A 114,061-nucleotide genomic window follows, 5' to 3' on the forward strand; every position below is an offset into this window, starting at 1 on the left:
TGTAGGTTATGGTCTTGGCACTTCTTTTCGTTTGCACCGGGGTTTTTATTGTACTATTGGCAACCGCTTCCTGGATGCGCATCCTCTTAGGTTCCCGATATAATTGAATTTTATCGAAAAAATGATAGTTCCCAAAAAAGCCATTTTTGAGAGGTAAGTATTTCGGAAGAGGGACTCGAAAAAGAGATTTTTGAGTATCTATTTTTAGTAAATGTTTAACCAATTGATATAGTTTTAGTTAGGTTTAATTGCGATACTTTCGCAACAGATATTCACGGGTTAAAATGTTCAGGATTTATGAAGAATTTTCTATTTGTTGCTTCGGAAAATGATGCTATTGCAAACTGCAAAGTTGGAGGAGTGGGGGATGTTATTAGGGATGTGCCAAGGCAGATCTCCGAAAGGGGAGATCGCGTACATGTGGTGGTGCCCTCGTACTCCAGATTGCATCAAAATGGAAAACTGGTGGCTACCCTTAACATTACTCTTAAAGGAGAGGAACAGGAGGCATATCTCTATGAGGTAAAAGGAAAAGAGGAGTTTGATAACATCACCCATTATGTGGTGCATCACCCGGAGATCAAGGCCGGGAACCTGGGTGGCGTGTATCATCACGATGAGGAGCCTTTCTTTAATGATGTGGTGAAGTATACCATCTTTTGTACCGCTGTAGCAGAGGCTATCAAAAATGACATTTTTGGGGAGCTTGATATAGTCCATCTTCATGACTGGCATTCCAGTATGCTGTTATTCCTGAGACGTTACCATACCGAATATTCCGAACTTAAGAATTTGCGGTTCGTTTACTGTATTCACAACCTTGCCCTGCAGGGAATAAGACCGTTCAATAACAGTTACTCCTCTTTACACTCGTGGTTTCCGGAAGTGGAATTCAAAGAAGAGGAACTTCGGGATCCCAGATACCGCGATTGTTTTAATCTAATGGCCCTGGGCATCAGGTTTGCTGATGCGGTGCACACCGTATCGCCGTCTTATAAGCAGGATGTCCTTCTCCCGAGTGATGCTCCGGAATTTATTGGGGGAGAGGGGCTGGAAAATGACCTCAAACAGGCAGACAGAGAAGACAGGTTCCACGGCATCCTGAATGGTTCAAATTACCATACCAAAGAAGTCAAAAAAGGAAGATTGTTTCCAAATATTGCCACCACAATCTTTCGGCAACTTCAGAATGAAACTGACCGTCATAAGGCAGAGTTTTTGGCTCATACAGGGGAAAAGATCGTTCCTTATCTCAAGAAACGTCCAAAATTTATTTCTGCAAGCGTGGCCCGGCTTACCGAGCAAAAATTCTATTTCTTTAAACGCTCTCCGGAGTCTCTCCTAAATATCCTTGACCAGTTGGAAGAGGTCGGCGGAATTTATGTGCTCCTGGGAACCGGGGCTCCAGATTATGAAGAATTACTTCGGAAGGTAAGTTACCAGAGAAAGAACTTTATTTTTATGAATACCCAATGTGAAGCTGTGGTGAATTCCATCTACCGCGATTCAGATCTGTATTTCATGCCAAGCCTTTTCGAACCCTGCGGAATCAGCCAGATGCTGGCAATGAGAAACGGACAACCCTGCCTGGTCCATCATACCGGCGGGCTGAAAGATACCGTGCAACATGTACACACAGGGTTTGCCTTTGACGGGAAGACGTATGACGAAAAAGTCTACAATATGGTAGAAAGCTTTAAAGAAGCTCTGCATCTATTCGAGAACGAAAAAAATACCTGGAAACAGATACAGGTGAATGCCCGAAAAATGAGGTTTACCTGGAAAAAATCGGTGGATGAATATTATAAACTCCTGTACGCGTTCAACGGTCCTGAATTCAAGGTAGCCTAGGAATTACTGTTCACCGGTAAATATTCTGCAATTTTCTCCGGTTTGGTGACCGGAGAAAATCTTTCAACCGGCTTCCCGTTGCTGTCGATCAGGAATTTGGTGAAGTTCCATTTGATCTTTCCTCCCAGGAATCCGCTGAGTTCTTTTTTGAGATATTTAAAAAGAGGATGGGCATTTCGTCCGTTGACCTCAACTTTAGAAAACATGGGAAAAGTAACTCCGTAGTTTACGACACAGCCTTTTGCGATATCCTCTTCATCACCGGGTTCTTGTTTTCCGAATTGGTTACAGGGAAATCCCAGCACAACTAGTCCATTATCTTTATGCTCCCGATACAATTTTTCAAGGCCTTCAAGTTGGGGAGTAAATCCACATTCAGAAGCAGTATTGACGACTATTACTGTTTTTCCGCGGAATTCTTCCATCTCGATTGTTTCTCCATTCAGGCTCTTGGCGGAAAAGGAATAAAATTTACTCATGTTGCTCTTTGTTTAAGATTGAATTTTTCCGCAGTATTTAATAACCGGAAAACGGTAAAAATAAGAAATTCAAAAATAGGATTGGGAGGGTGGAGATCTTGAAATACTTCTCTTGTTAATTTTCTTAAAGTTATCTTATTTAAAAAAATATAGCTTCCAAATCCTGATATTTTCATTAATTTTTCAAAAAAAGCAGATGAAACGAGAGAATAAGAAACTTGAAAAACATTTTTTATCCCAAATAGAGAATACTGAAAAAATAGGGTTCTCAAAAGAAGAAATAAAAGCTTCGTTTTTAAAAAAGCTTTTTTACAATCTGGGAAGGGTGCCGCAAGTGGCCACAGAAAATGACCTGTATAAAGCCCTCGCCCTTACAGTCCGGGACAGGGCATTCCGGCAATTCGTACGATCTACGGCTGAGTTTGCACAAAAGGATGCCCGTGCGGTGGCTTATCTCTCTGCGGAATATTTACCGGGTCCACACCTTGGCAAAAATCTTTTGAATCTGGAGATCACTGATGAGACCCGAGAGGCCCTGAAAGAACTGGACCTTGATCTGGATGAGATCCTGCGGGAAGAGGTGGAACCCGGCTTAGGGAATGGCGGACTTGGTCGCCTGGCTTCCTGTTACATGGATTCCATGGCTACTCTAGGAGTTCCGGCAATTGGCTACGGCATTCGCTATGAATTCGGGATCTTCAATCAAAATATTAAGAATGGCTGGCAATCTGAAGAAACAGATCTTTGGTTGCATTACGGAAACCCATGGGAAGTGGTGAGGCCGGAAATTGCTTACGAGATAAAATTCGGGGGCAGGACCGAGCATTGGGTAGACGAGAATGATAAATATCAGGTAGAGTGGATCCCCGATTCCGAATTAAAAGGAACAGCCTATGATACTCCCATTTTAGGATATCAAAGCAATGGTATCATCATGAGGTTGTGGAAGGCTGAAGCTATAGAATCATTCGATTTTAGTGTTTATAACGTAGGAGATTATTACAAGGCTGTTGAGAAAAAAATGCGTTCTGAAAACCTTACCAAAGTACTTTACCCTAATGATGAAAACCTTTCAGGAAAAGAACTGCGTTTAAAACAACAGTATTTCTTTGTATCGTGTTCGTTGCAGGATATCATAAGGTTACAGTTGATGCAGGGAAGAAAACTGGAAGATCTACACAAGAAATTTACCATTCAGTTGAACGATACTCATCCTTCAATTGCGGTGGCAGAGCTAATGAGGCTCCTGGTCGACGAACACCAGATGGAATGGGTGGATGCCTGGAATATCACGAAGAACACCTTTGCCTATACCAACCATACTTTACTTCCGGAAGCTCTGGAGAGATGGTCGGTTGGACTTTTAGGCCGGTTGCTACCTCGCCACCTGGAGATCATATATGAGATCAATAACCGTTTTCTGAATGAGTTAAAGGAAAGGAATTATAATGGCGAACAAATGGCGAGAATGTCTCTTATTGATGAAAGCGGAGAAACTTCTGTGCGCATGGCACACCTCGCTACCGTTGGAAGCTACAAGGTCAATGGTGTTTCGGCACTACATTCGGGACTGTTAAAAAAACAGGTGCTGAATGATTTCGCTGACCTCTGGCCCGAAAAATTTACGAATGTGACCAATGGAGTGGATCATCGCCGCTTTCTAGGGGTAAGTAATCCCCGTCTTTCGGAGTTGATCTCTAAAAAGATCGGAAAGCATTGGCTAACAGATCTTATGCAGCTGCATCAACTGGAAAAATTCAGTGATGATAAGACTTTTCAGAAGAAATGGATGGAAATTAAGCTGCAGAATAAAAAGGAACTGGCAGCGCACATGGAGGAAAGGACCGGAATTTCAGTAGATCCAAAAATGCTGTTTGACGTGCATGTTAAGAGGATTCATGAATATAAGCGTCAACATTTAAAAGTCCTCCATATTTTAAGCCTTTATAAACGCCTCAAAAATGGAGATGATAAGAACATTGTGCCTACCGCTTTCATTTTTGGTGGAAAAGCCGCTCCCGGTTACTTTATGGCGAAACTCATCATCAAGCTTATAAATTCAGTAGGTGATCTGGTCAACAATGATGAGCAGGTGAAAGATCGCTTAAAAGTTGTTTTCTTACCCAATTTCAATGTGAAACAGGCGCAGGTGGTGTACCCCGCGGCTGATCTTTCTGAACAGATATCTTTGGCCGGTAAAGAAGCTTCAGGAACAGGTAATATGAAGTTTGCACTCAATGGAGCCTTGACTGTTGGAACACTGGATGGGGCCAATGTGGAGATCAGGGAAGAAGTAGGGGATGAGAATTTCTTCCTTTTTGGACAATCTACCGAAGAGGTTCAAAAAACACGGGCTGAAGGATACCGTCCCTATAAATATTATGAACAGAATGAGGAACTTCGGGAGGTACTTGATCTTTTGATTTCCGGAGAATTGTCTGACGGTGATAAAGAACTTTTCAGGCCGCTGTATAACAATCTTTTACAGCAGGACCCTTACCAATTACTTAAAGATTACCAGTCTTACATTGATAAGCAGGAAGAGATCCATAAGGTTTGGAGCAAACCCGGAGAATGGGCAAAAAAGTCTATTCTGAATGTAGCTAATATTGGGAAGTTTTCTTCAGACAGGTCTATAAAAGACTACTGTACTACGATTTGGAAGATCGATCCTGTAAGGGTAGAGGATTAACCCAGTTGGCGCATGTTCTTTCTGATTTTTTCCAGGTTCAGGAGTTTTTTAGGCTCCCGGTGCGTTTGGCAATAATTGGTATGGTAGTGATGGTTGGTAAGAAAGTTTACCTGTATTTCATTCCATTGTTCAACTGTAAGATCTGGTTCAAAATGCTTCATTTCCAGGTATAGCCTTTGGCTGATTTCACCAAAATTATCTGTACCCAGGTATTCCAGGTCTGCATCAGCAAGGATCATCTCTAACTTATTCTTCGGTTTTTGGGGAATTTTGGTTGCCATGATCATTCCGCAGATCTTTTTGATCTCTTCTTCGGGAAATCCAAATTCAGGAAGTTCCTTAGTGGCCATTTCACAACTTATGGTCTCGTGATCCTTCCGCTGAATTATGAATCCGCAGTCATGATACAGGGCAGCTATTTTAATTAGAAAAAGGTCCCTATCGGCGATTTTTTCCTTCTTACCTATAAATTCTGCCATTTCCAGCACATATAAAGTGTGAGCCGGATTGTGATATTTTAAATAGGATGGAAGCTTACTTTCCAGTTTCGATATCACTCTCGTATATATCTGTGGGAATCTGTTCATGTATCTTATTTTGTTCTGTTTGTTTACCAATTCCGCCTTTCACTTCTTTGATTCTTTGAACAAAGAAGAAAGCGTGGGGATCTATTTTTAGGGTAGCTTCTTTTATTCGATGTATTTCAAGTCTGGTAACTATAGTCATTACAATATCACAGTTGTGCCGAACTTCATAAGAACCGGGTAAATATCCTCTTTCCCCTTTATAAACGGTGATAGCTTTTCCAAAAGTATTCACGATCAGGGATTTCACAAGATCACAATCCTTTGAAATAATAGTAAGGGCCGTAAATTCTTCGAAGCCATCCACCACGTAATCTGATGTTTTCATTGCCGTAAAGTACACCAGGAAGGAATACATAGCGGTTTCCACGCTAAAAACAAAGGCTGCTCCCAGGTAAATAAGAGCATTAAGAGCCAGGATTATTTCCCCGGCCGTGAACCCGGAGTTTCTTACCGTGTAGAAGGCCATGATCTCCAGCCCGTCCAGCACTCCGCCACCTTTGATCACCAGGCCAATACCGAGTCCAATCAGGAACCCTCCAAAAAAGGCGATCAGAACCTTATCATCAGTCACCGCCGGAATTTCAATGAAATGCATCAGGATGGTGAGAAAAAGTATATAGATCAAGGCACGAACTGCAAAGGTCTTACCGATCTTTCGGTAACCCAGGTAAAGAAAAGGTATGTTAACTATTACGAGCAATATGGTGAAAGGAACTCCTATTAGATCTTCCAGAACAATACAGATCCCGGTCACCCCGCCATCTAAAAAGTGGTTGGGAAGCATAAAAGCCTCCAGGGCGATCATGGCTGAGAAAACCCCAAGAATAGAGTAAATCAGAGACGATAAGGAAAAGATCGAACCCCAGTTTACTCTGTCTGAATTGCTTATAGAATTTGCCATTACTGCGCTTGACGTTCTTTAAGAACCTCATAAAGGTGAATTGGTTCTTTTTTGTTCTTAATAGTTTTAAGGCCTATATCCCGGCATTCAAAAAGGTCCTTTACGTGTTCAAAATTTTCAGCAGTGATCAGGATCTGGTTTACGCTGGCCGAGCTCTGTAACCTCGAAGCCACGTTGACCACATCACCAATCACGGTGTAGTCAAGCCGTCTAAGGGTGGAGGAGCCGATATTTCCGGAAACCATTTCCCCACTGTTGACACCAATGGATATTTGGGGGCGATAGTGGTTTTCGTTATCAACCTCAGGTAAATTGGTAAGCTTGTTCCTTATGGAAAGACAGGCTTCAAGAGCCCTTTTTCGATGGCCTTCATCTAAAAACACTGCCATTACACAATCCCCCATGAATTTATCTACAATGCCCTTATGGTTAATGATCTCTTCTACCATAATATCAAAGTAGGTATTAAGAAGTTCTACTACCACATCCGGTTTTTGGGTTTCACTGATCTTTGTGAATTCCACAATATCAATAAAAGCCACTGAACCCTCTACAGTTTCATTCTCAAAAAGGGAAGATTCGATCTCCCTTCGCTCCATAAAATTCAGCACCGTCTCATCCACATACATTCTCAAAATATTATTCTCCTTAACCGCTTTTAGAGTCCGTTTTATTTCCTTCACGTGCTCCAGGGTTCTGTCAATGGTGATCTCCAGGTCTTTAAAATCTACAGGCTTAGTAACAAAATCAAAGGCGCCCCTGTTCATGGCAATACGAATGTTTTCCATATCACCGTAGGCAGAAACGATCACAGATTTCAAAAGGGAATTAGTCTCTCTGATCTTGGAAAGGAGGGTAAGTCCGTCCATTTCAGGCATGTTGATATCACTCAGGACCAACTCCACATCCGGATTCTTTTCCAGCTGTTCCAAAGCCTGTCTCCCGTTCATGGCGAAAAGGAATTCGTATTCATTCTGCTTTATCTTCTGTCTGAATTTTTGCTTAATAAGTATCTCCAGATCAGCCTCATCATCCACTACTAAAATTTTTGCCATAATGAAATGGATTTCTAATTAAACATTTTATCCCTGATCTCTCATAATCTCTTCAGCGGAAGAGAAATAGTAAATCGTGTGAATTCATTTTCCTTTGTACTCAAATTGATCCTGCCGTTGTGGTCTTTGATGATCCCTTTAGTGATACTTAAGCCCAAACCGGTTCCTTCCTTGGATTTTTTGGTTGTAAAAAAAGGCATCATGAGCTTGTCTTTTATCTCTTTAGGTACTCCCGGGCCATTGTCTTCGATACTGATGGTTACAGAATCTTCTTTTTGTAGGGTGCTGACGATCAACCTCGGAAGATATCTCACCTCTTCCAAGGTTTGACCTTTGTAGTTTCCTGCCTTAGCTAATTTCACCTGATCTGCCTGTAGCATATACTTTTCACGCATTGCATCAAAAGCGTTATTACAAAGGTTAAGAATGACCCGGCTGAAATCTTCCGGATTCAATTTGACTTCTTTAAGGGAAGGATCGAGATTGAATTGAATATTGACATTAATGGGGTTCCTGTTTGCTCTCATTCCGTGGAAAGCCAGGTTAACATACTCCCTAATGAGAACATTCAGATCGGTAACTTCTTTGCTGCCCGATTCGCCTCTGGAATGCATGAGCATGGACCGCACGATTCTTTCTACCCTGCTGCTGTGCTCATGGATCTTTTTTAAATTGACCTGAACATCCCGCAAAAGGTTCTCTGTTTCTTTGGATACTGAATCAGTTGATGAGCTTTCAAGGTTTTCAAAGACCTCTTCAATATATTCGGTACTTAATTCTGAAAAATTATTGATGAAATTCAGCGGATTTTTGATCTCATGTGCGATTCCGGCTGAAAGCTGACCTAAACTGGCCAGTTTTTCCTGGTGCAGCACCTGCCCCTGCAATTTTTTTAAAGCTTCCCGGGATTCTGAAAGAGAAGAAGATAAGGAAGAAACATATTTGTTCAATTCCCTGTTTTGATCCTCGAGGCATGAATTATTTTCTCCTGACTTTATCCTGGAGACATTCTGAAAGTTTATTTTCCAATCCCCTTCATTCCAAACGGCAACAATAGTATTTCTAAAAACTGAAGCTTTGTCAGCAGCAGGTATAAAAATATCATCAACCAGCAGGGCAGAAGACAGGTCCTCATCAATTTTCTGACAGATGGTTTCTTTTTGCCATTTTTGACTGGTCTTTTCTTTAGGAGCTTTTGCTGAAGAAGTTTTTTCAGCAGGGGTTTTCTTCAACAGGTCATTTGCCACCGCGGTGAGCGTTGCTTCATGCAGCGAATTTAGCTTTCCAAGCCGTATTTTTTTCATTACCAGACCCGTTTGTGGGAATTAAGATACTAAATATAAATTTTCTTTAATAGGGAAAAACACAATTGAAGTGGTTCTTGCACTAAAAAGCTTCGATTCTCAGGAACCATAATTGATTGTACGATAGGTTTTGAGGTTAAAAGCATACAAACCTAAAAACCCAAATAAGAACCTTTTGGACGAAAAAAAGTTTTTTCGTCTTTAATTATTGGAGGTTTAATAGTATCTTAGGAGTCTTAATTACTGATTTTTAACATGTTACCGGCTTTTGACCCCCTCACTTATGCCGGTCTGTTTTTGACCAATTTCCCTTCACGGTCATTTTCTCCCCCTTTTAATTACTAACAATAAAACTGTGTGCTATGAAAAAGAAATTTTATTTCATGAGTGTATTAATTCTGGTGGGTGTTTTTATTAACGGATGTGAAGTGGAAGAAGATCCGGAGCTTCTAAATGTCAATCAAGATTCCTTGAATTTGGCTACATCTATTACAAGTAATGATGATGGCTACGTCAATTTTATGGAAGCCTTTGAGTCTGCCGATTTGAACGGATACACTATAGTCCTTGAAGATCACTTTTTTTCGGCAGATGGCTCTACCACCTTTGTATATTCCGTGGAGGGTACAGGAGCAACTGCTCAGCTGGATAGTTTTTATCTCGAGGTTCCGGAATGTGCAGGCACGGTACCTTCATGGAGTCCAACACAATCTTCCAAACTGGAAGATGGCAGGATCAAATGGAATAATTCGATCTCCAAAGATGGAAAAGAGGTTTTCACGATCACCTATGAAGGAGATATTTCCCTGGGTATTATTGATGTAACTGTAGTGCGTGGCGGTATAGAAACATCCACAAAAGTTCTGGGGCCATGTGCGGGGGTTTATACTATTTCGGGAAGTATATTTATTGATGCTAATAGTGATAAGACAAAGCAACCTTCAGAAACCGGGATAGGAGGATACACAATTAATTTGGATCAGGGAGAGTATCATGCTGAAGTTCAAACCTCAGGGGATGGATCGTATTCTTTCGAAGTTTTGGAAGGCAGCTATACTGTTTCTGTAGGCAGTGACCTTTTAAATGACCAGAATTACACTGCTACCACAGTTGTATCTTACGATGTGGATGTCACAGGAGACGTAACAGGTAAAAATTTCGGCTACCAGGTAGAGGCGACTAAAATAACCGGGGAATTTAATAACGGTACTATTCCACTGGATACAGAGGACTATAAGTTTTGGATCCAACAAATAAAGAACGCCGGAAAAAATAATAGTGGATATTCTAAAGCCGATTTAAATAAGTTACTCAGCGATGTAGAGATGTATTTATTAGATGTTCCTTTCCAATTTGGAGGTAACAAGGCTAAAACAGCACTTGATATTCTGTCAAAACCAATTAAATCTGAACTTGACCTTTATTTACAACAATTACTTACTGCGGAATTGAATGTTAAGAGCGGTAGGGGAGCTTATAAAACAGTGGATGGAAAGCTTGTATTGAATGAAAGTTTTAACACTGCTTTAATGATCTATGCTGAGGCCAGAGCCTGTGAAGCATTGGGCAGTTGTCCTTCAGAGGAAGCTGCGGCAAGAACTCAGGCAACTACCAAGGCAACCAGATCCCTCTCAACCGATATTGTGTTGATCACCAGTTTTAATAATGGATCTGGAGGATTATAGAGTTATAAGAAATTGAAAATTCAGTATGATGAAACTGAAGTTCCTGTTATATGGAATGATAATTTTTATGGTAATGGGTAGGGGAAATTCTCAGGAGCTTCCCCTTACTCATTTTACCAGTGTAAGTGAAGTCAATCCGCTTCCCTCGGCACTGGTGACCCAGGTTTATCAGGACAAAGAAGGTTTTATCTGGTTCTCTAATTTTAGTTCCGGGGTGGTTCGGCATGACGGAGTTGGAATGGATCTTTATGATCAGGAGGACGGACTGCGGGATCACAACGTGTGGCAACTCATTGAAGATGCAAATGGGTATTTATGGGTTTCTTCGAATTCCGGACTTGTGGTTTCAGAGGAACCTTTACCTGCTTATAGGAATGGAAAACGCGTTCATTTTACTGCTAATCCGGCAGAGGTTTCTCTAACTGATGAAGCTATTTTTCACAATCAGCAAATGGCCGCTGATACCTCAGGCAATCTCTACGTAGGGACCGCTTCAAGTGGTATTTTGAGATACTATTCAGGTAAGGATAAAAAGTTCAACGTAGACACCCTGTTTACTAATTTTGGGGGACCAGAAAACAAGGCGGTAACCTCTATAATTATTGGCTCTTCCGGAAAAGTGATCGCAGGTCTTGAGGGCGGGAAGATCGCATCGTTCCGGAATGGTAAAGCAGCTATCTTTTTTGATCCGGGAGAGGGAAAATCAGAAGAGGATTTTTATTCAGTCTTTGAAGATGAAGCCGGAAAGATATGGGCCTATAGCCAAAATGGAAATATTCTAATGTTCAGGTCTGAAAAATCAGTGCCTGAAATAGTTTATTCCGGTCCTCCTTCCAATGTCAACAGGTTAGCGAAAGTGTCTAACGGAGAAATGTTTGCTAATAGCGGCGAAGCCGGAATTATTCGCTTAGATGGGAATTCAGGAAAAGTGAAAGGTACTTACACCCGCAAAAATGGTCTTTTAAGCAATAATGTTTACAGTGTTCTTGAAGACAGGGAAGGAAACATCTGGATTGCACAGTCTGGCGGAGTTTCCAAATTACGATACAATTTCAGGGCTTTTGAAAGTTATACCGCCCGTTCGGTCATGGGGGAGACCCCGGTTTTGTCCTCAGGCTCTGTTAATGCAGTTTTTTTACCACACAAAGATTCTATACCCGGAAGGTTCTGGATAGGAACAGAGGAAGGAGTTACTGTGGTAAATGAAAAGGGGGAATCTCAATTCATCAGGCAAACTGACGGGCTGGTTTCCGATTGGGTGAACGGTATTACATCCGATGCACAGGGACGGGTATGGATAGCCACTACTCAGGGTGTCAACGGTATAATCTTCAAGGAGGGGAAATACCCGGGAACTTCTTCGGCGTCTTCAGAAATAGAAATTTTCGGAAAACCTGCACGAATAGTTGAACTTAAAGAAAGTCCGCCTTCTATTGCTTCAGAAAACCTGGTCTTTTACAGTCAGAAAAACAACAAACCAATTATTTCCAGTTGGTTTCCCGGCGTAAGAAGCGTTTTTGGCGTAAGGGGAGAAGAAGCTTTTGGTTTTAATCCTGAGTTCGGCTTGCCACCCACAATATACCACGCTGTGGCGGTTGATAATGAGGGCAGAATCTGGGTAGGCACACGGGATAAGGGGCTTTTTAGGAGCAAAGGCAGGGTCAATATTGAAAATCTGACTGAAATGAAAGCAAAAGAAGGTCAGGATCCCTTTTTTGAGCAGGTATGGTCGGTAGATAATGGCGCCCCCGGAAATCAAATAGAAAAACTCCTTTTCCATGATGGGAAAATATGGATTGGTACTCCTGAAGGTCTGTATGCAATGGGAGTAGAGGATCAAAAAATTAAGACTGCTATTACCGCAGATGACGGAATGCCCTGGAGCAATGCAGTGAGTTTTGCACTATCTCCGGTTAGCGGCAATTTGTGGGTAGGTACTAATGGTGGCCTGGCAGAAGTAGATCCTTCCAGTGGAAAGGTGTTAAGGACTGTGACCCGGCACGATGGCCTCGTTGATAACGAAGTATGGCTGTATGGATCTGTTAAGATAAACGAAGAGGGAGAAGTATTTTACGGTACTTCTGAAGGAATTACCATTTACAATCCAGAACTGGATGTTCCTAATAAGGTTCCTCCAGTGTTACATCTTGATCTGGCTGATATTTCCTATAAATCTGATAGCCGAAATGAAGCTGCTTTTGAATATGTAGCTCTCAGCTTTGCGAATGTTCCTGAAGTTAAATATCGCACCCGTCTTTTAGGATATGACAGTAAATGGTCTGAACCAACTTCCGAAAGGAAGATACGTTTCACAAACCTGTCTGCTTATTTGTGGCCTAAGGAATACACTTTGGAAATAATGGCAGAAAATGGGAGCGGCGTATTTTCTGAAGCTCCTCTGCAATACAAATTTGAGGTGGAACCGGTATGGTGGCTAAAATGGTGGGCCTTCCTAGGTTATCTCATCATTTTTACTACTTTAATTTTTATTGTAGACAGGGTCCAGCGATCACGACTTATAAAAAAGGAGAGGGACCGCTCCAGGCTTTATGAAGCACAGTTAAAAGCAGAAACCGCAACAGCAAGATCGAACGCAGCCGAAGCGCAGGCCAAAGCTCTGCAGGCAGAAAATGAGAAAAAAGAGGTGGAACTTGAAAAAGCACATCAACTGCAAAAAGCCTATGATGAACTAAAGGCTGCTCAAAATCAGGTAGTGCAGGCTGAAAAAATGGCTTCTCTGGGAAGACTTGCTACCGGAATAGCTCACGAGATCAAGAATCCGTTGAACTTCATTAACAACTTTGCCGAACTTTCTTCAGAATTAGTTGGGGAACTTATGGAGGCATGGAAAAAAGGCAGTAGTGATATTGATGATATCATGAGGGACCTTAAACAAAATACCACCAAGATCGAAGAACATGGAAAACGTGCAGATGCTATTGTGCGCTCTATGATGCAACACGCAAGAGGTGGTAAATCTACCTTTGAGGATCTTGACATTAATGAGCTTATAGAAAAATATGCTGCCCTGGCATATCACGGCAAGTGTGCCCAAAATCCCGATTTTCGGGCCAGCCTAAGAAAAGATCTGGATCCTGAAATTGGGCCAGTACGTATAATGGGGCAGGAGATAGGTCAGGTTTTACTCAACCTGATCGGCAATTCCCTGGACGCCGTATGGGAAAAGAAACTGCGGATAGGTGAAGGATATGATCCCGAAGTAGTAATTTCCACCCGGCCGGAAGGGGAACATGTGGAAGTCAGAGTTAGTGATAACGGACCCGGAATTCCAAAAGATATCCATGAAAAGATATTTGAACCTTTCTTTACCACCAAGCCTACCGGGGAGGGCACAGGCTTGGGCCTTAGTTTAAGTTATACCATAATCACGCAGGGACATAATGGTTCTCTGCGGCTAATAGAAGATAAAGAAGAGGGAGCAACCTTCGTTATCACACTTCCCTTATTAAAGGGGCAGGAAAAGGAGAAGGTAGTGCGTAAAAGCCAACAGCTATAAATAATTTCGGATCTCCTGTTTAAGGGAAACAAAATCAATAGGTTTGGTAAAAAATTCCTTCGCCCCCGAATTAATAGCCTTATTATAATTCTCGGTATCTCCATACGCAGAGATCATACTGACTTTGATCTGGGGGAACTTCTTTATTATTATTTCAAGCAGTTCCAGACCGGTCATGCCGGGCATATTTATATCAGAAAAAACGTATACCACATTGGGAGGATCAGACTCTTCCAGGATCTGTAAAGCCTCTTTTCCTGAAAAAGCAAATACCAGCTCTAAATTTTCATTCTTTGTTTCTTTTCTAAATTTTTGACGGAAAAGCATTTCTACATCTTTCTCATCATCTACTATAAGTATTTTCATATCAAGATTTTTAAGCTATGTTGAGTATTATTTTAAAGCGAGCATACTCTCCTTCTACAGATTCAATTTTGAAGATACCGCCATGGGTCTTAATGATGTCATGGGATATGCTTAATCCCAATCCGGTTCCTTCCACTCCTTTTTTAGTAGTGAAAAAGGGCATTAAGAGTTTATCTCTTATTTCTTCAGGGATACCTGGTCCGTTATCCTCAAACTCAATAAGTACTTTATCCTGTTCCGCGAGAGTTTTTACCCGTAGCTTTGGTAAGTAGCCTTTTTCGGAGGTTTGAACTTTTTCCCTCATGGCATCAAAAGCATTCTTACAGAGATTGAGAATAACCCTGCTAAAACTCTCGGGATTCAGCATGACCTCTTTAAGTTCCTTATCCAGTTGCAAATCAATAGTGACATTGATAGGATCATTGTTCGCGCGCATTCCATGAAATGCAAGGTTGACATATTCTTTGATCAGGGCATTGAGATCAACCGGTTCCATGGCTCCGCTTCCTCCACGACTGTGTAGAAGCATGGATTTTACAATAGAATGGGCCCTGGTACCGTGATTATGGATTAGGTTGAGGTTCCTTCGAATATCATTTAAGAGATCAGAAATTTCCTCATGCCGTTCATCTTTTTGTATTTTATTGAGCAGCTGGTGGATCTCATTAATATATTCCACGCTCAATTCTGAAAAGTTGGTAATAAAATTCAGAGGATTCTTTATTTCATGAGCGATACCTGCAGTCAACTGGCCCAGACTTGATAGTTTTTCCTGTTCAATAAGTTGCTCCTGTGCAGCCAGCATCATTTCCCTGCAGTCGGCAAGGGCAGTTGAAGTCTTTGTCAACTCTAATTGTAGATCTGCATTGTTCCTTGAAGATCTATTTCCTTTTTTTAAAGATTCAGAGGGGGAGGTGACATGCAAATTAGTTACCTGCCAGGATTCCCTTAGCTTTCTAATATCTATCTGCAACCGTAATTCTTCAGCCATTTCAAGATCGGAGATCATCAGATCCTTAAAAAGAGCTTTTTGAACTACTGCACTAATAGACTCCAGCTGGTCTGTTTTTTTTGTCTTCATCCAATCCCGGGCTAAAAAGAATTAAATTACTGAAAAAAAAGCACATAACACTTTAGTAATCAGTGTTTTTTAGGCTGTCTGCGGTTCTTGTAATAGTTTGCAGAACAATGGTAATAGTGGAACCATTTTGGGGAACTGACTCTATTTCGATCTCGCCTCCGTGTGCTTTCACTATATCATGCGAGATCGATAATCCAAGTCCGGTGCCTTCTGTACCTTTTTTGGTTGTAAAAAACGGCTGCAGGATCTTATCCATGTTCTCTTCAGGAATACCCGGGCCATTATCTGTTATTTTGATCTTGACCAGTTCTTCTTCCCGGACAGTCTTTACTTTAAGAAGGGGTTTAAAGTTCGTTTTTGAAAGTTTTTCCCGCATGGCATCAAAGGCGTTGTTACATAAATTCACGATCACCCGGCTAAAGTCTTCACCAACCAGTTTTACTTCTCCTACGTTCAGGTCCAGATCGAATTCAATATCCACATCAATGGGTTTTTTTCCGGCTCTCATTCCGTGATAAGCAAGGTTTACATATTCCCTGACCAGAGCGTTTAAATGAACCTCTTCCATTTTCCCGGAGCCGCCCCGGCTGTGTAGGAGCATGGATTTTACGATTCCGTCTGCACGGTGGCCATGTTCATATATCTTTTTAAGGTTTGATGCTACAGAACTAAGGAGGTCATTGACGTCATCGAGAAGTTTTAGGGTCTCAGAAGAGCCGTTGGAATTTTGGTGACCTTTTCGAATTGTTGCAATTTCCTCTTTAGCTTCGTCGATCATTTCCAGGCATACTTCAGAAAAATTATTTACAAAATTTAAAGGGTTTTTGATTTCATGGGCTATTCCTGCAGTAAGCTGCCCTAAAGAAGCAAGTTTTTCCTGTTGGATTAACTGTCCTTGCGCATCTTTCAATTGCTGATGAGACTCTTCCAGATTTTGATAAGCTTCTTCCAATTCCCTGGTTCGTTCCTGTACCATTTGATCCAGGTTTCTATGCATTTGAAGAAAATTTTTACCCTGATACAATGACAGGCCAACAGGAAGAATAGTCAACAAAAGGAAAGTTACAAGACTAAAAGAAAAAAAACTTCCTGAATCAAATAGAAAAGTTATGCTGATGGCAAGAATCATTATTACAGGAGCGCCTAATATAGAACCGGCAAGTAAGTACAAATCCTTTCTTTCCCGTTTTTTTGCCTTTAACATTGCAATTATTCCCCCCGTAAAGGAAGCAAGGATTATTAAAATTAACAGAACTTCCATAATAATTTCAGGGACCGAGATGAAGACTGAAATAAAAGTTTCTAATAGAATGATGGTAACCGGGAAATACACAAAAAATTTCCAAAATTTCCCCATTGGAACTTTGAGAATCTTATGGAGAACAAAAGGGACAAAGCCTATAAAAAAGGATATCAAGAGGCCTGTAAGGAATTGTAATGCAACCTTTAAGTTATAATCCTCAAAAATTCTGAATTCTTCTACAAGTAGGGAGAGAGAAAAAAGCCAAAGGGCACCGGTAATTAAAAAGATATAGAGATTAGATTTCTCTTCCCTTAGCTTTAGATACAAGAGCAGGTGAAGTATAGTAACCATAAAAAGTATAATAGCTGCAAGACTAATGATGGATGTTAAAATGTTCTTTTCCCTGATATCGTTATCAAGATTATTTCTGTCATACATATGTATTCCCAAATCCGTTTTTACAGGCATCCCGGTAAAAATTCCCAGGAGTTTATGGTTGTGAAATGAATTTCTGAACGCCAGTTGATAGGTTTCTCCCGGCACAAAATCATAAAAATTGCCAATCGTCGCTGGAGTACCTGTAAATTTTTCATTTTTCTCAAGAGGTGCCGGGTTCCCCCTTTTTAAGACCAAAGAATCATTTATATAAAACTCTATTGCACCCACCCCTCCGTAGCTTTGCAATACCGTGTGTGACATACTGAACGCGGTATCTATTTTGACTTTTAATCGGTACCAGCCAAAGCCTTTCCACAGGGAATCAGGTATAGCTCCTTCTTCTTCAGGAGGTATTGGAATTCTATACCACCCACTATCGTCGTAATCAGGTGATGAAAATTCAGGATCGTCTTCAGAGGAGAATTTCCATCCATTTAATCTGGCGAAATGGATCTCTCTATAATTGTGCTCAATCATACTGTCGTGCAGCACCAAAACTTCCGGATGTTGAGGTTCCTTTTTTTGTTTAACAGAATCCTGAACAGGGATCATCAGAAGTAAAACGAGAAGATTCAAAAATGGCATTTTACGATCATTTTAATTTAACTGCTCACATTTTCCGCTATCGGCTTTTTTGCCAGCTCCAATATAAAAGTGGTTCCCATTCCGGGTTCAGATTCAATAAGGATATTACCTCCGTGAGCCTTCACAATATCATGGCTAATGCTTAAACCAAGACCGGTACCTTCCGTACCTTTTTTAGTAGTAAAGAATGGCTGCAGGATCTTGTTCTTATTTTCTTCCGGAATTCCGGGACCATTATCTTTAAATAAAATTCTTACCAGGTCTTTATCCTGTTCTGTTTTTACTACCAGTTTAGCATCAAAAGTTTTCTTTTCAAGCTTCTCTCTGAGTGCATCAAAAGCATTGTTACTAAGGTTGAGGATCACACGGCTGAAATCCTCAGATATAAGAGAGACTTCTTGCAGGGAATCATCTAATTGCAGTTCGATCTCTACTTCAATCGGCTTTTTTCCGGCTCTCATTCCGTGATAGGCGAGATTGACATACTCCTTTAGCAGGGAATTAAGGTCTGTAGGAACCTGCTTTCCGGAACCTCCACGACTGTGAAGTAACATGGCTTTAACGATCCCGTCTGCACGGGAACCATGTTGATGGATCTTTTGCAGATTGTTTTCAACTGAATCGAGAAGTTCAGAAATATTCTTCAAAAGTGAGAAGTTTGGGTCAGAGTCGGGAGAGTTGCGATGCTCTTTTAGAGCGTTATCTAATTCGACACGAGCTTCATCTATAAGTTCGATACAGACTTCAGAAAAGTTATTTACGAAATTCAAAGGGTTCTTTATCTCGTGAGCGATTCCCGCCGTCATTTGTCCTAATGAGGCAAGCTTTTCCTGTTGCACTAACTGGTTCTGAGCTGCTTTTAAATTCTGATGTGACTCCTCCAGCTCCTGAAAAGCTTTTTCCAGTTCAAGTGTCCGTTCTTCCACCATTCCGTCAAGATGGTTGTGCATCCGAAGAAATCTTTTTCCCTGATAGAGTGACATTCCCACCGGAACCACGGTTAGAAGTAAAAAGTACATCACCATGGTCACTGAAAAATTCTGTAACTCTAAAATGTCGAAGAGAAAAATCCCCAGCACTAATAGAACGGGAAGGCCAAGAATAGATACTGCAATCAGGCCAACGTCCTCTCTTGTGTGTTTCATCGCCTTTCTCAGGGCTTGTATCCCCCCAAAAATAGCGGTTCCTACCAGAACTAAGCCAATCAAGGGATTTATCACAGATTCTGCTTCATAGATCACAACTATTTTGCTTCCGAGAAGAGGAATTACGATCCCGAGCCAAATAAAATGTCGCCAGAAGGGGTGCGGTTCTACTCTTAACACCTGATGAGTAGTATATGGAACCAGACCTATTGCAAGGGGAATTAGAAATGACATTATGAAAGAAATGGCAACATATACCGGGTAACTGGAAATCTGGTAGAGAGCCCTGATGTTCAGAAAAACGGAAAAGACAAAAAGAGTAATCGTCAGTATAAAGATCCAGAAGTTCGGACCTTTGTCCTTAACTTTAAAATACATAAAGAGGTGTAAAATCATTACCATAAACAAAACAAGGGAGCTTGATCCCAGGATAAGAGAAACTATTTTTGTTCTGGTTAAATAAAGTCCTAAATTTTCTTTTTTAAACAGGTGTATATCAAAAAAGGTGGGTGGTTTTAAGTTATCCAGGAGCTTAAGGGTGTCATAACCGTGAAAGGAATAGCGTACTGCCAGCTGATAGGTTTTCCCGGGTTCCCAGTCGTAAAAGGCTAACTCGCTTATTGAAGCGGTCGCCAGATCCTGCTCGTTAAGTGTGGTAGCTGGTTTTCCTTTCCTTAAGATTATGGAATCATTAATAAAAAACTCCATAGCACCACTGCCATCCTGGCTTTGAAACATTGTTCTGGTGGTAAAGGAAGGATCTATGGTAACCTCTAATCTGAACCAGCCAAAACCTTTCCATAAGGTATCCGGAAGTGCATTATATTGAGATGGAGCTTTTGTCAGCCGGTACCAACTACTGTCGTCATACTGTGGGGATGCAAATTCAGGATTATCTTCCGGAGAAAATCTCCATCCTTTTAGATCCGCAAAATTGATCTCCCTGTCTTCTTTTGTGAACAAAGAATCGTGCAATACGACAGGTGCTGTTTGAAGCGGCTCCTTATCATGAACTTGAAAGCCGCTGTTCTGGGCGGCTGGCATAAGAAGTATGAAAAAAAAAGTTAGAAAAGATCCCATTTTTGACGAGTTAGTGTTGTAATGCTCATGTCATCTGGACATTTACAGGTTTTTGGGAGGATAATTCCAGTATAAAGCGTGTTCCTTCACCCGGTGCAGTCTCTATATTGAGGGTCCCTCCATGAGCTTTCATAATATCATTAGTAATGCTAAGGCCCAGTCCGGTTCCTTCGGTTCCTTTTTTAGTGGTGAAGAAAGGTTGAAGAATTTTGTCTTTTATATTGTCAGGTATGCCCGGCCCGTTATCCTCTACTTCGATAAATACCCGATTATTGTGTTGTCTGGTTCTAACAATCAACCTGGGGGTGTAGGAGGAAGTCTGCAGTTTTTCGCGTTCGGCATCAAAAGCGTTGTTACAAAGATTGAGGATCACCCGGCTGAAGTCTTCAGAAACCAGCGGTATTTTCTCCAGGCTTTCATCCAAATCTAATTCGATATTGACATTAATGGGTTTTTTCCCCGCTCTCATTCCGTGGAAGGCCAGGTTCACATATTCCCTTATTAACAGGTTAAGATCTGTGGGCATCATTTTTCCCGTGCCACCTCTACTGTGCTGTAGCATGGACTTAACTATCATGTCGGCTCGGGTGCCATGTTCGTGGATCTTTCGAAGATTTGCTTCCACAGCTGTGAGCAATTCCAGAAGATCCTCAAAAACTTTTAATTGTCCGTTTGCCGCTGCAGAATTCTTAGCTTCGGCTATTTCTTCTTTTGCTTCATCTATGAGTTCAATACTCACGTCAGAAAAATTATTGACGAAGTTCAACGGGTTTTTTATTTCATGCGCTATTCCGGCAGTGAGTTGCCCCAGGGAAGCCAATTTCTCCTGCTGTACCAGCTGATTTTGTGCTGATTTTAGATCATTAAGGGCAGCTTTCATCTTCTGGTAAGTTTCAGCATTCTGAATTGCAATTCCCACATTAGCAGCTATAGTTGTGAGGAGGTGTTCATCATTTTCGGTAAAGCGGTTGTTCTGTTCCTTACTTTGAACACTGATCACTCCTATGGCCTCACTCCCCACCATAATTGGAACTCCCAGGTAAGAGGCAACGCTTTTCCCCTTTTTTTCGGCCTGCATCTTTTCGTACACCTCGTCTAGATTTTGATTTACGAGTAACGGCTCCCTGTTTATGATGATCTTTTCGGTGATTCCATTTCCAAATTTCCTGGATGCTGAACGATCTCCATAATAGTAAGGAAAGTGGAGCATGCCAGTACTCCTGTCATGCAGGGCAAGGTAAACGATATCAGCATTGAAGGTCTTACGCATTTGTTCTCCTACCAGCTCAATCAGATTCTTTAGTTCGAGTTGCGAAACGATCGCTTTACTGATGTTATTCACCGTATGAAGTTCGGCTGCCCTTCTTTCTGTTTCTCCCAGGAGGCGGGTTGTTTCATTGAAGAGACGTGCATTCTCGATGGCAAAGCTCATACTGTTTGTAAGGGTAGTTAGTAAGCGCACATCATCTTCGTTGAAAGCATGTTCTTTTTTAATGTTTTGCAGGCTCACAGAGCCTTTGATCTCTTCCCCTACGATCATGGGAACGAATATGGCACTTTTGGGTACCTGTCCCTCTGTAAAACCTCTTCCCCCGTATTTTTGGGCGGTCTCAAGATAATTTTCATTGATAAGCAAAGATTCCTTGTTCTTTATCAATTGTTGGTTGGCCCATATAAAAGGACGGGGAGCACTGTCGATCCTTTTTCCGTTTTCTATGGCATATTCCCAATGCTCCAGTCCGGTTTTATGATCAAAGGTTCTAATTATGAGAGTTTGTGTATTCAGTACCTCGCAGATGCGATCGCCCACTTCCCTATAGATAGCTTCCATGTCCATTTCCCGTACCAGTCCTTCCTGTACATTATTGATGATCTCCAGTTCAGAATTACGTTTTTCGGTTTCAGCGAGAAGCCTGGTGGTCTCATTGAATAAACGGGCATTTTCCAGCGCTACGCTCATACTGTTTACCAGCGTACTTAAAAGACGGATATCAGCATCATTAAAGGCATTTTCATGATCCAGGTTCTGAAGAGTAACATAACCTTTGACGGTATCTCCCAGCAGCATGGGAACAAACACGGCCGACTTGGGAAAACCGGTGCCGGGAATGGCTTCTACATCTCTACCTTCCAGTTCCCGAAATGCTTCCACTGCATTTTCCCTTATCACGATCATATTATGGGTATCGATCATTTTCTGCCTCATAGGATTGATCTGCCGGGGATCGGGATAAAAGCGTTGTCCATTTTCAAAAATGTAATTGAAGACTTCCGTTTGATTCGCATAATTAAAGGTTGCAATACCCACCACCTGGGCATCGAATAATTGGCGGGTCTTTTCCCCTACGAGATCATAGATGCCCTGAAGGTCCATCTCTGCTACCAGGCCTTCCTGTACACTATTGATCACTGCGAGTTCTGCATTTCGTTGTTCGGTCTCGCTAAATAGTCGGGCATTCTCTAAAGCCACGCTCATACTGTTAGCCAGCGTACTCAGCAATCGCACATCCGAATCACTGAAGGCGTGTTCTTTGTCAAGGTTTTGCAGGGTTACGGCACCGGTGACTGAATTCCCGATGATAAGGGGAACCATTAAAAAGGATTTGGGCAATTTTGTTCCGGGAACGGCCTCAGCTTTTATCCCAAATTGTTTGTTAACCTCTTCTACGAGATTTTCTGTGATGTTGATAGTACTCTTCGTCTTTATAATATGCTCCCGGACCTTGTCAAGGGGGCGGGATTTTGGATACAATCTCTGCCCATCTTCAAAGAGATAATGAAAGTGCTCAATTCCGGCATCAATATCAAAAGAATAGATACCTGTTACCTGTGCATCGAAAAGGTCACGAAGGCGATCTCCCACCAGGTCATAGATTCCCTGCAAACCGGTCTCTGCCACCAGGCCTTCCTGAACACTGTTTATTACAGCGAGTTCGGCATTTCGTTGTTCGGTTTCGTTGAACAACCGGGCATTTTCCAAAGCCACGCTCATACTGCTGGCAAGGGTGCTTAGCAGCCGCACGTCAGATTCGCTAAAAGCATTTTCCCTGTCTAAATTTTGAAGGGTAACACAACCTCTTACTTCATCTGCTATTTTAAGAGGAACAAAAAGTGCGGACTTCGGACTGCGTGTTCCGGGAACCGGGGCAAATTTGCCGTCCGTAAGTTTACCATACCAGGCTTCGAGATCCTGATTGATAAGATAAAGGGAGCCGGTTTTCATCATTAGTTTGGGAAGCGTGCTTAAAGGTCTGGGATCAGGAAAGTATCTTTGTCCGTCTTCATATAAATAATTGAAATGCTCCAGCCCGGTCTCGGGATCATAGGTGTCAATCCCGGTGACCTGTGCATCAAACAGATCCCTGATCTTGTCGCCTACCAGGTCATAGATGCCCTGCAGGTCTGTTTCGGCCACTAATCCCTGTTGCACGCTGTTTATAACCGCTAGTTCTGCATTGCGCTGCTCGGTCTCGTTAAAAAGGCGCGCATTTTCCAGGCTGACTCCTATACTTCCTGCAAGGGTACTCAACAACCTGATATCTGATTCAGAAAAGGCATTTTCACGGTCGAGGTTTTGGATGCTGATGTATCCGAAAACAGTTCCGTTAGCAGTCATGGGAACATACACAGCACTTTTGGTAAGTTTAGTTCCGGGCACCACAGTGGGTTCTTCCCCGGTGAGTTTCGTCCAAAGTGCATCGGCATCTTCGTTGAGATATATGATATCAGAATTATCTATGAGAAGCTGCCTCATTTTATCAATAGGGCGTGGTGCAGGATGATGTTCTTCCCCTTCTTCAAAAATATACTGGAATACCTCAAGATGGTTAGTGTGATCAAAAGTAGAAATGGCCGTGACTTCTGCATCAAAAAGTTCCCTGATGCTGTCACCTACCAGATGGTAGATCTTGGACATTTCCTTTCGGGCCAATAAACTCTCCTGTACACTTCCCAGTAAAGCAAGTTGCGCCTCTCTCTGCTGAATTTTTTCAGATAATTCTTTAGTAGTTGGCATTTCTCAACATATATGAAGAAAAGGAACAGGTGCAGAGAAGTAGATCCAGCTACAGATTTCCTTTAATAAATGACGACTCCTGGGGGCTAATTGGGGGGATTTCAGTTGATTAAGTTACAGATATTTATTTTTGTTCTTAATTCCTTAACATATTTTTAGTAATCCAAAGTTTTTTAAAGAAAGTATTTAAAGTCAGTCCTCATCAGTATGCATTTTAAAGAAAAAAACGTACGCTTCAACGATAAGCCTATTGCAAACCTGATTTTCTTTAGTATCTTAATTATCAAATAATTACAACTAACCAAAAAATCCATTATTATGAGCGATCACAAAGCAAAAGACGTGAATATCTACATGGAAGTAGATACCGAGAATCTCAATCAGCAGAATGTAGAAACTAAAGTAAAATTTTCAGATAACAACGGGGATAGGCAAAACGGAACCCCTGAAAATTTTGTATCAAAGGTGTACCGGGATAAAAAAGTTACCTGGTCTGGAAGTGCGAAGAATGGAAGTTCTGATGAGGTAGTCATTACCAATATTACCAGAAAAGAAGATGGAGGATCTGAAATTTGGAAAAAGATCGATCCAAAGAATGATGGCACTGTTGAAGCAAAGATCAAAGACAAGAAAGTTACCGGAACCGAGAATTATGATGTGCATTTTACAGTGAATGGAGTATCCTACACAGTGGATCCAAAACTACAAATGGATCTGGAACACACCGCATAGACATGACCTGTAAACAAAAGATACTTTACGTCACCTTGATGTTCTTCTGCAGCTGGATTATCTATGCCCAGGAGGAACATGAGGCTGACAGCTTAAAAAAGGTCTATTGGTCCCAACCTACCGGAGAAAATAATCTTAAACTTCTGGATCAAATCTTATCAGAGGAGAGAGATCCGGATAGTTTATTGAGATATTCCCGACTTTTAATATTGTCTTCAATTGAGGCTAAAAACAAGAAATATCTTTTGGAAGGTTATCGGTCCAGAGGAGTTGCGTATAGATATCGCGGTGATTACATTGAATCTCTTGAAAACCTCTATAAAGCAGTTGATCTGGCAGAAGAGCTTGATCTATTATTTGATGTCGCTGTTCTTAACGCGGAAATTGGTAACACCTTCTCTGAAAATGATGACACTGACCAGGCAATCATTTACTATGATCGGGGGATTAATATTTTGCGGGATATTGATAGTGTTTCCACTTTGGGACTAGCTCTGTACAATGCAGGAGATAATTTGTTCATAAGAAAAGAGCTGGATTCTGCTCTGGTTTACACCCTTGAGGCGCGAAGAATCTTTAGGGATTTGAAGAACGAATACTTTGAAGCCTACGCTGAAGGAAATTTAGGAAGAATTATTTTTTCCCGTGGAGGAAATCTAGAGCAGGCAGAAACTTATTTACTGGAAGCTGTTACGGTGCTTGAAGAGGTTTCTGATTACAACGCTTTAACAGATTTTTACTCGACCTTATCTGATATTTATATTGAAACAGGGAATTATGATGCAGCGATTATGTACGCTGAGAAAAGCCTGGAGGCTGCAAAGATCTATAAAATGAAAACAGATCTTGAGAACCGCCATCTCAAATTGTCCCAACTTTATGAAGAGGTAGGAAATATACCGGAATCCTATGAACATTTTAAAAGCTACGTAATTTATAAGGACAGTCTTGAGAATGTGGAGGAAGTAAAAAAAATAGCGAATCTGCGATCAGATTTTGAGATAGCCAAGAGGGAAACTAAAATAGACCTGTTGAACGAGCAGAAGAAGAATCAAAAAACGATTGTAATAGCTACCATTATTGCCCTTTTCCTAATAATGCTGCTGGCCCTTGGATTATACCGGCGCAACAAGTTTATAGGAAGGACCAAAAAGATCATCGAAAAAGAGAAGAATCGGTCAGAGATCCTGCTTCTGAATATCCTTCCGCAGGAAACAGCCCAGGAATTAAAAGAAAAAGGAAGGGTACAGGCAAAACGATTTGATTCAGTCTCCATTCTTTTTACCGACTTCCAGAATTTCACTCATTATGCAGAAAACCTTTCTCCAGAAGAACTGGTTCAAAGTGTGGATTACTATTTTTCCGCATTTGACCGCATAATTGAGAAGTATTCCCTGGAAAAGATCAAAACGGTGGGAGATGCTTATATGTGTGCTTCGGGTGTTCCCTTTCCTGTCAATGATCATGCAGAAAGAGTGGTGAGTGCGGCCTTAGAGATGATCAATTTTGTTAACCGGGCCAAAGAAGAGAATGCTGATAACAGAACTCGTTTTGATGTACGTATAGGGATCAATTCAGGACCTGTGGTGGCCGGAGTAGTGGGGAGCAAGAAATTTGCTTATGATATATGGGGGGATGCAGTAAACATTGCATCCAGAATGGAAACCACTTCAGAGGTTGGCAAAGTTAATATCTCTGAATACACTTATGACCTCGTTAAACAAAAATTCGATTGTGAATATAGAGGGGAGATCAATGTTAAGAACAAGGGAATGATGAAAATGTACTTTGTGATTGGGGAAAAAGCTAACAAAGAAATATCTCAGGATTATGATCACGCAGGTTCATGAGTAAGTCCATTAAATACAACTTGAGTTCTGCGCAAAAAGTAGAGTGAGCATCAACCAGGATATGTGGCTTTGCATATTCCATATCTCTTATAACCCGGCCTGATTAAGGGCATTATTTTTTACCATAGCTTTTGTAACATTTTCTTCTGGTTTACGTCTCTAGTTAATCAAACCACGGCTATGAAAAAAATGTCTTACCTACTTGCAGTCTTGCTTCTGTTCTCAGGCTGCACTTCTATGGAACCCGCGCTCTCAGTTCCTCAAACTACTTCCTTTCCGGTGAAAGGAAGGCAGGGATTAATGATCAATCAAAAACTGAGTTTTGGAGATTATAAAACCTCCAGGGTCAAAAGATCCTGGACAAGGGGTAGAAATACAAGAATTGATGTTCTGTCGGGGCAAGCTGCAGATCCGGCATATCCTAATTTAGTCTCGCTCAATTACAACAACCGGGACCAGTCTTATCATTTTCAGATGACCGATTTCTTCGGAAATGTCTCCGATATTTATGCTGCATCAGGTTTCTTTTCTAAAGACCTGCAAATAGGTGACAACCCAAATAGTATCATTAATATACTGGAGGATCTTTTTTCGGGGATTAATTTTTCCAGTAATGTGTTTTACCTGCAGGTATTCCTGAATGAACAGGAAAGGCCCTGGCAGCTAGTCCTTGACAATGATGCTGCACAATTTTTTGCGAAGGAATATACTGGTCTGTTCGCTATTGACAAATACAATTATTACACCCTAAAACCTATTACCCGTGTACAGGGTAAAAAAGGACCCGAAGACCTAATAATGGGGTCTGTGGGCTACGAAATATTCAACAATAAAGAGGAATCTGTTGCTGCTGTCTCCCTCGTAGACAATGGAACTGTTTACCTGCATACCAAAGATCCCGACGAACGGTTTTTGATGTCCAACTTATGTGCAGCCCTTCTTCTACAGGAAGAAATCAGTGAATAGTTCAACTGTTCGGGAAGAGGAAAGTAATTATTTCTTTTTAGTTTCTTTTTTGGGCTTTTTTTCAGGCTTCTTTTTACGGGATACCTGCTTTTTTAAGGCGAAAATAGTGTAGATCAATACAATTATCAGTACTGCTCCCGTAATGATTGCATAACCTGAGGGCGAGCCGGTTCCTGTATCCATGAAATATTGAGATTTTATCTTAAGTATTTGAGATTCTCAAACAGGTTCTCTTTTTAAACAACATAGCCGGGGTTGACCATTTTCTGTGCAGATCTCGATCAACACATCTTCAGTGTCTTCTACTTCTGAAGTATCAATATTCCTTGCCCTAAATTCCTGGAGGATCTCTTTTTTTAGATTATCATCATAGCCTCCACAAATGTTTTTATTGTAGGCTACAGTAAGCATCAAATTATTTAGAGAAGAGAGATCATTCATATTGATGTCTACCAGGGAGAAATCGAGGTAAGGATTCTGAAAAGAATTTATCCTGCTAAAGGTTTTTCTGAGGGAGGGAGGAAAGTTCTTTCCTCTGTATAACCAACTGCTAAGTCGTAAAAGATAATTTTGAAGTTCTCTATGAAGCCGGTAAGTGCGGGTATGCCTGAAGCTGCTGAAACTGAAATTCTCCGGTTGATAATGGCAATACCTCACAAAATTTTCCCTCACCTTCAGTTTGAGTTCTGTGACTAATTGTTTAATCGTCTTATTGCTGGTCTGGATTTTAAAATAATTAAAATGGCGGTCGTAGTAGGATGAAGTGCGAACAGGATCTGAAGTGTCTTCCATCCGCAGATCCTTCATTTTTATTTTTGGTGTGATCATTCCAATAACCGGTTTCAATATACTTTACAGAATTACAAAAAAAAACGGAGGATTCTTTTAAAATAAGGTTAATAGGTGGTGCAATACTTTTAATTTTTAAATTTTATAAAAAAATAATTACCTTAGGATCAGGAGAGAAGGTATATAAATGCTGTTCTCCCCTTCTTTTTACCAGTTACGGTGAATTCCCTACAGATCCCCCTTGCTTTAGTAATAGATCAACCAATTATAATTATTCAAGTTATGAGCAGGAAAAAAACACTTTCGAGGAAGAAATTTTTGCAACAAATTGGGCTGGGAATTGGTGCTGTAGGGACAGGTTTCTTTTTTCCCAATGTACTTGCAGCCGGTATCGGTTCGACTAAACGGTCTGGTGCTCCTAAAAAGATCCTCGTCCTTGGAGCAGGACTAGCAGGTCTTTCGGCGGCCTGGGAACTGAGAAAGGCAGGTCACGAGGTAACGGTTCTGGAAGCCCGGAACAGGGCAGGAGGAAGGGTTTCTACCTTAAGAAAGCCCTTTGCTGAAGGTCTTTATGCCGAAGAGGGAGCAGCGGCTTTTTCGGGTTCCTATACTCATGCCTTAAAATTTATTGATGAATTTGGTTTGGAAAAAACTCCGTGGGCAATGCCTGAGAAGCCGATCATCTATCACCTTAACGGAGAAAAGATGACCGTCGCGGCAGGAGAGACAGTGAAATGGCCATATGAAATGACAGAAGAGGAGCAGAAACTGGGTCCCTTCGGAATTGTAAATAAGTATTTGATCGAAACTCTTCCCAAGGAAATGACCCAGCCGGATAAATGGGATCAACCCCCACTACTTCAAATGGATAAGGTTTCCCTGGGCGAATATTTGAAAAACCAGGGAGCAAGTGAGGGAGCAGTGAAACTGGTCAAAAATACCATGTGGTTTGCAGCAATGCCCGATGAAACTTCAGGGTTGTCTACAGCAGTATCAGATTTCGGTCTCTTTATGAGTGGTGCACCATTTTTCACCTTAAAAGGAGGTAACGATCTTCTGCCCAAAGAAATGGCTTCCCGCTTAAAAGATCATATTAAATACGGAAGTGCTGTTACCGCTGTTAAAGATACTGCTGAAGGAGTCCTGGTAACGACTACTGAAGCTGGTACAGCAAAAGAATATAAAGCAGATGAGGTAATTGTGACCATACCCGTAAAAGTATTACAAAAGATAAGATTCGAACCGGAACTTTCGCAGGCCAAAAGAAAAGCAATAGAAGAAATGCCGGTTCTTAATCTCACCCGAACCTATCTGGAGGTAGACAGACCTTTCTGGCAGGATGAGGGTCTTTCAGGATTAGCCTACACAGACCTTTTACTTGGGCAGGTAGAACCGCATATCAATCAAAATTCACCTGACAGTTCTCCTGCTATTCTCGATAGTTACGTCACTGGAGAAACTGCCGGAAATCTTGGAGAATTGCAGGAGAAGGATGTTATAAATGAGGTGAAAAAGCAAATGAAGAAAATTTATCCAGATGTGGATGAACACTTCAAAAAGGGTCATGTCAAAGCCTGGAGTACAGACCCATATGCGCTGGGAGGTCCCAGCTGGCCCGGACCCGGTGATGTTTCTTCCTATTTGACTGATCTTCAAAGACCGGAAGGAAAAATTCATTTTGCAGGAGAGCATACCAGTGTATTGCGGAGTACTATGGAAGGGGCGTTAAGATCTGGAGTGCGGGCTGCAAATGAAATAAATCAAAACAGTTAAATATTTTTCTCTGCAAATTCTGTTGTTAACATAGTTTTATGATTTGGTTCGGTTGTTGGGTATTTAAAAGTCCCCAATTAACCTACAAAATCAGCTATTATGAAGACTAATAGAAAATTGAACCTTGCAGAATTTTTTTCAGATAACTCCATCATCAACTGGAACTGGCTTTTTTCGAGGAGTTCTGTAATATTTACAGCTACTGTAAGTTTCGGATTTGTGATCTTCCTGTGCTGGTTGTTGAGCTGATTTTTCGGTTGGTCGGTAAATTTTCTACCTGGCCAAAAAAACTTTACTACCAAGTGTAAAGGGTATATTTTCCCCAATTTCCGCAATAGCGTTGTGGAAATTTTTCACAGTTCATTAGTAAGAAAAAAGATCCATGTCGTCCAAATTACCAGATTAAGGCTCCGGGACAACTGATTTTCTTTTTGAATCTCTATATTTATTGCATATATTTAATATTCAATAAGTTGCGTATTGCGGCTATTGATCTCTTCATTTCTTTTTCCCCTCATATTCCCCCGTTTTCAGCTTTAATAGTAACCAAAACCAATAGCTATGAAACGTGCTTTAAATTTTTCCAGATTTGTTCAGGGCTCTTTAGTTTGCCTAGGATTGTCCCTGATGTTTGTTATTGCCGGCTGTCAGCCGGAAGAAGTCGACTCCTGGTTGACAGAGACCAGTATAGACCTTAAAGTAAATCAAACCGAGGCCCCAAAAATGCACAAAGATCACCTGAGTGAATTAGCCAGCGTTAGAGCTGCCACAGCACGCTATCACGATTTTGATAAGGCCATGGAAGATGGGTATGTGGTTCCTGTTCCGGGTTTTTTCCCGAATATGGGTTACCATTTCCTAAATCCAGATTATTTAGATTACACCTTTGAGGCCGAACGTCCGGAATTACTAATTTATGTTCCTGATAAGAACGGCAAAATGCGACTTGTAGGAGTAGAGTATGCAGTTCCGATTGACGATCTGGAAAACCCTCAACCTGCTCCCGAGGGCTTTACCGGAGATTCTGACGTATGGACTATTAACCGGGACGCTCACCTTTGGACCCTTCACGCCTGGATCTGGTATCATAACCCGGACGGGATCTTTGCTGCACGCAATCCACGGGTACCCGAATCGGATGACTAAAATAATGGTAAGGCCGGCAAAATAGTTTGTCGGCCTTTTTTAATTTTCTTATTTATTCGCTTTTTGTAAATGTTCAGGATGATCCTTCCAAAGAGAAGCCCAGCCCCCTCCAAAACTCTGAGTTATTTTTCCCTCAAACGAGGAAAAAATGATCACAAGAATTCCTGATAACATGTCACTGATGATGGCCACATCACTGTTGTAATTCAGGATCCATGGAGCAATTAGGAGCCATATTGCAAAAGGATAATTTGCTTTCCTCATCCCACGGGTGGCTTCCCAGATGGCAGTTATAGAAAAAGTAACTATAATGGGGCCAACTATATGCCCGTTATCTGAAGCAGCTGAACCATAACCTAACACTCCCGGTGCGATCATGACCCACAGGCCGATTATTGTATTAATTATTTGTGCCCACATATTAATTTACTTTAGCTGTTTCAGATTTCACTCCCCAAAATACCTTCCAGGTAGAGACATTGGTTCGCCTTACCCGCTGCAGGTATTGAAGGCTGGCCAGCATTTCATCCATAGCCGGTCCAATCATGGCTATAGAGATCGCTGCGGAACAAAGACAAAGGGTACACCATGCCGAATATAGGACGGGTTGAAATACTACCAGCATTACACTAACAAAACCCAGGGGGCCTACCGCCAGACCAAAGATCACTACGATCCAGGGCATGGTTTTCCAGCGTTTCTTTCCGCCCACAATTCCGGTGACGGCATCCACCAAATAACCCAAAGCGCCTAGAGCAGCATCGGGGATAGGTAGAACTTTTGAAACTTTTGAATTAAGAATGGTCTTACTGCCTTCACCAAAGAAAGGCTCCCAGACTGTTGGGAATACATCCAGTTGATATAAGGCCAGGTAAGTAGCGATAAAAAAACCAACGACTGCAAGTATTACGATAGGTATTCTTTGAGACCAACTTGCGGGATTATAATCCCAGCCCGGTGGAATATGTTGATCTTTTGGTGTGGTCATATTGATATTTTCTTTCAGTTGGAATCAATAAATGCTGCAGGATCAGCATTTTATCTGAAATTACAAATAATGAAACACCATTTTCTTAAAATAAAAATAAAAGATAAACGGTGGTTTTTAGCGACTCTCCTTCCGCAGAACCTCCAGGGGCGGACTTTTTATCACTCCAATACTATTGCCCAACCCAATTAGAAGGACGAGCAGAGTGATCCCCGGGAAAAGGACCAAAAATGGCATTAGAGAGGGCACAAAAGCGGAATCAAAAAGGAGCCACGCCAATAAAAGGCTGCTTACCAGGGAAAGTATCACTCCCGCAAGTGAGCCGAGGGCACCAAGGTAAAAATACTCCAGTGCAGTTATCTTTAAGATCTGGCTACTTCGGGCACCTATGGTCCTTAACAGCACGCTTTCGCGCAATCGCTGATATTTGCTGGTGCGCACCGCACCCAGTAAAACAATAATTCCCGTCAGGATACTGAAAAGGGCCATGAAATTGATGAGCCATGCAATTTTGCCTAATATATCCTCGATCACCTTTAACACCTGCCGAAGGTCAATAATAGACACATTAGGAAATTGATTCACAATATCCCGCTGAAGTTCTGCAGAAGCGGCATCGTCCCGCACCTGGGTTGTCAGTACTCTGAATTGAGGAGCTTTTTCCAACACTCCCTTTGGAAACACCAGGGAGAAATTCATCTGCATCCTCGCCCAATCGACGGTCCTAATACTGGTTACCCTTGTCCTTAACATCATTCCCTGTACATTAAAAATAATATTATCTCCTAATGTCACTTTTGCATCCTCAGCAAAATCAGAACTTATAGATACGGGAACAACTCCTTCAGAATTGAATTGAGGGATCCATTCCCCACTTTCCAGGATCTCAGATGCGATGAGCGAATCGCGATATGTGACCCGGAATTCATGGCTAAGGATCCAGCCGTTAACTTTAGAAGTACTGTCTTCCCTTATCTCGTTTACCGGTCTCCCTTTTATACTTCTAACCCGCATGGTGACAATTGGAATATTGTTGATCACCCGCAGTTCATTTTCCCTGATGGTAGCCGCCACCTCTTCCTGTTGCTCTTGTTGTACATCCAAAAGTATCAGGTTAGGGCTTTCAGCCTCTGCATCCAAAGAGGCCTGGGCAAGCAGCATATCTTTTGTAAAATAGAGGGTGCTGATCAAAAATGTTCCTACCCCAATTGCCAAGACCAGGGTGAGGGTCTGGTTTTGTGGTCTAAAAAGGTTCAGCAGACTTTGCCGGGCAGTAAAACTCCAGCCTTTCGGAAAGTATTTTTTTATTGCCCTCATGAATAAACGGGCGAGAAGGGCCAAAATTGAAAAGGTCACGATCAATCCGGCCAGGAAGGCAAGAGAATATTTGACATTTTCAAGCAGCCATAAGGCAAAGAGAAAGATAAAAGTGAAAACAGCCAGGGAGACCAGTACTGCGGAAGTTCTGGATCTTCTCCGGGATTTTTCCTCTACACGAAGAGCTTGTAAAGGAGAAACGTATAAAGTTCCTATCAAAGGATAGAGTGCAAAGAGAACAGACATTACCACTCCAAGAATTACTCCCATAATGATGACACCGGGAGAGTAGGTGACAGCGATCTCAATTGGTAAAAGATCACTCAATAGCCAGGGAAAAAGCCGTTGCAGGAGTAATCCTGCACCTGTCCCAACTACACCACCCAGTAAGCCCATTCCTGCGATCTGAAGCAGGTAGATCATAAAGGTCTGCCTTCGGGTAGCGCCGAGACATTTTAGAATAGCTACCATTTTCAGTTTTTCCTTCAGGTAGATATTAATGGCACTGGCAATACCCACACAACCTAAAAGCAGGGCAATAAAGGCTATCAGGTTAAGAAATTTTCCGAAGTTCTCATACCTGCGCCCCAGCCGCTGGCTGGTAGAGGTATGGGTGTCAAGATCAGCATCGGCGGCGTCCAATCTGGGATCCAGTTTCTTATCAAGTTGCTCCATATCAGTTTCGGGAGGAGCTACAAAATAGTATTTGTAATCTATGCGGCTACCTGTTTGAATAAGGCCGGTCTTTTCGATCAATTCAAAAGGAATAAGTACAGGCGGCGCAATGGAACTGAATAACGAACTGCTGCCGGGGACGCTGTTCAAAGCTCCGGAAATAGGTAGAGTGATATCTCCGATCTTTATGGGATCGCCTGGTTTCAAATTGAATTGCATCATCAGAGTGGCATCTACGAGAGCCCCCTTTTGTTCCTGAAAACTTTGAGCGGCGGTTGCGGGTGTGGTTTCTAGATCTCCATAGAACGGAAACCCCTTTTCCAGGCCACGAACCCGTACCAATTTTGTGCTTTCCGCTTTTGGGAAAGCGGCCATTGATGCAAAACCGATCTCCCGTGCATCGGCTCCCCCTAATGAATCAATAATATTTTGCACCTCTTCAGATATCGGTTTATCACTGTCAATGATAAAATCGGCACCCATTAAAGATTTGGATTGCAAAGCAACGTTATCACGAATATTGTTGCTGAAGGATTCTATTGCCACAACCGCTGCGATCCCTATGATGATAGAAGCCATGAACAGCACCAGTTTTTTTCCACTGGCTTTGCCATCGCGCCAAGCCATTTTAAGGGGCCATCTCAATCCTGAACGGGAATGGGTTGTAACGTCTTTCTTCATTGGGAAGTAAGTGTATTTTCAATGATCTTTCCACCTTTCAGCCGAAGAATATGACCGGTTTTTTGTGCCAGTTCAATGTCATGGGTCACGATCACAAGGGTTGTCCCTGTTTCTGTGTTCAGTTCAAAAAGTAGCTTCTCTACTTTCTCCCCAGTTTCTGCGTCCAGGTTTCCGGTAGGTTCATCTGCAAAGAGTATTTCGGGATCATTAGAAAATGCCCGTGCCAGGGCTACCCGCTGTTGTTCCCCGCCAGAAAGTTGAGAAGGGTAGTGGTGTAACCTGTCTCCCAAACCAACTTTTTCCAGCCATTCCTTACCGGCCTTTTCCGCATTTTTCGCACCTAACAATTCCAGGGGAACAGCTACATTTTCAAGGGCCGTAAGAGTTGGCAGGAGTTGGAAATCCTGGAAAACGAAACCAACTTTCTTATTTCTCAGAATTGCCCGTTCATCTTCAGATAAACTGTCCATTTCTTCCCCGCATAATTCTATTGCACCATGGTCCGGCTGATCCAGACCTGCACAAAGGCCCAGCAGGGTTGTTTTTCCGCTTCCGGAAGGACCTACAATGGCAAAAGTCTCCTTTTCTTCTACAGTAAAGGAGATATCCTTGAGTACCGTAAGTTTTTTCGATCCGCTGGAGTAGGTTTTTTCCAGGTTGCTTACCTTTAATATCTTTGTCATGCCTATTTTCCTAAAATGGTAAAATAAGCAAATGATTTTTAATCCCGTCTTGCAGCCTATGAAAACCTTTCTTAACATATTTATCTTTCCTGTTATTTTCTTTTTAATGGTCTCCTGCGGAAATGAGCCGAAGAAACAGGAACAGGAAAAAACAGCTGCAGAGGAGGTTCAGTCCGATGTGCAGCAGGAGGATACACAGGTGATCCTTTTCTTCGGAAACAGTCTTACTGCCGGGATGGGATTAGATACTGAAGAGAGTTTTCCTGCGGTGATCCAGAAAAAGATCGATTCCCTCGGCCTGAATTATGAAGTAGTGAATGCCGGACTAAGTGGCGAAACTACTGCCAGTGGAAAGAACCGGGTAGATTGGGTCCTGAATCAGGAGGTGGATGTTTTTGTACTCGAATTGGGTGCCAACGATGGGCTGCGCGGAATTCCGTTGGAGGAGACTAAAAAAAATCTTCAGAATATTATAGATATCGTACGAAAAAAGGATCCTGGAGCGAGGATTATCCTCGCAGGTATGCAGATCCCACCTAATTTGGGTCCGGAGTATACCTCAGGCTTCAGAGAGATATTTCCACAATTGGCTGCTGAAAATGAAGTTGAATTGATCCCTTTTCTGTTAGAGGGAGTGGCCGGTGACCCGGAACTGAATCAGCCCGACGGAATTCATCCCACAGCAGAAGGCCAGGAGATCGTTGCTCAAAATGTTTGGGAGGTGTTATTACCCGTTTTGAAAGAAGGGACCCAAAAATAGGATTTTTGAAGAGTCTTTATATTCAGGGTCTCCGCTGAAGTATCAATGTGAAAAAACGCTCCCGTCAGTTCGAGCCCGCCTGCCGACGGTCAGGCCTGCCTGGCCGACAGGCAGGTAAAATTGTCTGAGCGACAGCGAATACAATTTTGTATCGAGAACGACGGTTTTTCCGCTCCGCCTTTGTTCTCGATACTTCCTGTTCTCGCCCAGGCTCGATCAGGAAACTCGAACTGACGGCGAATTTTAAAACAGTATAAAAGCATAAAAGGCAGACATCTGTAGATGCCTGCCTCTAAATGATCAGTATGGGCTAATTCTATGGGAGTAAAACGGCACTGATAACATGAATGATCCCGTTGGAAGCTGAAATATCAGCTGAAGTGATCCAGGCTTCGCTTGCGTTTGCGAGGATCTGTCCTTCAGAAGTCACTTGAAACTTTTCTCCCAGTAAAGTCTGAATAGTTTTGTTGTTTTTCTTCGGAACTACACTGTTCGCACCTCTGCGCCCATCGGTAACGTGGTAGCTTAATACGGCAAGCAACAGGTCCGGAGCAAGCTCTCTCACGTCTTCCGGCATCAGGTCATCTCTGTCGATATCTGTGAGCTCAGCCAATAGATCTTTAAAGGCCTCATCTGTTGGTGCAAACACGGTATATTGATCATCGGTACTTGAGAACATGGGTACAAGTCCTGCGTCAAGCATTTCGTCTACATACACCAGTGATTCCAGCAAGTATTCAAATTCACCGTTTACTTCAACGCTATTCACTACTACGCCGGCTATGGACACATCTCCAGGTGCAGGGGAAGCATTATTTTCTTTCATTTCAGTGGCGGCTTTAGCATCCAGACTGTCTACTGTTTTCATTTCGTCCTTTTCACAGGAGACCAGGAACAGGGATAAAAGAGCCATGAAGAACAGGTTCAGGGTAATCCGCGGATTCATTAACTGAGTTACTTTCGTTTTCATATCATATTAGTTTTTAAAGGTTTACATTTCAAATGTAATAAACTTTTTTGTTTGTTTAAGTATTTTATGAAAATTTTAAACAAAAAGATTCTGCTGCCAAATTATAAATTTTAAAAAAAGCTTCTCAGACTTCAGTGTATATAATATTTAATGGTTCATTTACAATGTAAAAATTGATAGGATAAAAAAAATAGCCGACAGTTTTTGAACTGTCGGCTATTTATATTGTTTAATTTAAATCTATAATCCTAAAACATCGGTGCCTTGTTTAAATACGACATCTACCGGAATGTTCTTGTCTGAAAGTCGGTCAAGAGAAGCTTGCAGGTCTGCGTCAATAGTGCCTCTTTCATTCAACAGTTTTCCGGTACCTTCATAATCTCCTTCTCCCTGTAATACCAGAATATCATTGGAAAGGGCATCAATGGCTCCTCTAAATTTCTCCATATCGACCTTATAGCGTCCCTCTTCATTTTGAGTAAAAGCTCCCATGTCTTTAAAATAATTGAAGCGTACCATATTTGCTTTTCCGTGAGCGCTCGAGGCTCCAAACCTCACAGAACGGAAGATGCTCGCCAGGAAGGTCACATAATAATCCATTAATTCGGCATCTTTGATCTCACCTTTGTCGTGCAGCTTGGTGATCATGTAGATTCCCAGGACATCGGCTTTCCCTTCTTCCAGAGCAGAAGTGTGCTCCTTAAGTGCTTCCCGGACGGTGCCTTTGTTGTTGATGGTGTTTTTGATCCCTAAACCGTGTGCCACTTCGTGGAACATAGTATTGGCAAAAAAGGCATCAAAGCTTATGTTTTCCTGTTGTTCGGGTACGATCAACTCACTGGCAATGGGAACGAGGATCTTGTCATACTTGGCTCTCATGGCGTTCTTCAGCTGTAAACGACGGCTTCCGAATTTTTCCTGCACCTTCTCATCATTCGGAAGGTTGATGGCGATGGTTTTACTACCGGCATTCGAATCTCCTGCATAATAAATAACATCATAAGCGTTGAGATCTGAATCTGTACCCGGACCTTCCTTTTTATATTTAGCCTCAACCGGAAGTTCTTTTTGCAACATCGGCAGGAAGGAAATATACCTGGCCAGCCTGTTGCTCCACTCTTTGTCTTTTACCAGCACATAGGATTCAAAGGAAGTTTTCATTCCAAAGAGCCTGTCCTCGTATGATTCGATAGGCCCGGTCACCATATCTATCGTATTGTCTTTCATTTTCATCCAGGCCACATCACTTTCATAGTATTTATCGGTGACCAGGGCTTCTGCTCGTAGGTTAAGGTATTTCTTAAGCCCCGGATCTTCGGCCAGTTCGGCGGCCTGTTTCAGCAGGTCTGAAGCTCTTTTTAGTTTCTCCGGAAACATCTCGTGATACCAAACGGCGGTGAGCTCTCCATTGTCATTTCTTCTCAGGAAAGTATATAGACTCTCTTTGTTAGGCACATCAGCATTCTCAAATTCTTCTTTGGTCATGTCCAGCGGATAGAAATTCGCAGCTTCGGGTTTTGGACCGTAGCCCTCAACGAATGGCTCCAGGCCATTCAACCGGTCCCAGGGTCCGTAGTTGAGTTCGGCGTAACGTGCAGTTGCTCCACTGATATTGTTCATTAAGGTATCTTTTCCGCCGAAGGCCTGATACCAGAAGAGTTCATCAGTGATCTTTGCGACCTCGATGAGCAACGGGATCATTTGACGCTCTTTTTCGGTAAGCACAGAAAGATCGGTGTTCAATTCCACTTCGGCGTAATTGTTCACCCGGCTTTCCACGTCAATACCTTCAACGGCACCACCGGTATCGGCTACTTCTGTTAATTCTTTTGTTTCTTTTTCGTCGTCTTTACAGCTCACCACAAGGAAAGCTGCCAGGATCACTGAAAAAAGGAAGTATTTTTTCATTTTAAATGAGTTTTGATTATTAGCCTTAAAGTTAGGGGTTTTGCACAAAACCATCCGAAGAAAATTTGTTCCCTTTTCAAGATACCTTCCAAATAAAAAAGGCCCGAAAAGGCCTTTTTTGACATCTAATTCTGTTGAATTTATCTCATTACAAAATCACTAAGACTCACAATGATATCTCCGGTTTTAGAATCTTCATAGATATTATACACAGTGGGATAATAGTTAGATTCCTGGAAGTATTCCGGTTGGGCAAAGCTTGTGCTGAAGTTGGGACTTGACATAAGCATGGCAGCAGTCATCATGGGTTCCATAAAAATGAATTCCCCATTATAACTTCCCAGCACCATGACGCTTGTAAATGGTAAATAATTACCCAGAGGCATAGGCAGCCAGTGTTTGCCTATCCCAGGATAAACTGCTCCCTGGCCCGGAGGAGTACCATAGTTTTCGGGCAAATAACCTTCAGGCGGATAATTATTAAATAAAGCATCTGTTTCCGGAGAATATTCTGGAATGGCTAACCTTTCTTCATTTGAGATCATGTAAAAGTATAGATCAAAGTGTGGGACGAAAAAGACAGGTCCATGTCCGTCACCTGCCCATTTAATAGCAATGTGTTCAAAAGGGGTAACCTCTTTGGCTTTGTGATGTAAAGGTAATTCGATAGTAATGTCATCAGATGGAAGAATCTCGAGATTGTCAAAAATCTCCTGGGTAAGTACCAGGCCAATTTCCACGGGCTTGCCATCAGCATCTATGCTTATCCAGGAACGGGCTTTGCCTAAGCCGTATTGTACCTGGGGACCTTTGAATACATTTACTTTTCCACTCTCTTTTGAGGCCTTTGTGGTCGCCTGCAATTCAGAAGCAATTTCCGGGTCTTCATTTGAACATGATAGGACCAGGGCACTTATAAATAGCACCACGGAACTACGATAGAATAATGACTTTTTCATAACAGCTGTTTTTATGGTTTTTTTAAATGTAGATCAAATAAATACACAGAAATACGAGTGTAGATGTAGGTAGGCGAAGCAGAGATATAAACATGTTTGACAGAGAATTTTAGCCGAAAAGGATGAAATTTACTGTTGGAGGGCGCAATAATGATTTTGGTCACCTGTTTCGTATCCTTAGTCGTTTAAAATGAAACATATTTATGTGATTTTTAACCGATTAGGATCATGGATTAAGGAATTATTTGCTTTTGGTAAGGTATATTTGTAAGAGGGGGAGTGCAACCCGAAAGTACCCTACGCGCTGCACTTTAAAATTTCCGCTATGCGATATAAGGCATTAATTGTTGATGACGACCCCCTGTCACGCAAGGTTCTTCAGCGTTACCTCGAACTTGTGCCGCAAGTGGAGGTGGCGGGTAATTGTTTGAATGCCCTGCAGGCAATAGAGCACTTAGGAGAAAATAAAACAGACCTTATTTTTCTGGATGTTGAAATGCCTAAATTAACGGGAACAGATTTTGTCAGGACCCTGGAGCAGTCACCAAAGATCATTTTCACTACTTCCCATCCCAATTTTGCTGCTGAAGCCTTTGACCTTGGGGCGGTAGATTTTCTGGTAAAGCCATTTTCATTCGAGCGCTTTCTCAAAGCAATTAACAGGTTCTATTGTGTAACGGGCAATAATTGCTCAGAGACGCGGAATTCTAAATCAGATTTTCTCTATTTTCGAAGTGACAGAAAAATGGTAAGGATCCCGGTTCAAAGTATCGTTTACCTGGAAAGCTTTAAGGATTATATCGTCATTCACAGGGTGAACGAACCCGAACTAAGGGTAAAACAAACTATCAATTCAGTGGAATGCATGCTTGCCCGGGAGAATTTTGTCAGGATCCACCGCTCATTTATTGTTGCCGTCAACAAGATCACGGCTTACACCAATAATCATATCGAATTGGGCAATGTGGAGATACCTATAGGTAGAAAATACAAAGGCACCTTCCCCGGCTGGGAAGTTTAAGACGCCAATATAAGAGGTGTCAAAAATGACCTTTTTGAGGATGATTGGAAACCATCATTTGAAATGATTCCATTAAGGCAATAGTGTTGGGTTTCGAGAAGGACGAAAGGGTTCTTAAAATGCCATTTTACGAAGATCTTATTTTGTTACCCTAACCATTCCTTAAAATCCTTCACCCGCTCCCGGCTTACAATGATCTGTTGATCGTTATAATGCCGCAGCCGCACCTCCAGCCGCTGATTGGAATAGGTGATAATATCTGCAATATCATTCATCCTGATAATGAACTTGCGGCTCACCCTGAAGAATTTCTCGGGATCCAATTCCGGTTCCAGTTTATCCAGGCTGCTTTCGATCAGATAAGATCTATTGTCTGTAGTATGCAGATAGGTTCCCTTATTTTCCGAATAAAAACAGCTTATCTCATCTGTATTAATAAGTTTGAGATGCTGCCCCACCTGGATACTGAAACGTTTTCTGTAATCTGAAGTTGGAAGGTTAAGCAGGTTCTTCAGGTTTTTGAGGTCCATGGTTGCAGGGGAGGAGTGGCGGGTTCTTTTGAACTTTTCGATCGCCGCTTCCAGCTCTTCGTCGTCAATGGGTTTTAAAAGGTAATCTATACTATTGAGTTTGAAAGCCTGCAGGGCGTATTCATCATAGGCGGTGGTAAAGATAATGCAGCAGTCTATTTCCACATTTTCAAAGATCTCAAAGGAAAGTCCGTCGCTTAATTGGATATCCAGAAATATCAATTCCGGATGTTCGTGCTGCAGGAACCAGTTGGTGGCTTCTTCTACCGAGTTAAGGGTGGCGATCACCTGTACCTCCAGCTTTTCTAACATTCGTTGCAGTCGCCGTGCTGCCGGTTTTTCATCTTCTACTATTACTGCTTTTATCATGGTCTTAAATGTCTATTCCCAATGTTGGCGCTTTTCCTTTTCCATCAATTCGCGGATCTTTTTCTCTTCCCATTTCTTTCCGAAGAAAAAATCAGGAGCAAAGACCCCCGCTCCGTGGGCTAACAGACCTATTCCCCAGAAAAAGGCTGTGGCGTAATTTGACAGGTCCTGCATACCGGCAATAATGCCTTCATCCCAGGTGCCTACTATGAAAAGGAAAATGTTGATGATGATATAAACGGTCAGGTGAATATAAAATCCCCTGATCTTTTTTACCCGCCTTTTGGCGGCTTCATATTGTATTGTTTCTTCAGGTCTCATTAGTTCCAGGTTTTATTTTGTTCTCGATCTTTGGCCATCAGGTCCCTTATTTTGCGTTCTTCCCACTCTCTTCCATATTTAAAAATGGAAAAACCATGAATGGCCAGCCCCATTCCCCAGCCCAGCAAAGGGAACCAGAACCACTGGAATCCCCAGTAGGTCTTATAATTGATGAAGGCCAGGAAAGGAATGACAAGGCAGTAGGTGATAAGGCTTCCGTAGAAGTTCTTTAGTTCTTTTACGCGTCTTTGTGCTCGTAAATAAGCATCATCTGTTATAGTGTTATCTATGTTGTCCATGACTTTTAGTTGTTTGGTGAGTAAAGGAAGTTTTACCCTGAAGTATTCAGCATTCTGCTGAATGAACACTTTTCGCTGAGTGACCAGCCCGTAACGCTCCACTATATTTTGGAGCCCGACCCCCTTGCGGTTGCCCAGCACTTCTTTTTTCTGAAAGTTGTTCTCCACAACCAGGTAACCATTCTCTTCAAAAATTCGAATTTTAAGAGGTCTTTTTTCGCTGAGTACATTGTGTTTTACTGTATTCTCCAGCAGCAGCTGTAAGGAAAGCGGTACTACCTTAGCTTCGGGCAGGTTCAATTGCTGCGGAACCTCGTAAAAAAGGCTGTTCTCAAACCTCATTTTTAAAAGGTTCATATAAGTGACCGCGAAAGAAAGTTCTTCCTCCAGGCTTACCAGTTCCTTGTCCTTTTGCTCCAGTACATACCGGTAGATCTTGGAGAGGGAAGTGGTGAACTTCTGTGCCTTCTCCTGGTCTTCGTCGATGAGTGAGGAAAGCACGTTGAGACTGTTGAATAGAAAATGGGGATCTATCTGGTTTTTCAGGCTTTCGAATTTAGCGGAAGCCGTTCCCGCAATGATCTTTTGCTCGGTAACCTTTCGTTCCTGCAAAGCCTTGTAAAAATAGATGAGGTGAAAGACCAGGGAGACGATTGTAGTAAAGAGTAAGGGGAAAAGGTAATACTGAGCGCGTTCATTTTGCAGGAATTCCTCTACTCCTGTGCCTTGAAACAGGGTCTCATCCACCAACCGGCAAAAGAAAAAAGCAACCAGCGTGAGAATGATGGATCCCGCTGCAGCAAAGAAAACCCGCTGCAAGGTGGCGTCTTCCCAACCTATTTTCTTGTCAAAAATGGCAAAATAAACGACGTTTACAAACGTGAGCACAAAGCAGTAAAAGAAGTAGATGCCCCACATTTTTAAGTCTGCCAGATCCGGAAAGATGATCCCGCCGAACACCAGGTTCAGTAGTACCACTACCACACAAATTATTGCGGAGATCTTCAATATTTTGATCAGGATTCGCATTTTGCTTTGTTTTCTGCTAATTTCTATTTCTTTTTCGGTTTTTTAAAGAATTTTCTATCATTAATTGGCAGAAAACCTGTGCTAATCATCATTTTTTTCTCCGCACATTTGGTCGATCAGCATTTCTGTACGGCCCTTGCCCCAGCTTGGCGCAAATGCTTCTGAAGTTTCCTGCTCTTCAAAAAGCAGCAGTGCTTCCTTTAATTCGGGACAGTGCTTTGCAGGATCTTCTCCAAAGAACCTTGCAGAACCCATATTCCATTCTGCCCGTGACAGCGCCACCCGCGGATTTTCAGGAGCCTGCTTTGCCGCAGTGGCATAAAGGTTCGTGATCACCGGGGAAAGCTTCATGCCATAAGTGGCAGGATCCAGGGTAATATACGAGGTGTGAAGCATGGCCTGCAGGACCATAAGTTCAACGTTTTCATTACCTGCGATAGATCGTGCCTGGTCCAGTAATTTTTGGGCTTCCTGTAACTGCTGTTCTTTTTGTGCAACATCAGTCATGTCAAAGCTTTCAACGATCTTGATCTGTGCAGAATAATAGTAGGGCAGCCATTTTTCATTCTCAGCGTGGGCTATACGCTCGAACATATTAGCAGCTTGGGTGGACTCACCTTGTTGCCAAAGCTCAAAGGCTTTTTCCATTCCGGAATCATACTGAGATTGTGAGTGCGCGGCAATTGCGAAAAAGGCGCTCATAATTAGGATGTGGATGAATTCTTTCATTTTTTCTGGTTTTTAGATTAACACTTCAAAAGTGCTTAATAATGATAGGCTTTCGAATTTTTCTGTTCTGAACTGTTGATTTTAGAGGATGAACTGTAAAACTCAGGTCTTAAAGGTTGTCCAATTGATTTTTGGTCTTATCACTACTTATGGTCCAGAAGAATCCCACAAAGAAGAACCGGTCTGCAGCCGGGGTGATTGCACGCCTGTCAAAAATGCCATTTTCAGAAGGGGTATTTGCATATTCGTAGTTGAAGATGTTCTTTCTTCCCAACACATTAGAGACTGAGAAATAGAGGATCTTCTGCCGGCTGAGCAGGTAAGCCCAGTTGAAGCTCAGGCTTTGATAGCTCTTCGTCTTATTATTTAAAAATCCTGCTGTATTAGGATCTTCAAAAGGCCTTCCGGAGGAGAAATTATAGGTAAAGCCTACCTGGCTTTGCCAGCTGTCGATCCAGTATTTAGTGACCAGGCTGGCGGAATGATCTGCGACAAACTGCGGGGTAGCCGAAGCCTCATAATTCCTGAAATCTCTTTCAGAATCTATAAAGCTGTAAGACAGCCAGTATTGCAGATTGTCAAAAGTCTCATTATCTCTCCAGAAAAGGTCGAGCCCACGGGCATAACCTTCTCCCGAATTGCTGAAAACGGAGTTATAGGTGGGATCTTCGGTATCATACTTAAGCAGGCTGTTGTAATTTTTATAGTAGGTCTCGGCCCTGAAGGTGTAGCCGGGTTTAGTCCAGAGATAGTTCAGGATGTAATGGGTGGCAGTTTCCGGTTTTAAAGCGGCATCGTATTTTAAGGCCTCTGTGTCGGCCTGCTGGAAGAATTTTCCCCAGGCCAGGGAGAACTGACCGTTTGTACCGGCTTTTAATGCCATGGATGCCCTGGGCGCCAAATAAAGTTTTTGCTGCAGGTCCAGATATGTCCCGCGGAGTCCAACTTTCATGGCGAAATTTTTACTAAAGATGAGATCAGATTCGGCAAAGCCGGCGAAGAGGTCTGGAGAAACTTCCAGGGAAGAAGTTCCATTTTGAGGATCCTTATAATCTTCAGAAAAATTCTTCAGCACCCCTTCGGCGCCAAAATGTAATTTGAACCGGTTGCTAAAGTGCTTACTTAGTTTCAGTTTAACGTTAGCCGCCAGTTCGGAGTTGTCCACTTCGGCAGCGTCAATTCCAATAGAGTTTTTGCTATGGGAAAAACTGATCCCGGGCTGGAGGCTCCAACCTTTTCCAATCCTTCCGCGGTAAGAAAGATTGGTATAGAAATTATCATTTTTGAGGTCGAATTGTACCGGTTCCTCACGGTTAATATCCGGCTGCAGGAGTTCAAAATTGGTGATCTCATAGGCAGCATACCATTTAAAAATGCCATTTTTGAAGTGTTTTCTGTACACCGTCTCCCCACCAAATTTCTCATAAGGTTTAACGAATTCAGCCTGCTCGTTATTCGGAATGAGCTCAAGGTATGGCGCCAGGTTTATATAACTGGTGTTGACCGAAAAGGACGAATTCTTCCATTTTTGGGTATGCCCAAGCCCGGCTCCCACACTCATGAGTGAAATATTGGTTTCCGTTTGATCGGGCTCGTTGATGGTGTTCAACAGAAGGACGCTTGAGAGTGCCTGCCCGTATTCTGCGGAATATCCACCGGTGGAAAAAGTGATCCCGTCGAACAGAAAAGGGGAGTAGCGACCGCGCGAAGGGAGATTATTGGCAGAAGCCGTGTAAGGCTGAAATACCTGTATTCCGTCAATATATACCCCGGTTTCTTCGGCAGTACCACCTCTTACGAACAGCCGCCCGTCTTCGCCAACCGTTTGGGTGCCGGGAAGGGTTTGTAAAGCCGCGATAAAATCTCCTGCGACTCCGGCGGTGGTCACTACGTCAAGAGGTTTCAGAGCGTTGACCTTTGAATTATCTCCTGCAGAAAAGGTCCCCGCACTCAATACCACTGCACCTAAAGAGGTGACATCTTCGCGCAGTACCACCTGCAGATCATGCATTTGTGAAACCTCCATCTTCTTTTTAAAGGTTTCATAGGAAATAAAGGACACTACAAGGGTTTGCGATCCGGTGCTGTTTGCTGTGAACCTGAAATTTCCCTGCTCATTTGTAGTGGCGCCGTCATAGCTGCCTTCAATATAGACGTTAGCCCCGGGAACAGGCGCGCCATTTTTAGTCTTTACCGTTCCCGATATCTGCACCTGGGCCTGAAGGGAAGTAAGAGTAATAAGAAAGAAAAGAAGTATTGTGGTTTTCATCCTGATAATTTTTATCAAAGATGAGGGAGAGGTTTCGCAGGAAGAATATTTTTCTACCGGGTTGTATAAATTTCAGGATGAACTGTGAAAAAGCCTATCAATAGGAGGTAATAAAAATTTTAGTAAAAAAGTGTAACGTTTTTCGCACAATAAATGCCATTTTTAAGTGTAAAAAATTTGTTAAAGGTATTTCGCAGGAGTTAATTACCTATTTTTACCGCTTATACATAGTGGAGTGATAGAAAAGGTTGGTTTAGTTGCAGGAAGAAGCTCTGTTCTTACAGAGAAAGTAAATAGCAGGATTTCGCAGATCTTGCTAATGTCAGGGACAGTAGTTACGGTTGCCCTGGCAGTTTTGATCTCATGGATCGTAAAGCTGCCTTTAGTGCTGAGTGTCTTTTCGGGTGCACCCACCATGAAGTTCAATACAGCCCTCGGTTTTGTCCTTGCAGGTTTGGGGTTAATTAGTGTCGTGAAAAAAGATAAACTGCTCAATTCTGTTGGAGCAGCGCTGGGCACACTTATTATTTTCATCGGGTTTTTAAGCTTCCTGGAATACTTTATAAACGTTGACCTTCATATAGATAACCTTTTTTGGCCGGATACCTATACAGGCACTTTTCCTGGGCGAATGGCCCGAACCACGGGTTTATGTTTTACATTCTTCGGAGTGGCCCTGCTAACGGCAAGTTCCCGCCGGTTGGTCTATAAAAGAATCCACAAATTTGCACTTGGTTTTGTAGCCCTTATTTCGGTAATGGCTATACTTACCTTTTTCCTGCAAAGCGTTACCACTTCCAAAGTGCTGGTGTTCAATTCCATGGCCTTCCATACCGCCATTAACTTCTTAATACTTTCCCTGGGTCTTTCACTGATCGATCCCCGTAACAGTTATATAGATTTTATTTCGGGAGTGAAAGTAGGGAGTAAACTTGCCAGAAAGCTTCTTCCGTTTTTGATCACCATGCCGCTCGTCTTGGGTATAATGTTACTATATATCGCAGGTTCTGAAGTAATAGACACCGAGCTGGGAATTGCACTTTTTACAGTCGCCTACGCTCTTGTCGGACTTTTATACACGACCTGGATCTCCGGAAAGCTGAATATTGACGATTTGGAGCGTCGAAGACTGGAACACTCTCTGGAGCTTAACCGGAAAGAACTTATGGAAACTGCCAGGTTCAAGAAAAAACTGGTTACCGCAACTCCGGAATTTATCCTGATCATAAATCTTTCAACTCTAAGTATCCGCTACCTTAATAAAGATCTTTTTCCTCTGGAAGGTCTCCAAAAAGATAACATTGAAGGTATGCCGCTCATTAATGTGTTGCCCTTTGTACATCCACGGGATCGTGAGAAGCTTACCGAACTCCACAGAAATCTCATCAAATCATCAGACGATGAGGTATATGATGTGGAAGTAAGGTTGAAGCTGAAGGAGAACAAGTGGGAATGGTTCAGCTTGCGAGGCAAGGTATTTAACAGACCAGACGGGGTTTGGCTGGAAGAATATATGTTGTTGATGCGCAATATCACTCATCAAAAAAGGACTCAGAAAGAATTGATGCGAGCAAAGCAATTCTCCATTCAGGGGGAAATTGCCCGTACCCTCGCTCACGAATTGAGAAATCCTATCGCGAGCATTGGGATGGTCAAGCAGGTGTTGGCAAAATCCTGGGAAAAAGGTGAAAAAGAACAAATAGAAAAGTACCTGGAAATTCTGGGTAGAAGCAGTAAAACGCTGGAGGACCTGGTGAACAATCTTCTCAATTCCTCGAAATACGAACCTGCCCAACTTAGCAGAATGGACCTGGCTCAAACAGTAGAAAGCAGCCTTCAGAAAGCTGCAGACCGAATCTATCTTTCAGGAGTGGAGGTGATCAAAAATTACAGTGGAGCCTTCCATATATTTGGAGATGATGAAAAACTGGAGATCACTATTCTTAATATCATTCTTAATGCTTCCGAAGCCACTATTCCCGATGAAGGTATTATCGAGATTAGTATTGTTGAGGAGGATTCCGAAGTGGTGCTAAGTATTGCCGATAACGGGGAAGGATTGGAAAAAGAACAGGTTGAAAAACTATTTGAGGCTTTTTATACCAGTAAAGACTCGGGAATGGGAGTAGGCCTTAATTCGGTCAAGAACATCATAGAAGAACACCAGGCCAGGATCACCGTTGACAGTACACCGAATGAAGGTACCCGGTTCAGGATCTTCTTTCCCAAGGCAGATCTTTCTGAAGTGATATAGGTGCTCCAAAAATGGCATTTTTGGAACAATTGTTTTTCCGGAAGTACAGTGTAAATACCGTACTTTCGTGTAAAAGAAAACTACTATGTCAAAAACCACGATCAAAGTTAACAACAACGGCTCCCTGCTTATTGAGGGAGATTTCGAAATTGTAGATAAGGAAGGTAAGCAGTATGACCTTGGCGGAAGGGATAAGGTAAGCCTTTGCCGCTGTGGCCGTTCAGCCAACAAACCATTTTGCGATGGCTCCCATAGAAATCATTTTGAACACGAAGCCGAAGCCTTCGCCCTGCCTCCAAAGAAATAATTCCATTCTATTTTTAAGACATACAATTTCCCTGTCCTCTATTAATTGAAGACAGGGAATAATTTTACGCGCAGGATACCGTGACGCTATGCGTGTGGCCACTTTGAGAAGTAGACGTCGCATTTACCGAGTTATTGCTCTGTAAAGACTGAAACATGGCTGCGGTAATGGTTACTTCATGAATATGTGCAGCCGCCTGGCTTAGCATATAGGTCTTTTCTACTCCTGCCGATACATCTTCTTTGGGTACCGAAAGACTATGGGTGTGACCCGAAGTAGTACTTACAGAACTATTGGTTCCGTTCTGAAGGCAATTGGCGCTGGGATCAGGATCAGGATTGGGATTTGGATTAGGATTTCCGTTGTCATCTGAGCCTGAACATCCCAGTAAGGAAACTGTGGGTATTCCGATTAAGAGCCCCACAGAAGCTTTTTTTAAAAAGGTTTTTCTGTCCATAATTCCAAGTTTTAATGATTACTGTATTCTCCTGTATAAAAAGATAACCGACTTTATTCATTAACCTGAAAAGCTTCGGAAGCAGTCTGCTTCAGCGGGGGAAGAAATTCAAATATAAGATTTTCTTATTAAATGATAGTTATTTAATACTGATTATCAGTGTTTTAGTTGATTGTATGTCGTATGAACAAGCTTTTATTAAAATGACTGAAGAATTGATAAACCCATATATACTCTGATTTTTCTGCGAGAATCTTTTGAAAATCTTCCTTAATCAATGAACTTGAAAATCTTCGGAAAATCTGTTTTTTTAGTCTAAAATATTGGTAACCAATGTGTTAAATAAGTAGGAAATAACTTCATTTTTCCGATAATAAAATAGCAAATTGGTAGTTTTATGTTAGTTCCCCTGAAGATATTTAAACTCAACCTGTAAATCCTATTGCTATGGAAAAATCCACTCTTTCAAGAAGATACATCAGAGGCTATACTTTCCTTACGGCATTGATGGTCCTTACTTTTTTTGCCTGTAACTCTGATGATGACAATGATGTACGGCAGGAACCAACACAATCGCTGGACCTGTTACTGGTAGCAGATAATTTAGTTTCTCCTGTAGGTCTTACTGAATCTCCTGACGATAGCGGCAGATTGTTTGTAATTGACCAGGCAGGAATGATATGGCTTATCAATGCAGACGGCACGAAACAGGAAAACCCTTATCTGGATGTAAGGAGCCGTATGGTGAGTCTGGGTTCAGATTATGATGAACGGGGGTTGTTAGGGCTGGCCTTTCACCCTGACTTTGCCGTTAATGGAAAATTCTACGTTTACTATACGGCGCCACCCAATGCCGGAGGCCCTGAAGAAGGAGCAAGCTGGAACAATATCAGCCGCATCTCAGAATTTACCGTAAGCGATCCAGCAGCCAGTCAGGCTGAACTTTCCACAGAAAGAATTGTACTTGATATTGATCAACCACAGGGAAATCACGAGGGCGGGACCATTGCTTTTGGTCCTGATGGATATCTTTATATCTCCATAGGTGATGGAGGGGCTGCCGATGACGTTGCACCCGGCCATGTTGAGGACTGGTATGAGGCCAATGCAGGAGGAAACGGACAGGATATTGAAGAGAACCTGCTGGGTAACATTCTCCGTATTGATGTGAATGGAGCGCTTCCTTACAGCATCCCGGGGGACAATCCCTTTGTTGGGGAAGATCCTCTACCCGAGATCTATGCCTATGGTTTCAGGAATCCTTTCCGTTTTTCCTTTGATATGGGAGGTTCCAACCGACTTTTTGTGGGTGATGCGGGCCAATCCCTTTGGGAAGAGATAAGCGTGGTGGAAGCCGGGGGAAATTATGGCTGGAATGTGAAGGAAGGAAGTCACTGCTTTGATGCGTCAGATAACAAGAATATTCCTGCTACCTGTCCTGACACTGATGTCTACGGCACCCCTTTGACAGATCCCGTTATAGAACTGCCCAATGCGGCTAATCCTGCAGGCGGCGTTACAGTGACGGTGATTGGCGGTTATGTTTATCGCGGAAACAGTATTCCAGATCTCAACGGTCAATACCTGTTTGGTTCCTTTTCAAAGGATTTTCAGCCAACAGGCGAGGTGTATATTTCCAACCCGACTGGGGCTGGGCCATGGACCTATGAAGAAGTGAACTTCAAGAGCTATGCAGACAATCTGGGGTATTACTTAAAAGGATTTGGGCAGGACATGGACGGCGAAATGTATCTCGCTGTCTCCAGTCAGCTGGGACCTGCCGGAAATACCGGTAAGATCTTCAAGCTGGTACTGGTAAATGACTAAAAGTATTTTTCAGCAGAAGGTATAGGTGTTCACCTATACCTTTTTTTTGACTGCCAGTTTTTTCACCGGGATATCTCCTGCTTCTATCATTTCCTGGGTATGGGAATATCCCACTTCAATGATCTCTTCGATCTTACTGAATTCAAAAAGCGAGTAATGTTGCATTTTTGGAGGGTCAATAACAAAATCGCAGAGTTCCATCTGGGGTCTGGTATTTTGGTTGATCCCAAGGTTAAGGGCCCGCTCCATTATCCCCTTAGGTCCCGTGAAGCCGGTTTTCTCTCCTGAAAAGTTTACGTGAGAACCTATAAGGTATCTGCATCTCTCCCTTATGGCAGCTGCAGGTAAGTTGCATATGAGTCCACCGTCAACAAAATATTCGTCTTCGATTATGACCGGGGCGAAAAATCCGGGGACTGAACAGCTGGCAATAAGGTAATCGTAAATTGGTCCTGTGTTCCTGATCTCCTGCCGGGCCTGGTTCAGGTTGGAGAGGCCCATATAAAAAGGCTTTTTGAGACCCGAGAAATCATCTTCGGGAATGTATTTTTCCAGTACCACTTTCAGTTTTTCCATTTTTAAGAGCCCGGTGCGCCGCCATGAAAATCCGGTGACCTTCGAGAAGCTTTCTTTAATTAAGATCTCCTGGATCTCCAGGGGCTCAAAACCTGCGGCATATAATATTCCTACCACAGCTCCCATACTGGTGCCCGAGATGACGTCCGGTTCAACCCCGTGTTCCTTGAGGGCTTTTAAAACTCCTACATGCGCATAGCCCCGTGCGCTGCCTCCGCTTAAACTGATGCCCAGTTTGTGCTCGTAGCGCTTTCTTATAGATAAAAAATTGATCTTTGCGATGGTCTTTATTTTTGCGGACAAGATACAGTTTTTGGAGAGGCACGTTTTATAAAGTAATATTAAAGCAGCCCACAGGAGTTCCCAAAAATTGCTTTTTCAATATATATTAGTTCGCTTCCCATGAAAAAGACCGGCTTTAAGCCGGTCTTTAGAAGTTTATGATTCATTTTCTGTTTTTACAGACTATAGTCCAGCATTCGTACTACCGGCTTTTTACCAATTACAGGATTATTGACATCATTATTCTCCAGAACCCATAAGTTGCCTTTGTTATCAAAGGTAATGGCACTGGGGAAAGAAAGGTTACCGGCCACTATCTCACCTTCAGATGTAGGATCCATGTCATTTAAATCATAAGCGGTGATAGTTCCACCTTGCGCCAGATCGGGAACAAAGACCGAAAACCAGCTACTTTGATCAAATTGAACCACATAAAGTCGGCCATCCGGGCCAATTTCCATATCGATGATCGAGGTAAGCCCTTTTTTAAATACCTCGCAGTCACCGGTGTCTTCCTGACAAACCAAATGGCTTCCATCTGCCGGTAATTTCCAGATCCTTGAAAGACCTATAGGAAATCCACCTGCTACAGCACCGGTCAACTCACCCACGTAAAGGTATCCATCTGGTCCCAGTGCCAATGAGGTAGGAACCGGCTGTACATAACAGGGAATGTCACTGTTAATGGAAAAAAGTAATTTAAAATCGCCATTTTCGAGAGGAGGCGGTAAAATAGCTTTCCAGTCTACCGCTCCTGTGGTTGAAGCTTCGAGAATAGTATTTCCTGCTGCATCTGCAACAAAAGCAGTACTTCCGGAAACCGCTATGACCTTAAATGGATTGTTCTGAGGTCCTGCGCTAAAATCTGCGGACTCTTCACAAAGTACATTTTTCCACTGCAACCCTTCATTGGCGTCGGGGTCATTGTTGAATTCAAAATCTGCGAGATCGGCTACCATTCGCACATTCCCGTTGGAGATCCTGTAGAGCTCTCCGTCCTGGGCCAGGTCACTTCCTTCGGTAGTAACAAAAGCGTTCCCTGCACCAATAGTGGCAATACCATTAATACGGGTAGGAGAGTGCAGGCTTACCATATCCCGAACTTCGCCGTTCTTGATAAGTTTAATGCTTCTGCTTTCATCATTAAGACCTAGCATGATACTTCCATCGGGAGTACTGGCAATGTCAAAAACAGGGTAATCAAATTCGTAAGAATGGTTGGCTTGAGATTTCTTTGCGGAAGCATTCAGGTCTTCCTGAGTAAGGATCGGTTCTTTTTGACAGGCGATGATAAGGATCGTCGACAAAAATAAAAAGAAGAGCCGGTTTAACCGGCGACATAAAAAGGGTGTACCCGATGTTTTCATAATATCGAATTTTTTGGTTAATAAATTGATTATAAGGGGAGTACACTGAATTAGGAAGATACAAAATTATGTGCCGTACAAAACATAAAACTTTGCTAATGAAATTCTTACAATTCCGAAGGGAGGTGTGAAAGCAGCTTCCGTAAGAAAAACCAAAGGTGATTTATAAGTGGCTCCAGCCAGCTCAGCTGGTAGGAGTAAACTGCAATTGCCTCAAAAATGTCATTTTTGGAAGGGATTGTGCCTGTTCCTTCTGGATGTTGTACGGAATCGCAGGTGTACGAGTTTTCCTTTAAAGTTTGAAACCGGAGTTCATTTCAATTTTAGAATACCACACCTTTTTATCCTTCCACAGAAGGATCCCTTCATCGGTTTCGGTTGGAAATTCTTTGTCCACATGTTTGTCTATCACTTCCCCGTTCTTGTTGGTGATGACCCAGAAAGTTGTAAAGCCTTTATCTGCTGTCTTTTTCACTCTCATAGTTTGTGTCCAATGCTTATCTCCGGCTTCGTAGTTCAGCTCAATGGCAACTTCATTGTCTTTCATGGGTATCTCAAACCCCGCAGGGTTGTGCGTCTTTAAAGTTCCCAGGTGAGTAGTTCTAATTTTATGTCCAGATTTCTCCGCATCTTCCGCATTAATATCAGAATAGTTGTAAACATGAGTTCTTTTTAAGGTAAGGTCTTCCAGGGGAGATTGGCCATTCAGCGTGATAAGAATAGTAGCCAATGAATCTTCCTGGGTAGAGACAATATTGGCCTGCGGATAGCTAAAAATACCTCTCGAAGTAAGCTCGTTGGACAGCTGTTGATTCTGTCGTTCTAATTCCCTGATCTTTTCTGTGTATTCCTCACTTTCCCGGGTGTATCTTTCTTCAGTTTCTGAAACTGCCAATAAATTTCCGAAGTAAAAGAAGAGAGCGGCTACCACGATCAAATAGATAGACCACATGAAATCGGAATTAATTCTCATTGCTGTTGCTTTCCTAATTTGAACCCAATATAAGATTTTACCTGCCTAAAATTTTCAGAAATTCTCAAGATTTCTTCAGTGTAAATATAATCCATTGATTCAGTTGTTTTTACGCTGAAATTTTTATAGCTGCGGAAAATTCTTCGGAAGCAATTCGGCTTCCTTACTGAAGCCCAGAACTTTCCGGCACTGATTAAAAAATTGTGAATATCTATTCCGAAGAGAATTTAGGATCACTTTTTATAAGGTCTATATTTGGCCCCCTAAAAAATACAGATATGAGCGTAATTTGGTATGAGTGTAAGGTGAAATACAGAAAAACACACGAAACAGGCGAACAGAAAGTGACTACCGATACCTATCTGCTGGATGCGGTGTCGTATACCGAAGCCGAAGCCAGGATCACAGAGGAGATGAAAGCGTACACCAATGAAGATTTCAGGATCATGAACATCAAGGTGGCAAACTTTTCTGAAGTGCATCCTTTTGAAAATTCAGATCGCTGGTTCAAGTCTAAGGTTTCCCTGGTTGCCCTGGATGAGGAAAGCGGGAAGGAACGAAAGACCAATATCTACCTGCTGGTGCAGGCCAATGATGTAAAAGAGGCTTTTGAGAACACCATCAAAGCCATGGAAACCACGATGGGAGATTATAACATTCCGTCGATTACCGAATCCCCGATCCTCGATGTATTCCCTTATTTCACAGGAGAAGAAGAGCAGTTGGAGAAATACAAAGTGATCGATACTGCTTCCGAAGAAAAAGTGGAGGAGGAAACCGAAGAAGAAGTGGTCTCCTAGAGACCTTCCAAAAATGACATTTTAGACACCTCTCTTAAGAGGTGTTTTTTTATTACAGGCAGAAATCTCTTCAGGATTCAAATTGGCGCCTCCTGACTTTTCTCCCAAAATTTTGCTAAAGCTGTAACGAAATACCCGGACAGTAGTCTCTAGGAAAAACCAAAAAATGAAGAAACTTATATTTTTGATCATGCTGGCGTTTTCGGGTTCGGCCTTTAGCCAGATGTCAAACAGCCTTACTGAGAGTGAAAAGATCTATGGGCTCTCCAAATTCTGGCAGGAAGTGAATTACAATTTTGTCTACTATGATAAAGTGGATAAGAAGGAATGGGAAGATCTCTATAAAAAGACGATCGTCGAGGTGCAGCAGACAAAGACTGATTACGAGTACTACCGGGTAATGGAGAAGTTCTGTGCTTCCTTAAAAGACGGGCATACCAACGTTTTTTTCCCGAGGGAGATAGATAAAAACATCAACCGTATTGATTTTGGAGCTTACCGTTTCCTCATTTCAAATATTGACGGCAGGGCGGTGATCACCGGCATCAACGCGAGTAAGAAGCAAGAGATCCCGATAGGTACCGAGATCATTAAGGTGAACGGACTTAGCAGCAGGCAGTACATCAAGGAAAATGTGGAGCCATACATCTCGTCTTCCACATCCTATGTGCTGGAGGATTGGGGCATTAGTAGAATGTTATGGGCTCCAATGGGCACCACTTTCCAGCTCGAGCTGCGACTGCCTGACGGAAAAATAAAGAACCTGAAGGTCACTGCCGAAAAATCTGAAGAGGAGGAGCTGTATCCGCCAATGAAGCAGCGTGAGCTTTTAGAATTCAAATGGTTAAACGACGGGATTGCCTATGTGGCGCTCAATTCTTTTGATAATGAGAAAATAAACAGCCTCTTCATTGAGAAGTTACCTGAGCTGTATAAAGCTAAAAAACTTATCATAGATCTAAGGAACAATGGCGGGGGTAGTACATGGATAGGCAAGTCCATCTTTGAATACCTCACCAATGACAGCCTGCTTTATGGTTCAAAAACTCAAACCCGGCAACATATTTCTGTCTACAAGGCCTGGGGAAAATGGGTTGAACCACAGGATACTATAGACAATCCGCAGGCTAAGCAAATGTACAGCGCTTTTCGCGACCAAACCTATTTTGATCTGCCTTACAGTCCTGAGCAGGTGGATCTAAAAGCCAAAAGGATCGTGGTGCCCACTGTACTGCTCATAGGTCACAATACCGCATCTGCTGCTGAGGACTTTCTTATCTATGCCGATAACCAGCCGCACATGACCATCCTAGGGGAACCCAGCTTTGGCAGCACCGGACAGCCCCTGATGTTCGACATGCCCGGCGGCGGTTACGCCAGGATATGTACCAAAAAAGATACTTATCCTGATGGACGGGAATTTGTTGGAGTAGGAGTGCAGCCCGATATTATGGTTTCGAAAAAACTGTCTGACTTCCTGGAAGAAAAAGATCCTGTGTTAGAGAAAGCCGTGGAATTCCTGAAAGCTAAAAAGGCTCTATAATTCTTAAAACTTCTATTAATTTGCGCCAAACACCCTGTGAAAGCAGGGTGTTATTTTTCCGAAGACACTTTCGGAACTCTAAAATAGTTAGAGCTTAAAAATGTATACTTCCTGTAATCGCCAATACTATTTATTGTTTCTCATAAATATCACCATAAGGATCTTCTACCACAATAAATTGGGTTCTTTCCGCATTTACGAATTCAATTTGCCCAATTTCGGGATCATTGGGATCACCTTCATAATATATTGTAAGGATATTACCTGAAAAAGTATAAGTCCCATTTGCGTTATAGGTCTCTCTGGGATACGTGGTATCGGCATCGTCACTTGTTATTACACAGGTATTGGTGTCCACATGACGATTTAGATCAATGTACTGTTCTTCACTTGAAGCAGAATATGTATCTTCTGTAAAGGTTAAAGTCTGGGAATATAAGTAATCAATGAAAATAGCAATGTCGGGACAATCATCTAAATAATCATATACTGGGGATCCTAAAGCTTTCCCTGCCCAGGTTAAGGGTTTCCAGGTCCCTATCATTGGGTTTTCCCGACTTAAAGCCAGAAGCATTGATCTAACACATCCATTTCCGTCTACAACAGAGATCATATAGGTGTCATCAGGATAATCATTACTGAAGATCTGGTTTTGCTGGACAGTGTTGTTTACCGCATATGAGTAGGGCGAGGCACCACCAGAAATATTCCGTATTACTATGGTCCCGTCCTGATCCATGAAGGCACTAAAGCTTATTTGTACGGATTCGCATTCATTTACTTCCAGGTTTGGGGTTGGGTCTTCTCCTGGTGGTACAGGGTTAGGAACGGGAACTCCGTTAGGGTAAGGCAGATCTGATGGCACAATTTCTGAAGCCCCGGCCTCATTTAAAATTGCCGATAAGGCAATTGCAGTAATTCCTATAGCAGCTCCTATCGCAACCGGAACAGCAACAGCAGCAACCGCAGTCGCAGTAGATGCTACAACGGGAATAAGAGACCAACCACCACCTATCACAGAAACAATTTCGGCTACAACTATTCCGCTGGCAACTCCAGTTATAAGATCCAGGCTTGATCCGGCACTTTTGGTAACATTTCTGGAAGACCCGGAATTGTTCCGGGCAGTACCGGGAACATTTTGTACCCCTCCAGTTTCCCCATTTAAAGTGGTGGTAAAAAAGACTTCTCCCGTGTGCGTAGTCCAGTTGTACTCGTAGAGGGAAATTGTGATGGGACTGGAGCCAACTTCAGGGTAAGAAAATTTCATCACCACGGGTGCCCTTTCCCCGTTTACTGAAATAAAGGAAGAAGCTATTCTACTGGTAAAAGGGTCCAGTACCAGGTTAACTATCGTGTCATTGTTCTTCTTTTGGACCGTCACAGTTTTTGGCACAGAAGGCTCGCCAATAGCATCAAAAGTTCCATAGATGTCAATCATTACATTATTATCTTCATAATGTGCCTGCAAGGCATCGGCATTTGGATTTCCGGTTTGATTTTTATAAACCGTGAGTCCCTGTGGGTTAGAGGTAGAAGTATCTGGCTCAGAAGGACCATCATCTGTAGAACAGCCGGCCAGAAAGTATAGGGGGAGTAAATAGATTAAAACAAAAAAAGATTTGGCGCGTGTAAGTTTAAATATCATAAGCAGGTGCTTTAAAGGAAGTTAGAAAAAGGGGTAAAATACAACCAACCTTTTCCCTGTGCAATACCTAATAGTGGGTAATAAGAGTGTAGTATGATGAAAATCAATGGTTAAGACGAAAATATTTACCTTAAATTTGGTGTTGAGGCTTAACGAGCCCATCCTCTAAGGCAAAAAATTTGGGACTTTTAGGGGGACTTCATTCCTGAAACCAACTCTTTTTCAGCCTTTTTAGATGACAGATGTCATTCTTTAGTTGCTGTTTGTCAGCTACCTTTAAAAGGTTGATGCATTGAGCTGGAATGAATCGACCTCTCTTTTCAAATGAAGGAGCTTTTTAATATTACCCGTTGTCGATCCGGACGAAAAGAGCGCTTAAAAGTGACTTTTTTGAGAGCCATCTCGTCATTATAAAGTTCCGGATATGAAAATCAAGAAAAATCCTAAAGCAGATCCCGGCAGGTATAGTCTCCTGTTCTTCCAGGTGGGATTGATCATCATGCTCAGTATCTCTTATGTTGGCCTGGAGTGGAAGTCCAGTGCAAGTGAAACTTCAGATGATTTTGACATGGACCTTCCGGACCTGGTGCTGGAAGATATTCCTATCACCCAGCTCAATTCGCCTCCGCCACCCCCTCCGCCACCTCCGCCACCGGTTCCCGAAGTAATAGAAGTAATTCAGGATATCGAGGAAATTGAAGAAACCACTATTCAGTCCACCGAAAGCAGCCAGGAAGACAGGATCCAGGAAATCGTGGAAGTCTCAGATATCGCCTACCAGGAAGAGGAGGAAGAGATCGAGGAGATCCCCTTTATGATCGTGGAGCAGATCCCAATATTTCCGGGTTGTGAGAATTTCAAGAACAAAGAAGCCCAGAAAAAATGCATGTCTGAAAAAATTGACGCGCATGTAAAACGCGAATTCAACACCAGGATAAGTGAAGAACTGGGACTCACCGGCTTCAACAGGATCTACGTGACCTTCAAGATCAATGAAAAGGGAAATGTGGTGGACATAAAAACCAGGGCTCCTAACAAACGACTGGAAGAGGAAGCGGCCAGAGTAGTAAGGCTGCTGCCAAAGATGATCCCCGGACGGCAACGCGATAAACTCGTCTCGGTAGAATATTCCCTGCCCATTATGTACGAGGTGAGGGATGCGTTGTAATCACGGGAAATTTTTGAGCTAAACCTCGCCGTCAGTTCGAGTGGCTTTCCAGCTGCAGTGCAGGTGGGAAGGTGTATCGAGAACCGAGGCGGATTGGAAAGCCCGTCGTTCTCGATACATTTTTCCCAATGCTGTCGCATTGAAAAAAACACTCGAACTGACGGGTGATTTTGGATTTTCACTTGTTCTCTGGAAGGATATCAAAAAAACATAACTTTAATGGATGAAATTAAGCTATGTTTACATCCTTCAATGCGTTGACGATACCTATTATACAGGCGTAACTTCCAACCTTGACAACCGTCTTATAGAACATCATTCAGCAAAGTACCCGGACAGCTACACTGCTCAGCGTCTACCTGTAAAATTAGTCTTCTATGCTGAGTTCACAGATATTAACCATGCAATAGCTTCAGAGAAACAAATAAAGAATTGGTCCCGGACTAAAAAGGAAGCTTTAATTGCAGGGAAGTATGAGGAATTGCCAAACCTGGCGAAAAAGAAGTTTAAAAAGTGAAACCCTCTCGTCGTTCTCGATACAAATCCGGTTCTGCTATCGCAGGTCCAAATTCACCCGCCTACCGACAGGCAGGCTCGAACGGACGGAAACCTGCTTCAATAAAGTCTTTCTTATAACTTTTAGGTTCAACCTTGCCGTCAGTTCGAGTTTCCTGATCGAGCCTTGGCGAGAACAGGAAGTATCGAGAACAGAGGCGAACCGGAAACCCGTCGTTCGATACTTTTTTCCCAATGCTGTCGCATTGAAAAAAACACCTGCCTGCCGGCCAGGCAGGCCTGTCCGCCAGCAGGCGGGCTCGAACTGACGTGGTGGTTTTTTATCATGTTTTCGCCGTCAGTTCGAGTGGCTTTCCAGCTGCAGCGCAGGTGGGAAGGTGTATCGAGAACCTAGGCTTCAGGCGTCACTTTATAGAGTATAGATCTGGGCGCCGTAGGCAGGAATATTCAGTTGTCCGGTCCAGGGTTTGTCATCGGTGACTTTTTCTTCGGTATTCATTCCGTCGACGGGTAATTCAGAGAAATCTTCGTCATAACCTTTCCAGGCACTATTGAATCTCAGGTGCCATTCCGCATCAGGTTCGATTCCAATACCGTAGTCCTCGTAATCTTTATTACCAAAATTGACAATCACTAGCACCGGCTCCTCATTTTCTCCGGGATTGGTGCGCTTATATGCGAGTATCTTTGTTTCCTGATTGAGGTGTAGAATCTCTGTTTCCTGGCCTCTCAAGCCTTCAGTAGCCCCGTATTCACCGGTCCTTAATTTAACAAGGTCTGCTGCTAGATGGGTGATCCCCTTCATGTTCTCAAATTTTTCCCAGTCCAGGCCTTCATGATCCTTAAAATATTCGTCTTCTAAAAATTCCTGACCCTGGAAGAGCATGGGGATTCCCGGTGCAGTCATGACCAGCACCAGGCCTAATATAGTCCTCTTCTTTGCAAAGGCACTCTCAGCATTCCCGGGATGTATCTCCTCGGGAACGCGGGCCTTTCCGTTCGCTACTTCGTCATGTGATTCGGTGTAAATGACCCGGGAAAAAGCATCATCGCCATATCGATAGGTAACTGCATTTGCAATGACCTCCAGATCTCTGGCCTCATCTTCGGGATTAATTAAAGCATCTCTTATGGGGTGCACAAAATGAAGGTCCCATTGCGCCCCGTAACCAATTCCCCCGTCTTCTATCCTGTTCGTAATGAGGTCCTGACCTTTAAGATCTTCGGCTATAGTAAGGACTTTAGGGTATTTGTTCCTTATTTCAGTATTTATGTCTCGCATCAGGATCAGGCCTTCAATGATCTCAGTATCAAATCCAAGTCCGCCCCCTTCATACCTGATATAAGAGGTCGCATCCATTCTAAGTCCGTCACAGTGGTATTTCTCGATCCACATCAGGGCATTATCCCTCAAATACTGCCTTACTTCCGGCCGGCCATAATCGGGGCGTGTATCTCCCCACGGGGTATCACTCCTGTGATCATTGTAGAAATAGATACCGCCTTTTCCGTTTTCACTCCACCCGTCAAATTGCCAAAGGTCTACATCTGACGGACCGAAGTGGTTATATACCACATCCATGATGACACCGATACCATATTTATGCGCCTCTTTTACGAGGTTAAACAAACCATCGGGTCCTCCGTAATCCTGTTCTACCGCAAAGGGATGAGCCGGATTATATCCCCAGGAAATGCTGCCGGCAAATTCGGCTGCCGGTAAGACTTCTATACAATTTATCCCCAGTTCTTTCAGATAGCCTAATTTTTCGATGATGTCATTAAAGGTGCCCACCACCAAGGAGTTCCAGGAGGGAAGTTCAAAACTATCCCCATCCCAGTCAAAGTCCAGCCGGCGGATGATGGAATTCCCATTTGAGTGGGTTACTTCCAGCGCATAGGGGTCATTCCGGAAAAACTTTTCCTCTCCGTTAAAGATCACATACTTGTAGTGTTCCCCTTCTTTGGCCTTATCGGTGACACCCGCCCAATACCCTGCCTCTTCTTTTTGCAGTTCCAGTTCGTCTTCAGACCAGGAGTTGAAATCACCCGCCACAAATACACGGTCGGCATGTGGAGCCCAGACCCTGAAAGTGACATTTCCGTTCTCTACGATCGCACCCATACCTGCAGATGCTGCTATGGGTTGCATTAGTCTTTCTTCCCCCTTCATTTTGTTCCACCTTTTATTCGTGTAAAAGTACTTCAGGAAGAAGTTCTATTGCTTTATTTATGAGGAAATTAACCTTAGTAAAGGCTGCAGGAAAGAGGAGCGGGATAGTTTCCGGGAGCATTCAAAAATGACTTTTTTGGAGGTATTCCTGTGGGAGGAGCCTAAGTTTAAACCACGGTGTTTTCGCCGTCAGTTCGAGTTTCCTGGTCGAAGCTTTGCGAGAACAGGAAGTATCGAGAACAGAGGCGGAACCGGAGACCCCGTCGTTCTCGATACTAATTTGTTCCCGCTAACGCGGGTCAAATTCACTCGAACTGACGAGGTAATCGTTCAGTAGAATTCATCCTTTAACTTTTGAGGTGAACTTCGCCGTCAGTTCGAGCCTGCCTCACCCGAAGGGAGGTTTCCTGATCGAAGCTTTGCGAGAACAGGAAGTATCGAGAATAGAGGCCATTATGGCTTCACCACGATCTTACCTGTAGTATGTAAACTCTGGATCTGTTCCAGGGCTTTGGCGGCTTCATCAAGGGAATAGGTTTTACTTACTTCTACTTTTAGCTTGCCGTCTTCTACCAATTTGGCCAGATGTTCGAGTTGCTTCGTATTAGGTTCAACAAAGACAAATTCGAAATCGATCTTTTTATCCAGGTCTTCCCCCTGGTTTAAAATGGAAACCAGTTTTCCGGAGTTCTTCAGGCTTTTAAGGGCCTGCTGCAGACTCTCGCCGCTGGTGCAGTCAAAGATAAGGTCCACACCTTCGGGATAGATCTGTTTAACGGCTTCCCCAATGTCTTTGTCGTGATAATCTATGGTATGGTCGGCGCCCAAAGATCTCATGTACTCATGATTCTTACTACTGGCCACTCCAATGACCTCTGCGCCTTTTGCTTTGGCCAGTTGTATTCCGAAGCTACCCACACCCCCTGAAGAACCCAGGATAAGGAGCTTTTGTCCTTCCTGAAGCCCTCCTGCCACATAAAGCGACTGGTAAGCGGTCAATCCCGCCAGGGGAATAGCTGCAGCGGCTTCTGCAGAAATATTTTGTGGACGTTTGGCCAAATAACTATCGGGAATAATGATGTATTCGGCAAAGGTTCCCCATTTCACCTCTGGTCTACGCGCGTAGGCATATACTTCATCGCCTACCTCAAATCTACGGGCAGCATGGCCACGCTGCTCTATAACTCCGGCCACATCCCAACCCGGAATGATCGGGAAAGTGTGCGGCATCATATCTTTATAGTAACCTTTGGTGATCACGGCATCCACTGGATTTACGCCCGCCGCCTTTATCTTTATAAGGACCTCTCCCTCTTTTAGTTCCCTTAATTCGATCTCCCCCGTTTTTACAGATCCCGGACCTCCAAATTCATTGTAATAAGCTGCTTTCATTTTCTTTTTTTCTTAAGATCAGCATTAAGAAGCTGTAATGCAAAGAATTAAAGCTAAAGGTTTATTAAAGGCGGGAGTTGAAATGCTAAAAAGTTATCCTTCCAATTGGATCCCCACGGTCGGTTTTGAAAATCGTATCGAGAACCGAGGGATCTGAATCTCATTTTGACGCAAATACTTGAAAATGTATGGTCTCGTTCTTTTTTGCATCGACCAAAAAAGAACCAAAAAAGTCTAGGCTTACGAAAATGTTGCTAAAATTTTCATTCGGAGCCTAAATTTTAGGAACTCGCCATCCATATGTGTCATCATACATAATACAAATGGCTCAAACAGCCTAAAATTTTACGGCTCGCTCATTTCAATTTTGACGCAAAATTTTCGATAGGCCGCTTTAAAAATGCAATGCCATAAAAAATTTTTAGAATGATAGGTTCCTTGCCAGCCAAACCTCGCCGTCAGTTCGAGTTTCCTGGTCGAAGCTTTGCGAGAACAGGAAGTATCGAGAACAGAGGCGGAACCGGAAACTCGTCGTTCTCGATACATTTTTCCCAATGCTGTTGCATTGAAAAAAAAACTGACGGGTGTGAAAATAGCAAAGTAAGAGATTGGGGTATACTCTAAATAAAGACTATTCCGGAAGCTGCGAAAAGAAGATTTCTACGGAGACAAGCTTCTTATTTCTTCATCAATGCGAAAGCTAAGGCTGTCAATCTTATTTAATAGCTCTTTCTTAAAGGTCATACTGTACCGGCGGAGGGAAATATTTTCAGCTATAATGTTGTGAAATTCTTCATTTTCAAGTAAAGCCTCATAGTCAGTGGGTTTCGCATATTCGTCGTACTGTGGATGGGGGTTCGGCGGATAATATTTCTCAAAGAGCTGCACATGGTGGGGATAGATGACATAGGCCAGGAAATCTGTATCCCACTGTTCATGTTCATTCTTCACCTGTCCAAAATAATCTTCAAAAACGTACACAAGATCCTTGCGCAGCGCCTTATTGGAAATTAGCTCCAGGCCGTTGTTCTTGAGTTTTGTATAGGCAGCCGTAGTAAACTGGGCCTTTCCCGTCCAGTAATAGGTGCCAAAACACACGTCCAGAGTGGTATCATAAGGTTTTCTGTTCTCCATATAGTCCTTTATCCGGAGATTGTAGGTCTGCCAGCGCTCATTGTTCTCTAGCAGGTGATGCAGGTTGTCCCTGGAGATCTCCAGGGCTGCTTTTAGTTCCATAAGCGAGTTCACCTCTGTCTTTTGCAGCTTTCGTCTTTCATTCCAGTTATTAATCTGCAGGGCTATAAGAATACCGATTACCACAAGGACGATCTCCCCGGCAGCATACAAAAGATACTTTCTTATTTTTCCCCGTCCCAGCAGGTCCCTGTGGAATATTCTAAAGAAACTGATCATGGAAATTTAATTACCTGTTCTAAAAATAGGAAAAATGTATTGAATTAGATTGTATTGCAGGTATTTAGGGGTAGTGCTGCATCTAATTTTTTAAAAATAATTAGAGGGCAGAGAGCAGAGGATAGCCGTTAACCGCGCCGTCAGTTCGAGTGATTTTCAAAACCGGTTCTCGATACATCCCGACTTCGTCGGAATACTTGCCTACCGGCAGGCAGGCTCGAATTGACGGTTTTGAAAATTGTATCGAGAACCGAGGCGCGGAAACCCCTTGTTCTCGATACAAAATTGTCTTCGCTATCGCTCTCCCAATTTCACTCGAACTGTCGGGAACGTTTCATTATAGTCTTTTATGTAAATTTTGAACTTAACCGTGCCGTCAGTTCGAGTAGCGGAGCGTGTCGAGAACCGAGGCGGAGCAGGAAACCCGTCGTTCTTGATACAATTTTCCCAATTCTGTCGTATTGATAAAAAAACGCAAACTGACGGAAACTGGAACCTTGGCGAGTTAAGATAAAATCCTTTGATCATATTGTTGTGAGCTGATTTCTTTGGAAACTAATTACTAAATTTATTCCACCTAAGCTTCTCATTAATGAACCCCGATCCATCCTCTTCAGCAACATCACGTACTATAGGATTTTTTGGAGCGCTCGGCATTGGAGTCGGAGCCATGGTTGGGGGTGGAATCCTTGCACTTGCGGGGGTGGCCTTTGCGGTAAGCGGCCCTTCTGCAGTCCTGGCCTTTGCGCTAAACGGATTAATAGCTTTTATTACCGCCCTTAGTTTTGCTGAAATGGCTTCCGCGAATCCGCAGTCGGGAGGAACTTATACCTATGCTAAAAAGGCGCTATCGCTGCAGGTAGCTTTTGGGGTGGGGTGGATCGTGTGGTTTGCCTCGCTGGTAGCAGCAGTGCTTTACGCTCTTGGCTTTGGGGCTTTTGCGCTATTTGCACTGCAACAGATCCCGGCAGAAGGCCTTAGCAGCATCCTGGAGTTGAAAATGCTTCCGGTGCTCCTGGCCCTGGCAGCTATAGGCTACTTCGCCTTTGGCCTTATAAGAGGAACGGGCGATGGCGGGGCCGTGATCAATGTGGGTAAACTGGCCGTATTCGCTGTACTCATCGCCGGCGGACTCGCTGTTTTTGTGCAAACACCGTTCGACCGGATCACCGAAAGTCTGGACCCGTTCTTCTCCGGTGGATTCAGCGGATTGATCGCAGCGATGGGTTATACCTTTATCGCGCTTCAGGGGTTTGATCTCATTGGTTCGGCGGCAGGAGAAATAAAGAATCCGGAGAAGGTAATTCCAAAGGCGATGATGGGCACACTTGCGGTAGGCCTGGTAATTTACCTGCCCCTTCTGTTCTTCATGTCCACCGTAGGTGTATCGACGGGGGAAAGTATTACCACAATGAGCCGCGAAAACCCTGAGACAGTTCTGGCTGTCGCCGCTCAAAATTATCTTGGGGCTTTCGGATTTTGGCTGGTCTTGGTAGCAGGTATTTTTTCCATGTTATCTGCTTTACAGGCCAACCTCTTTGCAGCTTCACGCATTTCCCTTAGCATGGCCAGGGACCGGACTTTAAACCATCACCTTTCCAATATAAATAAGAAATATGGTACCCCGGTAACCTCTATCTGGGTGACCTGCGGAATTGTAGCCTTTCTTGTTTTGATCCTGCCCAACCTCGCGGCAGCCGGTGCGGCTTCCAGTTTGATCTTTTTGATCACCTTTGCACTGGCGCATCTTATCATGATCCTGATGCGCAACCGCGGCTATAAGGAGAGCAAGACCTTTAGAGCTCCCTTTTTTCCTGCCCTTCCCATCGCGGGAATAGTCACCTGTTTAGGACTGGCAATATTCCAGGCCATTGTGGTACCCGCTGCCGGAATGATCGCGGTCTTGTGGCTTGCAGTTGGCGCCTTCCTCTTTGCCTCATTTTTTGTGAAAAAAGCGGAAGCTATTGAAGCGTCAGAACAGGCACTGGATCCCGAGCTCATAAGGCTCAGGGGATTGAGTCCGCTGGTGATGCTCCCCATTTCTAACCCTGCAAATGCAGAATCCATGGTCTTTCTGGCTAATGCCCTTGCACCACCGGTAATTGGAAGGATCCTGGTGCATACTATTGTGATCCCCAGTACCGAAAAAGATGATCTTGAGAAGCGATTGCTGTCGAGCCGGGATGTGATGCAGTACGCACTTAAAGCCGCCTTTGAAGCCGGCCTGCGTCCCGAGTCCCTCACAACCATAGCCGACCATCCCTGGGAGGAAATAGAAAGGGTGGTAAAGGAACACAATTGCAGGAGCCTCTTGTTGGGATTAAGTGACCTGAATGATATTCAAACCAGCCGGAACCTGGAAAAACTGGTGAAACATATCAATGCCGATGTGGTGGTATTCCGCCAGCCCTTTAGCGGGTGGAAGATCACGGCGGCCAGAAAGATCCTCATTCCGGTAGCCGGTTTTGAAAGTCATGATCCATTGCGTGCCAGGGTAGCTGCCAGCCTTTGGCGTGCCTCTCAGCCAGAGATCACCTTTATCCAGGTGCTGCCATCCGCAGCGTCTTCAGAAACAGTTCAAAAGAACAATATCAAGCTTTCCCGTTTTGCCAGTCGTATTATTCCCGGAAAGACCGGAGTGCTCATCGTTCAGAATGATGATCCTGTAGCAGAACTGGTAGCGCAGGCTTCCCGTCATGACCTTGTGATCATGGGACTGGGTAACCCCGGGAAACATCAAAAGGCATTTGGACATGTAGCACTTGCCCTGGCCGAAAAAACAGAAACAGCCCTCATCTTTATAAGTAAAAAATAAAAGGAGGCCGGGAATAGTCATAAACGGAAGCAGGAATATGCGGAAAGCAGGGCAGGGGCATAAAGAGCAGGTACGGTTTCAAAAATGTTAAAAAACAAGGCCTTTTAGATTTTAAGTACCTGAAAATCATATCTTAACTGACTAATCTTTAAGTTATGACAAAAAAGTACATCTTTCTGTTATTACCATTAGTCCTGTCCATCTCTCTTGGCTTGATGACCTTTTTAGGAGATATTACTTACCAAAATGAGGATTCCAAAAAGCAGGTGCTTGTTTCGAAAGAAGTCCCGTTAATGTCTAAAGCTGAGCCCGGCATACTTAGGGAAGATACCAATGTGTTACTGAGAGTAGATACCGAAAATATCACGGAGGAGAACTATGATGAGACCGTTGAAATGTCCGACGACCGCTCCAATCCTTCCGAAGTAAGCCGAAAACCTTCAGAACACGTTGCTTTGGTCGACAAGAACATGAAGATCTACTGGAGAGCCGAGCCTCTGGACCCGCAATTGGGAGTAACGGTAGACGTGCTGGGGATCTTCAGGAAAACAGAAGGCGGCGCCGAGATCCTGGAAAATGTTTTTCGCGATCCCAATCAAGATGGCATTGTGATGGGAAAGATCAAGAATAAAAACATTGACGGACTGGAATACTACAATATCCTCATAAGGGTCAACGGGGAAACTCCCGAAACTTATCTAATTGATCCTAAGCTCAAGATGAGTAATTAATATTGCCCTTTTTGGAAGGGTATATCAGATCCTTTTATAAACGTAAGCAGTGTATTCAATAGTAACTCCATCCCGCTCGTAAGCTTCTCGCGGGGGGATCATCCATAGCGTATTCTTGTCGGGGAAGCGCATTTCGTAAACAGTACCACCGAATCTTTCACTAAAGATGCGATATTTTCCCTCTTCAATTTCTTCCCATTTTATTTCCCGGTTAAAAGTATCTTCGTTAAAAATACATTCCATGCTGTTGTAGCTATAGTAATAATCACTTTCTACTAACTTTCCGTTACCGTGAAATGTAATAGTTGATTTGGCGGCGCAGTCGTTTGCCAGATTTTCCTCTTTGTCACCGGTGGAGGTCATGTCTATTATAGAATGAAAGGACCAGGTGCCCACGATCTTGTTGGACGGACTTTCTTCGGAAGAACAGGAAATAAAAAGGAAGGCTGTAAAGAGTAATAGTAATTTTTTCATCGGTTAGTTTATTGATGGGGATTAATTGGTATTCAAAAATGGCATTTTTGGTGGTTGTTTGAAAACCGGACTTATTTTGAGTGTACTTTCGCAGGCACAGTCTTTATATTCTTTTTGATGTAAAAGCTGATGTAATACATGAGCAACACAAAGACCATAATATCATAACCACTGGTGATATCGGCGTTTTCTCCCTCGAACAATACTTCTGCAAAGAATTCGAAGATCACCAGCAAGCAGCCGGCGGGGACGGCAGTAAACAGGCTGCTGATCCTTAATTGAGTAATTCTTTCTGTTTCCAGCTTTTCCCTCGAAAAAATAAATAACAAGAGAGAGGCGAGGATCAGAATTTTAAAGATCCAGCCGTGGAGGAAAGGTTGCAGTTTAAGCAGGTCCGGTTGGGCGGTATTGAGGAACCAGCCGGCAATGGCAAGAGTAAAAAGAACCAGTGCGATCTTTCTGCAGTAATGAGGGAGTAGGTGTTTGGTCATGGTGATTATCTTAATATAGTGGGTTCAAAAATGACATTTTTGGAAGGTCTTTTCCCTTCAGCTTTTAGTTTGCTTTTTCGGTCTTACAAGCCTGTACCCGTATAGTAGGGCAATTAGAAACATGATCGCTGAGATCACATAATTTTCCCTGGTAAAATGATCAAGGCCGCAAACCAGGCCAAAAGTGATCCATAGCAGGTTGGTGAGGGTGTCAATTTTTGGCAGGTTTTTCAAAGTGTTTTTTTAAAAGGTTTCAAAAATGACATTTTTGAAAGGTCTTGAATCTTGAATCCGGAATTAGTTCCCCGGATTCATATACCCGTATTTCTTCCAGTTAGTTGGAAGCTCATTGGTGACTTCCAGTTTATTCGAAGTTACCGTAGGTTTTACCCGTATCACCTTCACGGTATCGGTCACCGTTACTTCATGCTCACTGCGCATGTTTACCAGGTCCAGGTGGTGGAGGTTGAAAACATGTCTCCCGTTTGGCAGGTTGACTATGACGTAGTCTTTTGCACGCAATTGCCCAAGGTTTTTACCGTCCAGCACGATATTTAACTGTGAAGTGTTGTCGCCGGTGTGCAGAATATTTGCGTCATTATAGACCAAAACTTTGCCGTTGCCCAAATTGTCTAAAGTGATCTGTTCTTTATCGATTTGGACCAGGGTATGTTCTGTTGGAATGGGTCGTAATGCACACGAAGCAAAGAGAATGACTAATAAGATCGAGAGGGGAGTGGTGGAAAGTTTCATTTTAAAAGATTTGAGGGTTTGATATTTATGAAGGTTCAAAAATGACATTTTTGGAAGGTCTTTGCCCATCAGCCTTTGATGTTCCTGTTTTTTGGTTTTACCAGCCTGTACCCGTTCAGTACTACAACTAAAAAGAATAAAGCTGAGATCAGGTAATCTTCTTTAGAAATATAATTCAGACCGCCTACCAGGCCAAAGATTATCCACAGGAGGCTGGTGAGCGTTTCAATTTTGGGGAGGTTTTTCAAAGTATTTTTTTAAAAGGTTTCAAAAATGGCATTTTTGGAGGGTCTTGAATCTTGAATCTTGAATCCGGAATTAATTCCCGGGATCCATATCCCCATATTTCTTCCAGTTAATTGGTAACTCATAGGTGATTTTTGCAGGTTCCTCTTTATAAATTTTCAACCGATTCGTATTGCAGCTGAATTACCGAAGGTTCTGCATCATTTACTTTCTGAACGGCATTTTCATAATCCGCGGCAGAAGTAATGACCACTCCGTTACGATGTTCTTTAAGGGTGGAGAAAAACTTTACTTCAAACCAAACCCTGTCAAGAATTTCCTGCTCCTCGGGAGAAATTCCGGTGCTGCCATTGATCATTGCGTGCATATGTTTGCGGGCAATATTTTTAATGTTATCAGCTACATTACTGTCGGTAGGCAGGTTTCGGATTGCGCCAATTACAAAAAAGATCTTTCCGTAACCTATCTTTTCGACATACTCATTTCCGTATTTCAGCTTGTATAAAGCGGGATCTTCCTCATAAACTTTGGACAGTGAATCCCGTAGTTTCCAATTGTTGTAAAAGGCTTCGTACCCGTCCTCGTACTTGCCGCCACCGATCAATACACCTCTTTCGGTCACAGGATACTGTTCAATGACCGACTGGTAAAGCTCTGTGCTTACAGCAAACCTGGTGGCGAAATAATTTCCGGGATGGTAAAATTCATCGAATAAACGATAAGGGAACATAAATGATATTGGATCGGCATCGTTTTCCCAGGAAGGTGTTTGAGAAAAGGACTGATTAAGTGTGAAGTAGGAGGTTTCAGCTGCACCAAAAGGATTGGCGACCGGAACATGATTATTGGTGTTAATTCCCGCACCTGCCTGCTCCCGGTAAGCATAGTTTTCATCAAGAACAGTTTCCCCGTTATTTGTGATGGTTACATTCCGTGTTCCCTCAGCTTTATTGTAAGTGGTGAGGGCGGTACTGCTGCCATCAGCCGCAGTAAATTCGACCGAACTCAACTCTCCATCGGTATAGGTGTGAATGGCCGTACCTTCCTCGCTATAGACTGTCTTGACCCATGGAAGCCCGTTCTTATATTCGGTTTCAAACCATAAGGCTCCGTCAGGATGGTAGTATTTTGACCAGAGCGGCTCATTATCTTCACTACGGCTCACTTCCATATACAGGTGGTGCTGCGGATAACTCGCGTATACCTTAGCCGATTTAATGTAACCGTTCTCATAGTATTCGAATTCTTCGGTTGAATTTTCGGAAAGCTGAAACCGGCCCTGCTTTATCCAGCCGTTCTCGTGTTGATCAAGCAACTCGAAATGTGGAGTAGATCCTATGGAGTAGTCTGTTGGCGGAACATTGTCTTCTTTTTCGCAGGACGACAGTATGATAATTGAAAGGAGCAGAAACAGAACGTGGTTTTTAGACACAGGATTGGTTTTTTAAAAGTTATTGAAAGGGAAAACAGTTTCCCTGATTTTCAAATTCTTTAAAGTCTTACAGGATCATGATTTTGAATCTTTATGACCTGTAAAGACCATTTTTGATCAAGAGACTTTATTATTTAGTAGGAATTTTCCCTTTTTTGTTACAAAAAGGAGGGGTGAAAGAGCCCTGAAGGGGCGCACTACGAACATCCCGTGAAGAGGGGTGATCAAAAGTGATCAACTTTCCAATTACCGACTATTAAATCCTGAATCCGGAATTGTCTCGCTGTTAATTGTGAAATGGAGGAAGCTTTGCAGGAATGATCCCGTCACTTATACCGCTTCTGAAAAGAATATGTTACCCGGAAGTCTACAAACTCTGCTATGTGCCGGTGAGCCAGCAAATGAAATCCTGCGCTGAAGTGGCGGTTTATTCGATACTGCAAACCCCAGCGATGGAAGATGCGGTCGTAGTATGGCGTATCGTCAAACACATATACACCCAGGCGCTGACTGAACTGAAAATGACCCAGCAAAAATTCATGACCGACCAGGAGCCCTACCTTCACCGGACTGGCGTCAATGTCCTGTCTGCGGAGTTTTTCCTGCAGCTCCCCATCATGATAGGCTTCTGCTCCTAAAGTCAGGACGGAAAGTTTAATCAAAGGTTTGGACCAATAAATCAGCAAAAGGGATATAAGCTCCTGAATGTAATTATTACACGGGCTAAATTCAAAGTATACCTATGTACTTCGATTCCAGAGAAAGCCTATCTAAATTATAAGAGTTATTTAGTTACCGAGGGTAACAATAAGAAAGCTGTTTTTTATGCTTATTTAGCCTATTCCAAAGCTGTAAGCGAGAATAATCATGATTTAAGAAAAGCAATCTTAAATGACCTCGCAGAAAACTCAAATGTAGAACGAATTGACTTTGGTCCAAATCCTGAAGCTGAATCTCCCTTTGAAGAAGAAGTTTATCAAGTTTTAGCCGCAAATTTTGATGAAAACAAAATCGTGCAACAACTACAATTTGCAGGATTTAGGATTGATATGGTTTACGATCCGCAATATCCGGGATTACCGAAAATCGCAATAGAATGTGATGGAGCGAGCTATCATTCAAGTAGAGAAGCCTATTTATACGATAGGCACCGACAGAAAATTTTAGAGGATCACGGATTCGTTTTCCATAGGATTTGGAGTACGAACTGGTGGAGAAATCCAAAAAGAGAAACTGAACATTTAATAAATTTTATTAAGTCTATTGAAAATAAAGATCCTGAATTGTTTGAAGTAGAGGGGAATATTTCAGATGCTTTTACTGATAATATTGAAATTATCAGGAATGAATTGCCTTTCAATGATCCAGAAGTTCAAAGTGATTTAATTCACGAAATGGATCAGATCGAAAGTCATAGTTTGGATATAGAAGAGTCTCCAGCCGAAGATAAGGAAAGGATAAAGGCTTACAGTAAGGTGAAAGTTAACTACCTGAATAACGGTAAAGAGATTATGGTTGAATTGGTGGAAAACGGAGCTATAAAACCGGATAATAGTAATGGAATTATGAAAATTAATATCAAGACACCCTTGGGCCAGTCTTTATTGGGGAAAACTCAGGGGGAAACGGTGAAGATTGGGAAGCTAGATAATTATGTGGAAATAATGGAAATAATAAATAAAAATTAGAAAAAATCTATCTCACGGTTAACCTTTCGGAGAGCCGTTGCAGTTTAATTATTGGCGTACTGCAGGCGTTGATTTTGCCGTTGCAGAGCGTTTGATCAATCAAAAATTATTTCGCCAAAGAAATCTTCTAAGTCTCTGTTGTATAAATTGAGCTTTTTTAAAGTCTTATCTCCTTTTCCCTCTGTCATATCCCAAATATGTATATTCACTCTCTTAGACCTCATTAAAAGGAGCTTATCATAAGCTACAGAGACAGCCTTTTCACTCATGTCTGGCACCAACAAGACCTTATGCCCTTTTAAGCAAGCTACTTTAGACTCTGTCAGTCCATTTAAACCACCAAATGCCAGCCAGGTAAACTGAGGTAAGAGAATTGCCCCAACAACAGCTGTCTTTTCACTCTCCACCAGCACCACGAGATCTGTTCCTTTTCTAATTGACTTGAGGAAATGAGCCCCAAATAAGCAAGAATAGTAGCCATCATCATTCTTATACGGTGCTTTAAACCGATTGGTTCTCTTCCCGTTTTCTTGATAATAACAAATCTTATTTTTCTGCACCTGGAGATTTTCATTGATTAGCCAGAAAACAGTACCTCCGTTTTTTGTTGAGCCGAGGGCATAGTCCTCCTTAACACGATCTACATCTTGCTCTGGATAGTTCTTTCTGAGATACTGCAGCAGATTATTTTCCGGTGATACCTCATAATATTTCCAGATCAGCGATTCAGATATAAATCGCTGATCTGGATTATTGCTTGTAGAGCTAAAATTTTCTGAAAGACTTGGAGTAGGGGAGTTCACCACATCCGTGTCCCAGGAGTTGGTGATTTTATTCCACTGATATTCTTGCCCTTTTTCAGAAAACATCCTGGAAAACGGGAAGCTTAAAAGTGATATTGGAAGAGAGATTTTAGAGTGGTATAATTAATAATAATTATTCCGTTTATCAGCTTCCAAATTCTTTCCCGTTCTATCTGCTACCCCAAAACCTGTTTCTGTTTACTATAAAAAGCTTCTGCCTGCAGCTGCGTAAGTTCGCGTGCCGATTATCCATATAATTAATCCAGTTAAACAATCTCTAACAAACGAATCCTCCCTCCACCAAAAGTTGTGATTTCATACAAGCCTACAGTCATTAAATTTGATTATACTATCCTCTTCGGAAAATATAACATCCGAATAAAAAGTTCACGATGAAATACATGATAACAATAGAGGAAGTCCAGTCGGTCGATGAGATCAAAGAATTCTGGACAAATGAGGACTATGTTCAATTGCTGGAAAAATTTGATTATCCGAATGCGGAAGATACGGGAAGCGAGAGCTTACGGGAGCTACTGTTTATGGCAATAGCCGATTTTGAACCTTCTGAAGCTGCAGGAATTGTGCTGAAATACAAACTGGAGAAAGAATTGACTGAAGGACAAATTGACCAGATCTCCAATGATATGTTACTGGATAAGGTATGTGAGGAATATCCCGAGATGGAATTGCAGGCTCCATTATTCCATATCAACCAGTTGGTTTTTAAGGCATACAACGGCAAGTTTCCCAGCTCAAGCGCAACAATTATTAAATGCCGAATTAACTCCCAGGATGAGCCGGAAAAGAACCTTGACAAAGAAATAATCCTAAGAATATTAAATGACGGCTTGTCTGACAGGAATATTGTAAAAAGATTATTTGAAGAACAAATGAAGGGTAATTTAGAATTTCCGGAAGCAGAAAACATTATCTGGGACTTGCAAAATCCTGAAAAGGACAAGTATAGAATTACCACTTCCGGCAATTTGATTAAAAAGGAGGAAATAATTTCTTCTGAATGGGAAGGGGAATTAACGGTTTCTGAAATAGCTTCTTAGAAAGCGGGTTTGGTAGTCCCTAACCCCTCGTGTGTTCTCGATACAAATTTTTCTCGCTGTAATGCTCGAAAAATCCACTCGAACTGACGAGGGTTTTCTTTTTTCTCAACACGTCAGTTCGAGTGTTTTTCTATCCTGCGGGAGCAGGATGGGAAAATGTATCGAGAACAGGTTAGGAACAAAGAACTCCCTCGCCTTCCCGATACAATCCCTGGTCCTTGGGATCACTCGAACAGACAAGAAGTTCGATAGTCAAATTGAAACTTAAAAAGTTGAAAAGTCGGGAACCTTTCCGCCACGCTTTAGGGAGGGGAAATGCGGAAAGAATTTATTAAAGTTAAAGCTGAAAGTTGAAAGGCGACAGCGAAAAATGTATCGAGTTCTCAATACGAATTGCATCTCCCTACCGGTCGATGAAATTTACCTGCCTGCCGGCAGGCAGGCTCGAACTGACGGGCAGGTTGGGATTTATTCCATTTTGTAGGAATTTATCCTAATAATTAATTAAAATTCCTAAATTTACTGCTTTGGAAGAGCAGCTATGGAAAACCAGTTATTTGCCATTATTGATGTGGAGACTACGGGCGGAGGTATCAACGGAAATCGTCTGACCGAAATCTGCATTGTGCTGCTCCGGGGTTCGGTGGTCATAGATAAATTCACGAGCCTCATCAATCCTGAGGAGGAGATCCCTCGTTATATCACCGCACTTACCGGTATTGATAACGCCATGCTTGAAGATGCGCCGAAATTTCATGAGGTGGCGAAAAAAGTAGAAGAGCTTACCCGTGATGCCATTTTTGTGGCCCACAATGTGAATTTTGATTATAATGTGATACGGAATGAATTCCGGGAGCTGGGCTTTGAATACATCCGGAAGAAGCTCTGTACGGTACGCCTTTCCCGCAAACTGATCCCCGGCCTGTTTTCCTACAGCCTGGGTAGGTTGTGCGACTCCATCAACATTCCCATTGTCAACCGCCACCGGGCCGAAGGAGATACAGATGCCACGGTGATTCTTTTCCAGAGGTTGCTGTCGCTGGATGATAATTTTAAGGTCATCAATTCCTTCCTGCACGCCCGCTCCCGGCAGGCTACCTTACCACCACATATTGATGCGGACATGGTCAACGATTTGCCTGCATCGCCGGGCGTTTACCTGTTTAAAGACCGGCAGCACAAGGTGATCTACGCGGGCAAAGCCATCGATATCAAAAAACGGGTGGTCTCTCATTTCTATGACCGCATGAGCAAGGAATACCACCTGGGCCAGGAGACCTTCCATATAGATCACGAAACTACGGGCAATGAATTGATCGCCCTGCTCCTGGAGGCCGAGTGCATCAGGAAATACTATCCGAAGTTCAACAGGGCGCAGAAACGTCCGGGTGCGGTATACCAGATCGTGAGTTATACCAATCAGCGTGGCATCCTGCAACTGGCAATGGAAAAGACGAATAAGTTCAGGGAAGCTGTCGGCATTTTTTACAGTCGTGCTTTGGCGCAGGAAAAGCTGGAGCAGCTGTGCAGGGAATTCAGTTTGTGTCCCAAGTACTGCAGTCTGCAATCAAATGTGGAGGAATGTTCACATTACAGCATTGTGAGCTGTGAAGGCATCTGTAGAGGCCAGGAGGAGGTGGAAGCTTACAACAACAAAGTAAATAAAGCCATTGCTTCTTTGACCGAAGAATCGTCGACCTTCGTGATCAGGGAGAAGGGGAGAAGCTTTAAGGAAGAAGCTTTTGTGCTGGTAAAAGAAGGGCAGTACCAGGGCTTCGGATTCATTGATGCCGAAACTCAAATAAACCGTTTAGAAGATTACGAAGCATTTTTAAAGCGGCAGACGGCAACTTACCACACCAATAAGATCCTGAGCAATTATCTCCGGAAGCAGGGAGCACCTAAGGTGATCTTTTTTGAAAATGAATCTGAAACTCGACCCGATCGGCCGGTCGCCAGGGCCCAACGGAATGCCGGGGTTATGGCGAGTCATAAGACGCTGTCGCTGTTCAATTGACAATTATCAATTAACAATGAACAATGAACAATTATCAATGAACAATTATCAATTTACAGTTTAGCAATACCTTCACGTCAGTTCGAGTGCCCCGATAGTTATCGGGGTGTATCGAGAACCAGTGAATTTCAGACAGCGTTAGCAGGATGAAATTGTATCGGGAACCAGTGAATTTCAATTCACCAAAGATGCTGGAAAAATGGGAATTTGTAGAGCCCTATACCATTTTTAAATTGCCAGCCGAAATATTCTACCTTTTCATTACACCTTTAATGTTCACGAATTCTTTCAATCCGAATCCACCGTGTTCCCGTCCATAGCCCGAATTTTTCACCCCACCGAATGGAATGGCGGGATCGGCCAGGCCGAAGGAATTAATAAACACCATTCCGGTATCAAAGTGCTTCTCTGCCATTTCGAAGGCAGCGTCTTCATCTTTGGAGAAGATTCCTCCACCCAGTCCAAATCGGCTGTCGTTAGCAATGCGCATGGCATCTTCATTATCCCTGGCCTTGATCAATGAAGCTACCGGGCCAAAAAGTTCATCTTCATAAGCAGGCTGTCCCGGCTGTACATTTTCCAATACGGTGGCAGGATAGAAAAATCCTTCCCCATCTGGAATTTTCCCTCCGCAAGCAATCCTGGCTCCTTTCTCAACGCTTTTCACTACTTGATCGTGAAGATCATCGCGGAGATCTTTGCGTGCTATGGGGCCCAATTGAGTGCTTTCCTTATTAGGATCACCCATTTTGACTTCACTCATAGTCTTAACGAATTTCTCCCGAAACTCTTCGTATACTTTTTCGGTAACTATGAAGCGCTTCGCCGCAATACATGTTTCACCATTGTTATAAATACGACCTTTGACACATTCTTCTACTGCTAGGTCAATATCTGCATCTTCAAAAACCAAATAAGCATCATTGGCGCCTAATTCCAGGACTGTTTTTTTCAACTCAGCGGTGGCTTTCTGTCCGATGTTTCTTCCCGCATCAGGACTCCCGGTGAGCGTTACTCCCCGTACCAATTTATTTTTTATAACCTCATCAGACTGATCGTGACTAATCGTCAAAGTGGTAAACAAGCCATCCGGGATTTCGGCCTCCTTGTAAATACGCTCCAGCAGTTTCCCGGAACCGGTCACGTTTGAGGCGTGCTTTAATAAAACCCCGTTACCTGCCATCAGGCTGGCTATCGAATAACGCACTACCTGATAGCACGGATAATTCCAGGGCTGGATGCCATATACTATCCCAATGGGAGCATAAGAAACGCGGCCTTTTTGTCCATTTACCATATCCCGTTCCTCGGTTTTCAACTCCTTCGGTCCGATTTCGGCGGTATATTCACAGATGGCAACGCATAAATCCACCTCCTGCTTACTTTGCTCTAAAGTCTTTCCCATCTCATTGGTCATCAATTGCGCCAACTCTGTTTTGGCCTTGGTTAATGCTTTTCCGATGGCTTTGATGACTTCTGCCCGGTCTTCGGGAGAGACATTCCTCCACTTCTCAAATGCTTTTTGGCATTTTGAAATGGCCGCTTTTACCTCTTCATTCGTCATGTATTCGTAGCGATCGAGCGTCACACCTGTTGCGGGGTTGATCGTCTCTATTGCTTCTGTGGTTCCTGCTTCACTCATTTTATTTAGGTTTTTTCGGTGTTAATAATGATTATCCTTGTTCTGTTGGCATGATGTACACATCGTTGATGTTTACCCTGTCTGGCTGAATTAAGGCGTAGAAAATGGCATTGGCGATATCTTCGGCTTCCAGTGTGGTCATCTCTTTCATTCCTTTCAGTTTCTCCTTAATGTCCTCGTCGGTGATGGTTTCAAACAGGCTTGTATCCACTGCACCCGGCTCTATGGAGGTGACGTTGATTCCATATTGCGGTGCCAATTCTTTTCTTAATCCTTCAGAAAACATTTTCACGGCTATCTTGGTGGCGCAATATACCGCCCCACCGGGGAAGTAATTGTGCGCTGCCGAGGAAGATATATTTATAATGTGTCCGCTTTTATTCTCACGCAGTGTGGGCAATACGGCTGCCACTCCGTTGAGTACGCCTTTAATATTGACATCAACCATCTTCTCCCACTCATCGGTCTTGAGTTTTTCGATGTAGGAGAGGGGCATAAGTCCTGCGTTATTGATAAGGACATCGACGGTCCCATATTTTTCAAGGGTTTGAGAAACAGCATTTTCAAAATCGGCAGGTTTCGTTACATCCGTTTTTACCACCAATGCCTTTCCGCCATCGTTTTCTATTTTACCTTTTAATTTTTTAAGTTCATCTTCACTTCTGGCACACAATACCACCGAGGCCCCTTCACTAGCCAACTTCATTGCCGTTGCCTTTCCTATTCCACTGGAAGCTCCGGTTATTATTACTACTTTGTTTTTTAAGTCCATCTTATGTTTTTATCGGGTTACTAATTATATTTTAAGCGTGTTTCTAAACTTTAAATTCTTTTTGATATCCCCAAAGTAGTTCATTTACAAGGGAATGGAGCAGGAAAACTCCTAATTGTCTTTATTTTAATATTTGAACAATGAGCAATGAACAATTACCAGTGAGCAATAAACCTTCACGTCAGTTCGAGCCCGCCTGTAGGTAGGTAGGTGAATTTCAGACTGCGTTAGCAGGATAAAATTTGTGTCCGTGAAGTTGTTAGTTCTCTGTTTCCTGCACGAACCGGTCTGATATTTTAAATCGGTCTAAATTTATTCGCGGATCGGTAGAGGATGGAAGATAGTCCACATTTTTTGCTAAATATTTGCGTAAATTAGGAATGATTAATACCTGATATAATGGTATATAGCTCTAATAAATTCCCGGCACTAGAGTTTATCACAGAGGAGGAATATTATGCTATTGGTAAAAAGAGAGAACCGTATGTAAGAATCTTTTTCCGCCTATGTCCAAATATGTGCGGTAACCGGATAGATTGTGTTTAATAAAGAGAAAAGAAATGACACTTGAGGATTTAGGATATAATGTAGATTTAGAAAACTACAGAAAGGACCAAAATCTTGATTCTCTAAGAGTGGGGCGGGTTATTTCAGAACATAAAGAAAGGTATGTTGTGAAAACCCCTCAAAAAGAATACGAAGGTGAAATAATTGGAAACCTCCGTTTTTCAGCGCACAACAGATCTGATTTCCCTGCAGTTGGTGACTGGGTCGCAATTTCTGAATATGACGACAATAAAGTACTTATTCATTCCGTCTTCCCGAGAAAGACAATTATTGAAAGACAAGCCGTGGGCAAGCAGGGAGAAAAGCAAATCATAGCCACAAATATTGATTATGCTTTTATTGTTCAGGCGGTTGACAGGGATTTCAACATTAACAGATTTGAAAGATATTTGACCATTTGCCATGCATCCAACGTGAAACCAATTATCATTCTGAATAAAATTGATTTGATAAATGAGAGTGAATTATCAGACCTGGTTGGTAACGTTCGGGAACGGATAAAAATAGTACCGATAATTCCTATAAGCAATGAGTCCCGAAAAGGATTCGAAAAACTCAAAGAGAATATTGAAAAAGGTAAAACCTATTGTTTGTTAGGCTCATCGGGAGTAGGAAAATCTACTTTATTGAACAACTTATCAGGGAAACAGTTGATGAAAACCGATACGATCAGTGCAAGTACCCATAAAGGCCGACATGTTACAAGTCACCGTGAACTATTAGTTCTCGAAAATGGAGGAATTCTAATAGACAATCCGGGAATGAGAGAAGTTGGAATTGCCGATTCTAAGGATGGATTAGAAACGACATTCAATGCAATAACTGAACTGGCCAAAGACTGTAAGTTTAAAAATTGTACACATACTGTTGAAGTAGACTGTGCAGTTTTAAAGGCTGTTGAAAATGGCGAAATAGACAAGTCCTCCTACGAAAACTTCTTGAAAATGGAACGCGAAAAGGAACACTTTGAATCAACAATTACTGAAAAACGTAAGAAAGACAAGGATTTCGGAAAAATGATAAAGAATTACAAAAAAAATAAATACAAAAAGCACTAAACATTCGCCATCAACGCGGATCGACGGGTTACCGGGCAAAAAGGAATGCTTCGATTATGGCCAGTCATAAGACGCTGTCGCTATTCAATTGACAATTATCAGTTTCCAACACCTAAATACGCTTTAGCCAAGAACCTGTTTCTGTTTACTATAAAAGGCGTCAGCCTGCAGCTGCATAAGCTCGCGTGCCTTTTTGCGTTTGTAGTCGTAGAGTTCCTGCTCTTCGGCAATGTCTGCATACACCTTGTGGTTTACACCCGCATCTGTTTTAAGGATGAGTTCGCGCTGCTGCAGCTGTTGTGCTACCCAGGTTTGCAGTGCGCTTTCTTCCTCTTCCAGCTTGAGGTCATAGGCGCCTTTTGGTGACAACAGCTTGGCGATAATAGGGGCAGTCTCAATCGCCAGGAACAACAACATAATGAACAAAGAAGGCAGGAACGGCAGTTCGCCTAAAGCGTTGATACGCGCCATGAGTCCGTCAAAACCATCAATAACCGGCTGCGACTCACTTACCCTGGCCTGGTATTCACTGTTCAGGGTAGCAATGTTGTCTTCCGTAGCTTCAATTTTTTCTGCATTTGTAGCTTTTAATTCCTTCAGGGCCAGGAGCTCGGCATCATGTTTTTCTCTTTTTTCGGCATATACCGGACCTTTACCCAATCTTTTTGTTCCGGCTGTTCCTTCGGCTTCCGCGATATAGGTACTGTAGAGCGCATTGACCTCGGCTTCCTTGACAGATACTTCCTCTTTTAAAGAAGCTATTTCCGCATTAAGTTCGGCTATCTGCGGATCAAACTGCGTGGCGATCTGTTCCCGGTTTGCCAGGGTCATATCATTTTTTTGTTCCAACAGGACCCGGTTGATCTCTTTCTCGAAAATTTTAATCTCCAGGGGTTTGGCGATCACCAGGGCGATGATCACTGCTAAAATGATCCGCGGAGTGGCCTGCAGTAATTCACTCCTGAAGTTGTTCTTCTTTTTGATCGTGGATACGATAAAACGATCCAGGTTAAAAATAAGGAGCCCCCAGATCAACCCGAACAGGACAGAGGTTAGATAATTGTCAAATACGGTGTATAGCGCGTAGGAAGAAGCAATAAATGCCATGACGGCCGTAAAGAAAACAGTGGCGCCTATGCCTGCATATTTTGTTTGTTCGCCGGGAGAACAGGAGTCAAGGATTTTGGTATCTGCCCCGGAGCAGAAAATAAAAAATCGTTTTAGCATGAGATGATGATTGATTGATGAAATCCTATAACGTTCAGTTTCAGGATTTCTTACAAAAAGACCTAAAATATAGAGGATGGAACATTATTAAAACAATGATTTCGTGCAGGTAAAATGTGTTGACCTTCAAAAAGGTCTTACCGGATTTCCCTCCTTCAGAGAAATGTTCGGGGGTTGATGGTGAACTTCAACTCCTGGTATCCGCTAGAAAAATGGAATTTGTGGAGGCCCAAAGACAGACCTCATTTACCTGTCTTTACTTACAGAGAAATAAACGGAAAAGGTTGAACCTTTCCCCAGTTGGCTTTCCACCTTAATATTTCCGCCGTTATTTTCCACCATGCGTTTGATGATATAAAGTCCCATCCCTGTGCCTTCGATTTTGTGGGAAACCCGGGTAGATTTTTGGAAGATAGCCTCCTGATGCTCCACGGCAATTCCTTTGCCGTTGTCCTTTACCTGTAAGACGACGTGATCATCCTCTTTAACCGTAGAAATGTGGATCTTTAATGGTTTCCCGGCCTTCTTATATTTAATGGAGTTTCGCAGCAGGTTATATAAGATACTTCTTAAATTATTTCTTGAGAAGATAATTTCTGAAGTTTGAAAATCAGTAGCTATAGAAATCCCTTTATTAAAGATTTCCGACTTTAAAGAAATAATAACGTCCTGCGCGATGTTCTCAATATTTACCCTAACCGGTTCCCCTTCAAGTTCGGGTTGATCTTCACTTACAACTATAAAATCATTTAACAGATCTCTCATGGCATTGGAGCTGGCCTTTAGGGTACCTATATATTTTTCGAACTGAGGCGTATTCTGTTTGTTATAAGCATTCAATAAAGCATCAGAAAGCAATACTATAGCCGAAAGCGGCTGCCGTATATCGTGGGAAAGAGCGTCTATGAGGGTATTGTATTCAGAATTTAACTTCTCAAGTTCTCCTATAGCTCTAATTCTTTTAGTGATATCTACAAAAGTAATAATGACCCCATCGTTCCTGTTCTCCTCAAAGACCCGGTAGGGAAGAATATTCATTTGGAACCATTTCCCGTCGGTTGTTTGTACTTCCTTCTCAAGGATCTCCCCGGTTTGGATAACTTCTTCAATATTTTCAATAAGAGTGGGAAAGCGAAAATTTTCTTTTACGTCATGAATATCTCTGTTCACATCCTCATCGGTAAGAGAGAATTGCTTCATCGCAGGAGGGGTGAATTTCTTCAGGATAAGATTTCCATCGATGAAAAGCTGCGGAATTATTGTATTCGCGAAGTAATTCTCAAGATCCTGATTTTTCTTGTAATCATTTTCTGATCTATTTTCATCAATTACTTCAGACGTGCGGGGAAATATCATTTTTAGAATTTTTTAAAGGTAGGTCTAATTAGGCTACCAATGTCTTATTATGGAAGCTTATTACAGAATCTTTTATTCTGATTATCAAAATCTTAGACAGGTATTTGTTTTTTCAGCTTTAGGACTTTCTTTTCCAAAGAGGTGATCCTTTTAAGTATGGTAGATAGGATCAAACTGAAGAGTACGAAAACAATGAAAATAATAAAACCGGGTTGTAAAGAAGTTTTGTTGGTGGAAATACTTACAAGGGAATCAGTTTCCATATTAAGCATTGACAGCTGATCATCCAGTATCCCCTGAAAACCAATATAAGCCATAAAGATCGCAATGACATACACATCGGCCATACTCCATTTTCCTGATTTAAAAGCGAAGAATTTCAGGATCCTGTTCTTTCTTATTTTGTCATTTCCGCCCAGGTAGATTTGTGTAGACAGTAATTTGGCCACAGGGAAAATGATGCTAAAAACAAGAATAAGAATCCCTACCAGGTAGGAGTCTGCCTTCCCGTTATTGAAGAGAATTCCTATTACATCCAGGATGCTCTTGCTTTGAAAGAAGATTACCTGGTCATTGAAGGTGATACTTTCCCCAATCAGTAGAAAATTAACTTGTTGAAAACGGGCATCTATTTCAATCATTGGTGCAGTAAGACCCGAAAACAGCACCACCAGGGAAACCAGGACCGAAATAATGAATAGTGGTGTGTGTACCGCTTTTTGACTTCTCAACAGCCACCACAGAAGAAGGAATACACCAATAATTCCCAATAGAATATAGGTGTAAAAATAGGTTTGATCTTCCAGGTAAAATATTTTCTGCGGAATTTTCTCATTGAATCCGGCAAGATCTTCCACCTCATATTTATCAAAAAGAGCCTTTATTTTCAGTGTTTCTAATTGAGAATCGGCATGGGTGAGGTCGCTGTATTCCTGAAGCTTGCTCTTAATGACATATTTCAAAGCCTCTTTATTTTCCGGCTTTTGAATTTCATTGACGATGGTCTGGGCGAACATGGGGACAAGTGCCCTTATTTTGTCTTCCGGAACCAGGGTTTTTACCGCGAATTTTCGAAGTTTAGCTTTAATTCCTTTCTGTTTTTGATCCAGAATATCTGCCCCCTTGTCAATGCCTGCCGTTAGTATATTTTCCACCTGTTGAACCAGGGTATCCTCCTGGTCCTCTGTAAACTCGAATTCATCGATCCGGTTTAAAACCATTGTGGTTAGATGGTCACGCCAGATGTTAACCGACATTATGCCGTGAGTGATACTGTTTAGCTCGCTGTAATCACTTTTAATTTCTGCTGCTTCGGAGGAGTATTTATATATTGAATAGCTGCTCCAGCCCGCGAGTAGCAGTAAAGCACCCGCGAAAAGAATTACAAGGAATTGCTGAAAGATCCTGGACATGGAGGTTGGAATTTTTTAAAGGTAGTCTTTAGGATTGATTACGTAACAAGGAACAATAAACAATTAACAATGAACAATAAACAATAAACAGCTCATCTATAATCATTTACGTGAGTTCGATTGAATTTAAGACTGCGATAGCAGGATGAAATTCGTATCGAGAACCAGTGAATTTCAGAATTCCTTTGCTGGATGAAATTTGTATCAGGAAAAAGCGGGGCCTTACTACGAAGTGACAGGCTAAGTCATATCATATTTTCCTGAAAAAGCATAATGAAACCTGCACCTTTAATTTCCCCTAAACCTACTCCTTTATTCTTGTATAGTTTTGACTATCAAATTATAAACGATGGTTTTTTTAATGGTTTTTGATATATTTATATTGCTTTTACATTTTGGCTTTATTATGATCAATTCTCTCTTCAGGCTAAAGAGTAATCCTTGCCACCCAACTTTAAAATCCCTACATATAAGTTTTCTGCTCTCGGTGTGCCGGGAGTATAAGTAGTCTTGAGACAATTAAGCAGGATTAAAACTGTGGAATATTATATTTTTTGTGAATATTATTTAGCTCGACGCACAGATGCTTTCATTTGTGAGTGGTTCATCAATGGAGAATGGAAAGAAGATAAACGCAGAACTTTGGCTTTAGAAGATGCTTTGAACGATTATGGGGATTATAGTTTTATGGATCAAGATCAAATAACAGAAATAATGGCGACAGAACTAATTCAAAAAGGGACGATAGTCCTGAATGGAGACATTGGTTACGGGACAACTTATTATGAACCTAAAAAAATTCGATTAAGGAATTGGAAAAGGCCAAACAAGAATTTTCAATCGTAAAAATTTTCGCAGAATGGCATTTGCTTTAAGAGTTTCTGGCACAACTAAAAACGGGGAGGAAGTACAAATAGAACCTTCCTGGTGGAATATAAATGAACTGAGGAATACATATGATTTCACAGAAGAACTTGATTATTACCTGGACTGCTATTTATATGTTGACAAACAGACCTTACAGGAAATCATGAAAAGTCAGGAGAAATACCGAAGGAAAGAAAGCTTCAAAGTTGATTATTGGATGGAAGAAAACCAGCGGACTGAGTCAGAATTAGACCACTTTGTAGCAAACTTAGAGAAAGACTCCACGATAAAAATTTGGATTTATGAATGGGAATCGGGACTTGGCTAGTTCCGTTGGGTGGAATAACAAACAAATGCTTGGTAAATGGATAAAGCTTTACTGATCAAAAATATTTGCGGTTTACTATTAGAGGATAGGAAGCAGGACTGTATCGACATGGCAATGGAAAAATTTCCTTTCGTTGAGAGCTCTCCTCAGAAAAGCCAGTATTCAAGATATCAGATGTGTAGAGTTTTTTTGAGAGATGGGTTCATTGATCGATATTCTGGCAACAAACTACTCTTTCCCGGATTGATCAAGACCTTAACGATTGAATTTCCTGATATTTTTAAGTATCACAGAAACTGGAAAATGTCTGATACCCACATGATCTATTGGGATCTATTTCCCACAATTGATCATTTGATCCCGTTGGCCCGGGGCGGAAAAGATATTTTCGACAACCGGATTACAACCTCTATGATCCGTAATTCAGCCAAGTCAAATTGGACAATAGAAGAAATCGGTTGGGCATTACACCCAAAAGGTCACCTTGATGATTGGGACGGTCTAGTACATTATTTCCTCGAATTAACTAATAAAAATCCTTATTACGAAAAGGATAACTACGTACGGAATTGGAAAGGCAGTTTACTTAGAGCTATGGATGGAATATATCCGGTCAAAAGCAACTGTTAGAAAACCGGTCCCAGTCCCTACTTCCCAAAAAATCATTTGATTTGTCCCAGTACATGGGGGTATGTTTGGAGGTACAAAAAGGTACTTTAAATTGACAAGGGAATTAGCTCTGTGTTCTTGTGATTTTTTTTGAAGATATTTTCGCCCCTAAATTCACTATTCTGTTTTTATCCTGTAGTATATCAATAAGAGTTTCAAAAAAAAAGAATTCTTTTTTTTGAAATATTTGATTAAATTTAAAAGCCGCATTTTCTTCTATGCTTTTTCCTTAGTTCCCCCTTTTATGCAAATTAATAATTCATAGAAGGATGAATAACTATACCACCTTTTCTGCATGTAATGCTTTTAAAGCACGTCAATTTGCTATTAAGCTAACGGTTTTATTATTCTGTTTTCAACCAGCAATTGCGCAATCCCTCAGGGTAAATAAATCTTTAAACCCTAAAGAGGGATTTATAGATGAGTACTATGAATATGCTCCAAGTTCCGGCTTAGTGGTTGCCGGTGTTATGTTGAACAACTCGACAGAAAAACTGGACCCGACTCATTGTTATTCATTCATCCCTAAAGTTGCTAAATCCTTACTTTGTGTAGCTATTACCTCCAAGGATGGAAGGTATAAGGGAGCTTTCCAGTATGATATAACTAATGTACAATCTGGATGGTTCCAGCTAAATTTCCCTACAGAACATAGGGAGGAACTAGATAAATACAGGAGTGACGAAATTATTATTGTTTCTACCATTGCAGATGCGTGCTCCTCTGACAATGAGTTTTTTTACACTCCTTCTGTTTGGAGACCAGATAGTAATGAAGAGGTTGTGATTTATCTAAATTCCAGCGAAATGGTTTTTTTGATAGGTAGTAACGAAAAAGGAGTAATTGAACTGAGAAAGCCTTTTGTAGATGTGACAGGTAGGATGCGGCCGAAATCTTTTAATAAAAAATGTTTGGTCACACTAAAGGAGTTGAAACAATACAAAATGGAATTGGAATATCGCTCAGGGAAAGGCCCCCGGGCAGAAAAAAAATATGTTGCATTTCCATTTAAAATATAAGGGATCATGTTCAGGAAATATACAAAACTTCTTCTGTGGGGCCTTATACCCGCTTTTTTAGTAATCTGTTTTATTCTCTTTGTTTTATCTGTGTACACTCCTCATCCTACCACCTTCGACGTGGTAGCCAAAACTGAGAGAGCAGAATTTAGAAATGATAGCCTGTATCAATTTGAAGTTAAAGATGCCTATATCTCAGGATTCGGTGATGGAACTCTTATTGACACTTTTTTTTCAGGCTCTTTCAGACCAGCCGATTCTGTGAAAATCGTTATTGAACGTATCGGTTTTGGTCCTTTGACAGTGGAATTGATCACAGGCCAGAGCGAGAGTACCGGTAAATTCTATAATGATGAGGAATTTATTGAGGATGCAGGATTTTATACTACATTTTATTTAGATGACATAGGCCATAGGATGAACAATGGCGATACCTTTTTAATGGCATTTCGATCAGATTCTATAAGTATAGGAAAGGATCCAATTGAAGGAGAGGGTTCCTCAGCTATTCTTCGGTCAGGAGAAATTCAGCTGTTGGGGGAATCGGTACTCGGAAAAAAATTTGGAGGAGACATTTTTCCTGCTGGAAATCATTCTTTAAGTCCTGGTTACCAATTTACCATAGAAGATGCAAAAGGGAGTGCCCATGGATTTATTACGGTCAACGATGAGCCCGGTTTTATTTTAGCCTATAAGCAGAGGGGGGTAAGAGGAATAATTGTCCCGCCTGGTCCCTCTGTCTCCTTCAAGACCCAGGGCTTTCCAATTTACGTTTCTTTCCTTGACCGTTTTCTTAAAGATCCATTATTCAAGTCCCTTTCTATATTATTTGGTGGACTCGCCATTCTTGCCGGCTTTTTTACCCTGCTTTTTGAATACAAAAACTATGTTAAGGATGCCGAACCTGGAGTTATGTTAATCAGTAAAAGAAAGAAAAAGAATAAGAAAAAGAATAAGAAAATGAAAAAGAAAAATATTAGGAAGGCGATTTTAAGTAAAAAGATGTCCCTGCTACTCTTTTATTTTCTTTGTTATTCCATTCAATCCCAGGAGTTAGTTAATCTCGAGGCAGCCGAAGTTGGTAAGGGATTCTTAAGGTCTAACGGTGAGACCTGTTATCTTATTACACCGGCTCATGTGTTGGAAAACTACAGAGGATTGTTGAAGGTCACCAATGCAAACAACAAATCCTACGAGATGGCCATGACAAACATTAACACCTTTGATCCTGACTTAGCTATTCTTCCCCTTCCTGAAGACAATCCTTTTAAGTGCCTGATAATGGAAAAGGTTGTTGAGGCGGAAGAAATTCAGTCGGGGCCAGATGAAGGGTATCTTAAATATACAATCAATGGTTCTCTGAAATCGATTCCTGTTTATATTCTCGAAAAAGGCACGGCAATAATTGTAATTCAACCCAAGCTGCCCAATGAGGAAGATGTACTCAGACCTGGATTAAGTGGTTCAGTACTCTTTGGCCAAGTAAAGGGGCAACAGATGGCTTTAGGAATATTTCAAAAACTAGATAAGGATGATCAAAAAAAAGGGATAGTCTTGCAAATGGATGATATTAATAATATTCTCACCCGTTTTTTTCCTGCCATTGAACCTACCATGGATGTGGTCACTGCACAACAGATCTTGGATAGGCAGATCGAGCGGAGGGATGGTTCACAACAGGGACAGGGAGAGGCAGTAAAGGCACTAATAAAGCATAAACAATCATTTTCCAACGTGGATTTGAGCGGGATTTCTTTCAAAGGATCAGATATTAGCAATGGAAAATTTGACGATGCCCGGATGCATGTCACTGATCTTTCACAAGTGGAAGCTGAAAATGTCAGCCTTAACGACGTTGGTTTACGTTTCGGAGACGTCTCCAATGGTAATTTTAAAAATGCTGAGTTTTCAAGGGTTTATGCTCCCTTCCTCCTCGGACAGAACGTAAATTTTGAAGATGCCAACCTTAAAAGGACAAATTTCTTCGGCGCAGATCTCAGAAATGCAGTTTTTAAAAATGCAGATTTGACAGGTGCATCTTTTGACTTCGCAGATCTGACAGGCGCTAATTTTGAAGGAGCTATTCTTAAAAACACATTTTTCAATGGAAGTATTTTGGATGCGGTGAACTTCCAAAATGCCATTATAGAAAACATGTCTATAGTCGGAGCCTCTGCCAAAACATGGAATATTTTTTCAGCAAAACAAAAGTTAGGTCTTTGCTGGAAAAACCCTAACCTAAAGGATGAGGCGCGGCTTTACTGGAGCGTAGACCTAATGGAACGGTGGCCGTCGGACCGTTATTCCTCGGGATATGAATATAATATTAAGAAAGTAGAATGGGCATTTTTAAATTTTGGATCCTCCACCTTACCGGAATGTGCACTCTATGAAGCAGAAATACCTGTGGGGTATAAGTATCAGCTTTACGGTCCTACTTTTGGTATTTACCTGGATAGGGAGTACTACCAGAAGGCGGGAAGATATCAAAAGATTCAACAACAGGTGCAGGCTCACCTAGAATTACTTAAGAGGCATCTTTTGCCGGAGAATAATTACAAAAAGTGAGTGCTATTTTAAATTGTGATTTTTTTTTTGATATTCTCCTACTGCCTCAAAACCGCCATATCCCCGTTTGATCAATTAGGAATTCAGCTTAAACTTAAATAAGGGAAATCATGAAAAATCTTATTTTAATCATTTCGTATCTATCAGTATTTGGATTAACAAATAGTGATTTTCCACAAAAGTATAAACCTATGATCGATGACAAGCATTGGGTATTTGTGGATAATACTTCTCAGTCTTTAGAATTTAATACAGATGGACTCTATTATGCAGAATTTCTAGATTACATCTTTAGAGGTCATTTTGAAAACATACAACTCACGCGGGAGGAAATGGAGTTTATCACCATTTTCGATGCTTATTTAAGGACATATGGTAAAGACTGTAAGAAGTATCTACCGGCTAACTCAGTGCCTATAATGAACCTAGAATGTGCCGTTGAAACGGTAACTCGGAATGGGTATGGAATAGAAACAAACAGGTATTGCAGTGAATATCGAACCGTACCCTCTGGTTTATACGCCCGGCCTGAATTATATAGTGCAAAGGTACAGGTCGAGAAATTGCAGAGTGGCGATGCTCTTAGAACCGCAGTTAATATGATGACCAATCCCAATGCTTTTGGCAATTCTGTGGACATGATCCATAAGATCAACGGACTTCAAAATGACTTGCTGCAAATTTTTCAATTAAATTCCTGCAATAGCGAAGGTGTAAGAAGGTTTGAAGAAAATTTGAGGCTTTTTGCTTTAAATAAGCCTTCTATACGGATGAAGGAAGAAAGTAAATATGCTAAAATGAAAAATACCGGAGGACCATCCGGAACCCAAAATTTCAGCAAGTTAATTGATGACCTGGTAATTAACCAGTCTAGGACGTGGGCATTTAACCGCTATATTCCGGGAAGTATTTCTGACGTGTCAGTGCTGTCAGAAGACGATAAAGGTAGACCTGCAGTGATAAAAGCCAACTACACCTACAACGGATTTAGTGGAAGAAGCAATGGGTGGGTCAAAATAACCTTTAAAAATGGTTTGCCGGACTGCCTGTATTTTTTTGATTTCCCCAATAATTGTAAAGGACCAAGTAGCAGTATTGTGGCTTCATATGCTCAGGGGAGGTATAGCATAGATTAATAGTATCAAAGTTTAGTTTCTGGAAAAGAATTGTTTTAGTTCCAGTGCTTCGTGAAATGGCGGTTTTGAGTGAGGGCCTTCCGACTTCGCTCCAATTATAATTTTTCTTAATCTTAAGGGGAGAAACTTTATATCAGGCTTTGAATAACTACGGGACAGATCATTTCCCAATACAAAAATTCGCAAAAATATTCCCCAGCAGGTCATCGTTGGTGATCTCACCGGTGATCTCACCGAAGTAATGTAGAGCCTCGCGAATGTCGATGGCCAGCAGGTCGCCGGAGAGGTTTTGGTTAAGCCCTTCCTGTACCTTGTTGATCTCTTCCAGTGCGCTGAGCAGCGCATTGTAATGCCGGGTGTTGGTAACGATGGTGTTGTTGTTGCGCAGCTCGCCTGTATTGACAAACTCCAATAGTTTTTGTTGTAGTTCTTCCACGCCTGTGCCGGTTTTGGCAGAAAGAGGTAGGTAGGAAGAACCTTCGACGGAGCTCAGGCTGACATTTAGTTCATTAATTTGTGATTCCGATAATTGATCTATTTTGTTAGCAACAATGATCAAAGGTTTCTGTGGAAATTTGTTTTTGATCTTCTCGATCTCCAAAAGGACTTGAGAATAATCTTCCCCTTTAGGGGGAGATGTAGAAGCATCAAAGAGATAGAGAACCACCTGCGCCTGACTTATCTTTTCAAATGTCCGTTTGATCCCGATGCTTTCCACCACATCTTCGGTTTCCCTGATCCCTGCGGTATCTATGAACCTGAAGCCCACTCCGCCAATAGAGATTTCGTCTTCTATGGTGTCCCGCGTAGTACCGGCTATCTCGGAAACGATGGCTCGTTCCTCGTTCAAAAGGGCATTTAGCAGCGTACTTTTTCCCACATTGGGTTCGCCCACAATGGCTACCGGAATTCCGTTTTTTAGCACGTTACCCACGGCAAAAGAGTCGATCAGTCTTTTCAGCACATTTTGAATGCGGCTGATAAGTCTCTGAAACTCGTCTCTATTGGCGAATTCCACGTCTTCTTCGGCGAAGTCCAATTCCAGTTCGATGAGGGAAGCGAAATTGAGCAATTCCTCCCGCAGCTTCTGGATCTCGTTAGAGAATCCGCCGCGCATCTGCTGCATGGCCATCTGGTGGCTTGCCTGGTTTTCGGAAGAGATAAGATCGGCCACGGCTTCTGCCTGACTAAGATCCATCTTTCCGTTAAGAAAAGCCCGCAGGGTGAATTCCCCGGCTTCCGCAGCACGACAACCCCTGCGTATCAACAACTGAATGATCTCCTGCTGTATGTACGGACTCCCGTGACAGGAGATCTCAATGGTGTTCTCCCCGGTGTAGGATTTTGGTCCGTGAAATATTGACACCAAAACCTCGTCCAGGATGCGTTCTCCATCTATGATGTTTCCCAGGTGCAGCGTGTGAGAAGGCTGCTCCCGCAGGTCTTTTTTGCTCTTCGCACGGAATACCGGCGCAACCAGCCCAATGGCATTTGGTCCCGAAACTCTTATGATCGCGATAGCTCCCGCACCGGAAGGTGTTGCGAGGGCTACGATGTTGTCGTTCAATTTCATTGGGCAAAGATAATAAATACCTTATGTCTTTGCGACCCGATAAACTGAAGGTTAAATGTCATGGGAGGGAAATGACACTGTCATTGCGAGGGAGGGGAGAACCCGGCCGTGGCAATCTCATCATGGGAAGCATTTTTTTCCTTCCACCTAAAAATCCAAAGCATAGTATCTTAGCGAATTATATTGGCTCCCGGCCGAAAACCGAATCCATTATTTGGTTTTCTTCTTTTTCCATTGATGAAAAAGAACCAAAAAATCTAGGCTTACGAAAATTGATCTAAATTTTTCGTTCAAGGCCTAAATTTTCTGAACTCGCTAATGATATTTTTTAAAGGGACAGCAGAAAATTTTCACGCCCTTTTACTTCAAATTTCACGATAAATTTTCGATAGGCCATTTCCGAGATTGGTTGGGGAAGGGGTAAAGCGAATAAATGAAGAAAGAGGGAACTATTATTTGGTAAAAGATCAGATCGGGCGTTAAACCTTTCTGAATTGGAGGTTTTTGTTTACCAATACAAATCAGATTCCCTTGGGTCATTAAACATTCCAATTTTATCATGAATGTTCATTTTTTTGAGGTGCATTCCTCTCCCTTCGGTCGTCGGATGCAATAAAAACGAACCAAAAAAAGGACACTTTTTTGAAGGTGTTTCTCATTTTGCTCCCGCAAAATTAGAACCGTGCTTCCCCGGCTAAATTTTTTCCAGGGCTTCAAAAATTTCACGCCGGGGAATCACTACACTGCCAAAAAAGATACTTCCTTAGAAGGTTAGGAATTAAAAAGCAAAAGAATATAAGAACATTCGTGCATTAGTGGCAAAGTGTATTATTTGAAGTGAGATTTTAGAAGTTAGAAGTGGCAATTAGGGGTTGAAGTGATGAAGTGAAGAAGTGATGGAGTAACAAAAAGGAACAGCGAACAAAGGAAGGACGAAAGGAAAGAGAAAAGAGAATAGAGAACAGAGAATAGAGAAAATTAGTGCATTCGTGGCGAAAGGAATGATCAATGAACAGTAAACAGTGAACAATAAACAGTGAAAATGCAACCCGCAACCCGCAACTTGAAACCTGCAAAAAAATTTAAGTATCTTTTATAACATAGTACTATATAAAAGTGTATATTTGAATATTAATCATCAATCAAATCAAAATGAACTACTCAAACGCGACTATAATGAGAGAAGACAGACAATTATTAATGCTAACCCACCTGAGTCAACTTTTGGACCTGGTAACCGGAATTGGAGGATTTATCGTCCCCCTGGTGATCTGGCTTACACAAAAGGACAAGGTGCTGGGAATGGATGCCCACGGAAAGATGATCCTGAATTTTCAGATCTCACTCTTTATCTATTCTATAATTTCAGTTCCATTGATCCTTTTGTTTGGGATCGGAATCTTTTTATTGATAGGAATCGCCATCATAGCAGTGGTATTTCCGATTATTAATGCCATCAAGGTCAACAATGGGGAAATCCCGTCTTATCCTTTGACAATAGAGATCATAAAATAAGTTAGAAGTACGAAGTTAAAAATACCATAGATCTACTCTAATAAGTCCCCCTTCAGGGGGATTTAGGGGGTCCTTCAGGGGGATATAGGGGGTAGGGCGTAAACCCAAAGACCTCTCAAAAATGTCATTTTTGAGAGGTCTTATTTTTTATCTAACAGCCACCACAGATGGCGTTCTAATGTCCAATGACTAGGAGCGCAGCGGTCTAAACAGCTTAGCTGTTCAACATTACCGGCATAACCAGCATGGTCACTTTCTCTCCTTCATCCAATCCGTCAACAGGAGTAAGGATTCCGGCGCGGTTTGGCAGGCTCATTTCCAGCTGTACTTCATTCGCGTTCAGGTTTGAAAGCATTTCAGTTAAGAAACGTGAGTTGAAACCGATCTGCATATCATCGCCCTGGTAAGAACAGGTAAGTCTTTCTTCAGCCTTGTTGCTGTAATCCACATCTTCCGCAGAAATATTCAGTTCGGCTCCGGCGATCTTCAAACGCACCTGGTGTGTGGTCTTGTTGGAGAAGATAGAAACCCTTTTTACAGAGCTCAGGAACTGTCCGCGGTCAATTACAAGTTTGTTCGGATTCTCTTTAGGGATTACCGCTTCATAGTTCGGGTATTTTCCGTCGATCAACCTACAAACAAGGGTGGTATCTTCAAAAGTGAAACGGGCATTGGAGTCATTGTACTCGATCAACACCTCGCTGTCTGAACCTGAAAGTATTCCTTTAAGCAGGTTCAACGGTTTTTTTGGCATAATGAATTCCGCAGTCTGAGACGCAGAAATGTCATTTCTGGAGTATTTTACAAGCTTGTGCGCATCTGTCGCCACAAAAGTGAGATGATCTGGAGTGAACTGGAAGAACACCCCGCTCATTACCGGCCTAAGGTCATCGTTTCCGGAAGCAAAAATGGTCTTGCTGATCGCTGTCGCCAAAACATCCCCTTCAATGCGGGTGCTGCTGGGCTCTTCAAGCGCTACGGCTTTCGGGAATTCCTCACCGCTGGCATAGGCCAACGCGTATTTTCCGTGGTTTGAACTCAGTTCAATAGTGTTGTTATCTTCCACCACAAAGGTCAAAGGCTGCTCAGGAAAAGTCTTGAGGGTCTCCAGAAGAAGGCGCGCAGGAACTGCGATCTTACCTTCAGAATCTGATTCTACGGTCAGTCTTGAAGACATGGTGGTCTCAAGATCTGAAGCCGAAACCGTCAGTTCATCGTTGTTGAGTTCAAAAAGAAAATTATCCAGGATAGGAAGCGTATTGTTGTTGTTGATCACTCCCCCGAGTATTTGTAGCTGTTTCAGCAAATAAGTGCTTGATACAATAAATTTCATTGGCTTGGTAATAAATTAATCCAGTACAAATATATCCTAATCGTTTAAAAACAGCGTGGCTGCCCAATATTTTTTATTAACAGAAAAATGACCTTTTTTGGGCTTAATTTGCTGAAAATGAAAAAATTAATTTTTAAAGCTGCGGAAAATTGTTAATAAGCATAAATTTCTGCGGAAGCATTCCCTTAGCGCCTGATGTATTTTTTTCGGCGTACAAAGGTGAAGATCAGGGCGAATAGCCCCAGGATTACCAGTGGAAGTACCAGGTTCATCAGCTGCCAAAAATCCCTTTTTTCCTCCACTTTCTGAAGGTCTAAAAAGGCGATGGAAACTTTCTTGCTCCTGATGTTGATGAGTCCGGTGTCATCGAGCAGGTAATTCACCGCATTCAGCAGGAATTCCTTGTTGCCATAGGTGGTGCCGGTGTAGCGGTCAAAGCCCAGTTCCAGCGGTTGTCCCTGCTGCAGATCGTTCTTTGCGATGTCCCCGTCAGCGATCAGCAAAAGCTGCGAATGCTCTCCCTCATCTCTTGCCTGCGGAAGCTCAAAAGGTTTCACGCGGTTCTTGTAAACCGATGTGAAGGCGCCATCCACAAGTACAGCGAGCGGCTGCTCTCCCGCCGAAAACAGGGAGAGATCGGGTTCCGAAGTTATTTGGTCCAGGCTGATCTCTTTAGGAAGGCCTTCTAAAAGGCTTTTTGGAGAGGAAGACAGCAGGATCGTTTTTTGAAGTCCGTTGTCCAAAGTGTCAATAGGGCTGGCGTACTCAAACTTCACCGCTTCGATATTATTGACGATGGGGTGATCTTTGGCAGAGCTGCTCAAGGGGTAATAGAACCAGGGATACGGATTGAATTCTGTCTCATTCCCGCTACCCGTTGCCAGGATGATGGGCGCCGAATACAGGTCTTTTACCAGCAGCGGATTTACCCGCAGCCCGTACTTGAAAAAGTAATCGCTTAAATTCAGGTTCCGCGGCAAAGCAAAGGCGCTGCCGGCCCGTGTGAAGAGGCTGTCAGTTTCCATAGCTACCTGGTCCAGCATCCACAGTTGTTTTCCGCCGTTCATGAGGTACTGGTCCAGCACGTATTTTTCTTCTTCGGTATAAGCCTGGGTAGGTTTTGCCTCAATGACAAGATCAAAATCCTGCAGCTGCTCCAGCGTACCTTGCTGATCTTTGGCTACAGAATCTAAAGTGAAAGGGGCCGTAAAATAGTATTTTTGGATGCTCCTTACGAGATCGGCTATATAGGCATCGGTCAGTTCGCCGTTGCCGCGCATCACGGCTACTTTTTTCTTCCTTGGCTCCAGCAGTTTTGCAAAGGCATCGGCAAAGACATATTCCAGCTGCTGTACCGAGTTCTCCACGCGCTCTTCGGTAGTAGCGCCCAATTTGTTCTTCAGGAGCTGAATGCTTACCGATTTGTTTCCGTAATTGGCCATCGCCCATGGAAAGATGATCGCTTCACTGCTTCTTCCGTTCTCCACCACATTGATACGCGCCGGGGTCATTCCCATCTGGTAAAATGCGGTTGCCACTTCCTGCGCATTGCCCCCGTCTTCCAGCGGATCTATAAAATTGAATTTTATCTGAGAGTTTTCCGAAGCAAATTCCTCCAGCAACTGCCGGGTCTCCATTTGCAACCTTCTGAATTCCGGTGGAAAATCCCCTTTTAGGAACACATCCACGATTACCGGTTCTTCGGCCTTAGCAACGATCTCTTTAGCTGCGGAAGAAAGAGTGTACCGGTTATCGGCAGTGAGATCAAAGCGTTCATAGAGGAAATACGAAACCACGTTGACCAGCAACAGAATGACGAACAGGGAAAGGATCTTCAGGATATTCTTCTTCATCTGGCTTCCCTTTTAATTTGTAGACTGAAGTTGGTGAGGGCCAGGAAAAAGACGGCGAAACTGATGAAATACACCAGGTCCCGCGTGTCGATCACTCCGCGGCTGATGCTCTCGTAGTGCGCGCTAAGTCCGAGATCTTCGGCTCCAAAAGCACCTATACTGAACAGGTTTAGATCGGCCAGGGCGTCAAAGGCGAAATAGCTTATAAAACACAGGAAGATCGCCAGAATGAAGGATACGATCTGGTTAGGCGAAAGTATGGACGCAAATATGCCGATGGCGGTGTAACAGGCTCCCAAAAAGAGCAGCCCGAAGTAAGAGCCTATGATCACTCCGCTGTCCAGATTTCCCTCAGGTTTCCCCAGGTAATATATGGTGGCGATGTAGAGGAGGGTAGGGATCAAAGCCATGATGATCAACACCAGCGCGGCTAAATATTTTCCTAACACCAGCTTCCAGGTACTCAGGGGTTTTGTAAGTAGAAGTTCCAGCGTGCCCTGCCTTATCTCTTCGGAAAAACTTTTCATGGTAATGGCAGGGATCAGGAACAGGAAGATCCACGGCGCCAGGGTAAAGAAGGGAGTGAGGTTGGCAAAGCCGTTGTCGAAAATATTGTAGGAGCCGTTAAAGACCCAAAGGAACAACCCGTTCACCACCAGGAACAGCCCAATGACCAGGTAACCAATGGGGGAGGCGAAAAACGAACTTATTTCTTTCTTTAAAATTGCAAACACTATTTCAAGTTTCAATTAACAATGATCAATTAACAATGAGCAAATAACAATGACCAAATAACAATTAGCAATTAGCAATGAACAATTATCAATTACCAAATTCCAAGCACCAAGCACCGAATTTTTATCCTCCGAAGCTTTTTTGAAGGAGGACAACCCGCAACCGACAACCGACAACCGACAACCGACAACCCGCAACCGTCTACTGTCTACTGACTAACGACTACCGACTACCGACTCTCCGGAACTCCACTCTTTATCCACACTCCAGGCTTCGGCCTTATGGGAAAAGAGTTTTTTGGTATTGCTCCACACCTCTTTAAAAAGGGCAGAAGTGCGGTAATTTTCAAGAGTCTGTTCATCTTCCCAGTAACTGTACGTGAAAAAGATGTTTTTATTGTTTTTGTCCCGGTACAGCTCTAAAAACCTGCAGCCTTCAAAACCTCTTATTTTCTCTCTGTTCTGCGCAAATAACTTCTGAAAGTTTTCTATTTCAGCTTCTTCAAAAGTCATTTTTACGATTCGTACAAACATTTAATTCAATTATCAATTATCAATGAACAATTATCAATTTGCAATTTCTATCCTCCGTAGCTTCAGCGAAGGAGGGCCCAATCTTTATCCTCCGAAGCTTTAGCGAAGGAGGGCCAATAACCAATTAACCAATCCCAAATTAACCAATCTTAATTCTCAAAATTGATCGTCACCGTATCCCGCCATTCGAGTCCGAAGAGGCTGGCGGCGCTCCCTACAGTACTCGGATTGCTTTTATAGATCGCCAGTTCAATAAAGCCTCCCGAATTGAAGATGGCCAGTTTTTTTCCGTCTTCGCGGTGCAGCTGATCAGTATCAAAATTGATGGCGTCACTGTAGGTCTGGTGAATTTCAGTAAAAGTTGCGGTTCGTGCCCGCATACTGAACTTTCGGCCTTTCCCGATCTTATCAAAGAATTTCCTGGAAATATTGGTGACCACGTTTCCGTAGTTGTCAATATAGATGACATTACCCTTGATCTGGGTCTGCTCACTATTACAGTATGGCTCAAATTCCTTGAGCTGTTTTATTTCAGTAATGGTCTTCCCGATCACTTCCAACGTCCCTCCGCGCGCCAAATGCCCCGCTACTTTGACGAAAACATCCAATACCGGAAAGTTGCTCTCAACCTTACCATGAATGTTGATCTCCACGATCTTTTCGGCCTTATACTCCGAAGCGATGAGGGAGAGGATGCCGTTATTGGCACAGATAAAATAATGCCCGTCCAGTTTGAGGGCGATATGCTTATTCTCGGGAGTGAGTTCAGAATCCACCCCAATGATGTGGATACTGCCTTCCGGAAAACTTTTGTAGGCATTTTTTATAATGTAGGAAGCTTCTGTAATGTGAAAAGGGGCGACGGAATGCGAAATATCTACAATTTTTGCGGTGGGCAACTCTGAATAGATCGCTCCTTTAACTGCCCCGGCAAAATGATCTTTCTCCCCAAAATCTGTAGTCAAGGTAATAATGGCCATGGGCAATTCCTGATATATTTTTTCTTAACTTAAACCTTTAATTTGCTAAGTTTGTATTGCAAATCTAAAGATTATAAACTCAATTTTTAAATAAATCCTTCTGCTTTTGAACGAACTTATTATTGAACTTTCAGAAATCAATCCCCGGGATTTTTTCGGAGAACACAATGCGCACATTGAACTTTTAAAAAAGTACTTTCCGAAGTTGAAGATTGTAGCCAGGGGAAACAAGATACGTATCTATGGCGACGAGGAACTTCTGGAAGAATTCGATAAACGGTTCAACATGTTGATCGACCACTACGGGAAGTTCAATAAACTGGATGAAAATACTATGGAAAGGGTATTGACCAGTGAAAGTAAGGATGACTACGATACTCCCGACTCCAGTGGAGAAGTTCTGGTGCACGGAGTGAGCGGGAGGCTCATCAAAGCACAAACTGCCAATCAGCGCAGGTTAGTGGAATTGATGAAGACCAATGACATGGTCTTTGCCATCGGGCCCGCGGGAACGGGAAAGACCTATACCGGCGTAGCTTTGGCTGTGAAAGCCTTAAAGGAAAAGCAGGTACGACGTATCATTCTTACAAGGCCGGCTGTAGAAGCAGGGGAGAACCTTGGATTCCTTCCGGGAGACCTTAAAGAAAAGCTGGACCCTTACATGCAACCTTTGTATGACGCTTTGCGCGACATGATCCCTCATGAAAAACTGGAGAGCTTTATTGAAAAAGGAACCATCCAGATCGCCCCGCTTGCATTCATGCGCGGAAGGACCCTGGATAATGCCTTTGTGATCCTTGATGAGGCACAGAATACCACTCACGCGCAAATGAAGATGTTCCTTACCCGGATGGGGAAGAACGCGAAATTCATGGTGACGGGTGATCCCGGCCAGATAGATCTGCCACAGCGGGTAGTTTCCGGTCTTAAGGAGGCCATCCTCGTCCTTCAGGATGTGAAAGGGGTGGGAATTATTCATCTGGATGATAAGGATGTGATACGCCACAAGCTGGTGAAACAGATCATTGCGGCATATAAGCGCATTGAGACAGCCGAATAATTTCTTTTTTGAGTATTCTGCCGGTTCTATGGCAGAAATTTTAATTATAAAGACATAACAACACAATGAATACCCTAACGAATACAGATTTTAATTTCCCCGATCAAAAGTCGGTTTACAAAGGCAAGGTGCGGGAAGTATATACCCTTGAAAATGACAAATTGGTGATGATCGTGACCGACAGGCTTTCGGCATTTGACGTGGTCATGCCAAAAGGGGTGCCTTACAAAGGACAGATCCTGAACCAGCTTGCCACGAAAATGATGAAAGCCACAGAAGATATAGTTCCTAACTGGCTGGAAGCAACGCCCGATCCAAACGTGGCAATAGGAGAGAAGTGCGAGCCTTTCAAGGTAGAGATGGTGATCCGCGGATTTTTAGTAGGGCATGCCGCACGTGAGTATGCCAACGGAAAAAGGGAACTCTGCGGAGTAAAACTTCCGGAAGGGATGAAAGAAAATGAAGCCTTCAAGGTTCCTATTATTACCCCAACCACTAAAGCAGCATCAGGCGAGCACGATCTTGATATTTCGAGAGAAGAGATCCTGGAGCAGGGAATCGTTTCCGAAGAGGATTACAATACGCTCGAAACCTATACCCGCCAATTGTTCCTGCGCGGCAGTGAATTGGCTAAGGACAACGGACTCATCCTGGTGGATACCAAATATGAATTTGGAAAGACCAAAGACGGAAAGATCGTCCTGATCGATGAGATCCATACGCCCGATTCTTCGAGGTATTTCTACGCGGAAGGTTACCTGGACCGACTAAGAGACGGAATTCCGCAGAAGCAGTTGTCTAAGGAATTTGTGAGACAATGGTTGATCGAGAATGGCTTCCAGGGGAAAGAAGGACAACAAATTCCGGTATTGACCGATGAGTATATGGAGTCGGTTTCTGATCGCTACATTGAACTTTACGAGAAGATCACCGGCGAAACATTTATTAAAGCCGACATTTCAAATATTGAACAGCGCATAGAAAAGAACGTGCTGGAGTATCTGAAAAATCAATAAGAAGAAAATCTCTTACTAAAAAGCCGGGGCAAAAAGGTCATTTTTGCCCCGGCTTTTTAATTCTAACTTCGTACTTCTAACTTCGTACTTCTAACTTTATTTGACTTTCAGCACCAGTAAATATTCCGGGCCACCATCTACGGGATAGCCCTCGATCTTTTCGGCAACTACCATAACTTTTTTGTCTATATATTCATCGAGATCCACTGCCTCACTTTTAAGGGCGTAGAAACCATTGCCGGTGGTTAATGTGTGGGTTCCGTATTGGTAAGAGGTGATTCCCTGTTCCTTGATCGTGCCGGTATATTCCATATTTCCCTTTTCTGTAGTTTGGCTGCAGGTGGCCGTGAAAAAGAATAATAAGAGTCCCGAAACTAAGCTGAGTGTCTTCATAATTCTTCGCTTTTTATCAAAGATAAAATTTTATTACAACCTCTCCGGCTTCCGTAGACAGAATTGAGAGTTTGTGTTAAATGATGTTAATTATTTAAATATTTGTTTATATTAGTTTCTACTAATCAATAACTTAAAATTTATGAAGGGATTTTTATCATGTTTTTGCATTTTGATTTCTGCCTGGGTCTATTCCCAAACTACCGTCACCGGGAGGGTAATTGACAGTAACCAGGAGCCAATTCCCGGAGTGAATATTTTAGTAGCCGGCACCTCTCAGGGTACTATTTCAGACTTTGACGGGAAATTTTCATTGACCGCCACTCAGGAGCCGCCATTCAGGCTCCAGTTTAGCAGTGTGGGATATGAATCGCAGGTGGTAGTGATCACTTCAGCAGACCAGGAAGTCGTGGTGACGCTGGTAGAGGGAACCGCCCTGGATGAGATCGTGGTTTCGGCTTCCAGAACCCCCGAGCGGATCTTTGAATCGCCGGTAACCATTGAGAGGTATGGGATCAAAGAGATCGTAAACACCCCTTCAGCTTCCTTTTATGGCGGACTAGAAAACCTAAAAGGTGTCGACATCAACACGAACAGTTTGACATTCCAGTCTGTAAACACCCGCGGATTTGCCACTTTTGCGAACACACGTTTTGTGCAGCTGGTTGACGGAATGGACAACTCTTCTCCGGCCTTGAACTTTGTACTCGGTAACTTACTTGGTATGACCGAACTGGACGTATTCAGTATTGAACTTTTGCCGGGAGCATCATCAGCACTTTACGGTGCCAATGCCTTCAACGGAATTCTTTTTATGACGAGTAAGAATCCGTTCGACTTCCCCGGGATCAGCGCTTATTACAAGCAAGGCTGGACCGTACAGGATGCCGCAGGTACCAATCCTGTTTACGATTTTGGAGTCCGGGTGGCCCACAAATTTTCAGATAAATTCGCGGCCAAAGCCAATTTCTCATACCTCGAAGGAACCGACTGGTATGCCGTGAGCGAGGAAGATGTGCTCAACCCGGGGAGAACCCGTGCACATCCTAATTACGATGGCTTGAACATCTATGGAGATGAAGTAAGTACTAATATAAGAGTAGTAGGGGATGCTTTGGTTGCAATGGGAAGGATACCGCCCGGTGCAGAAAATTTATTACCTAACGAGCAGGTTAGCCGTACCGGATATGCTGAAAGATCTCTTGCCGATTACGATGCCAGGAGCATTAAATTTGATGCAGCCCTGCATTACCGCCCTTTTGCCGATGATTTTGAGATCAGCTACCTCGGGAAAGCAGGAATGGGAACTACTATCTACCAGGGTGCGAACAGATATTCCCTGAATGATTTCTTTTTGCAGCAGCACAAGCTGGAAGTGAAGAACAATAACTTCTTCGCCCGCGCCTACATTACAGACGAGGACGCCGGAGATTCCTATGACATCAGGTTTACGGGAATCAACGTTAACAGGTTGTGGAAAAGCGATCAGCAATGGTTTGGTGAATATGCCGGCGCTTATGTGCAGGCTGCTTCACAAGGTGCGAGTTCAGAACAGGCACATGCGCTGGCAAGACAATTTGCTGACCAGGGAAGATTAGTTCCGGGAACAGCTGCTTTTAATGAAGCTTTTAAAGAAGTAACTACCAATTCAGATCTTGCTGAAGGTTCACAATTCCGTGATGCTTCCCAGTTGAGACATGCCGATGCTAATTACAATTTCACCCATCTCACCGGTGACTTTGCCGAAGTGCAGGTGGGAGGTTCTTACCGCCAGTACCGCCTGAATTCTTATGGAACCATCTTTACAGATTACGACGGTCCTATTACTTATTCAGAATACGGGATCTATACCCAGGTGCAGAAAAAGCTTTTTGAAGAACGTCTTAAGTTGACCGGCTCTCTTCGTTATGATACCTCCGAAATTTTTGAAGGCAATCTTTCTCCGAGACTTTCAGTGGTGTACACTGCGGGAGAAAGCAGAGACCATAACTTCCGTGCTTCCGTACAAACCGGGTTCAGGTATCCTACCACTCAGGATCTTTTCATAGGCCTGGATGTGGGCCGTGCTATCCTTGTAGGTTCTGCGGAAGAGAACCTGGACCGCTACGTGAGAACTTTTCCTAAAAGTGAAACAGGAGCTGCGACTACAGGAAGTCCTAATGCTACAATCTCCGGAAGGGATGCCTATGAAAATGCGTTTTCTTTAGCTTCTGTACAGGCAAACATGCCTGCAGCTGCAGATGTTGATCTTGTAGAACCTGAAAAGGTGACTGCCTATGAGGCCGGATACCGTGGCCGCTTTGGAAATGTGGTGGTAGACCTGAACGCCTACTTCAATACTTACAAGGATTTTATCTCTAATGAAACCGTATTGGTGCCTCTTTACGGAGAGGTGGGAGATAACAGTCTTTCGCTGCTAGCTTTAGTACAAGGGGATTACAAGGCTTTCCAGACCTACACTAACTCTCCGGCAGACGTAAAATCCTTTGGTGCTTCTATTGGACTTTCTGCAAAGGTCTTCGGAGGTTATGACCTGGAAGGAAATTACACTTATGCCGAGGAAGATTTTGATCAATCTTCGGCTCCCGACTTCAGAACAAATTTCAACACTCCGCAACATAAGGTGAAGCTGTCCTTCGGAAATACCGATGTCTTCGACAACTTCGGATTCAAGGTTAACTATCGATGGAGCGACGCTTTCTTCTGGCAGGCAACTTTTGCTGACGGAAAAGTACCGGCATATTCAGTTGTGGATGCCCAGGTGAGCTATAAAATTCCTGCTATCAAATCTATCCTGAAAGTAGGAGGAACAAATATTGGAGGAGACGAATACTATACTGCTTATGGTACAGGCCATATTGGACAACAGTATTATGTAGGACTAACCTTCAATAATTTTTAGAATTCGCCATTTTCTAAATCAAAAGGAGCCGAACGGCTCCTTTTTTTTATTCTTCAAATCTTCGAAGACGGTTTTCCAAAAGCCTTACCCGGTCCTGTAATTGAGAGACCCGCTGCAGCAGATGATTGATCGCGTCTATTCCCTGGATATTTATTTCCAGGTCATAATGCAGGCGCATCATTTTCTCCAGTTCTCTAATCTGTTCCTGTTCGAGGAACTCATTTTCTTCTATGACCGTAATTTCCACAAGTCCGTGCTCACTCAGAGAATGAATGAACGAATGCTGTATTTCGTGACAGGTGCAGAATTCAGTTAGAGATATATATCTAGGCTCCATGTTTTCTTAGCTTTTGAAGTTCCTGTAAAAGTTCTTTTTCCCTGGCAGAAAGGTGAGTGGGTATCTTTATCTTATAAGTAAGGTAAAGATCTCCAAACTGTCCCTCCTTTTTGTAGACCGGAAAACCTTTTCCTTTCAGTTTAACTGTGGTTCCATTTTGGGTTTCGGGCTTCACTGTAAGTTTTGCTTTCCCGTCAAAAGTGTCAATTGTGACACTTCCTCCCAACGCAGCAGTATACATATCCAGTTCCACTTCCTGATAGAGATCTTTACCTTCCCTTTTAAAGGAGGTATCATTGGTAATGGCAAAGGTGATGAAAAGATCTCCGTTGGGTCCTCCCTGCACCCCTTCACCGCCATAACCTTTGATCTTGATGGTCTGTCCGTTTTCTACTCCTGCCGGAATGGTTAGGCGGATATTCTTGCCGTTTACGGTGAGCGTTTGTTTTTGTGATCTATATACATCTGAAAGTTTCAGGTGAAGCTCGGCATTGAAATCCTGCCCTCTAAAGCGGGTAGTGCGCCTACTACCGCGGGAAGCACCACCGAACATGGATTCAAAGAATTCCGAAAAATCGCCCTGCTCAAATTCTGCTCCGCCAAACCCACCGGCGCCTCCAAAACCTCCCGCAGATTGCCCACCAAAGCCGCCACCGGAATACTGGCGTTGGTATTGCTGTTGCGACCGTGCTTTTTCGAACTCTTCGGCATGTTGCCAGTCTTTGCCATAGCGGTCGTATTTTTTCCTCTTTTCAGGATCTATGAGCACTTCATGGGCCTCATTGATCTGCTGGAATTTTTTCTGAGCTTCTTTATTGTTGGGGTTTAGGTCCGGATGATATTTCCGGGCCAGTTTACGGTACGCTTTCTTGATGTCACTTTTAGTGGCACTTTTATCAAGCTCCAGTACTTTGTAATAATCAATGAATTCCATGGGTTAGATTCGATCTTATGGTTTTATCCACTGCTCCTTAAAGATAGCATTATTATAAAAAACAGGAGGAAGGCGCCACCCGATTTAATCATAAAAGTCTGTGAAATCCCTTAAAAGTTGAATCTGGTTTTACCTTTTTGAAAAATCAGAATTTTCAGGTATTTGTTTTTGAAGAAGCTTTTCCTACATTTAGAATATGGAAAACTTTCAGATCAAAACCTTTGCTGAATACAAGAAAGCATATCGAAAAAGTATAAAGAATCCTGAAGCTTTTTGGGAGGAAATAGCAAACAATTTTACCTGGCACAAGAAATGGGACAAGACCCTGGAATGGGATTTTGAGAAGCCCGAGGTAAAATGGTTCCAGGGCGGTAAGCTCAATATTACTGAGAACTGTCTGGACCGTCACCTGGAAACAATTGGTAACAAGACTGCCATTATCTGGGAACCAAACGACCCCGATGAAGAATCAAGATATATCTCTTACCGGCAGTTGTTCGTCAAAGTTTCCCGGTTTGCCAATGTTCTCAAGAACAACGGAATCAAAAAAGGGGATAAAGTGTGCATCTATATGCCCATGATCCCTGAACTTGCTATTGCCATGCTGGCCTGTGCAAGGATTGGGGCTGTTCATTCCATAGTTTTTGCCGGATTTTCCAGTTCAGCCATCGCCCGGCGTATCAATGATTCGGAATGTAAGATGTTGATCACGGCTAATGAGGTGTACAGGGGTTCCAAAAAGGTAAATTTAAAGGAGATCTGTGATAAGGCCCTGGAAGATACTCCGTCTGTTGAAACGGTGATTGTATACCGCCGAACGGTGGAACCAACGACCATGAAAGAAGGCAGGGACAAATTCTGGTTTGATGAACTGCAGAAAGCAGAAAAGGAATGTCCTGCAGAAGTAATGGATGCCGAAGATATGCTGTTCATCCTTTACACTTCCGGGTCTACCGGAAAGCCCAAAGGGATGGTGCATACCACCGGTGGCTATATGGTGGGTACTACCTATACTTTCACGAATGTTTTTCAACCTCAAAAGAATGATGTTTACTGGTGTACGGCAGATATAGGCTGGATCACCGGTCACTCCTATATTATATACGGTCCTCTCGCAGCGGGAGCAACCACCGTCATGTTTGAAGGGATTCCCAGCTATCCCGACTACGGAAGGTTCTGGGAGATCTGTGAGAAACTGAAGGTGACTCATTTTTACACCGCTCCTACGGCCATCCGTTCTTTAGCTAAACAACCCCTGAAGTTTGTAGAGCACCACGATCTTTCTTCTCTAAAGGTATTGGGAACTGTGGGAGAACCTATTAATGAAGAAGCATGGCACTGGTATAATGACAATATTGGGAAAGGAAATTGTCCTGTTGTAGACACCTGGTGGCAGACCGAGACCGGCGCCATCATGATCTCCCCTTTGGCAGGGATCACTCCTACGCGACCTACTTTTGCCACCCTTCCATTGCCGGGGGTGCAGCCGGTGTTGATGGATGAGAGTGGAAAGGAAATTGAAGAATTGAATGCGGAAGGTCGCCTGGCGATTAAATTTCCCTGGCCATCAATAGCCCGAACGATCTACGGGGACCATGAAAGATACAGGGAAGTGTATTTCTCCACCTTCAGTAATAAATATTTCACCGGCGATGGTTCCTATCGCGACGCGAGCGGAAACTACAGGATCACTGGTAGGGTGGATGATATAGTGATCGTTTCGGGTCACAACCTGGGTACGGCCACCGTGGAGAACGCAATTGACGAACATGAAAGTGTTGCGGAAAGTGCTGTAGTGGGTTATCCACATGACGTGAAAGGGAATGCACTGTATGCATACGTGATTTTACATCACGACGCAGAGCCTTCCGAAGAATTAATAGCGGAAATAAGGGAACTGGTGGGAAGCACCATCGGTCCTATTGCCAAACCTGATAAGGTACAGTTCGTAAACGGACTCCCAAAAACCCGAAGCGGAAAGATAATGCGGCGAATTCTGCGGAAAATTGCCTCCAATGACACCTCTAATTTGGGCGATATCACTACCTTGCTGAATCCCGAAGTGGTGGATGAAATTATAAAAGAAGCTAAAATCGAAAATTAGATCATGAAGAAATATTTTTTACTCCTGTTCGCTTTTATTGGATTGGCAACAGGAAAAGCACAGGTTATCAATGATATGGGCCTCGAAGGACTTTTATTGGAGACCAAAGACAGTGATATTCTCAAAACCGTAGAGGGTTCTCCCTACTGGAATGAGGATTTTAGATATGGCACTGTGGCACTTGGTGAAAAACAACCCTTGAAGGCTTTTATGCGATACAATGCTGAAAAAGAGACGGTGGAGATAAAAACTGCCCAGGAAAGTGAAAAGACCTATGTATTGCCGCTCAACAGAAAAGCGATCTACGTAATAGGAGACGAGGTATTTCTTTACGACGAGATCTTTTATGACAACAAAAAGATAAGCGGATACTTTATTGAGCATTACAACGGGGATACCTACAGGCTCCTTGAAAAACCGGTGATCTCCCGAAGCCGTGCAGTCAAAGCAAATTCCAGCTATGAAAGTGATAAGCCTGCAAAAATATATGTAAAAAGTGAGCTTTATGTGGTCACTGAAGGAAGTGTTGCTCAGGAAGTAAGACCGAAGACCAAGGATATCAAAAAAGCATTTCCTTCTAAGAGAGCAAAGGAATTTCTATCTGACCATAAGATAAAGGAGAAGGAAGATCTGGTTTCGTTTCTGGAATTTATGGAACAACAGAGTTAATTATCTTTTTCGACCTCCAGGTTAAAATTTCCGATCATTTCTAAAAGCACTTCCTCTGTGTGTGAAAAATGAGGTTTGGCAGTGCGTTTTCGTTCTACCTTCTGAAACCACGGAATAATTTCTCCGGTCTCGTATAATTCCACTACATAAGGATGCACATAGTAACTGCGGCATACGCTCCGGGTATTTCCGAGCGCTTCGGCAGTGGTATCATAAGCTTTTAGTATGTTGGATTTATTCTCTTTTTCGTTCTCAACGTAGCCCATGGTCCGCAGGTCTTCAAAAAAGATCTTGGTAGCGCTCCAGGTCCTGAAATCCTTGGCTGAAAATATCTCGCCGCTTATCTCCTGAATATATTCATTGACCATTCCGCTGTCAATGCTCTTCTTTTTTCCGGACTCATTTATATACTTGAATACTTCCCACCCCGGAATCTCTTCGCACATATTCACCAGCCGGATCAGTCTTTTGTCTTCAACAGAAACGGAATGTTCTATCCCGCGCTTGCCAACAAAGTTGAACCTCATTTGGCCATCTGCGAACTCCACATGCCGGCTGCGCAAAGTAGATAAGCCGTAAGATTTGTTCTCTCGTGCATAGGCGTCATTGCCTATTCTAATATGGGTTTCTTCCATCAAACGGATAACCAAAGCAAGGACCTTTTCCTGTGGCATTCCTTTTCGTCTCAGATCCTTTTCTACCCGCTCCCTTATTTTTGGAAGTACTTTTCCAAAGGCAGACATCTTAAAGAACTTCGTCCGGTTCCTGATCTTGGTCCAGTCGGGATGGTACATGTATTGTTTCCGCTCTTTGGCATCTTTGCCCACCACCTGTAAATGCCCGTTGGAAAAAGGACAGATCTTTACTTCCTGCCAGGCCGGCGGAATGACCAGTTTTTTGATCCTTTCCAGCTCTTTCTTAGATTTAAGGGGTTTTCCCTCCTTCAGGTATTGATAACCGCGTCCTTTTTTGCGTCTCTCTATGCACAATTCCTCTTCAGAAGTATACAGAAGGTCTGCCTTTTCAGCGGCTTTGTCAGGATTAATGATAAGAGATTTTACTTCTTTGGAAGAGAGAGGCATCTGCACTTTTTCTTTAAATATAGTCTGCCTTTGCGGCTTTCTGCTCTAAAGAAATGTGAAAGTTGTAAAATAAAAAACCTCCTTCGGTCTAAAGAAGGAGGTTTAAAATGTCATTTTTCGATGTTAATCAAAGTAACTGAAGGTTTCGCCGTCCTCCAGTTTTAAAAGGCTTTCGTAAATAAGTCTTATCACATTTTCCACATCATCGCGGTGCACCATTTCTACCGTAGTATGCATGTAGCGCAGTGGGAGGGAGATAAGGGCTGAGGCTACTCCGCCGTTACTGTAGGCAAACGCGTCAGTATCAGTCCCGGTCATTCTTGAAGAAGCCGCACGCTGGAAAGGGATTTCCTTTTCTTCGGCAGTATCAATAAGTAAAGTCCTTAGCCTGTTCTGCACGGCAGGAGCATAGGTGATAACCGGCCCGGCACCAATTTTTGTGAGTCCGTTGGTCTTCTTCTCGATCATTGGAGTAGTTGTGTCGTGGGTTACATCTGTCACAATCGCCACATTCGGTTTAATACGATGGGTGATCATCTCGGCGCCGCGTAGTCCTATCTCTTCCTGAACCGAATTGGTGATATATAATCCGAATGGTAGTTTTTTCTTGTTCTCTTTCAGCAATCGGGCAACTTCGGCGATCATAAATCCTCCGATCCGGTTATCCAGTGCGCGGCTTACGAATTTGTCCTTATTCAGAATAAAGAATTCATCAGGATAGGTGATCACACAACCTACATGTACGCCCAGTTCCTCTACCTCTTCTTTTGAGGTGCAGCCCACATCTATACAAATATTGTCCAGTTTTGGCGCCTGTTCTTTTTCTTTATCACGGGTGTGAATGGCTGGCCATCCAAAAACCCCTTTTACAATACCTTTTTTGGTATGGATATTCACCCGTTTAGAAGCCGCGATCTGGTGATCACTTCCGCCGTTTCGAATAACATAGATGAGGCCGTCATCTGTAATATAATTGACATACCATGAAATTTCGTCAGCATGTCCTTCTATGACCACTTTATATTTAGCTTTTGGATTAATTACCCCTACGGCAGTACCATAGGTATCGGTAATGAATTCATCCACATAAGGCTCCAGGTAATCCATCCAGAGTTTTTGTCCTTCCCACTCGTAGCCCGTGGGAGCTGCATTATTAAGGTACTTCTCTAAAAAATCTATACTTTCTTCGTTGAGTATTCGTTCTTTGCTCATTTGTTACACATTTGGCACGAAAATAACAAGAATATGACACTTAGCAATCGCCGGATAATGTAAATTTGGAATGATTTTAGTTGATAACCCGAAAAACCGGATTTTGAAAAAACTATTTCTGCCATTACTTCTTGTACTCTCATTTTCTGCTTTTTCTCAGGAACCTGAGCCGGTAGAAGATACACTGTATAAGGAATACATGTTCATTGAAGGTGATTCTATTGCCAGGAAACACATTGACCTTGACGAGGTGCTGGTGCTGGGTAAGATCAAGTTTGACAATGACCTGGAACGCAGAAAGTATTTGATCCTTCGCCGAAAGACGCTTAAGGTGTACCCGTATGCGAAACTGGCTTCGGAAAGACTGGTGGAACTCAACAGCAGACTCGATCAGATCAAATCCAGAAGAGACCGAAAGAGGTATACTAAAATAGTACAACACTATATCGAGGACCAATTCTCTGCCGAATTGAAGAAACTGACCCGAACCGAAGGTCAGATCCTGGTAAAGCTTATCCATAGGCAGACCGGAACCACTGCTTTTGATCTTGTAAGAGAACTTAAAAGCGGGTGGCGTGCCTTCTGGTATAATACCACGGCGAGTTTCTTTGATATCTCCTTAAAGGAAGAGTACGATCCTGAAAAGAATCAGGAAGATTACCTTATAGAGGATATTCTGCAGCGGGCTTTCCAGAAACGCCAGTTGCAGAGACAGCCGTCGGCTTTGGATTTCAATTTCCTGGAGTTGTCTAATAAATGGTCTTCCTCTTCTAAGAGTCCGAAAAAGGCCAGTTAGTATTCTATTTTTTTCTTGGGCGTTCCTTCTCCCGCTCCCGCGGGATAAGTCGCGTGATCTGCTATATTTTTAAAGCGCCTTATGTGCAAGCGCTTTAAAAGATGCCGCTTCACCCGCTAACGCGAAGACCGCTACAGCTCTGCCAAAGTTTGGAACTTTGGCAGAGCTAAAGAGGAGTCGTTTTACTCATCACAACCCTGCCATCGTTTCAAACCCTGGCAGGGTAAAAAAAATATCCTTTCAAAAATGTCATTTTCAGCACCTTATAATGGTGGCTTAAAAAAAGCTTAAAAAAGTTGGATTAGGGACTTGCGGGAATGGAAAGTGGGTGTATATTTGCACCCGCTTTGAGAAACAACAAACGGTAAATGTACCGCCAGTTGTGAGCCCAGCAGGGGTGAAGCTTGAAAGCGAAAAA

94 protein-coding genes are annotated in these 114,061 nt (G+C 42.7%); 38 read left to right on the forward strand and 56 right to left on the reverse strand.

Annotation, left to right across the window (positions count from 1 at the left end; all coding sequences use genetic code 11):
- Positions 1–297: 297 nt before the first annotated feature.
- Positions 298–1,851 carry a glycogen synthase gene (locus ACNORC_RS08965; protein ID WP_418335288.1) on the forward strand — a complete coding sequence of 518 codons (1,554 nt, stop codon included), beginning with the start codon at positions 298–300 and terminating at the stop codon, positions 1,849–1,851.
- On the opposite strand, the gene ACNORC_RS08970 is transcribed toward ACNORC_RS08965, so the two are convergent.
- A complete protein-coding gene (locus tag ACNORC_RS08970; RefSeq protein ID WP_418335289.1) occupies positions 1,848–2,330 on the reverse strand; it encodes a glutathione peroxidase in 483 nt (160 codons plus the stop codon). The two genes, ACNORC_RS08965 and ACNORC_RS08970, sit on opposite strands and share 4 nt — an antisense overlap.
- A gap of 196 nt (positions 2,331–2,526) precedes the next feature.
- Here ACNORC_RS08970 and ACNORC_RS08975 point away from each other — a divergent pair, with 196 nt between their 5' ends.
- On the forward strand, positions 2,527–5,022 hold the full coding sequence (locus ACNORC_RS08975; RefSeq protein ID WP_418335290.1) for a glycogen/starch/alpha-glucan phosphorylase: 2,496 nt from the start codon (positions 2,527–2,529) through the stop codon (positions 5,020–5,022).
- Here ACNORC_RS08975 and ACNORC_RS08980 read toward each other — a convergent pair.
- From ACNORC_RS08980 to ACNORC_RS08995, 4 genes are read right to left on the reverse strand one after another with little or no spacing between them, the layout of a single operon-like run.
- The gene (locus ACNORC_RS08980; protein ID WP_418335291.1) at positions 5,019–5,609 is read right to left on the reverse strand and encodes an HD domain-containing protein; all 591 of its coding nucleotides are present in this window, start codon (positions 5,607–5,609) and stop codon (positions 5,019–5,021) included. The genes ACNORC_RS08975 and ACNORC_RS08980 overlap by 4 nt on opposite strands.
- Complete coding sequence (locus ACNORC_RS08985) at positions 5,557–6,510, reverse strand: YitT family protein (RefSeq protein ID WP_418335292.1); 954 nt, start codon at positions 6,508–6,510, stop codon at positions 5,557–5,559. Before ACNORC_RS08985 ends, ACNORC_RS08980 begins: the two co-directional genes overlap by 53 nt.
- The gene (locus tag ACNORC_RS08990) at positions 6,510–7,565 is read right to left on the reverse strand and encodes a response regulator (RefSeq protein ID WP_418335293.1); all 1,056 of its coding nucleotides are present in this window, start codon (positions 7,563–7,565) and stop codon (positions 6,510–6,512) included. Before ACNORC_RS08990 ends, ACNORC_RS08985 begins: the two co-directional genes overlap by 1 nt.
- A 41-nt stretch (positions 7,566–7,606) precedes the next feature.
- On the reverse strand, positions 7,607–8,869 hold the full coding sequence (locus ACNORC_RS08995) for a sensor histidine kinase (protein WP_418335294.1): 1,263 nt from the start codon (positions 8,867–8,869) through the stop codon (positions 7,607–7,609).
- A gap of 362 nt (positions 8,870–9,231) precedes the next feature.
- Here ACNORC_RS08995 and ACNORC_RS09000 point away from each other — a divergent pair, with 362 nt between their 5' ends.
- Together ACNORC_RS09000 and ACNORC_RS09005 are read left to right on the forward strand one after the other, a co-directional pair.
- Entirely contained in the window at positions 9,232–10,554 is a 1,323-nt protein-coding gene (locus ACNORC_RS09000) for a hypothetical protein (protein ID WP_418335295.1), read from the forward strand.
- Between the two features lie 25 nt (positions 10,555–10,579).
- Positions 10,580–14,071 carry a sensor histidine kinase gene (locus ACNORC_RS09005; protein WP_418335296.1) on the forward strand — a complete coding sequence of 1,164 codons (3,492 nt, stop codon included), beginning with the start codon at positions 10,580–10,582 and terminating at the stop codon, positions 14,069–14,071.
- On the opposite strand, the gene ACNORC_RS09010 is transcribed toward ACNORC_RS09005, so the two are convergent.
- The 5 genes from ACNORC_RS09010 to ACNORC_RS09030 are packed head-to-tail and all read right to left on the reverse strand — an operon-like array spanning position 14,066 to position 24,024.
- Complete coding sequence (locus tag ACNORC_RS09010; protein WP_418335297.1) at positions 14,066–14,437, reverse strand: response regulator; 372 nt, start codon at positions 14,435–14,437, stop codon at positions 14,066–14,068. The two genes, ACNORC_RS09005 and ACNORC_RS09010, sit on opposite strands and share 6 nt — an antisense overlap.
- A 10-nt stretch (positions 14,438–14,447) precedes the next feature.
- Entirely contained in the window at positions 14,448–15,518 is a 1,071-nt protein-coding gene (locus ACNORC_RS09015; protein ID WP_418335298.1) for a sensor histidine kinase, read from the reverse strand.
- A gap of 52 nt (positions 15,519–15,570) precedes the next feature.
- The gene (locus ACNORC_RS09020; RefSeq protein ID WP_418335299.1) at positions 15,571–17,784 is read right to left on the reverse strand and encodes a sensor histidine kinase; all 2,214 of its coding nucleotides are present in this window, start codon (positions 17,782–17,784) and stop codon (positions 15,571–15,573) included.
- A 17-nt stretch (positions 17,785–17,801) separates the two neighbouring features.
- Positions 17,802–20,009 (reverse strand): ATP-binding protein, encoded by a 2,208-nt coding sequence (locus tag ACNORC_RS09025; protein ID WP_418335300.1) that lies wholly within the window; start codon positions 20,007–20,009, stop codon positions 17,802–17,804.
- 25 nt (positions 20,010–20,034) lie between these two features.
- A complete protein-coding gene (locus tag ACNORC_RS09030; RefSeq protein WP_418335301.1) occupies positions 20,035–24,024 on the reverse strand; it encodes a GAF domain-containing protein in 3,990 nt (1,329 codons plus the stop codon).
- 318 nt (positions 24,025–24,342) lie between these two features.
- Here ACNORC_RS09030 and ACNORC_RS09035 point away from each other — a divergent pair, with 318 nt between their 5' ends.
- The 3 genes from ACNORC_RS09035 (at position 24,343) to ACNORC_RS09045 (ending at position 27,572) form a co-directional block, all read left to right on the forward strand.
- On the forward strand, positions 24,343–24,756 hold the full coding sequence (locus ACNORC_RS09035) for a hypothetical protein (protein WP_418335302.1): 414 nt from the start codon (positions 24,343–24,345) through the stop codon (positions 24,754–24,756).
- Between the two features lie 2 nt (positions 24,757–24,758).
- On the forward strand, positions 24,759–26,606 hold the full coding sequence (locus ACNORC_RS09040; RefSeq protein ID WP_418335303.1) for an adenylate/guanylate cyclase domain-containing protein: 1,848 nt from the start codon (positions 24,759–24,761) through the stop codon (positions 26,604–26,606).
- A gap of 180 nt (positions 26,607–26,786) precedes the next feature.
- Entirely contained in the window at positions 26,787–27,572 is a 786-nt protein-coding gene (locus ACNORC_RS09045; RefSeq protein ID WP_418335304.1) for a hypothetical protein, read from the forward strand.
- Between the two features lie 27 nt (positions 27,573–27,599).
- On the opposite strand, the gene ACNORC_RS09050 is transcribed toward ACNORC_RS09045, so the two are convergent.
- Together ACNORC_RS09050 and ACNORC_RS09055 are read right to left on the reverse strand one after the other, a co-directional pair.
- Complete coding sequence (locus ACNORC_RS09050) at positions 27,600–27,755, reverse strand: hypothetical protein (RefSeq protein ID WP_418335305.1); 156 nt, start codon at positions 27,753–27,755, stop codon at positions 27,600–27,602.
- Positions 27,756–27,791: 36 nt separating this feature from the next.
- Positions 27,792–28,400 carry a hypothetical protein gene (locus ACNORC_RS09055; RefSeq protein WP_418335306.1) on the reverse strand — a complete coding sequence of 203 codons (609 nt, stop codon included), beginning with the start codon at positions 28,398–28,400 and terminating at the stop codon, positions 27,792–27,794.
- 243 nt (positions 28,401–28,643) lie between these two features.
- On the opposite strand from ACNORC_RS09055, the gene ACNORC_RS09060 reads away from it, so the two are divergent.
- The 3 genes from ACNORC_RS09060 to ACNORC_RS09070 all read left to right on the forward strand — a co-directional run bounded on the left by ACNORC_RS09060 (position 28,644) and on the right by ACNORC_RS09070 (position 31,280).
- Entirely contained in the window at positions 28,644–30,134 is a 1,491-nt protein-coding gene (locus tag ACNORC_RS09060; RefSeq protein WP_418335307.1) for a flavin monoamine oxidase family protein, read from the forward strand.
- A 99-nt stretch (positions 30,135–30,233) separates the two neighbouring features.
- A complete protein-coding gene (locus tag ACNORC_RS09065) occupies positions 30,234–30,383 on the forward strand; it encodes a hypothetical protein (protein ID WP_418335308.1) in 150 nt (49 codons plus the stop codon).
- 312 nt (positions 30,384–30,695) lie between these two features.
- Positions 30,696–31,280: a hypothetical protein gene (locus ACNORC_RS09070; protein ID WP_418335309.1), complete on the forward strand. Its 585-nt coding sequence runs from the start codon at positions 30,696–30,698 to the stop codon at positions 31,278–31,280.
- A 48-nt stretch (positions 31,281–31,328) separates the two neighbouring features.
- On the opposite strand, the gene ACNORC_RS09075 is transcribed toward ACNORC_RS09070, so the two are convergent.
- The 4 genes from ACNORC_RS09075 to ACNORC_RS09090 form a co-directional block, all read right to left on the reverse strand.
- Positions 31,329–31,700 (reverse strand): SPW repeat domain-containing protein, encoded by a 372-nt coding sequence (locus tag ACNORC_RS09075; protein WP_418335310.1) that lies wholly within the window; start codon positions 31,698–31,700, stop codon positions 31,329–31,331.
- 1 nt (position 31,701) lies between these two features.
- Entirely contained in the window at positions 31,702–32,268 is a 567-nt protein-coding gene (locus ACNORC_RS09080; protein ID WP_418335311.1) for a vitamin K epoxide reductase family protein, read from the reverse strand.
- Positions 32,269–32,385: 117 nt separating this feature from the next.
- On the reverse strand, positions 32,386–34,941 hold the full coding sequence (locus tag ACNORC_RS09085; protein ID WP_418335312.1) for an ABC transporter permease: 2,556 nt from the start codon (positions 34,939–34,941) through the stop codon (positions 32,386–32,388).
- Complete coding sequence (locus ACNORC_RS09090; RefSeq protein WP_418335313.1) at positions 34,938–35,624, reverse strand: ABC transporter ATP-binding protein; 687 nt, start codon at positions 35,622–35,624, stop codon at positions 34,938–34,940. The genes ACNORC_RS09085 and ACNORC_RS09090 overlap by 4 nt, the downstream gene beginning before the upstream one ends.
- Before the next feature lie 58 nt (positions 35,625–35,682).
- Between ACNORC_RS09090 and ACNORC_RS09095 the strand changes: the two genes are divergently transcribed.
- Positions 35,683–36,384, forward strand: coding sequence for an arylesterase (locus ACNORC_RS09095; RefSeq protein ID WP_418335314.1), 702 nt, complete (start codon positions 35,683–35,685; stop codon positions 36,382–36,384).
- 316 nt (positions 36,385–36,700) lie between these two features.
- On the opposite strand, the gene ACNORC_RS09100 is transcribed toward ACNORC_RS09095, so the two are convergent.
- From ACNORC_RS09100 to ACNORC_RS09110, 3 genes are all read right to left on the reverse strand, one after another.
- Positions 36,701–37,354 (reverse strand): fasciclin domain-containing protein, encoded by a 654-nt coding sequence (locus ACNORC_RS09100; RefSeq protein ID WP_418335315.1) that lies wholly within the window; start codon positions 37,352–37,354, stop codon positions 36,701–36,703.
- 240 nt (positions 37,355–37,594) lie between these two features.
- The gene (locus ACNORC_RS09105) at positions 37,595–39,262 is read right to left on the reverse strand and encodes a DUF8614 domain-containing protein (protein ID WP_418335316.1); all 1,668 of its coding nucleotides are present in this window, start codon (positions 39,260–39,262) and stop codon (positions 37,595–37,597) included.
- A 140-nt stretch (positions 39,263–39,402) separates the two neighbouring features.
- Positions 39,403–40,221 (reverse strand): hypothetical protein, encoded by an 819-nt coding sequence (locus tag ACNORC_RS09110; protein ID WP_418335317.1) that lies wholly within the window; start codon positions 40,219–40,221, stop codon positions 39,403–39,405.
- 325 nt (positions 40,222–40,546) lie between these two features.
- On the opposite strand from ACNORC_RS09110, the gene ACNORC_RS09115 reads away from it, so the two are divergent.
- Positions 40,547–41,242 (forward strand): LytR/AlgR family response regulator transcription factor, encoded by a 696-nt coding sequence (locus ACNORC_RS09115; protein ID WP_418335318.1) that lies wholly within the window; start codon positions 40,547–40,549, stop codon positions 41,240–41,242.
- Between the two features lie 146 nt (positions 41,243–41,388).
- Here the strand turns inward: ACNORC_RS09115 and ACNORC_RS09120 are convergent, their stop codons facing one another.
- The 5 genes from ACNORC_RS09120 to ACNORC_RS09140 form a co-directional block, all read right to left on the reverse strand.
- Entirely contained in the window at positions 41,389–42,138 is a 750-nt protein-coding gene (locus ACNORC_RS09120) for a LytR/AlgR family response regulator transcription factor (protein WP_418335390.1), read from the reverse strand.
- A 15-nt stretch (positions 42,139–42,153) separates the two neighbouring features.
- Positions 42,154–42,462: a 2TM domain-containing protein gene (locus ACNORC_RS09125; RefSeq protein ID WP_418335319.1), complete on the reverse strand. Its 309-nt coding sequence runs from the start codon at positions 42,460–42,462 to the stop codon at positions 42,154–42,156.
- Positions 42,462–43,790, reverse strand: coding sequence for a histidine kinase (locus tag ACNORC_RS09130; protein WP_418335320.1), 1,329 nt, complete (start codon positions 43,788–43,790; stop codon positions 42,462–42,464). Before ACNORC_RS09130 ends, ACNORC_RS09125 begins: the two co-directional genes overlap by 1 nt.
- Positions 43,791–43,871: 81 nt before the next feature.
- The gene (locus ACNORC_RS09135; RefSeq protein WP_418335321.1) at positions 43,872–44,519 is read right to left on the reverse strand and encodes a hypothetical protein; all 648 of its coding nucleotides are present in this window, start codon (positions 44,517–44,519) and stop codon (positions 43,872–43,874) included.
- A gap of 109 nt (positions 44,520–44,628) precedes the next feature.
- Positions 44,629–46,788: a TonB-dependent receptor gene (locus tag ACNORC_RS09140; protein WP_418335322.1), complete on the reverse strand. Its 2,160-nt coding sequence runs from the start codon at positions 46,786–46,788 to the stop codon at positions 44,629–44,631.
- A gap of 319 nt (positions 46,789–47,107) precedes the next feature.
- On the opposite strand from ACNORC_RS09140, the gene ACNORC_RS09145 reads away from it, so the two are divergent.
- Both ACNORC_RS09145 and ACNORC_RS09150 read left to right on the forward strand, forming a co-directional pair.
- Complete coding sequence (locus tag ACNORC_RS09145; RefSeq protein WP_418335323.1) at positions 47,108–49,042, forward strand: two-component system sensor histidine kinase NtrB; 1,935 nt, start codon at positions 47,108–47,110, stop codon at positions 49,040–49,042.
- Between the two features lie 85 nt (positions 49,043–49,127).
- Complete coding sequence (locus tag ACNORC_RS09150; protein WP_418335324.1) at positions 49,128–49,349, forward strand: CDGSH iron-sulfur domain-containing protein; 222 nt, start codon at positions 49,128–49,130, stop codon at positions 49,347–49,349.
- Positions 49,350–49,413: 64 nt separating this feature from the next.
- On the opposite strand, the gene ACNORC_RS09155 is transcribed toward ACNORC_RS09150, so the two are convergent.
- Positions 49,414–49,806, reverse strand: coding sequence for a hypothetical protein (locus ACNORC_RS09155; protein WP_418335325.1), 393 nt, complete (start codon positions 49,804–49,806; stop codon positions 49,414–49,416).
- 447 nt (positions 49,807–50,253) lie between these two features.
- Between ACNORC_RS09155 and ACNORC_RS09160 the strand changes: the two genes are divergently transcribed.
- Positions 50,254–51,633, forward strand: coding sequence for a PQQ-dependent sugar dehydrogenase (locus ACNORC_RS09160; protein WP_418335326.1), 1,380 nt, complete (start codon positions 50,254–50,256; stop codon positions 51,631–51,633).
- Positions 51,634–51,666: 33 nt separating this feature from the next.
- Here the strand turns inward: ACNORC_RS09160 and ACNORC_RS09165 are convergent, their stop codons facing one another.
- From ACNORC_RS09165 to ACNORC_RS09175, 3 genes are all read right to left on the reverse strand, one after another.
- The gene (locus tag ACNORC_RS09165; RefSeq protein WP_418335327.1) at positions 51,667–52,512 is read right to left on the reverse strand and encodes a patatin-like phospholipase family protein; all 846 of its coding nucleotides are present in this window, start codon (positions 52,510–52,512) and stop codon (positions 51,667–51,669) included.
- Between the two features lie 155 nt (positions 52,513–52,667).
- Positions 52,668–53,798 carry a ScyD/ScyE family protein gene (locus ACNORC_RS09170; protein ID WP_418335328.1) on the reverse strand — a complete coding sequence of 377 codons (1,131 nt, stop codon included), beginning with the start codon at positions 53,796–53,798 and terminating at the stop codon, positions 52,668–52,670.
- 352 nt (positions 53,799–54,150) lie between these two features.
- On the reverse strand, positions 54,151–54,831 hold the full coding sequence (locus ACNORC_RS09175) for a hypothetical protein (protein WP_418335329.1): 681 nt from the start codon (positions 54,829–54,831) through the stop codon (positions 54,151–54,153).
- Between the two features lie 278 nt (positions 54,832–55,109).
- Between ACNORC_RS09175 and ACNORC_RS09180 the strand changes: the two genes are divergently transcribed.
- Positions 55,110–55,631, forward strand: a complete 522-nt coding sequence (locus ACNORC_RS09180; RefSeq protein ID WP_418335330.1) for a DUF4494 domain-containing protein — start codon at positions 55,110–55,112, stop codon at positions 55,629–55,631.
- A gap of 166 nt (positions 55,632–55,797) precedes the next feature.
- Positions 55,798–57,174 carry a S41 family peptidase gene (locus tag ACNORC_RS09185; RefSeq protein ID WP_418335331.1) on the forward strand — a complete coding sequence of 459 codons (1,377 nt, stop codon included), beginning with the start codon at positions 55,798–55,800 and terminating at the stop codon, positions 57,172–57,174.
- Between the two features lie 130 nt (positions 57,175–57,304).
- Here ACNORC_RS09185 and ACNORC_RS09190 read toward each other — a convergent pair whose 3' ends face one another.
- Positions 57,305–58,822, reverse strand: coding sequence for a hypothetical protein (locus tag ACNORC_RS09190; protein ID WP_418335332.1), 1,518 nt, complete (start codon positions 58,820–58,822; stop codon positions 57,305–57,307).
- Positions 58,823–59,246: 424 nt separating this feature from the next.
- Between ACNORC_RS09190 and ACNORC_RS09195 the strand changes: the two genes are divergently transcribed.
- Both ACNORC_RS09195 and ACNORC_RS09200 read left to right on the forward strand, forming a co-directional pair.
- Entirely contained in the window at positions 59,247–59,990 is a 744-nt protein-coding gene (locus tag ACNORC_RS09195) for an energy transducer TonB (protein ID WP_418335333.1), read from the forward strand.
- A 223-nt stretch (positions 59,991–60,213) separates the two neighbouring features.
- A complete protein-coding gene (locus ACNORC_RS09200; protein ID WP_418335334.1) occupies positions 60,214–60,507 on the forward strand; it encodes a GIY-YIG nuclease family protein in 294 nt (97 codons plus the stop codon).
- A 408-nt stretch (positions 60,508–60,915) separates the two neighbouring features.
- Here ACNORC_RS09200 and ACNORC_RS09205 read toward each other — a convergent pair whose 3' ends face one another.
- From ACNORC_RS09205 to ACNORC_RS09215, 3 genes are all read right to left on the reverse strand, one after another.
- Positions 60,916–62,679, reverse strand: a complete 1,764-nt coding sequence (locus ACNORC_RS09205; RefSeq protein WP_418335335.1) for an alpha-amylase family glycosyl hydrolase — start codon at positions 62,677–62,679, stop codon at positions 60,916–60,918.
- Between the two features lie 453 nt (positions 62,680–63,132).
- Positions 63,133–64,071 (reverse strand): NADP-dependent oxidoreductase, encoded by a 939-nt coding sequence (locus tag ACNORC_RS09210; RefSeq protein WP_418335336.1) that lies wholly within the window; start codon positions 64,069–64,071, stop codon positions 63,133–63,135.
- A 660-nt stretch (positions 64,072–64,731) separates the two neighbouring features.
- Complete coding sequence (locus ACNORC_RS09215; RefSeq protein WP_418335337.1) at positions 64,732–65,484, reverse strand: DUF6090 family protein; 753 nt, start codon at positions 65,482–65,484, stop codon at positions 64,732–64,734.
- 592 nt (positions 65,485–66,076) lie between these two features.
- On the opposite strand from ACNORC_RS09215, the gene ACNORC_RS09220 reads away from it, so the two are divergent.
- Positions 66,077–68,299, forward strand: coding sequence for an amino acid permease (locus ACNORC_RS09220; protein ID WP_418335338.1), 2,223 nt, complete (start codon positions 66,077–66,079; stop codon positions 68,297–68,299).
- Positions 68,300–68,454: 155 nt separating this feature from the next.
- Positions 68,455–69,030, forward strand: a complete 576-nt coding sequence (locus ACNORC_RS09225) for a hypothetical protein (protein ID WP_418335339.1) — start codon at positions 68,455–68,457, stop codon at positions 69,028–69,030.
- Between the two features lie 24 nt (positions 69,031–69,054).
- Here ACNORC_RS09225 and ACNORC_RS09230 read toward each other — a convergent pair whose 3' ends face one another.
- The 7 genes from ACNORC_RS09230 to ACNORC_RS09260 form a co-directional block, all read right to left on the reverse strand.
- Positions 69,055–69,504 (reverse strand): hypothetical protein, encoded by a 450-nt coding sequence (locus ACNORC_RS09230; protein ID WP_418335340.1) that lies wholly within the window; start codon positions 69,502–69,504, stop codon positions 69,055–69,057.
- A 71-nt stretch (positions 69,505–69,575) separates the two neighbouring features.
- Positions 69,576–69,995: a hypothetical protein gene (locus tag ACNORC_RS09235; protein ID WP_418335341.1), complete on the reverse strand. Its 420-nt coding sequence runs from the start codon at positions 69,993–69,995 to the stop codon at positions 69,576–69,578.
- A gap of 57 nt (positions 69,996–70,052) precedes the next feature.
- Positions 70,053–70,229 (reverse strand): hypothetical protein, encoded by a 177-nt coding sequence (locus tag ACNORC_RS09240; protein WP_418335342.1) that lies wholly within the window; start codon positions 70,227–70,229, stop codon positions 70,053–70,055.
- A 63-nt stretch (positions 70,230–70,292) separates the two neighbouring features.
- On the reverse strand, positions 70,293–70,748 hold the full coding sequence (locus ACNORC_RS09245; protein ID WP_418335343.1) for a hypothetical protein: 456 nt from the start codon (positions 70,746–70,748) through the stop codon (positions 70,293–70,295).
- A gap of 68 nt (positions 70,749–70,816) precedes the next feature.
- Entirely contained in the window at positions 70,817–70,996 is a 180-nt protein-coding gene (locus ACNORC_RS09250; protein ID WP_418335344.1) for a hypothetical protein, read from the reverse strand.
- 146 nt (positions 70,997–71,142) lie between these two features.
- Complete coding sequence (locus ACNORC_RS09255; protein WP_418335345.1) at positions 71,143–72,426, reverse strand: hypothetical protein; 1,284 nt, start codon at positions 72,424–72,426, stop codon at positions 71,143–71,145.
- 326 nt (positions 72,427–72,752) lie between these two features.
- Positions 72,753–73,088 carry a hypothetical protein gene (locus ACNORC_RS09260; RefSeq protein ID WP_418335346.1) on the reverse strand — a complete coding sequence of 112 codons (336 nt, stop codon included), beginning with the start codon at positions 73,086–73,088 and terminating at the stop codon, positions 72,753–72,755.
- A gap of 261 nt (positions 73,089–73,349) precedes the next feature.
- Between ACNORC_RS09260 and ACNORC_RS09265 the strand changes: the two genes are divergently transcribed.
- Positions 73,350–74,114, forward strand: coding sequence for a PDDEXK-like endonuclease domain-containing protein (locus ACNORC_RS09265; protein WP_418335391.1), 765 nt, complete (start codon positions 73,350–73,352; stop codon positions 74,112–74,114).
- 95 nt (positions 74,115–74,209) lie between these two features.
- On the opposite strand, the gene ACNORC_RS09270 is transcribed toward ACNORC_RS09265, so the two are convergent.
- Complete coding sequence (locus ACNORC_RS09270) at positions 74,210–74,983, reverse strand: DUF6371 domain-containing protein (protein WP_418335347.1); 774 nt, start codon at positions 74,981–74,983, stop codon at positions 74,210–74,212.
- A gap of 326 nt (positions 74,984–75,309) precedes the next feature.
- Between ACNORC_RS09270 and ACNORC_RS09275 the strand changes: the two genes are divergently transcribed.
- Both ACNORC_RS09275 and ACNORC_RS09280 read left to right on the forward strand, forming a co-directional pair.
- Positions 75,310–75,978: a hypothetical protein gene (locus ACNORC_RS09275; RefSeq protein WP_418335348.1), complete on the forward strand. Its 669-nt coding sequence runs from the start codon at positions 75,310–75,312 to the stop codon at positions 75,976–75,978.
- Between the two features lie 541 nt (positions 75,979–76,519).
- Complete coding sequence (locus ACNORC_RS09280; RefSeq protein ID WP_418335349.1) at positions 76,520–77,995, forward strand: exonuclease domain-containing protein; 1,476 nt, start codon at positions 76,520–76,522, stop codon at positions 77,993–77,995.
- A 250-nt stretch (positions 77,996–78,245) separates the two neighbouring features.
- On the opposite strand, the gene ACNORC_RS09285 is transcribed toward ACNORC_RS09280, so the two are convergent.
- Both ACNORC_RS09285 and ACNORC_RS09290 read right to left on the reverse strand, forming a co-directional pair.
- A complete protein-coding gene (locus ACNORC_RS09285) occupies positions 78,246–79,637 on the reverse strand; it encodes an NAD-dependent succinate-semialdehyde dehydrogenase (protein ID WP_418335350.1) in 1,392 nt (463 codons plus the stop codon).
- A gap of 31 nt (positions 79,638–79,668) precedes the next feature.
- Positions 79,669–80,409, reverse strand: coding sequence for an SDR family oxidoreductase (locus ACNORC_RS09290; RefSeq protein ID WP_418335351.1), 741 nt, complete (start codon positions 80,407–80,409; stop codon positions 79,669–79,671).
- Positions 80,410–80,945: 536 nt separating this feature from the next.
- On the opposite strand from ACNORC_RS09290, the gene rsgA reads away from it, so the two are divergent.
- Positions 80,946–82,034 (forward strand): ribosome small subunit-dependent GTPase A, encoded by a 1,089-nt coding sequence (gene rsgA / locus ACNORC_RS09295; protein WP_418335352.1) that lies wholly within the window; start codon positions 80,946–80,948, stop codon positions 82,032–82,034.
- Positions 82,035–82,157: 123 nt separating this feature from the next.
- Here the strand turns inward: rsgA and ACNORC_RS09300 are convergent, their stop codons facing one another.
- From ACNORC_RS09300 to ACNORC_RS09310, 3 genes are all read right to left on the reverse strand, one after another.
- Complete coding sequence (locus tag ACNORC_RS09300; protein WP_418335353.1) at positions 82,158–83,261, reverse strand: DUF4407 domain-containing protein; 1,104 nt, start codon at positions 83,259–83,261, stop codon at positions 82,158–82,160.
- Positions 83,262–83,507: 246 nt separating this feature from the next.
- Positions 83,508–84,617: a sensor histidine kinase gene (locus ACNORC_RS09305; RefSeq protein WP_418335354.1), complete on the reverse strand. Its 1,110-nt coding sequence runs from the start codon at positions 84,615–84,617 to the stop codon at positions 83,508–83,510.
- A 92-nt stretch (positions 84,618–84,709) separates the two neighbouring features.
- On the reverse strand, positions 84,710–86,029 hold the full coding sequence (locus ACNORC_RS09310) for a paraquat-inducible protein A (protein WP_418335355.1): 1,320 nt from the start codon (positions 86,027–86,029) through the stop codon (positions 84,710–84,712).
- Positions 86,030–86,566: 537 nt separating this feature from the next.
- On the opposite strand from ACNORC_RS09310, the gene ACNORC_RS09315 reads away from it, so the two are divergent.
- The 6 genes from ACNORC_RS09315 (at position 86,567) to ACNORC_RS09340 (ending at position 92,616) form a co-directional block, all read left to right on the forward strand.
- A complete protein-coding gene (locus tag ACNORC_RS09315; protein ID WP_418335356.1) occupies positions 86,567–86,875 on the forward strand; it encodes a hypothetical protein in 309 nt (102 codons plus the stop codon).
- Between the two features lie 13 nt (positions 86,876–86,888).
- Positions 86,889–87,224 (forward strand): hypothetical protein, encoded by a 336-nt coding sequence (locus tag ACNORC_RS09320; protein WP_418335357.1) that lies wholly within the window; start codon positions 86,889–86,891, stop codon positions 87,222–87,224.
- A 36-nt stretch (positions 87,225–87,260) separates the two neighbouring features.
- On the forward strand, positions 87,261–87,854 hold the full coding sequence (locus tag ACNORC_RS09325; RefSeq protein WP_418335358.1) for an HNH endonuclease: 594 nt from the start codon (positions 87,261–87,263) through the stop codon (positions 87,852–87,854).
- A gap of 308 nt (positions 87,855–88,162) precedes the next feature.
- Positions 88,163–88,912: a hypothetical protein gene (locus tag ACNORC_RS09330; RefSeq protein ID WP_418335359.1), complete on the forward strand. Its 750-nt coding sequence runs from the start codon at positions 88,163–88,165 to the stop codon at positions 88,910–88,912.
- A 6-nt stretch (positions 88,913–88,918) separates the two neighbouring features.
- Complete coding sequence (locus ACNORC_RS09335) at positions 88,919–91,480, forward strand: pentapeptide repeat-containing protein (RefSeq protein ID WP_418335360.1); 2,562 nt, start codon at positions 88,919–88,921, stop codon at positions 91,478–91,480.
- A gap of 191 nt (positions 91,481–91,671) precedes the next feature.
- Complete coding sequence (locus tag ACNORC_RS09340; protein WP_418335361.1) at positions 91,672–92,616, forward strand: hypothetical protein; 945 nt, start codon at positions 91,672–91,674, stop codon at positions 92,614–92,616.
- A 160-nt stretch (positions 92,617–92,776) separates the two neighbouring features.
- Here the strand turns inward: ACNORC_RS09340 and mnmE are convergent, their stop codons facing one another.
- Positions 92,777–94,189, reverse strand: coding sequence for a tRNA uridine-5-carboxymethylaminomethyl(34) synthesis GTPase MnmE (mnmE, locus tag ACNORC_RS09345; RefSeq protein WP_418335362.1), 1,413 nt, complete (start codon positions 94,187–94,189; stop codon positions 92,777–92,779).
- A 1,176-nt stretch (positions 94,190–95,365) separates the two neighbouring features.
- Between mnmE and ACNORC_RS09350 the strand changes: the two genes are divergently transcribed.
- Positions 95,366–95,704 (forward strand): DUF4870 domain-containing protein, encoded by a 339-nt coding sequence (locus ACNORC_RS09350; protein WP_418335392.1) that lies wholly within the window; start codon positions 95,366–95,368, stop codon positions 95,702–95,704.
- A gap of 214 nt (positions 95,705–95,918) precedes the next feature.
- Here the strand turns inward: ACNORC_RS09350 and dnaN are convergent, their stop codons facing one another.
- From dnaN to ACNORC_RS09375, 5 genes are all read right to left on the reverse strand, one after another.
- Positions 95,919–97,037 carry a DNA polymerase III subunit beta gene (gene dnaN / locus ACNORC_RS09355; protein WP_418335363.1) on the reverse strand — a complete coding sequence of 373 codons (1,119 nt, stop codon included), beginning with the start codon at positions 97,035–97,037 and terminating at the stop codon, positions 95,919–95,921.
- A gap of 185 nt (positions 97,038–97,222) precedes the next feature.
- Complete coding sequence (gldG, locus tag ACNORC_RS09360) at positions 97,223–98,890, reverse strand: gliding motility-associated ABC transporter substrate-binding protein GldG (protein WP_418335364.1); 1,668 nt, start codon at positions 98,888–98,890, stop codon at positions 97,223–97,225.
- Complete coding sequence (gene gldF, locus ACNORC_RS09365) at positions 98,887–99,624, reverse strand: gliding motility-associated ABC transporter permease subunit GldF (RefSeq protein WP_418335365.1); 738 nt, start codon at positions 99,622–99,624, stop codon at positions 98,887–98,889. The genes gldG and gldF overlap by 4 nt, the downstream gene beginning before the upstream one ends.
- Positions 99,625–99,840: 216 nt before the next feature.
- Positions 99,841–100,158 carry a putative quinol monooxygenase gene (locus ACNORC_RS09370; protein ID WP_418335366.1) on the reverse strand — a complete coding sequence of 106 codons (318 nt, stop codon included), beginning with the start codon at positions 100,156–100,158 and terminating at the stop codon, positions 99,841–99,843.
- A 149-nt stretch (positions 100,159–100,307) separates the two neighbouring features.
- Positions 100,308–101,138, reverse strand: a complete 831-nt coding sequence (locus tag ACNORC_RS09375) for an SAM hydrolase/SAM-dependent halogenase family protein (protein ID WP_418335367.1) — start codon at positions 101,136–101,138, stop codon at positions 100,308–100,310.
- 106 nt (positions 101,139–101,244) lie between these two features.
- Here ACNORC_RS09375 and ACNORC_RS09380 point away from each other — a divergent pair, with 106 nt between their 5' ends.
- Together ACNORC_RS09380 and ACNORC_RS09385 are read left to right on the forward strand one after the other, a co-directional pair.
- Complete coding sequence (locus ACNORC_RS09380; protein WP_418335368.1) at positions 101,245–102,198, forward strand: PhoH family protein; 954 nt, start codon at positions 101,245–101,247, stop codon at positions 102,196–102,198.
- A gap of 65 nt (positions 102,199–102,263) precedes the next feature.
- The gene (locus ACNORC_RS09385; protein ID WP_418335369.1) at positions 102,264–103,214 is read left to right on the forward strand and encodes a phosphoribosylaminoimidazolesuccinocarboxamide synthase; all 951 of its coding nucleotides are present in this window, start codon (positions 102,264–102,266) and stop codon (positions 103,212–103,214) included.
- Between the two features lie 96 nt (positions 103,215–103,310).
- On the opposite strand, the gene ACNORC_RS09390 is transcribed toward ACNORC_RS09385, so the two are convergent.
- Positions 103,311–103,607 carry a hypothetical protein gene (locus ACNORC_RS09390; RefSeq protein WP_418335370.1) on the reverse strand — a complete coding sequence of 99 codons (297 nt, stop codon included), beginning with the start codon at positions 103,605–103,607 and terminating at the stop codon, positions 103,311–103,313.
- Positions 103,608–103,749: 142 nt separating this feature from the next.
- Here ACNORC_RS09390 and ACNORC_RS09395 point away from each other — a divergent pair, with 142 nt between their 5' ends.
- Entirely contained in the window at positions 103,750–106,509 is a 2,760-nt protein-coding gene (locus ACNORC_RS09395) for a TonB-dependent receptor (RefSeq protein ID WP_418335371.1), read from the forward strand.
- 46 nt (positions 106,510–106,555) lie between these two features.
- Here the strand turns inward: ACNORC_RS09395 and ACNORC_RS09400 are convergent, their stop codons facing one another.
- Together ACNORC_RS09400 and ACNORC_RS09405 are read right to left on the reverse strand one after the other, a co-directional pair.
- The gene (locus ACNORC_RS09400; RefSeq protein WP_418335372.1) at positions 106,556–106,846 is read right to left on the reverse strand and encodes a chaperone modulator CbpM; all 291 of its coding nucleotides are present in this window, start codon (positions 106,844–106,846) and stop codon (positions 106,556–106,558) included.
- Positions 106,836–107,780 carry a DnaJ C-terminal domain-containing protein gene (locus ACNORC_RS09405; RefSeq protein ID WP_418335373.1) on the reverse strand — a complete coding sequence of 315 codons (945 nt, stop codon included), beginning with the start codon at positions 107,778–107,780 and terminating at the stop codon, positions 106,836–106,838. The genes ACNORC_RS09400 and ACNORC_RS09405 overlap by 11 nt, the downstream gene beginning before the upstream one ends.
- Positions 107,781–107,976: 196 nt before the next feature.
- On the opposite strand from ACNORC_RS09405, the gene acs reads away from it, so the two are divergent.
- Together acs and ACNORC_RS09415 are read left to right on the forward strand one after the other, a co-directional pair.
- A complete protein-coding gene (gene acs / locus ACNORC_RS09410; protein ID WP_418335374.1) occupies positions 107,977–109,884 on the forward strand; it encodes an acetate--CoA ligase in 1,908 nt (635 codons plus the stop codon).
- Between the two features lie 3 nt (positions 109,885–109,887).
- Entirely contained in the window at positions 109,888–110,553 is a 666-nt protein-coding gene (locus ACNORC_RS09415) for a hypothetical protein (RefSeq protein WP_418335375.1), read from the forward strand.
- Here ACNORC_RS09415 and ACNORC_RS09420 read toward each other — a convergent pair.
- Both ACNORC_RS09420 and ACNORC_RS09425 read right to left on the reverse strand, forming a co-directional pair.
- Positions 110,550–111,635, reverse strand: coding sequence for a DNA topoisomerase IB (locus tag ACNORC_RS09420; RefSeq protein ID WP_418335376.1), 1,086 nt, complete (start codon positions 111,633–111,635; stop codon positions 110,550–110,552). The two genes, ACNORC_RS09415 and ACNORC_RS09420, sit on opposite strands and share 4 nt — an antisense overlap.
- 123 nt (positions 111,636–111,758) lie before the next feature.
- Positions 111,759–112,847 carry a M42 family metallopeptidase gene (locus tag ACNORC_RS09425; RefSeq protein WP_418335377.1) on the reverse strand — a complete coding sequence of 363 codons (1,089 nt, stop codon included), beginning with the start codon at positions 112,845–112,847 and terminating at the stop codon, positions 111,759–111,761.
- Positions 112,848–112,950: 103 nt separating this feature from the next.
- Between ACNORC_RS09425 and ACNORC_RS09430 the strand changes: the two genes are divergently transcribed.
- Positions 112,951–113,643 carry a DUF4294 domain-containing protein gene (locus tag ACNORC_RS09430; protein ID WP_418335378.1) on the forward strand — a complete coding sequence of 231 codons (693 nt, stop codon included), beginning with the start codon at positions 112,951–112,953 and terminating at the stop codon, positions 113,641–113,643.
- Positions 113,644–114,061: the final 418 nt, after the last annotated feature.

The sequence above is a fragment of the Salinimicrobium soli genome, from assembly GCF_048323655.1.
Taxonomy (GTDB): Bacteria; Bacteroidota; Bacteroidia; order Flavobacteriales; family Flavobacteriaceae; genus Salinimicrobium; species Salinimicrobium soli.

Bases quoted from the DNA above. Each gene is read 5' to 3' on its own strand.
- ACNORC_RS09080 (WP_418335311.1), bottom strand. From the start codon at position 32,268: ATGACCACACCAAAAGATCAACATATTCCACCGGGCTGGGATTATAAT.
- ACNORC_RS09375 (WP_418335367.1), bottom strand. From the start codon at position 101,138: ATGGCCATTATTACCTTGACTACAGATTTTGGGGAGAAAGATCATTTT.
- ACNORC_RS09225 (WP_418335339.1), top strand. From the start codon at position 68,455: ATGACAAAAAAGTACATCTTTCTGTTATTACCATTAGTCCTGTCCATC.
- ACNORC_RS09000 (WP_418335295.1), top strand. From the start codon at position 9,232: ATGAAAAAGAAATTTTATTTCATGAGTGTATTAATTCTGGTGGGTGTT.
- ACNORC_RS09235 (WP_418335341.1), bottom strand. From the start codon at position 69,995: ATGACCAAACACCTACTCCCTCATTACTGCAGAAAGATCGCACTGGTT.
- ACNORC_RS09395 (WP_418335371.1), top strand. From the start codon at position 103,750: ATGAAGGGATTTTTATCATGTTTTTGCATTTTGATTTCTGCCTGGGTC.
- dnaN (WP_418335363.1), bottom strand. From the start codon at position 97,037: ATGAAATTTATTGTATCAAGCACTTATTTGCTGAAACAGCTACAAATA.
- ACNORC_RS09425 (WP_418335377.1), bottom strand. From the start codon at position 112,847: ATGAGCAAAGAACGAATACTCAACGAAGAAAGTATAGATTTTTTAGAG.
- ACNORC_RS09290 (WP_418335351.1), bottom strand. From the start codon at position 80,409: ATGGACTTAAAAAACAAAGTAGTAATAATAACCGGAGCTTCCAGTGGA.
- gldG (WP_418335364.1), bottom strand. From the start codon at position 98,890: ATGAAGAAGAATATCCTGAAGATCCTTTCCCTGTTCGTCATTCTGTTG.
- ACNORC_RS09190 (WP_418335332.1), bottom strand. From the start codon at position 58,822: ATGATATTTAAACTTACACGCGCCAAATCTTTTTTTGTTTTAATCTAT.
- ACNORC_RS09175 (WP_418335329.1), bottom strand. From the start codon at position 54,831: ATGAGAATTAATTCCGATTTCATGTGGTCTATCTATTTGATCGTGGTA.
- ACNORC_RS08985 (WP_418335292.1), bottom strand. From the start codon at position 6,510: ATGGCAAATTCTATAAGCAATTCAGACAGAGTAAACTGGGGTTCGATC.
- ACNORC_RS09275 (WP_418335348.1), top strand. From the start codon at position 75,310: ATGAAATACATGATAACAATAGAGGAAGTCCAGTCGGTCGATGAGATC.
- ACNORC_RS09330 (WP_418335359.1), top strand. From the start codon at position 88,163: ATGAATAACTATACCACCTTTTCTGCATGTAATGCTTTTAAAGCACGT.
- ACNORC_RS09385 (WP_418335369.1), top strand. From the start codon at position 102,264: ATGAATACCCTAACGAATACAGATTTTAATTTCCCCGATCAAAAGTCG.
- ACNORC_RS09090 (WP_418335313.1), bottom strand. From the start codon at position 35,624: ATGACAAAGATATTAAAGGTAAGCAACCTGGAAAAAACCTACTCCAGC.
- ACNORC_RS09285 (WP_418335350.1), bottom strand. From the start codon at position 79,637: ATGAGTGAAGCAGGAACCACAGAAGCAATAGAGACGATCAACCCCGCA.
- ACNORC_RS09135 (WP_418335321.1), bottom strand. From the start codon at position 44,519: ATGAAAGAATTCATCCACATCCTAATTATGAGCGCCTTTTTCGCAATT.
- ACNORC_RS09085 (WP_418335312.1), bottom strand. From the start codon at position 34,941: ATGAAGAAAGACGTTACAACCCATTCCCGTTCAGGATTGAGATGGCCC.
- ACNORC_RS09335 (WP_418335360.1), top strand. From the start codon at position 88,919: ATGTTCAGGAAATATACAAAACTTCTTCTGTGGGGCCTTATACCCGCT.
- ACNORC_RS09160 (WP_418335326.1), top strand. From the start codon at position 50,254: ATGGAAAAATCCACTCTTTCAAGAAGATACATCAGAGGCTATACTTTC.
- ACNORC_RS08995 (WP_418335294.1), bottom strand. From the start codon at position 8,869: ATGAAAAAAATACGGCTTGGAAAGCTAAATTCGCTGCATGAAGCAACG.
- ACNORC_RS09405 (WP_418335373.1), bottom strand. From the start codon at position 107,780: ATGGAATTCATTGATTATTACAAAGTACTGGAGCTTGATAAAAGTGCC.
- ACNORC_RS09305 (WP_418335354.1), bottom strand. From the start codon at position 84,617: ATGATATTTCCCCGCACGTCTGAAGTAATTGATGAAAATAGATCAGAA.
- ACNORC_RS09070 (WP_418335309.1), top strand. From the start codon at position 30,696: ATGAAACGTGCTTTAAATTTTTCCAGATTTGTTCAGGGCTCTTTAGTT.
- ACNORC_RS09200 (WP_418335334.1), top strand. From the start codon at position 60,214: ATGAAATTAAGCTATGTTTACATCCTTCAATGCGTTGACGATACCTAT.
- ACNORC_RS09245 (WP_418335343.1), bottom strand. From the start codon at position 70,748: ATGAAACTTTCCACCACTCCCCTCTCGATCTTATTAGTCATTCTCTTT.
- ACNORC_RS09060 (WP_418335307.1), top strand. From the start codon at position 28,644: ATGAGCAGGAAAAAAACACTTTCGAGGAAGAAATTTTTGCAACAAATT.
- mnmE (WP_418335362.1), bottom strand. From the start codon at position 94,189: ATGAAATTGAACGACAACATCGTAGCCCTCGCAACACCTTCCGGTGCG.
- ACNORC_RS09030 (WP_418335301.1), bottom strand. From the start codon at position 24,024: ATGCCAACTACTAAAGAATTATCTGAAAAAATTCAGCAGAGAGAGGCG.
- ACNORC_RS09215 (WP_418335337.1), bottom strand. From the start codon at position 65,484: ATGATCAGTTTCTTTAGAATATTCCACAGGGACCTGCTGGGACGGGGA.
- ACNORC_RS09390 (WP_418335370.1), bottom strand. From the start codon at position 103,607: ATGAAGACACTCAGCTTAGTTTCGGGACTCTTATTATTCTTTTTCACG.
- ACNORC_RS08965 (WP_418335288.1), top strand. From the start codon at position 298: ATGAAGAATTTTCTATTTGTTGCTTCGGAAAATGATGCTATTGCAAAC.
- ACNORC_RS09325 (WP_418335358.1), top strand. From the start codon at position 87,261: ATGGATAAAGCTTTACTGATCAAAAATATTTGCGGTTTACTATTAGAG.
- ACNORC_RS09045 (WP_418335304.1), top strand. From the start codon at position 26,787: ATGAAAAAAATGTCTTACCTACTTGCAGTCTTGCTTCTGTTCTCAGGC.
- ACNORC_RS09310 (WP_418335355.1), bottom strand. From the start codon at position 86,029: ATGTCCAGGATCTTTCAGCAATTCCTTGTAATTCTTTTCGCGGGTGCT.
- ACNORC_RS08990 (WP_418335293.1), bottom strand. From the start codon at position 7,565: ATGGCAAAAATTTTAGTAGTGGATGATGAGGCTGATCTGGAGATACTT.
- ACNORC_RS09015 (WP_418335298.1), bottom strand. From the start codon at position 15,518: ATGAAGACAAAAAAAACAGACCAGCTGGAGTCTATTAGTGCAGTAGTT.
- ACNORC_RS09150 (WP_418335324.1), top strand. From the start codon at position 49,128: ATGTCAAAAACCACGATCAAAGTTAACAACAACGGCTCCCTGCTTATT.
- ACNORC_RS09055 (WP_418335306.1), bottom strand. From the start codon at position 28,400: ATGATCACACCAAAAATAAAAATGAAGGATCTGCGGATGGAAGACACT.
- ACNORC_RS09155 (WP_418335325.1), bottom strand. From the start codon at position 49,806: ATGGACAGAAAAACCTTTTTAAAAAAAGCTTCTGTGGGGCTCTTAATC.
- ACNORC_RS09075 (WP_418335310.1), bottom strand. From the start codon at position 31,700: ATGTGGGCACAAATAATTAATACAATAATCGGCCTGTGGGTCATGATC.
- ACNORC_RS09110 (WP_418335317.1), bottom strand. From the start codon at position 40,221: ATGAAAAAGTCATTATTCTATCGTAGTTCCGTGGTGCTATTTATAAGT.
- ACNORC_RS09420 (WP_418335376.1), bottom strand. From the start codon at position 111,635: ATGCCTCTCTCTTCCAAAGAAGTAAAATCTCTTATCATTAATCCTGAC.
- ACNORC_RS08975 (WP_418335290.1), top strand. From the start codon at position 2,527: ATGAAACGAGAGAATAAGAAACTTGAAAAACATTTTTTATCCCAAATA.
- ACNORC_RS09340 (WP_418335361.1), top strand. From the start codon at position 91,672: ATGATCGATGACAAGCATTGGGTATTTGTGGATAATACTTCTCAGTCT.
- ACNORC_RS09100 (WP_418335315.1), bottom strand. From the start codon at position 37,354: ATGAAAACGAAAGTAACTCAGTTAATGAATCCGCGGATTACCCTGAAC.
- ACNORC_RS09370 (WP_418335366.1), bottom strand. From the start codon at position 100,158: ATGTTTGTACGAATCGTAAAAATGACTTTTGAAGAAGCTGAAATAGAA.
- ACNORC_RS09205 (WP_418335335.1), bottom strand. From the start codon at position 62,679: ATGAAGGGGGAAGAAAGACTAATGCAACCCATAGCAGCATCTGCAGGT.
- ACNORC_RS09020 (WP_418335299.1), bottom strand. From the start codon at position 17,784: ATGCCATTTTTGAATCTTCTCGTTTTACTTCTGATGATCCCTGTTCAG.
- ACNORC_RS09350 (WP_418335392.1), top strand. From the start codon at position 95,366: ATGAGAGAAGACAGACAATTATTAATGCTAACCCACCTGAGTCAACTT.
- ACNORC_RS09130 (WP_418335320.1), bottom strand. From the start codon at position 43,790: ATGCGAATCCTGATCAAAATATTGAAGATCTCCGCAATAATTTGTGTG.
- ACNORC_RS09210 (WP_418335336.1), bottom strand. From the start codon at position 64,071: ATGAAAGCAGCTTATTACAATGAATTTGGAGGTCCGGGATCTGTAAAA.
- ACNORC_RS09025 (WP_418335300.1), bottom strand. From the start codon at position 20,009: ATGGGATCTTTTCTAACTTTTTTTTTCATACTTCTTATGCCAGCCGCC.
- ACNORC_RS08980 (WP_418335291.1), bottom strand. From the start codon at position 5,609: ATGAACAGATTCCCACAGATATATACGAGAGTGATATCGAAACTGGAA.
- ACNORC_RS09230 (WP_418335340.1), bottom strand. From the start codon at position 69,504: ATGAAAAAATTACTATTACTCTTTACAGCCTTCCTTTTTATTTCCTGT.
- ACNORC_RS09105 (WP_418335316.1), bottom strand. From the start codon at position 39,262: ATGAAAAAATACTTCCTTTTTTCAGTGATCCTGGCAGCTTTCCTTGTG.
- ACNORC_RS09320 (WP_418335357.1), top strand. From the start codon at position 86,889: ATGGCATTTGCTTTAAGAGTTTCTGGCACAACTAAAAACGGGGAGGAA.
- ACNORC_RS09010 (WP_418335297.1), bottom strand. From the start codon at position 14,437: ATGAAAATACTTATAGTAGATGATGAGAAAGATGTAGAAATGCTTTTC.
- ACNORC_RS09195 (WP_418335333.1), top strand. From the start codon at position 59,247: ATGAAAATCAAGAAAAATCCTAAAGCAGATCCCGGCAGGTATAGTCTC.
- ACNORC_RS09180 (WP_418335330.1), top strand. From the start codon at position 55,110: ATGAGCGTAATTTGGTATGAGTGTAAGGTGAAATACAGAAAAACACAC.
- ACNORC_RS08970 (WP_418335289.1), bottom strand. From the start codon at position 2,330: ATGAGTAAATTTTATTCCTTTTCCGCCAAGAGCCTGAATGGAGAAACA.
- ACNORC_RS09140 (WP_418335322.1), bottom strand. From the start codon at position 46,788: ATGAAAACCACAATACTTCTTTTCTTTCTTATTACTCTTACTTCCCTT.
- ACNORC_RS09035 (WP_418335302.1), top strand. From the start codon at position 24,343: ATGAGCGATCACAAAGCAAAAGACGTGAATATCTACATGGAAGTAGAT.
- ACNORC_RS09280 (WP_418335349.1), top strand. From the start codon at position 76,520: ATGGAAAACCAGTTATTTGCCATTATTGATGTGGAGACTACGGGCGGA.
- ACNORC_RS09050 (WP_418335305.1), bottom strand. From the start codon at position 27,755: ATGGATACAGGAACCGGCTCGCCCTCAGGTTATGCAATCATTACGGGA.
- ACNORC_RS09400 (WP_418335372.1), bottom strand. From the start codon at position 106,846: ATGGAGCCTAGATATATATCTCTAACTGAATTCTGCACCTGTCACGAA.
- ACNORC_RS09220 (WP_418335338.1), top strand. From the start codon at position 66,077: ATGAACCCCGATCCATCCTCTTCAGCAACATCACGTACTATAGGATTT.
- ACNORC_RS09145 (WP_418335323.1), top strand. From the start codon at position 47,108: ATGTCAGGGACAGTAGTTACGGTTGCCCTGGCAGTTTTGATCTCATGG.
- ACNORC_RS09115 (WP_418335318.1), top strand. From the start codon at position 40,547: ATGCGATATAAGGCATTAATTGTTGATGACGACCCCCTGTCACGCAAG.
- ACNORC_RS09185 (WP_418335331.1), top strand. From the start codon at position 55,798: ATGAAGAAACTTATATTTTTGATCATGCTGGCGTTTTCGGGTTCGGCC.
- ACNORC_RS09270 (WP_418335347.1), bottom strand. From the start codon at position 74,983: ATGTTTTCTGAAAAAGGGCAAGAATATCAGTGGAATAAAATCACCAAC.
- ACNORC_RS09300 (WP_418335353.1), bottom strand. From the start codon at position 83,261: ATGCTAAAACGATTTTTTATTTTCTGCTCCGGGGCAGATACCAAAATC.
- ACNORC_RS09415 (WP_418335375.1), top strand. From the start codon at position 109,888: ATGAAGAAATATTTTTTACTCCTGTTCGCTTTTATTGGATTGGCAACA.
- acs (WP_418335374.1), top strand. From the start codon at position 107,977: ATGGAAAACTTTCAGATCAAAACCTTTGCTGAATACAAGAAAGCATAT.
- ACNORC_RS09005 (WP_418335296.1), top strand. From the start codon at position 10,580: ATGATGAAACTGAAGTTCCTGTTATATGGAATGATAATTTTTATGGTA.
- ACNORC_RS09125 (WP_418335319.1), bottom strand. From the start codon at position 42,462: ATGAGACCTGAAGAAACAATACAATATGAAGCCGCCAAAAGGCGGGTA.
- ACNORC_RS09065 (WP_418335308.1), top strand. From the start codon at position 30,234: ATGAAGACTAATAGAAAATTGAACCTTGCAGAATTTTTTTCAGATAAC.
- ACNORC_RS09040 (WP_418335303.1), top strand. From the start codon at position 24,759: ATGACCTGTAAACAAAAGATACTTTACGTCACCTTGATGTTCTTCTGC.
- ACNORC_RS09095 (WP_418335314.1), top strand. From the start codon at position 35,683: ATGAAAACCTTTCTTAACATATTTATCTTTCCTGTTATTTTCTTTTTA.